We start from the raw sequence: 112546 nt of genomic DNA, 5'->3' as shown, positions 1-112546 counted from the left end.
CCTACGAGGGCACGCGCACCGGCTTCAAGGCGCTCGGCGCCGCGAACCGCACCTTCAAGGTGGTGGCGGGCACCGGCAAGCCGAAGCGGCTGAACGCGAGCACCAAGTCGAACTACGACCTCACCCCCGACGACGAGCAGCAGATGATCGTCGACACGGTGAAGGACTTCGCCGCGGAGATCGTCCGCCCGGCCGCGGCCGAGGCCGACGCGGCCACCGAGGCCCCCGCCTCGCTGCTCGAGCGCGCGACCGAGCTCGGCATCACCATGATCAACGTGCCCGAGGAGCTCGACGGCGCGGGCAGTGACCGCGGCGCCGTGACCAACGCCCTCGTCGCGGCGGCCCTCGCCCACGGCGACATGGGCCTCGCGCTGCCGATCCTCGCGCCGAGCGGCGTCGCGGTGACGCTCTCGCAGTTCGGCTCCGACGGCCAGCAGCAGACCTACCTCAAGGAGTTCGCGGGCGAGTCCGTACCGCAGTCCTCCGTGGTGATCGCCGAGCCCGGCGCGCTCTTCAACCCGTTCGCACTCGCCACGAAGGCCACCCGCACCGCCGGCGGCTACGTGCTCAGCGGCGTGAAGTCGATGGTGCCGCAGGCCGGTTCGGCCGAGCTCTTCGTGGTCGGCGCCGACCTCGACGGCAAGCCCGCGCTCTTCATCGTCGAGTCCGGCACGGACGGCGTGATCGTCGAGGGCGACCCGAGCATGGGCCTGCGGGCCGCAGCGCTGGGCCGCCTGAACCTCAACAACGTCAAGGTCCCCGCCACCGCCCTGCTCGGCGAGGTGGACCTCGACACCGCGACGCAGAACTACACCGACGTGGTCCGGCTGGCCCGCCTCGGCTGGTCGGCGCTGGCGCTCGGCACCTCGCGCGCCGTGCTCGACTACGTGACCCCGTACGTCAAGGAGCGCGAGGCCTTCGGCGAGCCGATCGCCCATCGCCAGGCGGTGGCCTTCGCGGTGGCCGACATGGCGACCGAGATCGACGGCCTGGAGCTGCTCGTGTGGCGCGGCGCCTCGCGCGCCGAGCAGGGCCTGTCCTTCGGCCGCGAGGCCGCGCTGGCACGGAAGTTCGCCACCGACAAGGGCATGCGGATCGGCCTGGACGGCGTGCAGCTGCTCGGCGGCCACGGCTTCACCAAGGAGCACCCGGTGGAGCGCTGGTACCGCGATCTGCGCGCCGTGGGCATCGCCGAGGGCGTCGTCGTCCTCTAGACCGACCTTCAGAGAGAAGAAAGAACCACCATGGCAATCAATCTGGAACTTCCCAAGAAGCTGAAGGCGTCGGCCGAGATGTCGCACCAGGGTGCGGCCGAGATCTTCCGCCCCATCTCGCGCAAGTACGACCTCGCCGAGCACGAGTACCCCAAGGAGCTCGACACCATCGCGGCCCTGTACGACGGGCTGGCCGACGCGGGCCAGGCGCCGTCGGCCGCCTCGGGCGACCGCAAGAAGGGCGAGGGCGAGGACAAGCCGAAGCCCAAGCCGGCCGACGTCACCGCGGGGAGCCGCAACGGCGGCACCATGGAGTCGATCATCAACGCGATCGAGATGTGCTGGGGCGACGCGGGCCTCATGCTCGCCTTCCCCTACCAGGGTCTCGGCAACGCGGCCATCGCCGCGGTCGCGACCGACGAGCAGCTCGAGCGCTTCGGCAAGGTGTGGGCCTCGATGGCGATCACCGAGCCCTCCTTCGGCTCGGACTCGGCCGCCGTCACCGCCACCGCCACCCGCGACGGCGACGAGTGGGTCATCAACGGCACCAAGATCTTCGTGACCTCGGGCTCGCGCGCCGACCACATCGTGGTGTGGGCGACCGTGGACAAGAGCGCCGGCCGCGCCGCCATCAAGTCGTTCGTGGTGCCCCGCGAGCATCCGGGCGTCACCGTGGCCCGGCTGGAGCACAAGCTCGGCATCCGCGCCTCGGACACCGCGGAGATCCGCTTCGAGGACTGCCGGATCCCCTTCGAGAACATCCTCGGCAGCCCCGAGGTGAACGTCGAGAAGGGCTTCGCCGGGGTCATGCAGACCTTCGACAACACCCGGCCGCTGGTCGCCGCCATGGCGATCGGTGTGGCCCGGGCGTCGCTGGAGGAGCTGCGAACGGTGCTCGAGGACGCGGGCATCGTCATCGACTACGACGCGCCGGTGAACACCCTGCCGCACGCCGCGGCCGAGTTCATCCGCCTCGAGTCCGACTGGGAGGCCGCCTACCAGCTGACGCTCAAGTCGGGCTGGATGGCCGACAACAAGCTCCCCAACTCGATGAACGCCTCGATGGCCAAGGCGAAGGCGGGCCGTGTGGGCTCCGACGTGACCCTCAAGGCCGTGGAGCTGGCCGGCTCCGTGGGCTATTCGGAGCGCACGCTCCTGGAGAAGTGGGCCCGCGACTCGAAGATCCTCGACATCTTCGAGGGCACCCAGCAGATCCAGCAGCTCATCATCGCGCGCCGTCACCTGGACCTCACGAGCTCGCAGCTCAAGTAGGACGGCGAAGGCCTCGACGGGGCGTCGCCGCGGATCGGTCCGCGGCGGCGCCCCGTTCGCCTTCCCGGCGGGCGTCCGACGAAAGTCGTAGTCCTCCGCGCCGGGCACGCGACCTTCGGCCCCTGCCCCGCGGCGGCGGCGCCCAGTACCGTGATCGCATGGATTCGAGCGCGGCCGGCCCGCGGTGGCAGCGGTGGTGGACCGCGCCCCGCCTGCGGGACTGCGCGTGCGTGCTGCTCTCCGCGCTCCTCGCGGCGACCGCCGCGGCCGTGGAATGGCAGGGTGGCGCGACGACGTACGGCACCCTCGCGCTCGCGGTCGGCCTCGCCGGCTCCCTGCTGCTGTGGTGGCGGCGGCGATGGCCGATCGAGATCACGGCGATCGGCGGGATCCTCACGGCTGCCATCGGATTCCCCGGCGTCGCGCTGCTCGGTCTGTTCACGCTCGCGGTGCGGCGGCGCGATCGCGTGCTGGTGATCGCGACCGCCTTCGTCGCCGCGTGCCTCGCCGTGCCGCACCCCTGGTCGAGTGTCCCGTGGCAGCTCGGCGACACCCTCACCAGCGTCGCCCTCGCGGCCGCGTTCGCACTGTGGGGCTCGTACGTCGGCGCGCGGCGCGACCTCATCGAGTCGCTCCGGGAGCGCGCGGTGCGCGCCGAGGCCGAGCGTGAGCTCCGGGCCGCCCAGGCCCGCACCGCCGAACGCTCCCGCATCGCCCGCGAGATGCACGACGTGCTCGCGCACCGCGTCTCGCTCATCGCCCTGCAGGCCGGCGCCCTCGAGGTGAACGCCGGCGCGGCGTCCGACACCGTCGAGCGGGCCGCGTCCGAGATCCGGTCCACGGCGCACGAGACCCTCGAAGACCTGCGCGGTGTGCTCGGGGTGCTGCGCGGGACCGACGCCGAACCGCTCGCGCCCCAACCGGACCTGTCCGACCTGGCCCGCCTGGCGGCCGACTCCCGGATCGGGGGCGCCACCGTCGACCTGGTGGTCGACGACGCCGCTGCGGCGCCCCACGCGGTGCCGGAGGCACTGGGCCGCACCGCCTACCGCATCGTGCAGGAGAGCCTGACGAACGTACGCAAGCACGCCGGCCCGGCGAAGGTGCGCATCGACGTGCGGTTGCGCGAGCACCGCCTGACGATCGAAGTGGTCAACGACCGCCCGCACGCGCCCACGCCCCCTCTCCCCGGCTCCGGCTCGGGGCTGATAGGCCTCGCGGAGCGAGTGCACCTCGCGGGCGGCGAGATCACCTCCGGCAGTACGCGTGCGGGAGGCTGGCGAGTGTTCGCCGAGCTCCCCGTCCCCCTCGAGCGGGTCTGATCCCACCGGGGCCGTGGCAGGATGGTCACGACCCTCAGGAGGCACCGTGACCCGCATCGTCATCGTCGACGACGACCCGCTGGTGCGGTCCGGCCTGCGCATGATCATCGAGTCCGCCGACGACCTGACGATCGTCGGCGAGGGCGGCGACGGCGCGGACGCCGTGCCCCTGGTCCGGGAACTCCGGCCCGACGTGGTGCTCATGGACATCCGCATGCCCTCGGTCGACGGACTCGCCGCCACCGCGCTGGTGCGAGCGGAGCCGGAGCCGCCGCAGGTCGTCGTGCTCACCACGTTCGACCTGGACGACTACGTGCTGCGTGCGCTGCGGGCCGGCGCCGCGGGGTTCATGCTCAAGGACACCCCGCCGCGCCGGCTGCTCGACGGCATCCGCGTCGTGGCGTCGGGTGAGGCCATGCTGTCGCCGAGCGTGACCCGTAAGCTCATCGAGCGCGTCGCGGCCGACCCGCGGGAGGAGCGCCGCCGCACGGCACTCGCCCGCGTCGCCGTGCTCACCGAGCGCGAGCACGAGGTCTTCCTCGGCATCGCCGCGGGCGGCTCGAACGCGCAGATCGGGCGCGACCTGTTCATGAGCGAGGCGACCGTGAAGACCCACGTCTCCCGCCTGCTGGACAAGCTCGACGCGGCCAACCGCGTCCAGCTCGCGATCCTCGCGCACGACGCGGGCCTCACCCACCGCTGAGCCCGACGGCGCCGCGGGTACGACTTTCGTAGGGGGTCGCCCGCGCCGCGGTCCGACCATCGTCTACGAAGCGGGTATCGGTCGTCCACAAGGGCTTTCGAGGCCTACCGGAGGGCGCTGCCGACCGCCAGACTGGCCCTATGGCATCCCTCCTCTACAAGCTCGGACGGTTCTGCTACCGGAAGTGGTGGCTCGTCCTCGTGCTCTGGATCGTCGCCTTCCTGGCGATCGGGGCGGCGGGGTCGTCGTTGTCGAAGCCCTTCAAGGACGACTTCAACCTCCCGGGCAGCCGGGCCGTCGAAGCGCAGAACGTGCTGCAGGAGAAGTTCCCCGAGACCGCGACGACGCAGGCTCCCACCGCCACGGTGGTACTGCAGTCCACGAACGGGCAGCGGCTGGACCAGGGCCGCAACGCCGAGGCCGTGAACGCCGTGGTCGCCGGGCTGCGCGACGTGCCGCAGCTCACCGCCGCCGAGAAGGCGGCGATCGCGAACCCCGTCGTCGGGGCGGCCGCGGCCGAGAACCTGAGCGGCGACGGCCGGACCGCGCAGATCCAGTTGTCGTTCGGCGACGTCAAGGAGGTCTCGGAGGAGTCCATCGAGGCCGTGGCGGCCGCGAAGAAGGCCGGCACGGACGCGGGCCTGAGAGTGGAGAGCGCCGGCTCCGCCAACGCGGCGGAGGCGGAGCCGCCGGCGGAGATGATCGGCATCGTGGTCGCGGTGATCGTCATGATCATCACCTTCGCGGCCCTGCTCGCCGCGCTGATGCCCCTGGGGGCGGCGCTGATCGGCATCGGCCTCTCGACGTCCATCATCGCGATCGGCACGTCGTTCCTCACGCTCGGCACCTCCACCACCGGCCTGTCGATGATGATCGGGCTCGCGGTCGGCATCGACTACTCGCTGTTCGTGATCTCCCGGTACCGCCAGGAACTGCTGACCACGACCGACCGCTCGCACGCCGCGGGCCTCGCGGTCGGCACCGCGGGCAGTGCCGTGGTCTTCGCGGGCGCCACGGTGATCATCGCGCTGTGCGGGCTGTCCATCACCGGCATGTCCTTCCTGTCCCAGATGGGCCTCGGCGCCGCGGTCACCGTCGCGCTGGCGGTCCTCGTCGCGCTGACGGTGCTCCCGGCACTGCTGGGCCTGTTCAAGTCGACCGTCTTCACGCCCCGGCTGCCCCTCCTGTGGACGCCCGAGCAGACCGAGCGCCGCCCCTTGGGGCAGCGCATCGGTGAGCTGCTCACCCGGAAGCCGCTCCCCTTCCTGGTGGGAGCCGTGGCGATCCTCGCGGTGGCGGCGGTCCCGGTCGGGAAGATCGAGCTGGGGCTCGACTTCGCAGCGCCGTCGGACAAGGCCGCCGTGCAGATGCAGAGCGAGGCCTTCGGCGCGGGCAAGTCGTCGCCGCTCGTGGCCGTCGTGGACACGCGGGGGAAGGGCGACCTGAAGGCCGCCGCTCAGCGTTTCGCCGACGAGGCCCGCACCCTGCCGGGCATCGCCCGCGATGGTGTGATCGGCCCCGTCCCCAACGCCGCCGGCGACGCGGCGCAGTTCATCATCGTCCCGGAATCGGGACCGTCGACGAAGCAGACGGCGACGCTGCTCGACGAACTACGGGATCGCGCCGAGACCGTGGGCGATGCCACGTCGACCTACATCGGCATCGGCGGCGCCGCCGCGATCAACGCCGACTTCTCCGAGACCCTGACCTCGAAACTGCCGCTCTATCTCATCGTCGTGGTGGGGCTGGCGATCCTGCTGTTGATGATCGTCTTCCGTTCGGTGATCATCCCCGTCATCGCATCGCTGGGTTTCCTGCTGTCCATCGCCGCGACCTTCGGCGTGACCGTCGGCTTCTTCCAGGACGGCTGGCTGGGCTGGATCGCGCCCGAGGAGCGCGGACCGATCCTGGTGTTCATGCCCATCTTCCTCATCGGCATCGTCTTCGGCCTCGCCATGGACTACCAGGTCTTCCTCGTGAGCCGGATGCGCGAGGAGCACCACCACGGAGAACCGGCCCTGGAGGCCATCCGCATCGGCTACCGGTCCGGGGCCCGCGTGGTGACCGCCGCGGCGATCATCATGATCTCCGTCTTCGCGGGATTCACGCTCTCCTCCATGACCTTCCTGAAATTGATGGGCTTCTCGATGGCGGCGGCCATCGTCTTCGACGCCTTCCTCGTGCGGATGATCATCATGCCGACCGCGATGGCCGTCCTCGGCGAGCGCGCCTGGTGGATCCCGCGCTGGCTCGACAAGGCGCTCCCACGCATCGACGTCGAGGGCGACGGGCTGCGGGCGACGGCGACCGTCGCCGACGCCGATACGTCTCCCGTGGAGCAGGCCCCGGCGCCCCTGCCGCAGCCGATCGCAGCCCCCGTCCGGATCCCCGCCGCACCGGCCGCGGCCGTGCCCGTGCCGCCCCAGACACCCAGGAGCGCAGCGGAGCTCGCTGAGCTCCGGGCCAGCAACCGCGCACTGGTGGCGGAACTCTCCGAGCTGCGGTCCGACTACCGATCGCTGTCCGCTCACGCCAGGCTGCAGGCCGAATCCGTCACGGACCCCGTGCGATTCGAGGCCGGAGCGCGAGCCGGTGCCGCACGGGCCGGGGCGCTGCACACCGGGCACGGCACGATCTCCACTCCGGCCCTCGTGGCGTCCGCGCCGCCGGCGGCGATCCCCGGCGTCGATCCCGCGTCGGCGAGGCGGCTCGGCGCGGGCGGGGTCACCGTGGACGGAGCCCGGCTGAAGCTGCACCCGGGCGCCGAGACGATCGAGGAGGCGGGCGGTCTCGCAGCCTTCGCCGGCTGGGATCTGCCGATCTTCGTGGACGTCTCCGCACCGTCGTCCGATCCGGCGGCGGCCGTCACCGCCGCCTACCGGCTGGGCGGCGACGTCGTGTTCGCCCCGGCGGGCACGACCGGCGCCCGCCGCGCCCTGGCCGAACACAACTGGCTCACCGCCCTGCGCCGGGGCGAGATGTCGCTGTGGGCGACCGTTTCCGCGCGCCTCGCCGAGGATCGTTCCGGTCTGCGCGAGCTGCTCGCCCGCCACGAGGACGATGTGCGGGCGGGCGGCTTGGGCTTCGGCGGGGTCCGCATCGTCGGCGCCGTCGCGGATCCCCGAGCCCGGGACGCTCTCGCGCTGCTCACCGCGTCGTTCGATGAGACGCGACCGCGGTACCTCTCCGCGGTGCGCGGCCCCGAGGAACTGCTCCACGCGATCGACGCCGGCATCGACCTCGTCGAGTCCTCGGCGCCCCAGGACCTCGCCGCCCGCGGAATCGTCCTCACAGCGGGCGGCCCGCTGACCGTCTCGGCCCCGGCCTTCCGCGACGACCCGCGCCCACTCGACGTCGACGACACCGGCCGCGCCGGGGCACCGTCACCGATCCGCGCGTACCTGCACCACCTGTACCGCACCGATGCCCCGTCGGCCGTGCAGGCGGCGACGAGGCACAACCTGCGGTTCCTGGCGGACCTGGCCGCCGGTGCACGGCACGCGATCGAGGAGGGCACCTACCCCGCGTACCGCGATGCGTTCCTGGAGCGCTTCACCGCGGCGGGCGGGGGTGCGGTGCGCCCGGCCGACGAGGCCGCCGGGACGACTGTGCGATAGCAGCGGGGAAACCCTGCCGGACGGCGGCGGCGACGGCAGGACGACCGTCGCCGCCGCCGTCCGTCGTTCGCGGGACGCCGCGCCGCGCCGATCACGTACACCGTTCCGTAACCTCGCGCCGCGTGACCGGGCGCACACTTTTCCTGTGATTGCCATCACTTTTCCCAGGTCATTGCCTATGCGAGCTATTGCTAGCGATCGAGCGCATGACCTGGTCTTACGGACTTCACAGCCGATCGTGACCGAAGCGTTATCAAACCGCGACCGTCTCGCGGCGAGGATGACACCGCGCCGATAGGCCCCTAGTGTTCATCTCGACCCGGTCACGGGAACAAAACTGAATCCACGAACCACCGCGTATGTGTGGGCCCGCCGCCACAACGAGAGCATCTTCCTCGGGCGCCGGACCGCTCCCAGCGTGACGCACCACGTCACCGGAGCCGTTGAGCGATCTTTCTCAGCCCACTGCCGTGCCCGACAGAGAAGGCACGGTCCATGTCTTTCCCCGGCACCTCCGCCCCAATCGGGCTGTGTCCTGGCATGCGCACCGGCGAAAGGAACCCCTTGAAGAACATCCGCAAGACCCTGGGCATGATGGCCGTCTCCGGCGCGATCGTCGCCGCTCCCGTTGCCTTCGGCACCGGTGCTGCGAACGCCGACAGCGTCAACTGGGACGCCATCGCGGCCTGCGAGTCGGGTGGCAACTGGAACACCAACACCGGCAACGGCTACTACGGCGGCCTGCAGTTCAGCCCGTCGACCTGGCGCGCCAACGGCGGCTCGGGCATGCCGCACACCGCCTCGCGTGCCGAGCAGATCCGCGTCGCCGAGAACGTTCTCGCTTCGCAGGGCATCGGCGCCTGGCCGAGCTGCGGTGGCCGCGGCTAAGTCGCACCCACTGCTTTCAGACTGACGCCTGTGGCGGTCGACTCCTGGTGAGTCGGCCGCCACAGGCGTTCTCGCGTTCGCTGGGTGGGACCGGGTCGCTCCGCCGGGTCGCGAACTGCCAGACTCTCGGGGTGAGAGTCCGCGTGTTCGTCCTGTTGACGGGGCTGTACTTCGCCCAGGGTCTCCCGTTCGGCTTCTTCACCCAGACGATCCCCGTCCTGTTGCGCGACGCCGGTCTCTCCCTCACCGCGATCAGCCTCACCTCGCTGCTCTACCTCCCGTGGGGCCTGAAGTTCCTGTGGGCCCCCGCCGTCGACCGGATCGGCACCCGCCGGCAGTGGTTGCTGGCCACGCAGCTCGGCTCCGCCGGGGTGGTCCTCGCCCTCGCCGCCACGGATCTCGCCGGATCATTGCGCTGGCTGTTCATCGCCATCGCTGCGATCAACCTGCTCGCGGCCACCCAGGACGTCGCGACGGACGGCCTCGCGGTGCGCCTCCTCGGTCCGCGCGACCGGGGTGTCGGCAACGGCATCCAGACGGGGGCGTACCGGCTGGGCATGATCGCGGGCGGCGGCGGACTGCTGTGGATCTACGCCGAAGGCGGCTGGCGCGTCCTCCTCCTCACCCTGGGCGGCCTGATCCTGCTGTGCACGGTCCCCGTCGTGCTGATGGCCCGGGACGCACCGCCCGACGGTGCCCCGCGCCCCGTCGAGCCCGTGCGGCGCGGGGGCCTGAGCGCCGCGTGGTGGCACCGGCTGCGCCGGCCGGGCGTGATCCCGCTGATCGGACTGCTCGCCGCGTACAAGTTCGGCAACGCCATGGCATCGTCGATCTCCGGTCCCTTCCTCCACGACGCCGGCCTCACCCTGCAGCAGATCGCGCTCGTCAGCGGCGCACTCAGCTCCGCGGGCGCCCTCGCCGGGTCCGCGGTGGGCGGCTGGATGGCCTTCCGCCACGGGCGGCGCACGGCGCTGATCTTCGGCGGTGCCACCCAGACCCTCGCGGTCGGCCTCTACGTCGCGGCGGCGGTCGGGATCGGCGGCGCCGCGATGGTGGTCGCGGCGACCGTGCTCGAGCACGTCTTCGGTGGCGCGGCGTTGGTCGCACTGTTCACCCTGATGATGGACGCGTGTGAACGCGACGACGCCGGAGCCGACTACACGCTGCTCGCGAGCGCCGTGGTCGCGACGCAGGGCGTCGCCGGATTCACGGGCGCGGCGATCGGCGACCTACTGGGATACCCCGCCGCGTTCACCCTCGGCATGGTGCTCTCCGGCATCGGCTGCGCCGTGCTCGTACGCGGCCTCGACCGGGGCCGCGGGCCGGCCGCGATCACGACGTGGGCGCGGGGTCCGGTTCCCACACCATGAGCTCGTCCGCCGCACGGAAGCCGGTACGGCGGTACAGCGGAACCGATTCCGCACTCGGCGAGAGGACGAGGCGGCGGTAACCCCGGCCGCGGGCGGTGTGCTGCACGGCCTCGATCAGCGCCCGGCCGTGCCCCTCGCCGCGAGCCGCGGGAAGCACGAACAGGTGGCCCAGGTAGCCCCAGGCCGACGGTGCCTCGCCGGGCATCGGCATCCGGCGGTACTCGTGCAGGGTCGCCATGCCCGACACCCCGCCCCCGGAGCGCGAGAATCCGCCACTGAGGAAGACGGTCCGCTCGTCCCGGATCCACCAGTCGCGGACCGCATCGACGAAGTCGTCGTCCGGCTCGGCGGCGGTGGCGCCGGAGGTCCGGGCCCACACGGAACGGAGGGTCGCGACACGAGCGGCGTCGCGTGCCGGGTCGGCGATCCAGACGTCCATGCCGCCAGCCTATGGCCGCGGACCACGCAGCGCGGTGGATAGTGCCCGCTGAGCGGGCACTATCCACCGCGCCGTGTCCGGGATCAGGCGGGGACGCTCTCCTTCGGCTCGCCGGCGGAGGTCGCGTTGCGCGCCGCCAGATCGGCGATGGAATCGGCGGATTCGAGCGCCGCGTCGCGCCGGTACTGCACGAAGGAGTAGGCGAATGCGGCGATCCAGCCGGCGACGATGAGGATGTACACCGCGCGCTGAACACCGGGGTCGAGGGCGAGCGCGCTCTTGCCCATGAGGGTCTTGGCGTTGGTCAGGATGATCAGGCCGCCGACGGAGGCGCCGAGCAGTCGCGGCGGGAAGTGCCGCACCAACCACGCCGCGATCGGCGCGGCGATGACGCCGCCGAGCAGGATCGCGCCGGCGTAGGCGAAGTTGACCCCCTCGCCTCCGAGGTTCGCGAGAAAGCCGAGCGAGGCGGCCAGCGCGATGAGGAACTCGCTGGTGTCGATGGTGCCGACCACCTTGCGGGGCTCCATCCGGCCCGAGGCCAGGAGCGCCGGCGTGCCGACGGGGCCCCAGCCACCGCCGCCCGTGGCGTCGACGAAGCCGCCGAACAGGCCCAGCGGGGCGAGGAAGCGCGACTTGAGCGGCTTGCCGAGGTTCTTGGTGTCGATGCCGCGGAAGGTGAAGCGCAGCAGCACGTAGAGGCCCAGCAGGAGCAGGATGGTGGACATCAGCGGCTTGGCGACCTCGGTCGAGAGGTTCGACAGCACCGTCGCGCCGACGAAGGCGCCGATGGCACCGGGGATGCCGATGCGGCGCACCACCTTCCAGTCGACGTTGCCGAAGCGCCAGTGCGAGGCGCCGGACACTGCGCTGGTGCCGATCTCGGCGAGGTGGATCGTGGCGCTGATCGCGGCCGGCGAGAGCGTGGTGAGCGCGACCAGGAAGGTCGTCGCGGTCACGCCGAAGGCCATCCCGAGGCTCCCGTCGACGAGCTGCCCGAGCAGTCCGACGAACGCGACGATGACGAGGGTGGGCATGCTGGTCTCCTGCGGCTGAGGCGGACGAGGGGACTCGTCCGGGTATGGCAGGACACTCTGCCGATCACGTCACGGGTTCGGAACCGTCCCGATCAGCGTGATCCGAACCCGGCAACGACACCTCGGGCGAGGGGCGCCGAGATCCGGGTGACTACTCGGCCGGGAGCGATCGCACGACGCGGCACGGGTTGCCGACGGCGGCGACGTGATCCGGGACGTCGCGGGTCACCACGCTGCCGGCGCCGACGACGGTGTTCCGGCCGATCGTCACGCCCGGACACACGATGACGCCACCGCCGAACCAGACGTTGTCGCCGATCGTGATCGGCTCCGCGGTCTCCCACCGCGCCCTCCGTGCCGCATGATCGTCGACGGGGTGCAGCGCGGTGAGCAGCTGCACGCGCGGCCCGATCGAGCAGTCGTCGCCGATGGTGATGGGCGCGCAGTCCATGAGGATCGCGTCGTAGTTGAGGAAGCTGTTGGCGCCGATGGTGATGTGCGCGCCGTAGTCGCACTGGAACCGCGGCATGATCCAGGAGCCCTCGCCGAGGCCGCCCAGGAGCTCCTGGAGGATCTCAGACCGCTCTGCGTCGTCGTCCGCGGCGGTGGCGTTGAACCGGTCGAGCAGGCGGCCGCAGGCCTTCCGCATCGTCACGAGTTCGGGATCGCTGTCGCGATAGCGCTCGCCGGCGAGCATCCGCTGCAGTTCGGTGGCCACGCCCCGACGGTACCGACGGCCGTGGTACCCCGGGAATGCGAAAGGCCCCCGGATTTCTCCGGGGGCCTTCGACCTAGTAGCGGGGACAGGATTTGAACCTGCGACCTCTGGGTTATGAGCCCAGCGAGCTACCGAGCTGCTCCACCCCGCGTCGGGTGAACACCACGTTACTGGAATGCGCTCACGATGTGCAAATCAGTTGAACGTGACGCTCGTCTCCCGGGCCGGGCGAGGCATCGCCGGCCCCGACCCGGGAGCTGAGATCAGTTGCCGCCCCGCGCCTTCGACTCGGCCGACTGCAGCTTCGCGATCGCGTCACCGAGCTGCTTCATGGCCTGGCCGACCGCGACCTGATCGCCGGAGCGCTGCGCCGAGAGCACCGAGCTCCAGGCGTCGGAGACCGCCTTCACCGCGGCCTGCACCTCGGGGGTGTCGCCGCCGGGCACCGTCGCCTGCGTGGGCGGCTGCGCCGGGCCGGGCTGCTGCCCGGGCACCGTCTGCCCCTCGGTGGGGCCGGAGACACCGGTCGCCGCGGTCGCCAGGGCCGCGTCGACGCCCTTGTAGCCGGCATCGGTGAGCGAGGCGGCGACCGTCGTGCGGTAGCCGGCGCCGCCCGTGACCGGATTGAGACTGAGCACCTTGATCAGCTTGGGCGCGGCCCGCTCCCCCGTCGACTGCGCGTACATCGGCCAGACGTAGGTCAGGCCGCCGTTCGCGAGCGCGATCGCCTGGAGGTTGCCGAAGCGCGGGTTGAGCGCCTGGATGTTGGCGTTGTCCGCCACCACCGGCGGGGCACCCTTGATCAGGTCGGCGGCCTGCATCGGGCCGGGGGTCCGGCGGCCGGGCAGCTCGCGCATGTCGCGCACCAACAGTCGACCGGCGTCCTCGCCCTCCGAGGCGACCGAGACGAGGCCCGCCAGGTACGGCTGGTCCTTCGCCTGCAGGATCGACGACAGCTGGAACTGCGCGGGCCCGCCACCCGGCGCCGCCGCCACCGAGTAGTACGGGGACTGCAGACCGTCCTTGTCGGGCGTCTCGTTCGGCGCTGCCGCGGCCTGCCAGAGATCGTTCTGGCGGCGGAAGGTGTCGGGATCCGACGTGTGGTACTTCTGCAGCAGGAAGCGCTGCACCTCGAACAGGTCCTGCGGGTAGCGGAAGTGCTGCGCCACCTCGGCCGGGACCGCGCTCTTCGGCTCGACCACGCCGGGGAAGACGTTCTTCCACGCGTTGAGGACCGGATCGCTCTCGTCGACCTGATACAGGTGCACGGACCCGTCGTAGGCGTCGACGGTGGCCTTCACCGAGTTGCGGATGTACCCCACCTTCTCGTCCACCTGGCGGCGCTGCGCCTGCTGGCCGGGGGTGTTCTGCTGGCGCGAGCCCGTGGCGTCCGACAGCGACGTCTGCTGCGCGTACGGATACTTCGGCAGCGTGGTGTAGCCGTCGACGACCCACAGGATGCGGCCGGTGCGCGAGTCGACCATCGGGTAGGTCTTGGTGTCCACCGTGAGGAAGGGCGCGAGCTGCTTGACCCGGTCCCGCGGGTCGCGCTGGTAGATGATCTTCGAGTCCGGGCCGATGTTGCCGTTGAGCAGGATGTTCCGCTCGGTGAACTTGATCGCGTAGGCGAGCCGGGTGAACCAGTTGCCGATACCGACGCCGCCCTCGCCCTCGTAGCGGGAGCGCTCGGTGTCGCTGTCGAGCTCGCGCGGGTCCCCCGTGCTGCCGACGACGGAGTAGAAGCCGGGATCGGAGCCGATGATCTCCCCGTAGTAGATCCGCGGCTGCGTGACGGCCTTGCTGCCGGCCACGCCGTTGCGCGTGAACACGGGCTGGCCGCCGGCGTTGTTGTTGTTCACGGCGTCGCGGCCGCTCTCGCTGACCACCTGGTCGACCTGGCCGGCGGGCGCGGTGATGAGTCCGTTGCCATGGGTGTAGACCATGTGCCGCGAGGTCCAGTCCGACGGCGTCTTGCCGGGGTCGAGCTCGATCGGGGCGAGCAGCACGTTCGTCTGGTTGCCGTCCACCTCGTAGCGGTCCACCGAGAGCTTGCCGGAGAGCCGGTAGTAGTCCTTGAGCCCGCCGAAGTTGGAGAAGGCCTGGGACACGACGTTCGGGTCGAGCAGGCGCACGTTCTGCAGCGACGGCGCGTCCTTCGCGGTGAGCGTCTGCAGCGCCTCCTGGGACGCCTTCGGATCGGATTTCTCGTACTTGGCGCTGGCGAGGCCGTACGCCTCCTGCGTGGCCGCGATGTTCCGGGCGATGTACGGCAGCTCCTTCTCCGCGTTGGGTCCGACCGAGAAGGTCTGCACCGCGGTGGGCCAGCCGACGCCGACCACGAGCGAGGAGAACAGCATGAGCACGGTCGCGATCGCGGGGACGCGCAGGTCCCGCAGCACGATGCCGAAGAAGAACGCGGCGGCGCAGATGATCGCGATGCCGGTGAGGATCGCCTTCGCCGGCAGCATGGCGTGGATGTCGGTGTAGTTCGCGCCGGTGAACATCGGCGATCGGTTCGAGTACACGAGGGCGTACCGATCGAACCAGTACGCGACGGCCTTCGTCAGCAGGAAGACGCCGGCGATCGCGGCGAGCTGGATCCGCGCGCCCCGCGACAGCGAACCCTCGCGGCCGGCGAGGCGGATGCCCCCGAAGACGTAGTGCGCGACGAGGTTCGCCAGGAACATCACGATCAGTCCGGCGAACAGGAAGCCGAGGACGAACTCGATGAAGGGCAGGGTGAAGGCGTAGAAGCCGATGTCCATGCCGAACTCGGCGTCGGTCTCACCGAACGGCTGGCGGTTGAAGAACAGGAGCACCTGCTGCCACGCCGACTGCCCGAAGATGCCGGCGATGAGGCCGATGAGCAGGGACGGGACGATCGCGAACGTCTTCAGCTTGCTGGTCACCACGGCGCGGTAGCGCACCACGGGATCGTCCGTGGGCGACGGCAGGAAGGCCGGCCGCACCCGGTAGGCCAGCCACATGCCGGCGAAGGTGAAGAGCGCCAGGACCACGCCCGTCACCACGAACAGGCCGAAGCGCGAGAGCAGCACCGTGCGGAGCACGCCCGCGTGGCCCAGCGAGCCGTACCAGAGGAAGGCGGTGATCACGTCCACCACCCGCGGCCCGATGAGCAGCAGGGCCAGGAGAGCAACGGCCAGCGCGATGAGGATCTTTGCCCGGCGGGACAGCGAGGGAATGCCCGCGGCACGAGGTGTCGTCACGACAACCACTGTACGGATTGCCCGACATCGGACTCGCGTGTGCTCACCGACGTGGTACCGCGCGCGGCACGGATGCGATCATGGGCGCGTGACCTACGACGAGCCGGAGCAGGTATTCGACGACGCGGCCCTCGGCCGCGCGGCCCGCGAGGCCATCGAGTTCGTGGAGCCGCAGGGCTGGGGTCAGCCGCCCCAGCTCTTCGGACTGGTCCCGACGTCGCTCCTCGCCACCAGCCAGCCGGAATGGGCCGACATCCTCGACGACGGAGCCTCGCTGACCGTCATCGAGCAGGAGCCGCTGCCCGGCGATCCGCGGGGCGGGAGCGCCGAGCTCGACCACGTGCTCGCCACCACCACCTGGCCCGACGAGGTGGTCGGGTGCGCCCTGGTGCAGGAGATCATCGTGCTGCCGCCGAACGCCGAGGCGGATCTCGACGGGGCGCTCGAACCGCACCTGGCCGACGTGGACGCCGCCGACCGGGCGGGCCGCGCGGCCGCCGAGAGCCACCCGGAGCGGCGCACGGCGCGCATGGTCGCCGCGGTGCTGCGCGACGGTCACCGGATCACCCTGCTCACGCTGCAGCCCGACGACGACGATCCGTTCGCGGACTCCGACCTGCTGCAGGCCGACCAGCTCGCACCCGGCCTGGTCCAGGGCCTCCTCGCCACCTTCGACGAGGACTAGGCCCCGCGCGGTTCGCTCGCGCGGGTCAGCAGGAGGGCGCGGGGCGCCCCTCGCGGACGTCGGCGAGCGCCTTGATCGCACCGTCGAGCGACTCGACCTTGACCAGCTGCAGATCCGCCGGCGGAGAGGACTTCGCGGCATCGCAGTTCGCGGCGGGAACCAGGAAGACCGTCGCGCCGTCACGCTTGGCGCCCTGGAGCTTGTGCTCGATGCCGCCGATCGGCCCGACCTTGCCGTCGGAGGCGATCTCCCCGGTACCGGCGACGTTCCGCCCGCCCGTGAGGTCGCCCGGCTCGACCAGGTCGACGATGCCGAGCGACAGCATGAGGCCCGCCGAGGGGCCGCCGACCTGCTGCACGCCGAAGCCGATGCGGATCTTCGGGTCGGCCGGCACCTGCCCCACCACGATGCCCAGGCGCGGCTTGCCGTCGGACTCGCCGAGCGTGACGGGCACCTGGGCGGCACCGTCGGCGCGCCGGACCGCGACCGTGACGACATCGCCCTTCTTCTTGCCCTCGAGACTCTTGGCGACCTGGTCGGGGGCCGCGACGGGCGCACCGTCGACCGACTCGAGGACGTCGCCCTCCCGCAGCCTGCCCTGCGCCGGGCCGCCCTCGCTCAGCCCGACGACGCCGGTGGCGGTGGGGATCCGCAGGTACCGCAGTGCGGCGATGGTGGCCGACGACTCGGAGCCGGTGAACTGCTCCCGGTTGCCCGCCTCGATCTGCTCCCGGGTGGCGCCGGGCGGATAGTAGGCGTCGCGGGGCGCGATCTGCCCGCCGCCGATCCACTTGGCGAGGGCGCCGTAGAGGTTGAGGCCGTCGGTCACGGCGATCGTGGTGAACCGCAACTGGCCGGCCGGCTGGTGCACGGGGAGCCCGTCGATGGTGATGACCTTCCGGTTCTCGACCTTGCCGTCGGCGTCGCGCTCGGCGTACGTGGTCAGGGTGTCGGCGGTGTCACCCGGGCCGACCGCGACGTAGGGGACCGTCACGAACATCCCCAGCAACACGAGCACCAGGAGCGGCACCAGGGCGGCGAGAGCTGTCGTGATCCTGCGTTCCGTCACGGGCCACAGCGTAACCGCCGGGTGTTCGCGCAGAGCGTGACGGACGGGGCGGCCACCGCCGGTCCGGGGCAGTACCGTGGAGACATGAATGACCTGCCCTTCGGATTCTCCTCCGGCGACGACGGCGGTGACGACGGCAAAGGCCGACGGGACCAGCCCTTCGGCGCCGGTCAGCCCTTCGACATGTCGCAGCTGGGCGACATGCTGAGCCAACTCGGCCAGATGATCTCCGGCATGGGCTCCGGCATGACCGGCCCCGGCGCCGGCACCGGCGAACCCGTCAACTACACCATCGCGGCGCAGCTCGCGCGCCAGACGCTCGGCAAGCACGAGCCCGTCTCCGACGGCCAGCGCAAGGCCGTGGACGAGTCGACGCACCTCGCGCAGCTCTGGCTCGACGGTGCCACGGTGCTCCCCGCGGGCCCGCAGAGGACGGCCGCGTGGACGCCCGTCGACTGGCAGGAGAAGACCCTGCCCACCTGGAAGCGGCTGGTGAACCCGGTCGCGGAGAAGATCTCCGGGTCGTGGATGCAGAGCATGCCCGAGGAGGCGCGCGAGATGGCCGCGCCGATGATGGGCATGTTCAGCCAGATCGGCTCGATGTCCTTCGGCACCCAGCTCGGCCAGGCACTGGGGTCGCTGTCGAAGGAGGTGCTCACCAGCACCGACATCGGCCTGCCGCTGGGCCCGGAGGACACCGCCGCACTGCTGCCCGAGGCGATCGAGGCCTTCAGCAAGGACCTCGACATCAAGGATCAGGAGATCCTGGTGTTCCTCGCCGCGCGTGAGGCGGCCCACCAGCGGCTGTTCTCGCACGTGCCGTGGCTCCGCGCCCGCGTCCTCGACACCGTCGAGCAGTACGCGCGCGGCATCACCATCGACATGTCGGGCATCGAGGAGCTCTCCCGCAACCTCGACCCGACCGCGCTGCAGGACCCGGCGAAGCTCGAGGAGCTCATGGCCGCGCAGGGCGCCGCGCTGCAGCCCAAGGCCACGCCGGAGCAGACCGCGGCACTGGAGCGGCTGGAGACGCTGCTGGCGCTCATCGAGGGCTGGGTCGAGACCGTCGTGCACGCGGCGATCGCCGACCGGCTGCCGAGTGCGGCCGCGCTGCGCGAGACGATGCGCCGCCGGCGCGCATCGGGCGGTCCCGCCGAGCAGACCTTCGCGACCCTCGTCGGCCTGGAGCTGCGCCCCCGCAAGGTGCGCGAGGCCGCCGACCTGTGGGAGCGGATCCTGAACGCGACCTCGATGGAGGCGCGCGACGGGGTCTGGGCGCACCCGGACCTCATCCCCGACGCCTCCGACCTCGACGCGCCCGCGGCGTTCATCGACCGCATGCTGGGCGATGCGTCCGGCGCGGACCCGTCGGACCTCGACGACCCGATCGCCGCGATCGAGCGGCTGGGGCGCGAGTCCGGCGACGAGTAATCCGCCGCGCGGCGCATCACACCCGGTCAGGCCCGGTTGTCCCCTGTGGATAACCGGGTCTTTCCGCAGGGTCGACGGTGCCGGGCGTGATCGACTGGGTCCATGCGGCACCGCCTGAATCCGTACCTCACCGTCGTGGTGCGCCCACCCACCCTCGTGCAAGTGGGCGCCTCCGCGACCGGCGCCCCCGTCCTGCAGCCGCCCCCGTGGCTGGCGCCGGACACGACCGCGGGCCTGCTGCGCTGGCTGCAGACCTTCCGCACCCCGCGCGAACTCGAGCGTCGCGCCGCGGACCTGGGCATGACCGCCGCCGACGTCGCGGAGCTCCTGGACGTGCTGCGCGGCCACGGCCTTCTCGAGCCGGAACCGCCCCACTCCCCGCTGCAGGTGCACCTCCACGGCAGGGGTCCGGTCGCGGACACCGTGCTCGGCGAACTCGCGGCGCTCGGCGCGGTCCGGGTGACCGCGGGCACCGCGCGGAGCTGGACGCCGGCCGGACGCGGCGTCGACCTCGTGGTCCTCGCCGACGCCCTCTCCCCCGACCCCGTCCTCGTCGCGCGGCTCATGCGCGAGCGGGTGCCGCACCTGCCGGTGGTCCTGCGCGACGGTACCGGGATCGTCGGCCCCCTCGTGCTGCCCGGCGCCGGCCCGTGCCTGCGGTGCCTGGATCGCACGCGGACGGATGCCGACCCCGGCTGGCCGACACTGGCCTGCCAGCTGTTCGGGCGCGCGGGACGCGCGTCACCGCAGATCCTGCGGATCACGGCGGCGGTCGCGGCGCAGCAGGTCGCGGCCGTCGCCGCCGGACGGTGGGACTCCCCGGACCCTCCCGACGTCGTCGGCTGTACTTTGGAGATCGAGGGCAGCGCGATCGCCGTCCGACGATGGTTCATGCACCCCGGGTGCGGATGCGGGGTCACCGCCGCCGCGACCGAGGCTGCTCGTTGACTTCAGGGGGCCAGGTGTCCGAGATCACCCGTGGCAGCGCCAAGCGCACGGCCAAGCTGGCGGGACTGCCGCTCGGCATGGCCAGCCGCACCGCGGTGGGCTGGGGCAAGCGGCTCGCCGGCGCCGACAAGGACGAGGTGAACGCGGAGCTGCAGGCCAAGGCCGCGGAGCAGCTCTTCGAGGTGCTCGGCCAACTCAAGGGCGGTGCCATGAAGCTCGGCCAGGCGATGAGCGTGATGGAGGCGGCCGTGCCGCCGGAGTACGCGGCGCCCTACCGCGACGCCCTCGCCAAGCTGCAGAACGAGGCGCCGCCGATGCCCGCCGCGACCGTGCACAAGGTGCTCGACCAGCAGCTCGGCACGGGGTGGCGCGACCGGTTCAGCTCCTTCGACGACGAGGCGGCCGCGTCCGCGTCGATCGGGCAGGTGCATCGCGGGGTGTGGTCCGACGGCCGCGAGGTGGCGGTCAAGGTGCAGTACCCGGGCGCCGACGAGGCCCTGCGCGCCGACCTCAAGGCCCTGGGCAGACTCAGCTCGGTCCTCAAGCCGCTCACGCCCGGCGCCGACGTGAAGTCACTGGTCCAGGAGCTGACCGATCGCACCGAGGCCGAGCTCGACTACCGGTACGAGGCCACCAACCAGCGCAAGTTCGCCAAGGCCTTCGACGGTGACCCGAACGTGAAGGTCCCGAAGGTGTTCGCGAGCGCGCCGACGGTCATCATCAGCGAGTGGGTCGCGGGCCGCCCGCTGCGCGACGTGATCGCCAACGGCACGCAGGAGGAGCGGAACGACGCCGCGCTCAAACTCACCGAGTTCGAGGTCAGCGCGCCGGCCCGCACCGGGCTCCTGCACGGCGACCCGCATCCCGGGAACTTCATGATCGCCCCCGACGGGCGGCTCATCGCCCTCGACTTCGGCGCCGTCGCCGAGTACCCGGGCGGCATCCCGCCGGCGGTCGGCAAGATCCTGCGACTCGCGCGCGACGAGGACTACGAGGCGCTCTTCCCCCTGCTGCGCAGTCAGGGCTTCATCCCGCCGCGGCTCGACATCACGCCCGAGGAGATCCGCAGTTACCTCGCGCCCTACGTCGACCCGTTGCGGTCGGAGAGCTTCCACTTCACCCGCAAGTGGTTGATGAAGGCCGCGTACACCGCGACCGACGTGCGCGGCGAGCAGTTCCAGACGGGCCGCAAACTCGCGCTGCCGCCCGAGTACGTGATGCTCTTCCGGGTCCTGCTCGGCATGGTGGGCATCTGCTCGCAGATGGAGGCGGAGGCGCCCTACCGCGCCATCGTCGAGCACTGGATCCCGCTGCTCGACGGCGACGAATGACCCCGCTCAGCCCTCGCGCAGGCGCCTGAGCAGGCGCAGCGCGGCCACCAGGTCCGCGGGGTCGAGGCCGGCGGACCGGCGCTCGGCCCAGTCCGCTCGGGCCGGTTCGACGGCGCGGAGCGCGGCGCGGCCCCGGTCCGTGAGCGCGACGAGGGGCGCACGACGGTCCGCGGTGTTCGGCTCCCGCACGACGAGGCCGTCGCGCTCGAGGCGCTCCACCGTCTCCCGCACGCTCTGGCGGCGCAGGCCGCGGCGCCGCGCGATGTCGGCGACGGTGGCGGCACCGTCGGCCAGCAGCCCGAGCACGCGCCATCCGGCGGCCGTCGTCCCGATCCCGGCGGCCAGTTCGTCGCCCTCCGCGAGCAGGACGGCGCCCGCCCGGAAGACCTCGTCGACCAGTTCCGTGAGCAGCTGCGGGCGGTCCATTCACCCTCCTTATTGACAGGTACCTGTCGATAATCGTAGCGTCGCGACCATGACCGCGTCCCTCTCCCGCCTCGTCGTCTCCGTCTCCGCTCTCGACCCCGCCCTCGCCTTCTACGCGGGCCTCCTCGGCCTGCGGCGCACGGCCACCGCGGGCGAGCTCGCGTGGCTCGCCACCGCCGACGGCGTCGAGGTCATGCTCCACGAACGGCCGGCGACCCCCAGCGACACCGCGGTCGCCCTCGGACTCGCGGTCCCGGACCTGGACGGCACCGTCGAGACCTGGGCCGGCCGGGGAGGCGACGTCGTGGACCCGCCCGAGGAGCGCCCGTGGGGCGAGCGGATGGCCGTCGTGCGCGACCCGGACGGACACCTGGTGTGCCTGTCGCAGTCCGCACCGAGCGCCGGACCCGCCTAGTCCGCGCCGGCGGGATTCGTCGCGGCGACCGCCTCCGTCCGGCTCTCGTAGAGGTGGGGGGCGAGCCCCCGGTCGGCGAGGTGGTCCGCCAGCTTGAGCCGCAGGAACGCCGACGTCGTGTACCGCGTCACGGACGCGTAGTACTTGCTCATCCGGCGCACCCGGGTGGCGTAGTCGTCGACGAGGTCGGGCCCCAGCACGAAGTTGTCGTAGTTGATCACCACGTTGACGGGCCGCCCGATCTCGGCGAGCCGCCGCTCGATCTCGTCCGCCGCCCGGGCCACCTCCTCCTCCGTGCGGACCGCGACCCCCTCGAAGTTCATGAAGAACAGATTGCGCCGCTCGTCGTAGCTGAACCGGGCCTCGAGCGGCACCGAGAGCAGGTCGTCGCGCAGACCCATCGGATCGTCGCGGAAGATCCGCGGATCCATGATCGCGGGCGGCGCGTCCATGACGGGTTCGAACCCCAGCAGGTCCAGCACATCGCGGTGCAGATCGATGCCGGGCGCGATCTCGATGAGCTCCATGCCCCGCTCGGAGAGCCGGAAGACGCACCGCTCGGTGATGTACATGACCGGCTGCCCCGACCTGCGCGCGTACTCGCCGGAGAACGTGCGCTGGTCGACGGACGGCACGAACTTCGGCGCCGCGGGACCGTCCGAGGTGAGGATCGCACCGTCGGCGACCTCCGTGCGCGACGGTGCGAGGAAGGTGCCCAGGAAGTAGACGGCCTTGGCGTTCTGGCTGATGTTGATGAATCCGCCGGCGCCCGCGAGGCGCGGACCGAACCGGCTGACGTTGACGTTGCCGGCACCGTCGGCCTGGGCCATGCCGAGGAAGGCGGCGTCGAGCCCGCCGCCGTCGTAGAAGTCGAACTGGGAGGGCTGCGCGAGGATCGCGTCGGCGTTGATGGCGGAACCGAAATCGGTACCGCCCGCGGGCATGCCGCCGATGACGCCGGGCTCGGCGGTGAGCGTGAGGTATTCGAGGACCCCCTCCTCGGCCGCGACCGCCGCGACGCCCTCGGGGACGCCGATGCCGAGATTGACCACGGAGTTGGGGCGCAGCTCCAGCGCGGCGCGGCGCGCGATCACCTTGCGCGGATCGAGCGGCATCGGGTCGATCCACCCCATCGGCTGGCGGATCTCGCCGCTCATCGCCGGGTTGTACTGCGAGCCCCACGACTGCGTGTGGTGCGCGGGCGTGCTCGCGACGACGACGCAGTCCACCAGGGCTCCGGGGATCTTCACGTCGCGCGGGTTCAGCGAGCCGCGTTCGGCGATGCGCTCGACCTGCACGATCACGAGGCCGCCCTTGTTGTGCACCGCGATCGCCGTCTCCAGCGCCTCGAGCGTCAGCGCCTCCTTCTCCATCGTCACGTTGCCGCTCGGATCCGCGGTGGTGCCGCGGAGGAAGGCCACGTCGAGCCGGTCGAAGGCCTTGTAGAAGAGGTACTCGCGACCGTCGATCTCCATGAGCCGGACCCGGTCCTCCGTGGTGGCGTCGTTGACCTTGCCTCCGCCCAGGCGGGGATCGGCGAAGGTGCCGAGGCCGACGTGCGTCAGTAGCCCCGGCTTCCCGGCGCCGGTGTCGCGCAGCAGCTGCGCGATCACGCCCTGCGGCAGGTTGTAGGCCTCGATCTCGCCCGACAGTGCGAGCTTCTGCAGCGCCGGGGACATGCCGTAGTGGCCGCCCATCGCCCGCTTCAGCATCCCGTCGTGACACAGGTGGACGGTGCCGCGCTCGCCCCGGTCGCCCTGCGCGACGGTGAACACCAGCGACAGGTCCTTCGGCGACCCCGTCGCGAGGAAGCGTTCCTCCAGGGCCAGCACCAGTTCCTCCGCGAAGCCCTGCCCCGCGAAGCCCTCCAGCACGAGGTGATCGTCGTCGCGGACGAGGCGCACGGCCTCCTTCGCGGTGACCACCGCGTCGCGGATCGGGGACGTGGCCGTGGGCATCAGGATGGGATCGATGGACATCACGCGCCGCCTCTCACTCGCCCCGCGGGGCCGCCACCGCGCTGTGCGATCGCACTGTGAGGTGTATCACGCGGCGCGGTGGCGGTCCGCCGGATTGACGACACGGATCAGACGAAGGCGCTCTTGCCCGTGACCTCGCGGCCCACGAGCAGCGACTGGATCTCCGCGGTGCCCTCGTAGGTGACCAGCGCCTCCATGTCGCACAGGTGTCGCATGACGTGGAAGTCGAGGGTGATCCCGTTGCCGCCCAGCACATCGCGGGCCATCCGGCAGACGTGCCGGGCCTTCACGCTGCAGTAGTATTTGGCGAGGGCCGCCATGGTGTCGGTGACGGCGCCCTCGTCGAGGAGGCGCCCGAGGCGGATGCAGTAGAGCTGCATCGACGTGACATCGGCGAGCATCTCCACGAGCTTGCTCTGGACGCTCTGCGTGGCCGCGATCGGCTTGCCGAACTGGATGCGGCGCTGGGCGTAGGTCAGCGCGATCTCGTAGGCCGCGACCGCGTGCCCCGTCGACGACCAGGCGACCGCGTTCCGGGTGCCCATGAGCACCTTGGACACGTCCGGGAAGCCGTTGCAGTTGACGAGCCGCCGGTCGTCGGGCACGCGCACGTCGTCGAGCACGATGTCGGCGTTCTGCACCATGCGCAGCGAGACCTTGCCGCCGATCTTGGTGGCGCTGTACCCCGGGTCGCCCTTCTCCACCACGAAGGCCTTCACCTTGCCGTCGCCGGTGTCGCGGGCGAACACGACGATCACATCGCACCACGTCGCGTTGCCGGGCCAGCGCTTGAGACCGTTGAGGATCCAGTCGCTCCCGTCGCGCGTGGCCGTGGCCTCCAGCGCGACCGAGTCCGAACCGTGGTCGGGCTCGGTGAGCGCGAACGCGCCGATCTTGTCGAGGTTCGCCATCGCCGGCAGCCAGCGCTGCCGCTGTTCCTCGGAGCCGAGGATGTAGATCGACTGCATGGCCAGGCCCACGTGCACGCCGAGGAAGGTGGCGATGCTGCCGTCGATGCGGCCCAGCTCGTAGGAGACGAGGCCCTGCCCGACGGCGGTCATGGGTGTGATGCCGTAGCCGGTCATGGTGTCGCCGACGATCTTCAGTTCGCGCAACTTCGGCAGGATCTCGAAGGGGAACTCCCCGCGCTCCCAGTAGTCGTTGACGATCGGCAGCAGCTCCTTGTCGCCGAACTTGCGGACCTTGACCAGCAGGTCCTTCTCCTCGTCGGAGAGCAGCGCCTCCATGTCCAGGTAGTCGGTGTCGCGGGAGCGGGCGATGCCCTCCGCCAGGTCCTCAGTGGTCCGGTCCGTCATCGGGCGTCCTAACTCTCAGTCGATCGGCGTGGATCAACTGTGCGCTCCGTCACTGTGCGGTCGCAATGGTTTCGCGGACAACGTCGGGACGGCTTTCGGGTCGGCCGTCACAGCGCGGGGCGCGCGCCGGACTGCGATCATCGCCGCGCCGACGGGACGGCGGCCCGTGCGGCGCCCCGGAGCGTCCGTGCCCCGGAAACGAGTGAGCCCCGATCCACTCGGATCGGGGCTCACTGCGCTCAGGCCGCATTCTTCCGCGGCCGGCCGCGCGGGCGCTTGCGCGCGATCACGACGCCCTGCTCGAAGATCTGGCCGCCCCACACGCCCCAGGGCTCGCCGCGCTCGAGGGCGGCGGCCAGGCAGGCGCGCTGGAGGGGGCAGGTTCCGCAGAGGGTCTTGGCCCGCTCGAGGTCCGACGGGGCCTCGGCGAACCAGAGGTCGGGATCCCCGGCGCGGCAGGGCACACGGTTCTCGACTCTGGTCGGTCGGGTGATACTGATGGAATCGATGGTGCGGACGGTCCGTTCCACGGGACGGTCCTCCATGATGGTCGGCACTTCTTGTCACCTTTCCACCTGGGGTTCAGGTGGCCTCGGTAGCGGCGCCCGGTCAGGCGCACGGGATGTTCTGTGGTGAGTGCGCGAACCGTGTGGCGGCCCTCGACCCCGGACGGGGTGACGAGAGACCGCGAATCCACGGGTTCCGCGCGGCTGCGGGTCCCGTGGTGAATGCGAAGAGGTGGGTCTGAGGACCTAACCTCGGTGCGAAAGACACACGGGGCGCGTGAGCGGTTCGTGATCGACGGCGTACGTCGCCTGCTCCTGGCGCAGTCGCCAGAGACGTGGCGACATGCCGGGCAGCGCGTGGGAGGCCTCGATACGAACCGCTACGGCAGCGAACACTCCACCCTCTGCTGCGGTGAACTGCTTGCTTGCGGTGTTGATTGCGTTGTTCATTTCGTTTGCCTCCTTTCGCGCGCTGGTCAATCACGTTCCGGCGGGCGAGGCGGCCAAAGCGGTTCCTCGCGCGTCATCCCGTGCGGTCGTGTTCCACAGTATGCGGGCGAAACTATTCGCACAAGTTATTTTTGACCTGCGGTTTCGCGGAGTTCAGGCATGTTCGGAAACGAGCGCGAGCACCTCGTCGCCGTACTTCTCCACCTTGGTCGAACCGATGCCGTTGATCCGCACCAATTGCGCGCGGGTGCGCGGCTGATGCTCGGCGATCGCGAACAGCGTCGCGTTCGAGAAGATCGTGTACGGGGGCACCTGCTGGTCCCGGGCCTGGCCGGTGCGCCAGATCTTCAACGCCTCGACGAGCGCGTCGTTGAGGTCCGACGGGCAGTCCTCGCAGCGCGAACGCAGCTTCTCCTCGCGGGTGTCGAGGATGCCGCCGCACACCCGGCAGATGTCGGAGGAGCGGCGCTTGCCCCTGCTCGGCCCGGCGTCGATCCGGGGTCTGCCCGCGTCGGCCTGCCCGGCGACGACGTCGAGGAAGCGCGTGCGCTTGCGGGTCCTCCGGCCGCCCTCGTTGCGCGCCAGCGCCCACGACAGGTGCAGGTGCTCGCGGGCGCGCGTGACGCCGACGTAGAGCAGGCGGCGCTCCTCCTCGATCGGCTCGGGATCGCCCTTGGCGATGGCCTGCGAGATCGGCACCGAACCCTCGGTAAGGCCGACGAGGAAGACCGCGTCCCATTCCAGGCCCTTCGCCGCATGCAGCGACGAGAGGGTGACGCCCTGCATCGTGGGCGGATGCTTGGCCTCGGCGCGGGCGCGGAGCTCGCCGATGAGCTCGGCCAGCGTGAGGCCGGGCCGCTCCTTCGCCAGGTCGGCGGTGAGCTCGACCAGCGCGCCGAGCGCCTGCCACCGTTCGAGGGCCCGGGCACCGTCGGGCGCCTCCGCGGTGAGGCCGAGCGGCTCCAGCGCCCCCTTGACCAGCGACAGCAGCTCCTCGCCCGCGACGCCGCCGAACTGACCCGCCCGGTCCATGAGCGCGCGGACGGCCTGCCCGATCTCGGGCCGCTCGAAGAACGCGCTGCCGCCGCGCACCTGGTAGGGGATGCCCGCCTCGGTGAGGGCGGCTTCGTGCACGGCCGATTGCGCGTTGATCCGGTAGAGGATGGCGATCTCGCTGGCGGGGACGCCCTGCACGAGCAGCTCCTTGATGCGCTTGGCGACGAGCTTGGCCTCGGCGGGCTCGTCGTCGCACTCGGCGTAGACGGGGGCCGGCCCGTCGGGGCGCTGGCCGATGAGCTCGAGCCGCGTACCGGCGACCCTGCCCTGCGCCGCGCCGATCACCTTGTTGGCGAGCGCGACCACCTGCGGGGTGGAGCGGTAGTCGCGCTGCAGCCGGACGATGGTGGCGTCCTCGAAGCGGCGCGTGAAGTCCAGCAGATAGCTCGGGGTGGCACCGGTGAACGAGTAGATCGTCTGGTTCGCGTCGCCCACCACCGTGAGATCGTCGCGGTCACCGAGCCAGGCGTTGAGGAGCTGCTGTTGCAGCGGGGTGACGTCCTGGTACTCGTCGACGACGAAGCTGCGGTAGCGGTCGCGGAACTCCTCCGCGACCACGTGGTTGTCCTCGAGGATCGCGGCCGTGACCAGGATCAGGTCGTCGAAGTCGAGCAGGCGGTTGCCGTCCTGGTCGGTCTTGCGCCGCTCGTAGGCGGCGTAGACGTCGGCGACGGTGCCCGGGGCCATCGGGGAGGTGCGGCCCGCGTCCTCGACCGCCTTGGCGTATGTCTCCGGCGTGACGAGCGAGGCCTTCGCCCAGTCGATCTCGGCGAGTAGGTCGCGGATGGTGTCGGTCTCGGGCCGCAGGTCGCAGTCGCGGGCGGCGCGGCCGATCACGGGGAACTTGTTGTCCAGCAGCTCCCAGCGGGTGTCGCCGATCGCGCGCGGCCAGAAGTACCGCAACTGGCGCATCGCGGCGGCGTGGAAGGTGACCGCCTGCACGCCCGGCTGACCGTCGCCCCCGCCGATGCCCAGGCTGCGCAGCCGCGCCCGCATCTCCCCCGCCGCACGCGAGGTGAACGTGACGGCGAGGACCTGACCTGCGGCGACGTGCCCCGTGGACACCTGGTGCGCGATGCGGTGCGTGATGGTGCGGGTCTTGCCGGTGCCCGCACCCGCCAGCACGCACACCGGTCCGCGCGGCGCGAGAACCGCCTCCTGCTGCTCCGGGTCCAGTGCTTCGATCACACCGTCGAGTATTCCAGCCGGGTCCGACAGGTCGGGGCCGGGGAAGAAGTGCGGGCGCGGCGTGGTTGAGTCATGGCATGAGCCAGCTGACGATGTACACGACCTCGTGGTGCGGTTACTGCAACCGCCTGAAGACGGGCCTCAAGGCCAACGGGATCGAATGGACCGAGATCAACATCGAGGAGGATCCGTCGGCCGCGGAGTTCGTGCAGGGCGTCAACGGCGGCAACCAGACGGTGCCCACCGTCAAGTACGAGGACGGCACCACCGCGACCAACCCGTCGCTCGCCGACGTCAAGCGCAAGCTGGGCGTCTGACACCTCCGCCTCGGTGAGAGTCCGGCCGTCCGTCCCCCCTGGGCACGAACGGCCGGACTTTCTCGTTCCCCCTGCGCGTGCGGACCGCGCCCGCGCTGCCGAGATCCGCGAGCGCGGCCGGTAGCCGGCAGCGCCCACGACCGCCGGCAGCGCGCGGCCACGAGCCACGTCTCCCGGCCGCGTCCCCCGGACTCTAGGCGGCCGCCCAGGCCTCGGTGATCGCGCGGGCGATGGAGATGGAGTTGGGCAGCAGGAGCGGCGCGTCGGGGGCGTCCGTGCTCCAGTCGCCGGCGGCCAGCGCCTCGCGGACCTGGGTGCGGCTGAACCACTGCGCCTCGGCGATCTCGCCGTCCCGGAAGTCGAGCACCGCGTCGCGGGAGGCACGGGCGGTGAAGCCGAGCATCAGCGAGCGCGGGAACGGCCAGGGCTGGCTGGCGACGTAGGTGATCTCGTCGACCTCGATGCCCGCCTCCTCGCGCAGCTCCCGCGCGACGCACTGCTCCAGCGATTCGCCCGGCTCGACGAAACCCGCGAACAGCGAGAACAGCCGCTCTGGCCACTGGTGCTGGCGGCCGAGCAGGACGTGGTCGGCACCGTCGTGCACCAGGGTGATCATCGCGCCGTCGGTGCGCGGGAACTCCTCGCGACCGTCGGCGGTGGTGCGCACCCACCCCGCCTTGCCGGGGACGGTCGGCGCACCGTCGACGGGCGAGAACCCGGCGGTGGCGTGCCAGTTGAGGATGCCGAGGGCCTGCGCGAGCAGCGCGGAGTCGACCGGCGAGAGCAGGTGGCCGCGCATGCGCAGGTCGGCGCCGTCGAACACGTCGACGCGCAGCGCGAAGACGATCGCCCCGTCGACGCGGCCCAGCAGCACGGCCTCGCGCGGACGCGACGGCGCGACCTCGTGCCCGCGGGCGAAGACGAGGTCGGTGCCGTCGAGGTCGAAGCGGCCGCGCGGGTCCAGGCGCAGCACCTTCGCGGTCGCCCAGGCCGCATCGAGCGCGGCGTCGTCCGCGCGCAGTTCGTCGGCGCGATCGACGTGATAGCGGGAGAGGAGCGGGGGCACGGTCAGACTGAGCTTCGCCACGCTCATCATCGTAGGCTGACCGCATGATCGAACCGTTCGTGGACGCCGCGTGGGTGCGGGCCAACCCCGGCGTGATCCTGGCCGACACCCGCTGCTACCTCGACGGGCGATCGACCCGCGAGGCGTACGACGCCGGCCACCTGCCGGGCGCGGTGTTCGTCGACCTCGACGGTTACCTCGCCGCCGAGCCCTCCCCCGCCGAGGGCCGGCACCCGCTGCCCACCCCGGAGGCCTTCGCCGCCGGGCTCTCCGCCGCGGGCATCGGCGACGGCGCGACGGTGGTCGCCTACGACGACGCGGGCGGCGTCATGGCGGCCCGGCTCGTCTGGCTGCTGCGGGCGCTCGGCGAATCGGCCGCGCTGCTCGACGGCCCGTTCGGCCCCCTCGACGACACCGGCACCGTCGACCTCCCGCCCGCGACCTTCACCCCGCGGCCGTGGCCGGCGGACCGCCTGGCCTCGATCGACGAGGCGGCCGCCGGTGCGGTCCCCGTGATCGACGCGCGCCCCGCCGACCGGTTCCGCGGCGAGAACGAGACCGTCGACCCGCGCGCGGGCCACATCCCGGGCGCCGTCAGCGTGCCCTGCCGCGAGAACGTCGTCGACGGTGCCCTGCTCCCCCGCGCGGCCCTCCGCGCCCGCTACGAGGAGGCGGGCCTGCGCCCCGGCGCGGACTTCATCGCCTACTGCGGCTCGGGCGTCACCGCCTGCCACGACCTGCTCACCTCCGAGCACGCCGGCTTCCCCGGCGGCCGGCTCTACCCCGGCTCGTGGTCCCAGTACGCCGCCACCGACCGGCCCGCCGCGACCGGGGACTGATCGTGCGCGCCCGACTCGCCCTGGCGACCGTCGCGCTCCTCGTCGGAGGGTGTTCGTGGCCCGGCGGTGAGCCGGCGGTGCAGCGCCACTGCCCCAACGACCACGTACCGACGCTGTTGTCGGAGGCGCGGGTCCCCGCCGACGCCGCGCAGATGGGCGTCCGGCTCACGCACCTCAGTTCGGATTGCGCCCTGGACATGGCCTCCCGGTTCACCGTCGACGCCACGCCCGCGGGCATCGCGGACCTCGTCCAGCGCATGGGCATGGACCGCGGCCGCGAACACGGCACCGTCGGATCGCCGGGCTACGGGATCCAGGACCGCATCCCGACGCCGACCTTCGGGTCGCTGGTCCGCGACCTGACGATCGACTCCACGACCACGGCGGGCACCGTCAGCGGCGTCCTACAGCTCTTCACCACCTGAACCCGCGGGCACCCGGCGGCCCCGCTTCCCGCCTGGTTGACTGGCGGCGTGGTGGATTTCCGGTTCGGCGTCGCCCTCGGCGCCACGACGTCCCGCATGGCGTGGATGGAGCGCTGCCGCCGCGCGGAGGCGCTCGGCTTCGACGTGATCGGCGTGCCGGATCACCTCGGCATGCTCGCCCCCTTCCCCGCGATGCTGCTCGCGGCCGAGGCGACGGAGCGGGTCCGCCTCACCACGTTCGTGATCAACGCGCCGTTCTACAGCCCCGCGCTGCTCGCGCGCGACGCCGCCACCGTCGACCTGCTCACGGACGGGCGGGTGGAGCTCGGCCTCGGCGCGGGGTACGCCGCCGCCGAGTTCGACCGGGCGGGCATCCCGTTCCCGACGGCGCGGGAACGCGTCGACCTGTTGGACGCCACGGCCGCCGCGGTGCGCGCCGCCTTCACGGCCCCGCGCCGTACTCCGCGGCCGGCCCAGCCCGGTGGGCCGCCGTTGTTCATCGCCGGGTGGGGCGACAGACTGCTGGGCGTCGCGGCGCGGCACGCCGACATCGTCGGGCTGACGGGTGCCCGCACGGATGACGCCGGCCGCCTCCGCCTCACCACGGAGGCCGCCGCGGCCGAGCGCATCGCGCACCTGAGCAGCCTGCTGGGCGACCGCGCGGGCACCGTCGAGATCAACCTGGTGATCCAGGCGCTCCTCCCGTCGGGAACGGGCCGGCCGGAGTTCCTCACCGAACGGGTCATGTGGGACGAGGCCACGCCGGAGGCGTACGTCAGCGTGCTCGTGGGCACCCCGCGCGACATGGCGGACCGCCTGCTCGCGCTCCGGGAGCGGCTCGGGATCGGCTACGTGACGGTGATCGACCACAACCTGGAGGCCATGGCCCGGGTCGTGGAGCTGCTGCGGGCCTAGCCGGGCGCCTTGACGTCGGCGTTGCGGACGAACAGCAGCCGGTCGCCAGCCTCGACGACCGATACCGCGGGCGAGTCGACGCGGTAGAGGTTCCCCTTGCGGACCACGCCGAGCACGATGTTCGGCAGGTGCCGCGGGGAGCGGCCCACCTCGACGCGGGTCACCTCGCGCTCGGCGATGTTGAAGCCGTCGCCGGGCGAGAGCAGGTCCTCGATCATCTCCACGACCGACGGGGTGGTGGTCGCCATGCCCAGCAGGCGGCCCGCGGTCTCGGAGGAGACGACCACGGAGTCGGCCCCGGACTGGCGCAGCAGGTGCGTGTTCTCGGACTCGCGGATCGACGCGACGATCTTGGCGCGCGGCGCCAGCTCTCGGGCGGTCAGCGTGACCATCACCGCGGCGTCGTCCCGGTTGGCGCCGATGATGATGGACGCGGCGCGCGGCGCGCCGGCGAGCCGCAGCACGTCGGCCTTCGTCGCGTCGCCGCGGACGGTGACGAGCCCGTCGATCTCGGCGACCTCCAGGGCCGCCTGATCGGTGTCGACGACGACGATCTTGCTCGGCTCGATGCCGTCGTTGATCATCGCGCTGACCGCGGTGCGGCCCTTCGTGCCGTAGCCCACGACGATCGTGTGGTTGTGCACAGCAGACCTCCAACGTTGGATCTTGAACGCCTGGCGGGACCGCTCCGTGAGCACCTGGAGCGTCGTGCCGACCAAGACGATGAGGAACAGGATCCGCAGCGGGGTGATCAACAGGACGTTGATCAGGCGCGCGGACTGGGTGACCGGCGTGATGTCGCCGTAGCCCGTGGTCGAGAGGGAGACGGTGGCGTAGTAGAGGCAGTCGAGGAAGGTCAGGGACGTCTTGCCGTCGAGCCCCGCCTCGATGGCGGAATCCCGGTAGCCGTCGCGCTCGAGGTAGACGATGAACACCGCGAGGAACAGCGCGCCGAGGGCCACCAGAACCCGGGCGCCGATGGCGCGCCACGGGTTGGTGGAGTCGCCCGCGGGGATGCGCAGGACGCTGACCAGCGCATGGTCGGGAAGATCCGTCAGTTCGGACTTGCTCCGTCTGCGGAACGTGGTGCGTGCGGACATACCTACCTGGACGATTCCTCGCGAGAACTGCTGGTCGTTACCCGTCCGGTCTAGCACGTCCGGCGGAGCCGACGAGCAATCTGCCACAATCTTCAGATGGTGTCCACAGACCGGCCCGCCCGCCGTACCGACAAGCTCGCGCGCGGCATGGCGCTCTCCCTCGCCGGGATGGGTGCCCTGCACTTCGTCGCGCCGAAGCCGTTCGATTCGATCGTGCCGCCGAACCTTCCGCTCGGCCTCACGCCCCGCCGCGCGACGCAGCTCTCGGGCGTCGCGGAGCTGACCACCGCGGCGCTGCTCGCGGCACCGCGGACCCGCCGGCTGGGCGGCGTCGCGGCCGCCGCGCTCTTCGCCGCCGTCTTCCCCGCGAACATCCACATGGCGCAGCAGTGGTCGGACAAGCCGCTGCCGTTGCGGCTCGGCGCCTACGCCCGGCTGCCGATGCAGCTGCCGATGGTCGTCTCCGCCGTACGGATCGCCCGCGACAAGGGCGAGACCGCCTAGGTCCGTCCCGCGTCGGGCCGGTCCTCGCCCGCGCTCGTGATGAGGTCGGCGAGGCCCTGGTGGCCGAGCAGGTCCGACGGTGCCACCGTCTCCCCCGAGCGCACGTAGAAGGACGCGGCGCGCACGTCGTCGACGGGGACGTCCCGCAGCCGGGCCCACGCCAGGCGGTAGGCGGCGAGCTGCACCGCCGCGGCCCGCTCGTCGGCGGGCTCGGTGGGGCGCACACCCGTCTTCCAGTCGACGACGGTGAAGCCGCCGCCCGGGTCGCGGAAGACGGCGTCCATCCGCCCGCGCACGACGGTGCCGGCGGCCGCGATCTCGAAGGGCACCTCGATGTCGACGGGGGTGCGCGCCGCCCACTCGCTCTCCTCGAACCGCCGTTGCAGCAGCGCGAGGTTCTCGTCGGCGCCGGCGTCGCCGTCGGCCGCGCCGGGCAGCTCGTCGAGATCCAGGAGCCGTGACGCCCCGTACCGGCGTTCGAGCCAGGCGTGGAACGCGGTGCCGCGCCGCGCGTACGGGTTCGGCTTGAACGGCACGGGCCGGCGGAGCCGGCTCGCGAACGTGGCGGGGCTGCGGCGCAGCTCCACCAGCTGGCTCACCGAGACCTCGCGCGGCACCGCGACCTCCAGTTCGGCCTCCGCCTGCCGGGCGCGCTCGGCGAGCAGCGCGGTGACCTCGGCCGCCCAGTCGTGCGGGTCGGGCTCCGCGGGATCGGGCTCCGGGGCCCCGCGGCCGAGTTCGGCGAGCACCAGCTCGGCGCCGGCGTCGACGTCGGCGCGGTGCGCGCCGAGGAAGTCGCGCGGCCAGGGCTGCCGGACCGGCTCGGTCTCGAGCGGGTTCGGCGCGTCCTCGAGCGGTTCGGCCGCCCACTCGGTCACCGCGTCCGGGGCGTGATCGCGGGCCGCGACGAGGAAGCGCGACGGTGCCTTCGGCGTCTTCACGTCCTCGCTCCAGTAGTGGCCGGACAGCAGGAGCACCGATTGGGTGCGGGTGACGGCGACGTAGAACAGGCGCTCGTCCTCGTGCATGTTCATGCCCTTGAGCGCCTTCTTGTGCGCGTCCAGGGCGTCCTCGAGGTCCTTGCGGTTGTTGCAGCCGTCGAGGTCGAGGCGGGGCACGCCGTCACCGGCGCCGGGAGCGGAGCGAGCGGGCCCGTCGTCAACGGAGCCGCCGGGCTCTGCGAGGTCACCACGCAGGTTCGGCTGCAGCTCGGCGGGCGTCGACAGCCACGTGGGCAGCGCCCGGTTCGACGGGAAGATCCCCTCCGACAGGTGCGGTACGGCCACCACGTCCCATTCGAGGCCCTTGGCGGAGTGCACGGTGAGCACCTGCACCCGGTCGGTGGCGACCTCCACGTCGCCCGGGGCGAGTCCGCCCTCCACCTTCTCGGCCGCGGCGAGGAATGCGAGCAGCCCCGGCAGGGTGGCGGTGGGCCGCTCGGCGTAGGAGACGACCACGTCGGCGAAGGCGTCCAGGTGCTCGCGGCCGGTGGCGCGGCCGCCGAGCTGCCGGGACGCGCGGATGCGGGTCTCGATGCTCACGCCCAGCACGCGTTCGGCCTCGGCGACCACCTCGGGCAGGGGGTGCCCGATCCGCTCCCGGACGTGGCGCACCTCGCGGTCCAGGGAGCGGATCTTCGCGAGACCCGCGGCGGAGTAGTCGGCCTCCGGACCGGGATCGGCGATGGCGTCGCCGAGGCCCGCGGCGTCGAGGCTCTCCGACGGCAGCGTCGCGTCCAGCGCGGCGTCGAGTTGCTCCGGGGTGGCGACGGCGCCCGTGGCCGCGCGGCCGGTGGTGTGCGCGATCCGGCGCGCCCGATTCCACAGGGCCCGCAGGTCCGCGGCGCCGAGCTGCCAGCGCGGCCCGGTGAGCAGCCGCATCGCGGCGGTGCCGGCGAGCGGCTCGACGGCCAGCCGCAGCAGCGCCACGACGTCCTGCACCTCGGGCGTGTGCAGCAGGCCGCCCAGACCCACGACCTCGACGGGCACACCGCGCTCGCTCAGGGCCGCGGCGATGCCCGCGGAATCGGCGTTGCGGCGCACCAGCACGGCGACCGTCGGCGGCTCCTGCCCCGCCTCGATCCGGCCGCGCCACTGCGCGGCGATCGCGTCGGCGAGCCAGTCGCGCTCGTCGATCACCGTGGGGTGCAGGGCGATCCGCAGGTCGCCCGCCGGCGCGTCGGGCCGCGCCTTCAGCTCGGAGACGGGCACGCCGCGGCTGCGCAGGTCCTCGGAGACGGCGTTGGCGAGGCTGAGCGCGCTCGTCGGGTTGCGCCAGCTGGTGAGCAGTTCCCGCCGCGGCGCCGGGCTCCCGTCGGCCTGCGGGAAATCCGTGGCGAAGCGCGGCAGGTTCGCCGCGGATGCGCCGCGCCAGCCGTAGATCGACTGGATCGGGTCCCCCACCGCGGTCACGGCAGCGGCGCCCGCCGGCCCACCGAACAGCGAGGCCAGCAGCATGCGCTGCGCGTGGCCGGTGTCCTGGTACTCGTCGAGCAGGACCGCCCCGAACCGGGCCCGCTCGAGCCCCGCGACGTCGGGGTTGGCGAGCGCGAGCTGCGCGGCGAGACCCATCTGGCTGCCGAAGTCGAGGACCTCACGGGCTCGCATCTCGGCGGCGACGGCGCGTACCAGCGGGATCAGCCGGCGGCGCTGCTCCTGCACCTCGGCGGCCTTGAGCAGCGCCGCGTTCGGCGCGGCCCGCTGCCGCGGACCGGGCGGCAGCAGGCCGATCAGCCGCTCCAGTTCGTCGTCGTCCGCCTCCAGCTGGTCGGGCGTCACGAGGTGGTCGGCGAGCGCCCCGGACAGGCCGAGCACCCATTCCGTGAGGTTGGCGGGGTTCCGGTCCAGTTCCAGAGCCTCGTCCCAGCCGGTGACCACGTCGTAGGCGATCTGCCACCGCTCCGTCTCCGAGACCAGCCGGACCGAGGGTTCGACCGGCAGCAGCATGCCGTAGTCGGCGAGCAGCCGCCCCGCGTAGGCGTGATAGGTGCTGATCTCGGGCTCGACGGTGCGCAGCGACGCCCGCAGCTCGCCCGACGGGTCGATCCGGTCGACGACGGGTGCCCCCGCGAGCCGCGCGAGCCGCTTGCGCACGCGGATCATCAGCTGCTGCGCGGCCTTCCGGGTGAAGGTGAGGCCGAGCACCTGGTCGGGCGTGACGTAGCGGTTGGCGATGAGCCACACGACGCGGCCGGCCATCGTCTCGGTCTTGCCGGCACCGGCGCCGGCGACCACGAGGCACGGGCCGAGCGGCGCCTCGATGACGGCGCGCTGCTCGTCGGTCGGCGCGAAGGCCTGGCCCAGTTCGTGTGCCAGGTCGACCGCCGAGATCAGCGGCGCGTGGGGGAAGCCGTCAGTCATCGGTCACGGCCCTCCCCTTGTCGACGACCGGACAGCACGACGCGACGGCGCAGAACTGGCAGGACGCGTTGAGTGTGGCGGGGAACTCGGGCCCGCGGGTGCGCCGCGCCGCTTCGCGGACCACGCCGAGCCACTCGTCCACGTCGGCGGGGCTGAGCGCGTCCTGCTCGCGGACCGTCGCGCCGGTCTTGGCGTGCGGCTTCGCGACGTACACCAGCTTGCCGCCGCCGGGCGTCTCCGGGACGCCGCCGATCCCGCCGTGCGCGAGCGCCACCTGGTAGGTGCGCAGCTGTGCCTGCGCCTGCCCCTCGGCCTGGGTGGGCAGGGTGCGCCCCGTCTTCACGTCGACGACGACGGCCCGGCCGAGCGGGTCGCGCTCGAGGCGGTCGATCCGGCCGCGGATCCGCACGTCCGGGTCGTCGCCGCCCGCCGCGGCGTCCCCGGGGATCACGGCGTCGACGCCGATCTCGACGCCCGCCTCGGTGAGCTCGCCCCGGCTGCTCGCCAGCCACGCGCGGAACGACTCCAGCATCTCCTCGGTGCGCGCCAACTCGCGCTGCGCGAACCAGTCCGCCTCCAGATCCACGCGCTCCCAGACCTTCTCCAGCGCGCGGGACACCTCGTCCTTGGGGATCCGTCCCGCGACGGCCTGCACCAGGGTGTGCACCAGGTTGCCCGTGGCCTGCTTGGCGGAGTCGCCGTCGGTGCCGCCGAAGCGCTCGAGCATCCAGCGCAGCGCGCACGCCGACAGGGACTCCACGTTCGACGGCGACAGCGCCACGGGACCGTCCTCCGGCGACCACAGCGGGTCGTCGGTGCTGGCGCCGGCCACGCCGTACCAGCTGTCCGGGTGCGCGCCGGGCACGCCGTCGGCGGCGAGCCGGGCGAGCTGCCGCGCCGCGTGCGCGCGTTCCTCGAGTTCCCGCGCGGGATCGCACACGGCGGTGCGCAGCACGGCGACGAGGGTGCGCAGGTCGAGCGAAGCCGACGGGGCGCTCTCCACCGCCGGCGTGTAGGTCTCGGGGTCCTCGTCGCCCGAGGGCGCGATGCCCTGCAGGAACCGCGACGGCACGAGGTCGCCGTCGCCGTCGGCCGTGTCGACCGCTGTGATGAGCAGCGTGCGACGCGCCCGCGAGCAGGCGACGAGCAGCAGCCGCCGCTCCTCCGCGAGCAGCGGCAGTGAGCGCGAGACCGTGGGCAGTGCCGCCGGATCCATCCCGTCGAGCGCGTCCAGCAACTCGTCCGTGCCGAGCAGGCCGCCGCGGCGCCGCAGGTTGGGCCAGCGCCCCTCCTGCACGCCGGCGACGGCGACGACCTCCCATTCCCGGCCGACCGTGCTGTGCGCCGACAGCAGCGTGACGCCCGGGACGGTGGCCTGCCCGCTGCGCCCGCGCGCGCGGTCGGACCGCGGGATCTGCAGTTGCTCCAGGTACTCGACGAAGGCTCCCACCGACGCGGTGGGCAGGGTGTCGGTGAAATCGGCGGCGGAGTCGAACAGGCCCATCACCGCGTCGAGGTCACGATCGGCCTGCTCTCCCAGCGAGCCGCCGCGCAGCGCGAGGGCGCCCCACCGGGCCGCGAGGCCGGTGGTGGCCCACGCGGCCCAGAGCACCTCCTCGACCGTGCCGTGCTCGGCCGCGGCGCGGGCGGCGCGCACGGCGGCGAGCACCCGCTCCACGGGTTCGGCCTCGAGTTCGGTGAGCACCGTCTTGTAGGGCGCGAACTCGGCGGCGCCGGTGAGCACCGCGGTGAGGATCTCCGCCGACCCGCGCTCCTCCGCGGGATCAGCGCGACGCACCGCGCGCCGCACGCGGCGCAGCGTGAGCGGGTCGCCGCCGCCGACGGGGCCGGAGAGCAGGGTGACGGCCTCCGCCGGGTCCAGCCCGTCCGGCGCGACGGCGGCGCGCAGTACCAGTAGCAGCGCGTGCACGGCCCGCTGTCGCGCGAGCGGCACGTCGTCCGCGGGGACCGTGACGGGGACCCCGGCGTAGGCCAGCGCCCGGCGCAGCGGCGCGATCGACGCGGAGACCGAGCGGACCACGACGGCCATCTCCTCCCACGGCACCCCGCCGAGGACGTGCTCGCGGCGCAGCATCGCCGCGATGGCGTCGGCCTCCTTCGCGGGGGTGGAGAACAGCCGGACCGCGGCGCCGCCCGGCCGGGGGCGCTCGGGCGCCACGGCGCCGAAGCGGTGGGGCAGGCGCGCGGAGATCCGGTTCACGGCGGCCGCCACCTCCTCCCCGAAGCGGAAGCTGCGCTCGAGCAGGATGTCCCGGTCCGGCGGCACGTCGAGGTTCTGCAGGAAGCGGGTGCTCGCACCGCGGAAGGAGTTCACGGCCTGGTCCGGGTCGCCCGCGATCACGGTGAGCTCCGTGCCGGTGCCGAGCAGCCGGATCAGCGCCGAGGCCAGCGGGTCCAGGTTCTGCGCGTCGTCGACCAGGAGGAACCGGATGCGCTCGCGCTGCTGGGCGAGGAGGGCGTCGTCGGAGGCGAGCGCCGTGACCGCGGCGTCGATGAGTTCCGCCGCGTCCACCGCCGGGGCGACGGCCCGCTCGCCGGCGAGGCCGACGGAGCCGCGCAGCAGCGTGGTCTCCTGGTACTCACGCAGCGCGTTCGCCGCGGCGAGCCACTCCCCGCGGTTGTACCGGCGCGCGAGCTCCTCGATCTCGTCCGGTCCGGCGCCCCGCTGTGCGGCCTGGGCGAAGAGGTCGCGCAGGGCGCCCGCGAAGCCGTGCGTGACGAGTGCGGGCCGGAGCCGTTCCGGCCAGAAGGCGCCGCCGTCCTCCAGGTTGCCGCGCAGCAGCTCCCGCACCACCGCGTCCTGCTCGGACCCGGTGATGAGGCGCGGCGGCGGACTGCCGGTGCGGGAGGCCTGCAGCCGCAGCACCGCGAAGGCCAGCGAATGCACGGTGCGCACCAGGGGCTCCCCCGAGGCGTGCACCCCTTCGCTGCCCGCGAGGACCCGCGCGGAGAGCTCGCGCCGCAGCGCGGCCGCGGCCCGCTTGTTTCCGGTGAGGAGCAGCACGGATTCGGGTTCGACGAACGGATCGGTCAGCTTCGCCACCGCGATGTCGACCAGCGCCGAGGTCTTGCCGGTGCCGGGTCCGCCGCGGATCCGGTACGGCGCCCAGCCGCCCACGTCCAGCGGCAGCTCGCCCGTGGCGGGCGCCGCGAGCGCGGCGATCGGACCGGCCCACTCCCGGACCGCGGGCGGTTCCGGGGGCGTGTACTGCAGGCGCAGGCGGGGCCGACGGTGCTTCCCCGCACCGTCGGTCCCTCGATTCCCGGTTCCGGCGTTCACGCGCACCCCCTCTCCGACCGCGTCCGTCGATCACATCACAGCCCACCGACAGGTCGGCGCCGGCACCGCGCAGGGCACAATCGGGGCATGCTCAACACCCACGTCTACGGTCCGGAGGCCCCCGGCACGCCCACCGTGCTCGCGATCCACGGCGTCACCGGCCACGGCGCCCGCTGGCGCCGGTTCGCCGACGACGAGGTGCCGCACGCGCGAGTGCTGGCGCCGGACCTGCGCGGCCACGCCCGCTCCACGTGGGCACCGCCCTGGCACCTGGAGCAGCACGTCGCCGATCTCGTCGAGGTGATCGAACAGCACGCCGACGCTCCCGTCACGGTGATCGGGCACTCCCTCGGCGGCGCGCTGGCGTGCCGGCTGGCGGCCGCCCGCCCCGACCTGGTGCGCGCCCTCCTGCTGCTGGACCCGGCGCAGGAGCTGGACCCCGAGATGTGCGGGACGATCGCCGCGCAGACCATCGAGTTCTTCGACTTCACCTCCCCCGACGAGGCGAAGCAGGAGAAGCGCTCCGGCGCCTGGGCGGAGGTCCCGGAGCGCGTGCTCGACGACGAGATCGCCGAGCACCTCGTGCGGCGCGACTCCGGGCGCTGGGAATGGAACATCAGCTGCGCCGCGGTGGCCGCGCTGTGGGGCGAGCTGGCCCGCCCGGCGGTCGGCGCACCGTCGTCCGTCCCGACCGTGCTGCTGCGCGCCGACCGCGCCCACTTCGTGACCGACGCGCAGCTCACCGCGATGCCCGACGGGGCCGAGGTGGTCGCTGTCCCGTCGGACCACATGGTGGCGCAGGAGATCCCGGCGATCGTCGGCGAGTACGCGCGGAGCTTGATCGGATAGTCCCATGGCGAAGGTCACCGAGGAGCAGGTCGAGGCGGTGCGGGCGTTGATCGAGGCGATCCCGCCCGGCCGGGTGCGCACCTACGGCGACATCGCCGACGAACTGGGGCTGAGTTCGCCGCGGATCGTGGGCTGGGTGATGCGCACCGACGCCTCGGACCTGCCCTGGCACCGCGTGGTGCCCGCGACCGGCCGGCCCGCGGCGCACATCGCCCGCGAGCAGCTGGAGCGGCTGCGGGCGGAGGGCGTGCTCGCCGACGGCGACCGGATCCCCCTGCGCGACTACCGGGTCTGAGCGAAGCGGTCGACGAGCAGGTCGATCACCTCGGGCGCCGTGCCGAGCGGCGCGGCGACGCCGTCGGCGCCCACCTCGCCGAGGCGGGTGTGGAACAGCCCCTCCGCGAGCTGGTACGCGGCGAGGAACAGCCGCCGCCCCGGGGTCCGCGCGGCCGCGACGGCGTCCGCCACCGTCGGGCTGCCTGCGGCGAGGAAGCCCACCGGGACCGCGCCGCCGATCGCCTCGCCGAGGTACCCGGCCATCTTGCGGACGTCGGCGCGGGCGTGCGGGTCCGACGAGCCGGTCGCGCCGAGCAGCACCGTGTCGCCGGGCCGCCATCCGGCGTCGCGGAGGCGGCGCAGGAGCGCCCCGACCAACGCGCGGTCGGGCCCGAGCGCCGCGGCGACGGCGACGGCGGGGTGCCCGCTGGCGGCGACGTGCCCGGGCACGTCGGTGTGCACGTGGTAACCGGCGGCGAGGAAGGCGGGCACGAGCACCGTCGGGCGGTCCGTCTCGCGCAACAGGTCCGACGGTGACGGGCCCCGCACGTCGACGAAGGCGATGTCGACCCGCCCGGTGCGCGCGGCGACCGCGTCGGCGATCGCGCGGACGGTCGCGATGCCGGAGGCCGAGCGGGTGCCGTGGGCGACGAGGATCCGCCGCTGCGCCGGGGCTCCGCTCAGAGCAGCCACCGGCCGATCTCGACGATGTGCTCGAGGCCGGGCAGGGCCTCGGCCTCCGAGCGCGGGTGCACGGCGTGCACCGCGAGCCGGAAGATGAGGGCGCGCAGCACCATCTGCGGCCACTCGGGAAGGTCGCTCCACCGCATGAGCAGGCCGTCGTCGGCGCCGCCCCACGACAGCCCGTCGACGGCGACGACCGCGGCGGCCCACGTCGCGGGGCGCCAGTACGGCGTGAAGTCGGTGATACCGGGGGCCGCGGCCCCGGCGAAGAGCACGGAGCTGGCGAGATCGCCGTGGACGAGCTGCGGCGCGGCCTCGACGGGCGTGCGCAGCGCCGCGAGCTCGGTCACCAGCTCGACGGCCCGCTGCCGGTGCTCGACCGTCTCGTCGAGCGCGCCGAGCTTACGGGCCATGGCGAGCGGCTTCTCCTCCCACGCGGCCCGGTCGGCGAAGCCGAAGTAGTCGACATCGGTGAACGGCGCGACGGTGGGCGCGGCCAGGAAACGGGGCCGCTCGAGCTTCGCGGTCACCTCGTGCAGCCGGTTGGCCATGGAGATGATCTCGTCGAAGCGCGGCTCGGCCGAGCCGGCGATGAAGGTGTCCGCCCGCCAGCCCGAGACCACGTACCGCCCATCGGTGGCGCGGAACGGACGGGCCAGGCGCATACCGTCGACGTAGAGGTCCTCGCGCACCTTCGCGGACCAGGCGGCGCGCGCATGGTCGGCGATCAGCGAGAGCACCACTTCGCCGCAGCGCCAGCCGCCGTCCCACTCGGCACCGAGGGCGATCGGCTCGGTCTCGTCCAAGCCGAAGGTGGACAGGACGTGCGCAGGGGGCTCGACGGGGCTCACCCTCTGAAATCTACCCGCGTGCGGGCGGCGAGGCCGCTAGGCGCGGCCCGGTTCGACCAGGAGGATGGGGATCAGGCGGTCCGCCTTCTCCTGGTACTCGGCGTACGGCGGATACGCGGCGACGCCGCGCGCCCACCACTCGTCCCGCTCGGCGCCGTGGATCTCGCGCACCGGACCGGACACCACGGTGGTCCCGTCCTGCACCTCGACCTCGTCGTTCGCGAGGAGCGCCGAGTACCAGACGGGATTCTCGGGCGCGCCGCCCTTGGACGCGAACGCCGCGTACACGCCGTCGTGCTCGACCCGCATGAGCGGGCGGCGGTAGAGCTTGCCGGATTTGGGGCCGCGGTAGGTGAACACCACCACCGCCATGCCCGCGACCGCCACCGATGCCGTGGTGCCGGTCTCGTCGATCTTCGCCAGCTGGTCCGCGACCCAGCCGGCCTTCTCCGTCGCGTATTCACCTTCGAGGGCCATGCCCCCACCCTAGAACGATCATCGGGACAATGGAGGGCGTGCCAGACTCCCGCCCCGTCGTGACCGTGTCCGTCCAGTTCCCCGACCTGTCCGTCGCCGAGTTCGACGGGGTCCGCGCGCGCCTCACCGCGGGCCGCGCCGACCGGATCGTGGTGCCGCACGAATCGCACCGGTGGTACGCGGCGGCATCGGACCCCGAGACGGTGCGCGCGTTGGTCTCCGCGCTCCGGGCGGCGCTCGAGGGCGGCCGCCTGTCCTTCGACGACGAGGAGGCGCTCGACGACCTGAGCCAGGAGTACGCGGACTGGCTCGAGGAGTCCGAGGAGCGGGACGACGCGGACGCCGGCCCGATCATGAGCTTCTCGGTGCATCTCCCCGCGCTCGATCGGGACGAGTTCACCGCGCTGGCGGAGTCGCTGCGCGCCGAACACCCGCGCCGGATCGTGCTGGGCGAACAGCGCGGCCTGAGCCATCACGAGCTCTCCGAACGGTCGCGCATCGCCGCCCGCATGCCGGGCATCCGCACCGCCCTGCGGGGCGAGCCCATCAGCACCGTCGACGCGCTGCCCCTGGTCGCGCTGCTGCACGACTACGCGGGCTGGCTGTCCGCGAACGCACCCGCCTGATTCACCGGCTGGCGGCGACGATCAGGTCGCCGAGTCGCTCCGGGGTGGAGAACTGGGGCCGGTGCCCGGAACCGATCGTCACGACCTCTCCACGGACACGTTCTCGCATCGCAACGAGTTCGCTTGAAGCCCTTCGGGCGCCCCGCCCCGGCGCTACCGTGAGACCACTTCGAAGTTAAAGGCGGTTCTCATGTTCCCAGGAGCCTTCGCAGAGCTCTCCCCCGGCAAGCCCGCAGCGATCGACGCCGCCACCGGCGAGATCCTGAGCCACTCCCGCCTGAACGAGGAGTCCACCCGGCTCGCGCACCACCTGCGCGCGCTGGGACTGCGGCGGGGTGACACCGTCGCGATCGTGGCCGGGAACGATCTGCGCATCTTCTCCGCGTACGCCGCCGCCATCCGCAGCGGCCTGTACGTGACCGCGATCAACCACCACCTCACGCCCGGCGAAGTGAACTACATCCTCGAGGACTGCGACGCCAAGGCCCTGTTCGCGGGCGCCGATGTGGCCGAGGCGGTCTCGGAGGCCCTCCAACTCCCCGCGCTCGCCGTGCCCGGGCACGCGATCGCCTGGGGCGGACCGATCCCGGGCTTCGCGGACTTCGACGCGGTGCTCGCGGCGGCCGACGCCACCCCGCTCACGGACCAGCCGCGCGGGACGGACATGCTGTACTCCTCCGGCACCACGGGCCGCCCGAAGGGCATCCGGATCCCTCTTCCGGAGGGGCAGGTGGACGAGACCCCCGACGCCTACACCGCCATCTTCGCGCCGATGTACGGCATGGACGCCGACACCGTGTACCTCTCCCCCGCCCCGCTGTACCACGCTGCGCCCCTGCGCTTCTGCGGCGTCACCATGTCCGTGGGCGGCACCGTGATCATGATGCACCGCTTCGACCCGGAGGAGGCGCTCGCGCTCATCGAGAAGTACCGCGTGACCCACAGCCAGTGGGTGCCGACGATGTTCGTGCGGATGCTCAAGCTGCCCGAGGAGACGCGGGCGCACTACGACACGAGCAGCCTCAAGGTCGCGATCCACGCGGCCGCGCCGTGCCCCGCCGAGGTGAAGCAGTCGATGCTCGCCTGGTGGGGCCCGGTGATCCACGAGTACTACGCCTCCACCGAGGCGGCCGGGGCCACGTTCATCAGCCCGCAGGAGGCGCTGGAACGTCCCGGGTCCGTGGGGCGCGCCGGGCTCGGCGTCGCCCGGATCTGCGGCGACGACGGTGCCGTCCTCCCCGCCGGGGAGGTGGGCACGATCTACTTCGAGCGTGAGCAGATGCCCTTCGCGTACCACAACGCGCCGGAGAAGACCCGCGCCGCACAGCATCCCGACCACGAGAACTGGGCCACCACCGGCGACGTCGGCTACCTCGACGAGGACGGCTACCTGTACCTCACGGATCGCAAGGACTTCATGATCATCACGGGCGGGGTGAACGTCTACCCGCAGGAGTCGGAGAACGCGCTGATCATGCATCCCGCCGTCGCCGACGTCGCCGTGATCGGCGTGCCCGACGACGAGCTCGGCGAGACCGCGCTGGCGTGCGTGCAGCTCGCGCCGGGTACGGCACCGTCGGACGAGCTGGCGCAGGAGCTGATCGACTACGCGGGCCGGGAACTGGCCCGCTACAAGCTGCCCCGCGCCGTGCGCTTCGTCGACAGCCTGCCCCGCACCCCCACCGGCAAACTGGTCAAGCGCCTGATCGAGGCCTGAATCAGTACACCGGGAGCGACGGATCGACCTGCTTCGCGTAGGCGGTGATGCCGCCCTGCAGGTGTACGGCGTCGCGGTAGCCGGCGCCCTGGACGGTGGCGAGCACCTCCGCGGAACGGATACCGGTCTTGCAGTACAGGACCAGCTTCTTATCGGCGGAGACCTGCGTCAGCCCCTCGCCGGTCTCGAAGGCGCCCTTGGGCACCAGCTTCGCGCCGTCCAGGTGGACGATCTCCCACTCGACGGGCTCGCGGACGTCCACCAGCTCGTAATCGACGCCGGGTGCACCCATCTCGACGAGTTCCTTCGGGGTGATGGTGCTCCCGGCGGCGGCACGCTCCGCCTCGTCGGAGACGACCCCGCAGAACTCGTCGTAGTCGATGAGCCCGGTGATGCGCGGCGCGTCGGGGTCCTTGCGGATCGACAGGGTGCGGTAGCTCATCTCGAGCGCGTCGTAGACCATGAGCCGGCCCAGGAGCGATTCGCCGATGCCGGTGATGAGCTTGACCGCCTCGGTGCCCATGATCGATCCGATCGAGGCACAGAGGATGCCGAGCACGCCGCCCTCGGCGCACGACGGGACCATGCCGGGCGGCGGCGCGACGGGGTACAGGTCGCGGTAGTTCAGGCCCTGCTTCTCGCCGTTCGGGCCGTCGGGAGCGTCCTCCCAGAACACGGACACCTGGCCCTCGAACCGGAAGATCGAGCCCCACACGTAGGGCTTGTGCGCCAGCACCGCGGCGTCGTTGACGAGGTAGCGGGTGGCGAAGTTGTCGGTGCCGTCGAGGATGAGGTCGTACTGCTCGAACAGCTCGACCGCGTTCTCGGGCTCCAGGCGGATCGGGTGGAGGTTGACGGTGACCAGCGGGTTGATCTCCGCGATGGAGTCCCGCGCACTCTCGCCCTTCGGCCGCCCCAGGTCGGAGACGCCGTGGATCACCTGGCGCTGCAGGTTCGATTCGTCGACCTCGTCGAACTCGACGATGCCGATCGTGCCGACGCCCGCCGCGGCGAGGTACAGCAGCGCGGGGCTGCCGAGCCCGCCGGCACCGATCACCAGGACCTTCGCGTTCTTGAGGCGTTTCTGCCCCGTGACCCCCATCTCGGGGATGATGAGGTGCCGCGAGTACCGCGCGACCTCGTCGCGGGTCAGATCGGCGGCGGGTTCCACAAGCGGGGGCAGCGTGCTCACACACTGCTCAACGACGCTGCGCCCGCCACCATTCCCGGCGCCCCGACGGGCGCGCGGGCGGGGCGGCACCGTCGCCCCGGACGGACGGTCACTTCAGGACGGGCGCGACCCAGGCGTTCGGCCGGCAGGCCAGGTCGTTGCCGAAGCCCTCGGACTTGTCGAGGTCGTAGATGTCGCGGTTCTTCACGCCGAAGGACTGCTGCATCATGATCGGCGCGAGCGCGCCCTGCGCGGGGCACGGGACGTGCTGCGGGTAGCCGATCGCGTGCCCCACCTCGTGATTGATCGCGTACTGCCGGTAGCCGGTGAGGTCGCCCTCGAAGGCGGTGGCGCCGCGCACCCAGCGCGCGAGGTTGATCACGACGCGCCCGAGCTCGCCGTTGTAGCAGGACGACTCCAGCTGGATGGTGTAACCGCAGGCCGAGCGGGTGGTGATCGGGGAGGTCAGCGAGATGGTGAAGGAGGGCGTGCCCTTGTCGATCCGTTGGAAGGCCACGGCGGGGTCGTGGATCCAGCTGCGCGGGTCGGCCAGCGTGCGGTCGATCATCGTGGCGAAGGGCTGGTCGCCGCCGAGCGCGCCCATGTCGACGCCGTCCTCGACCGCGATCATGTACGTGAACACCTGCTGCTTGCCCTCGTCCTGCTTGCCGACGCGCGGCGTGGACCCCGGTACGACGTGCCAGATGCCCTGGCCCTTCTCCGTGAAGGCTCCGCCCTCGGGGAGCATGCCCGCGGGCGGCACGGGACCCGGCACCGTCTTACTCGGGGCGCCGACGATGGTCTTGCCGGGCGTCGGATTGCGGGAGAGCTGCCCCTCGGGGGATGTCTCGGTCGTCTGCTTGGTGCCGAACGGGTCGCCGCCGAAGGTCAGCACCAGCGCCACCACCGTGAGCACGGCGAGCACCGGCACCGCGTAGGCGCGCCAGCCGTAGGTGCGCAGGAGCCGGCCCAGCCGACCCTGCTTCGCGTACACCCGCTCGCGCGGCGGGCGGTTGCGCTGATCGCCCGAGGTCGCCGTGGAGGAGTTGATGGGGTCCCACTCGGCCCGAAGCGGCGCACGCCCGTCGGGACGGGGGCGCCTCGGGTTCGAAGGACTACTCACGTCGTCAACAATTCCACGATCAGCGCCCGCGAAGTGGAACCGACACGCGCCGGCGCCCGGTCAGCGGGGTTCCTCCGCCGCCGCGATGAGGTCCGCGACGATCCGCGCCGTCTCCGCGGGCTTCTCCATCTGTGCGACGTGGCCCACATCCTCGAAGACCGTGAGCGTGCTGCCCCGGATATGGCGGACCACCTTCGGGGCGACGCCGACGCTCACGAGCAGGTCCCGCGCACCCCACACCACCGCGGTTGGCACCGACACCGAGCGGGCAGCCGCCCAGTGCGTGGCACCGAAGTCGATGATCCAGCTGCGGACCAGCGCGTTGAAGCTCGCGGCGAGCGCATCCGGGGCCCACCTCATGGACGCGCGGGCCGCCGCCTGGTCGACGGCCTGCTGCCTCCGGACGGGCCCCATCACTGCGGGATCGACGAGGATCTCACGGAAGGTCTGGTCCACCTGGCGCTCGGGATAGGCGCTCGCGATGAGCCGGAACCCCGCCGGCCCCACGCCGGGGATCCGCACCAGCGACAGCGGGAGGAACTGCAGTCGCCGCACTCTGGGCCGCAGGTCCGGGAACGCCGGGGAGATCAGTGTCAGCGAGCGCAGCAGGTCGGGCCGCAGCATCGCGACGCGCACCGCGATCGCGCCGCCCAGGGAGTTGCCGAGCAGGTGCACTCCCCCACCGCGCACCGCGACGATCGTCTCCAGGTAGGCGATCGCGGTCTGCGCGAACTCCTCGATGGAGTAGTCGCCGTCGGCCGGCGGATCGGAGAGACCGAAACCCGGCAGGTCCAGGGCGTAGGAGGCGACGACCGGGGCGAGCACCTGCCCCAGGTCGGTCCAGTTGATCGACGAACCGCCGAGGCCGTGGATCATCACCGCCGTGGGCCGCGGATCGGGCGGTGCCGTGACCGCTGCCGCCGCATCGACGTGGCGCGCGAAGACCCGTCGCCCCCGGAGCGTGAGGAACTCCCCGGGCCAGACGTCACTGCTCCGATTCACCTGTGCGAGTGCCGACACACCGGGCAGCTTGCCAGAGCAAGCGGGGGTCGGCGCGGCGGTCGGGAGTATTGTCGACGGGTCAGGGCCGCGCACGGCCCCGGGAAACGGTGAGGTGGAACACATGGCGGACCTGGGCGCGACGACCGCGGCGGGCGATCCCCGCGGCGGGACGAATCCTGCGCCGCGCCGCACCGCCCGACTGCCGCGGAGCGCGCGGCGCATCCAACTCCTGGAAGCCGCGAGCAGCGTCTTCGTCGACCTGGGCTACCACTCCGCGGGCATGGACGAGATCGCCGTGCGCGCCGGCGTCAGCAAGCCGGTGTTGTACCAGCACTTCCCCGGCAAGCTGGAGCTGTACGTCGCGGTCCTCAATTCGCACAGCGAGGCCCTGGTCACCGGCGTCCGCGAGGCGCTGAGCAGCTCCACCGACAACCACGAACGCGTCATCGGCGCGGTCCGCTCGTTCTTCGACTTCGTCGACCGGGACAGCATGGGCTACAAGCTGATCTTCGAATCGGACGTCCTCGAGCCCGTCGTGCAGGAGCGCGTCGAGGGCGCGGTGGACGCCTGCATCGACGCCGTCTACGACCTGGTCTCCGAGGATTCGGGCCTCGACCCCTACCGCGCGAGGATGCTCGCCGTGGGCCTCGTGGGCGCGAGCCAGGTCAGCGCCCGGTACTGGCTGTACGCCGACCGCCCCATCCCGAAGGAGGAGGCGGTGGCGACGACCGTCGAACTGCTCTGGGGCGGCCTCAGCCACGTGCCGCTGCAGGCGCAGCGCCGCGCGCAGCAGTAGATCGGCCGCGCGAGCGGCGTCACGCCGCTCGGTGCATCAGCATCTCGATGGGTCCGCGCGGGAACCGCCGCGTCCACAGCGCCGACACCGCGAGCAGGCACGCCATCACCGCGACGTACACCGCCACCGTGAACGCGAGCCGGTGCTCGGCGCCGAAACGTGTCGCGAGCCCGAGGCCCCAGCCGTAGCAGAGCACCGAGGCGATCACGTTCTGCAGCACGTAGCAGCTCAGCGCCGTCTTCCCCACGTTGCTCAGCGCGGCGCCCACTCGCCCCACGGCGCGCCGCTGATAGAACTCGGCGACGAGCGCGAGGAGGCCCAGCGCCACCAGCGGCGCGACCGCGTACCGTCCGACGAAGACGGCGGGCCCCGACAGTCCGAGCGGCGCACCGGCGATCCCGATCGCGAGGTCGACCGGGGCCGCGACGCCGCCGATCCACATCATCCGGCGCCGGAGGGCCGCGCCCTCGGCGGCGAACAGACCGCCCTGGAACAGGGCCGCGCCCGTGAGGAACATCGCGATCGTCAGCGGGATCATGAAGATCGTCTCCGCGCGGAACAGCAGCGCGTGGTCCGCGCGGAACAGCACCAGGTCCCAGAACGAGCCGTCGGCGTACGGGTTCGCGCGGGCGGGCTCCGGGCCCGCGCCGACGCCGGAGCGCTCGATCGTCATCCCGACGGATACCAGGGCCACCAGGGACAGGTGCAGCGCGGCGCAGCCGATCGCCCAGCGCAGCCGCACCCGCGGCCGCAGGATCAGCATCGCCGACACCACGAACGAGACGAGGGCGTAGCCCATGAGCACGTCGAACTCCGCGACCAGCAGGAAGTGCACGAGCCCGTCGAGGAACAGCACGAGCGCGCGGCGCCAGTAGCGGCCCGGCCACGGGCGGTCGTGCCGCGCGGCCGAGGCCTGCTGGATCGCCAGGCCCACACCGAACATCAAACTCAGCAGGCCGAGGAACTTGCCCTGCGCGAGTGTCTGCAGCACCCGGATCGGCAGCGATTCGGCGCCGACGCTGTCCAGGTAACCCACCATCCCGTGCGGCTCGGTGAAGATCCACACGTTGGTGCCGAAGGTGCCGAGGATCGCGAGGCCACGGGCCACATCGAGCGCGGCGATGCGACGCGTGGTGGACGCCGCGGCGCTGGGGGTGCCGGTCGGGGCGGAGGTCGGGTTCATGCTCCCCACCCTCCCGAACGGACGAAGCCCCCACGACAGCCGTTCGGCCGTCGCGGGGTCCGTCGTTCGGGGGACCGTCGGGGCGGGCTACTCCGCCGAGGCGGGCGCGGCGCCCTCCGCCTTCACTGTGCCCTCCGCCTTGGCTGCGCCGGAGCGACGGCGCCGGCGGCGCTTGCGGGCCGGGGCGTCTCCCTCAGCACCGTCGGCCGACGGTGCCTGCGACTCCGGTGCGGCGGTGGCGGGCTTGGCCTCGGCGGGCGCACCGTCGGCCTTGCGGCCGCCGCGGGTGCGGGTGCGGGTCCGGGTGCTGGTGCGCTTCTCGCGCGGCTTGCGCTCGACGATCTCGCCCTCGGCGCGCTTGCGCACACCGGGCAGGCTGCCCTTGACCTTCGGGTCGATGCCCAGGTCGGTGAAGAGGTGCTCGCTGGAGCTGTAGGTCTCCACCGGCTCGGGCTTGCCGAGGCCGAGAGCCTTGTCGATGAGCTCCCAGCGGTGCAGCTCGTCCCAGTCGACGAGGGTGACGGCGGTGCCGGTCTTGCCTGCGCGACCGGTGCGGCCGATGCGGTGGACGTAGGTCTTGTCGTCCTCGGGGCACTGGAAGTTGATGACGTGGGTGACATCGTCGATGTCGATGCCGCGCGCGGCCACGTCCGTCGCGACGAGCACGTCGATCGAACCGTCACGGAACTTGCCGAGGGCCTTCTCGCGCGCGACCTGGCCGAGGTCGCCGTGCACGGCGCCGACCTTGAAACCGCGCTCGGCCAGCTCGTCGGCGACCTTCTGCGCGGTGCGCTTGGTGCGGGTGAAGATCATCGTCGCGCCGCGCCCCTCGGCCTGCAGCACCTTCGCCACCAGTTCGACCTTGTCGAGGGCGTGGGCACGGTAGACGAACTGGGTGGTCCGCTCGTGGACCGCGGAGTCGTCGTGGTGCTCGGCGCGCACGTGCGTCGGCTGGGTGAGGAACGTGCGGGCCAGCGTGATGATGGGGCCCGGCATGGTGGCCGAGAAGAGCATCGTCTGCCGGTCGGTGGGGACCATCGTGAGAATGCGCTCGATGTCGGGCAGGAAGCCCAGGTCGAGCATCTCGTCGGCCTCGTCGAGAACGAGGATCTGGATCTTGCCGAGCACGAGGTGGCCCTGGTTGGCGAGGTCGAGGAGGCGGCCGGGCGTGCCGACGACCACGTCGACTCCCTTCTGCAGCGCCTCGATCTGCGCCTCGTAGGGGCGGCCGCCGTAGATCGAGGTGATCTTCAGGTCGCGCTCGCCCTTGGTGGTCTGCACCCGGACGCCGTCGGAGGCCTGCTCGAGGTCGTCGGTGACCTGCACGCACAGCTCGCGGGTGGGAACGATGATGAGGGCGCGCGGCGTGCCGTCGAGCGCACGCAGTCCGTCCTCGCCGACCTCGGCGCGGGCCTGGGTGACGAGCCGGTTGAGCAGTGGGACACCGAAGCCGTAGGTCTTGCCCATGCCCGTACGGGCCTGGCCGATGAGGTCGTTGCCGGCGAGCGCGAGCGGGAGGGTGAGCTCCTGGATCGCGAAGGTGCGCTCGATGCCGCGCTTGCCCAGGGCGTCGACGATGCCCTGGTCGACGCCGAGCTCGGCGAAGCTGGGCGACACGTGGTCGTCGCCGATCACGTGGACGTCGGGCATGCCCGCTTCGGTGGCGGGCTCGGTGTGGATGTCGTTGGTGCTGTTCGCGGTGGTGATGGTTCTGCCTTTCATCGGCGGCGGTGGCGTCGCGTTCATGTCTCACGCGCGCACTGTTCCGGCCAATGAGTCCTCGGCCCGCTCCCGGGCCGTCATCGTCGCCTCGACGCCCCCGCCGTTCGGCGGCGGGAAGCGGAGTGCGCGCACAACTACCGGCGACCGAAGTCGATCGCTGCAGACCATGGTACCCCGGCGAGCGGCCCGCACTAGCATGTGCACCATGAGCGAACAGACGCAGGACCGGGGAACCACCACGGAGCACCCGGGCGTCGCGGCCCTGTTCGCGGTGCTGGCGTACGGCGAGCTCGCGGCCTTCGAGCGGCTCGCCAAGGAGGCCGAGATGGCACCGGACCTGCGCGGCCGGATCGCCGTCTCATCGATGGCGGCGGCGCAGATGCGCAACTTCGAGCTGCTGCGGACCGAGCTCGATCGTCGCGGGCAGGACGTGGAGAGTGCGACCGCGCCGTTCGCGCCCGTGATCGGCCGCTATCACGAGCGGACGACGCCGCGGAACTGGAACGAGGCCCTGGTCAAGGCGTACATCGGCGACGGGCTGGCCGCCGACTTCTACTCCGAGGTCGCCCGCGCGCTCCCCGCCGAGCCCGCGGCCGTCGTCGCAGCGGTGCTCTCGGACACGCGCGAGTCCGATTTCGCGGTCGAGCGGGTGCGCGCGGCCGTGGCCGCGAACCCGGCGCTACGGTCACCGCTCACGCTGTGGGGTCGGCGACTGCTGTCCGAGGCCATCACCCAGGCGCAGGAGGTGCTCGCCACCCGCGACGAGTTGGCGGCGCTGCTGTTCGAGCACTCCGGAGACCTCCCCGGCGTGGCGCAGTTCTTCGAATCACTGCAGACCCGGCACGCCGAGCGGATGGCGACGCTCGGCCTGGGCTGAGTCGCGACGCCGGCAGCGGCTGCGGGAAGCCGGTTACGGGAAGCCTCGCGCGACGCTGCCGAAATTTCCGAACGCTGCCGCGTACCGGCAGCGTTCGCGGATACCGGCAGCGTTCAGCGGAATATCGGCAGCGTCGCGCGGATATCGGCTGCGGTCTGCGGCATCGGTGGCGTGCCGCGGACTCCGGCGGCGCCGCCCGGCCGCGCTGCCCTGAGCGGAAATCTGCGGTGCGGCGGCGACCGACTGCTGCCGCGGCGGATAACCTCGTGCCATGGAGATCAAGATCGGTATCGCGGACTCGAACCGCGAACTCGTGGTGCAGAGCAAGGACGAGGTCGACGCCGTCAAGAAGGTCGTCGCGGATGCGCTGGCCGGCCGCACGGAGCTGCTGGAGCTGACGGACGAGAAGGGCAAGCAGTACCTGGTGCCCGCGGCCCGCGTCTCCTACGTCGAGGTCGGTACGAACGAGAGCCGCTCGGTCGGCTTCAACGCGAGCTGACACACCGCCTCACAGCGCCGCCCGCTCCGTCGTGGCCGCCGCGGACGACGTCCCGGCGGCCGCGCGGCGGTCGAGCAACGACACCAGCACGAAGCTGAGGCTCACCAGCAGCACCCACGAGCCGAACTTCCCGGCGTGCACCATCCGCCACACATCGCCCTGGTCCGGATAGCGCCACGCACCGAGGAACGTCGCCATGTTCTCGGCGATCCAGAGGAAGAACCCGATCAGCACGAAGGACAGCGGCAGCGGCATCCAGTAGCGCTCCGTGCCCACCGTGAACCACACGCGGCTGCGCGCGGTCACCACGAGGAAGCCCAGCGCGATGACGACGCGCAGGTCGGGCAGGTAGTGATGGGTGAAGAAGTTGGCGTACGCGGCCACCGCGAGGGCCAGCACCGCCCCGGTGCGGTACCGGCTGACCGTCAGGTCGAACCGGCGGAACGCCTGGCACACGTACGAGCCCACCGCCGCGTACATGAACCCCGCGTAGAGCGGCACGCCCCAGACCTTCGTCACCGCGGCGTCGGGGTACTCCCACGACCCGACGGCGACCTTGAACACCTCCAAGGCGAGCCCGGCCATGTGGAAGGCGCAGACCACCCCCAGCTCGCGCCACGACTCCCGCTTCGTGGCGACGAACACCACCTGGACCACGATCACGTAGAGCAGGAGCGCGTCGTAGCGCGCGAGGGGCGGATCCCAGCGCGACCACACCACCGCGGATCCCGCCAGGCCCGCGAAGACGGCGATCGCGAACGCGCAGCACTGCAGCTCGATCCCCGCGAACCGCAGCATCTGTCCCACGAACCCCCGTGCGCGGGTCAGCGGGAGGCGCGCCGTCGACATGCCCCCGAGTATGCAGGTGCGGTCGCCCCGGCACCGTCGCCGCTAGGCTCGGGCGCGTGGTGAAACCGGAACGCAGGACCCGCGTCGATCTCGCGGTCTCGGCCGCGATCCTGGTCGCGGTCGTCGTCGCGGGCCTCGTGGCGTGGAACCTGGGCACCGCGAGCAAGGCGGTCAGCGAGACCGCGCCCGCGCCGTCGACGGTGCCGTCGTCGCTCGTCGAGCTGCCCGCCGCGCTCCGCGAGGCGTGGACCGCGCAGGCGGATCGTCCCGTGGCGACGGTGAACGGTTCCCTCGCCCTCGCCCGGGGCGGCGAGGTCACCGGGCACGACCCCGTGACGGGGCAGCGCACCTGGCGCTACCAGCGCGAGAGCGACGTGTGCGGGCTCATGGTCAACGCGGGCCTGGTGCTCGCCTTCTACCGCGATGTCCGCGGCTGCGGCGAGGTGATGGCGCTCGACCCCGGCACCGGTCAGCGCCGCGCCAGCCGCACCGGCCGCGAGGATCACGACGTGACGCTCACCGGCGACGGCAACTACGCCGTCGCACAGGGCCCGACGCGGGTCGACGTGTTCCGGTCGGACCTCGTGCGCACCGTCGAGTACGGCAAGCCCGACGTGCCCGTGAACCCGGGCGTCCAGCCCCGCTCCGGGTGCACGATCGGGTCCGCGCTCCCGGCCGGGGCGTCGATCGCCGTCCTCGAAGCCTGCCCCACCGAGCCCTATCCCCGCCTCACCGTGATCGGTGCCTCCCCGAAGGAGGCCGCCGAACCGCAGGAGACCTCGTCGGTCGTCGCCCCGGACCTGGGGGCCGCCGCGCCCGACGGCACCGACCGCGCGCGGCTCATCACCGCGACGGCGAACGGCGCCGTGGTCTACGTCCCGGCCCAGGAGGGGCGCCCCGCGCGGGTGACGACGGTCGATCCGCAGGGCCGCACGCTGCGCTCCGTGGACGTGACCACCGGGCCGGGCGGCGCCCCGCGCGACGTCCCGGTGGTGACGGAGGCCGGCATCGCCGCGTTCTACACCGGCACCTCGACCGTGGTGGTCGACGCCGCGTCGCTCGCCGCGGAGATGGTGATCCCCGGCACCCGCGGCCCCGGTGCCGTGGTCGGCGGCCAGCTCGTGGTGCCCGGTCCCACTTCGTTGTCCGCGTACGACCTGGACACCCGGGCCATGACGCGCTCGACGCCGATCGCCAAGCCCGGCTACACCGACGGACCGGTGCTGCTCACCGAGGCGGGCACCACCCTCATCGCGCAGTGGGGCTCGACAGTCCAGGCCTACCGCGCCGCCTGACGGGTACCGCTACTCGGCGGCCCAGGTGACCAGCGGCGCACCGTCGGAGACGTGGGCCTTGATGCTCTGCGCGAGCTCGCGGTAGGCGGTGGCGCCCTTGTTCTTCCGGCCGGCGAGCACGGTGCGGCCCGCGGCGTTCGCCTCCGCGAACCGCACGGTGCGCGGGATGGGCGGCGACAGCACGGCGAGGTCGTAGCGGTCGGCGACGTCGGAGAGGATGTCGCGGCTGTGCGTCGTGCGCGCGTCGTAGAGGGTGGCGATGGCGCCGAGCATGCTCAGCTCCGGGTTGGTGATCGCCTGCACGTCGCGGACCGTCTTGAGCAGCTGCCCCACGCCGCGGTGGGCGAGGGTCTCGCACTGCAGCGGGATGGCGACGGCGTCGGCGGCGGTGAGACCGTTGAGGGTGAGCACGCCCAGGCTGGGCGGGCAGTCGATGATCACCACGTCGAACCGCTCCCCCACCTCGGCGAGGGCCCGCTTGAGGGCGTACTCGCGGCCCGCGCGCATGAGCAGCAGGGCCTCCGCACCGGCCAGGTCGAGGGTGGCCGGGAGGACGGTCACGCCGTCCTCGGTCTCGAGCAGCACCTCGTCGATCTTCTTGTCGCCCAACAGCACGTCGTGCACGCTCTGCTCGATGCGGTCGGGGTTGTGGCCGAGGGAGAAGGTCAGGCAGCCCTGCGGATCGAGGTCGACGACGAGCACCCGCGCGCCGAGTTCCACGAGGGCCGCGCCCAGGCTCGCGACGGTGGTGGTCTTCGCGACGCCCCCCTTCTGATTGGCGACGGCGAGGACGAAGGGCGTGTCACCGGTCATGCTGCGAGGGTACCCACCGATGCACCACGATGAACGGATGAGCACCGGACACCGCCTCGTGTACATCCGCCACGGCGAGACCGCATGGTCGCGCTCGGGCCGCCACACCGGCGCCACGGACGTCCCCCTGACCGAGACCGGGATCGAGCAGGCGAAGGCCCTGGGCCCGGTGCTCGCGGACCTGGCGTTGGCGAACCCGACGGTGCTGGTCAGCCCCCGGGCGCGGGCAGCGACCACCGCGGAACTCGCGGGCCTGACGGTGACCGCCGTCGATCCCGACCTCGCCGAGTGGGACTACGGCGACTACGAGGGGCGCACCAGTGCCGAGATCCGGGTCGACGACCCGGGGTGGACGGTGTGGCGGTCCGGCGCGCCCGGCGGCGAGTCGATGGCGCAGGTCGCGGCGAGGGTGGACCGGGTGCTGGCGCGGGCGCGGGCAGCGATGGCCGACGGTGACGTCGTCCTCGTCGCGCACGGACACCTGGGGCGCGTGCTCACGGCGCGGTTCCTGGGCCAGCCGGCCGACTTCGGCCGGCACGTGCTCATCCTGCCCGCCTCCGCCGCCGTCCTCGGATACGACCGCGACGACGTCCCGCAGATCAGCCGGTTCGGCCTGACCGGCTACGCCGCGGCGCACTACGCCGGGCGGTAGGCCCCGTCAGTCCCGCCGGTACTCGCCCTCGAGCCAGGCCACCGTCGGCGGGCTGAACAGCAGCACGAGCACCACGACCGCGACCGCGATCAGCGGCAGACCGTACTCGGGGCGGCTCTGGGCGAACGCGCCGCTGATGCCCGCGCAGCCGAGCAGGAGGTTGGTGAGCACGCCGACGGTGCGCCCCCAGCGCCGGCCGCGGAGCAGCGCCACGCCGCCGGCCAGGACGGCGAGGCCGATGGGGATCATCCAGAACGCCATGCCGTAGGCACCCGTCGTGGTGTCGGCCGCGCCGGTGATGCCCCGGACCAGCTCCACGACGCCCAGCACCAGGGCGGCGAGCCCCTCGAGCGCGACGATCACGCCCGCGGCCCGCACGGTGCCGGGGGCGGCGGTACGGGTATCGCCGGAGCGCTGCGTGCGGGAGCGGGTGGCGGCCGGACGGGAATCGCCGCCGCTTCCGTTGGTCGATGTCACGCCCCCAGGGTATCGGGGCGGCCTGGGTAGGCTGCTCGGTGTGCGCGCCCTGTTGATCGTCAACCCCAACGCCACGTCCATCACCGCAGCGGGTCGAGACCTCGTGGCGATGGCGTTGGCGTCCACGCTCGACGTCACCCTGGCGCAGACCGAACGGCGCGGCCACGCGGCCGAGCTGGCCGCCGCCGCCCGCCACGACGGCACCGAGCTGGTGATCGTCCACGGCGGCGACGGCACCGTCAACGAGGTGGTGTGCGGCATCCTCGGCAGGGAGGGCCTCCCCGGCGGCGAGACGCCCGTGCACCCCGACACCCTGCCCGCCGTCGCTGTGATCCCGGGCGGCAGCGCGAACGTCTTCGCCCGCTCGCTCGCGGTGCCCCGCGACCCGCTGCAGGCCACCGTCCACCTCACGGATCTGTTGGCGCGCCGCAGTTTCCGCACCATCGGCCTCGGCTGCGCGGACGAACGCTACTTCCTGTTCAACGCCGGCATGGGCGTGGACGCCGAGGTGATCGCGAACATGGAGGCGCTGCGCGCGAAGGGCAAGGCCGCCACGTCCTCCCGGTACGTGCGCACGTCGATCCGCACCTTCTTCGCCGCCGCGCGGCGCGAGCCGCAGCTGACCGTCCACCTGCCCGGCGAGGAGCCGGGCACATGGCAGGACGTGGACGGCGTGCACTTCGCCTTCGTCTCCAACGCGAGCCCGTGGACGTTCCTCAACAATCGCGCGGTGTTCACCAACCCGGGGACGGATTACGGCACCGGACTGGGCGTGTTCGCATCGCGCTCGATGCGCACGATCCCGAACCTGATGCTCGTCCGGCAGATGCTCTCCGCCCGGCGGACGAAGGGCCCGACGGTGCGCCACCTGGTCCGGCACGACGACCTGCCCGAACTGCGCGTGAGCAGCGCGGTCCCGGTGCCCGCGCAGGTCGACGGCGACCATCTCGGCGACCGCACGGAGGTCCGGTTCTGGTACTCGCCGGAGCGGATCCGCGTGGTGGCCGACCTGCCTCCGCTGCCCCGCGTGCGCTGAGCCCCGAGCGCGCCCGGGGCGCGCGCTTCCCGCGGACTCGGCGTGATGCGATCCGGTGCCGGGTGTGAGCGATTGGTCACCGCCTTGCAGAAACCTATTGCAAACCTGCAGCTTGTGCGGATATTCTTGCGGGCACGCCGCTGAACCGGCCGGAGTGTAATACACCCCTCAGAAGGGGGTCCTCACCGCCCCCGCTGTGAGATCGCCCACCTCTGAGTCGGAATCTATTGACTCTGGCCGGGAACGTGGAAACATTCATGACGTAACAGCGCGGAAACAGTTCGGTTCCCTCCGCGTTAACAGCCTGGAAATTCGGTGCCGGATCGGCACCCGCGTAGAGTGGCGCGCCCGTGCGCCTGAAGGAGTGTACTGACATGGATTGGCGCCATAAGGCCATCTGTCGCGACGAGGACCCCGAGCTGTTCTTCCCCGTGGGCAACAGCGGTCCGGCCATCGCGCAGATCGCGGACGCCAAGCTGGTCTGCAACCGCTGCCCCGTGACCGCCGAGTGCCTGTCCTGGGCCCTCGAGTCCGGTCAGGACGCCGGCGTGTGGGGCGGCATGAGCGAGGACGAGCGTCGCGCGCTGAAGCGCCGCAACGCCCGTACCCGCACGCGCACCGCCGTGTAGGACTCCCGCTTCGACGAAGGCCCGGTGGATCTCCACCGGGCCTTCGTCGTGCCCGGGTCACGTCGTGCCCGGCCCGGCGCCGTCGCGGCGGTGCTCCTCACGCCGGCTGCAGCGGCACGTGCAGCACCGCGTCGGTTCCGCCGTCCCGCGATGCCAGGGTCAGGGTCCCACCCAGTTCGGACTTCACCAGCGTCTGCACGATCTGCAGGCCCAGCCGGTCCGAACCCTCGAGGCTGAAGCCGGGCGGAAGTCCGGCACCGTCGTCCCGGACCGTGACCTCGAGCATCCTGGTGGACCGGTGCGCGAGCAGTTCGATGGTGCCCGTCTCCCCCGGCTCGTAGGCGTGCTCCATGGCGTTCTGGATCAGTTCGGTGACGACCATGACCAGTGGCATCGCCCGGTCCGCGTCGAGCAGACCGACGTCGCCCCGCCGGACGACGGTGACCGCCGCGGACCCGCCCGCCGGGGTCACATCGCCCATGATCGGGATGAGCCGGTCGATGACCTCGTCGATGTCGACGTGTTCGTCGACGCTCATGGACAGCGTCTCGTGCACCAGCGCGATCGACGCCACCCGCCGCACGGATTCCAGGAGGGCCCGCTTCGCCTCGTCGTTGCGGGTACGGCGCGCCTGCAGCCGCAGCAGCGCCGACACCGACTGCAGATTGTTCTTCACCCGGTGGTGGATCTCGCGGATCGTCGCGTCCTTGGAGATGAGGGCGCGGTCGCGGCGCTTGAGCTCGGTGACGTCCCGGAGCAGGACCACGGCACCGTCGTGCCGGCCTCCCGGATGCAGGCCCAGGACGCGCAGCACCACGGTGACGCCGCCCTTGGTGAGTTCGATCCGCGACCCCTCGCCGCGCCGCAGCGCCCCGTCGAGGGCCGCGGCGAGGTCCTCGGACTCGAAACTGTCGCCGACCAGCTCGGCGGTGGCCTCGGCGAGCTCGCTGCCCTCCAGATCCGTCGCCGCGCCCATCCGGCGGTACGCGGACTGCGCGTTGGGGCTCGCGAAGACGACCCGGCCGTCCCCGTCGAGCCGGATGAAGCCGTCGCCGGCCCGCGGCTCCGCCTCGCCCGTGGGCAGTTCCTCCCGCTCGGGGAAGGTGCCCTCGGCGACCATCGTGCACAGGTCGTCGGCGCACTCGGTGTAGGCCACCTCGAGCGGGCTCGGGGTACGCGGGTGGGTCACGTTGAAGTCGCGGGTGAGCACGGCCACGACCTCGCCGTCCGAGGACACCGGGACGGCCTCGCGCCGCACGCGGGACGGGCCCGTCCACGCCGGGGTCACCCCGCGCACCACCACGCCGCCCTCGAAGCCGGCGTGCAGCGTGGGCGCCTCCCAGGGCGGGACGACGACGCCCACCCCGTCGGAGTCGTAGACGGTGGACGTGGTGTTGGGCCGGCACTGCGCGATGCAGATGTACGCCGGATCCGGGGCGTCGCCCTCCGGGTCGTTGCGGACCCACAACCGCAGGTCGGCGAAGGAGAGATCGGCCAGCAACTGCCACTCGCCGGCGATCCGCTGCAGGTGCCGGGCGGCCCTGCCGGGCAGGTCGGTGTGGATCGCCAGGAGGTCGGCGAGGGAGGCCATGGGACCGCCTTTTTGTCGTCGTCGGTGCCGTCGTGAAACAATAGCCGGTACTGCGTATGAGCTTGACGGACAGGAAGGAGACCGCCATGGGAAAGCGTGGACGTAAGAAGCGCTCGCGGAAGAAGAACGCTGCGAACCACGGCAAGCGCCCGAACTCCTGATCCCTCAGGTTTCATGTGACTTGCGCACGAGGGCCCGTCGACGATCATCGTCGACGGGCCCTCGTCATGTCGGTGCGGCGCGGTGGCTGCGCCGTGCTACTCCGGGCGGAAGCGCACCTCGGTGTGCCGGATGCTGATGGTCAACCGCTCCCGCAGCCCCTCGGGTGCGCGCTCGCCGCCGCACTTGCGGTTCACGAGCGACTTGATCTGCTGCTCGATGCCGTAGTGCGACAGGCACTGCGAGCAGCCGTCGATGTGCGCCTTGAGTCGCTCCTTGGCGGCCGCATCGCACTCGTTGTCCAGGAGCAGCCAGATGTCCGCCATCACGGCGGAACAGTCGAGCTCCAGGTCCGGGTTGCCGTCCGACGAGTACGTCACTTCTCATCCTCCTGCTCGGCGGAGCCCGCGGCACCGTCGGTTTCCTGCCCCCGGAGGAAGCCGCGCTCCCGCGCGACGCCCTCGAGCTCGGCGCGCAGTTGCCGCCGTCCGCGGTGCAGCCGCGACATGACCGTGCCGATGGGGGTACCCATGATCTCGGCGATCTCCTTGTAGGGGAATCCCTCCACATCGGCGTAGTACACCGCCATGCGGAACTCCTCGGGGAGCTTCGCGAGAGCCTGCTTGATCTCGTCGTCGGGCAGCGCGTCCAGTGCCTCGATCTCCGCGGAGCGCAGGCCGGTGGAGCTGTGCTCCGCCGTGGCCGCGAGCTGCCAGTCGGTGATCTCGTCCGTGGGGTACTGCGCGGGCTGCCGCTGCTTCTTGCGGTAGCCGTTGATGTACGTGTTGGTGAGGATCCGGTACAGCCAGGCCTTGAGGTTGGTGCCCTTCTTGAAGCTGCGGAAGGCGCTGTAGGCCTTCACGTAGGTCTCCTGGACCAGATCCTCGGCGTCCGCCGGGTTGCGGGTCATCCGCAGCGCGGCACCGTACAGCTGATCGAGCAACGGCAGCGCCTCGGCCTCGAAGCGGGCCGTGAGCTGCTCCGGCGTCTCGGTCACCTCGTCGGGGGCCGAGTCCAGATCCGCTACGTGCGTGATGTCCCCGTCCGTCATACCGTCGAAGGCTACCGGTCGCTCGAGGACCGCTGCGCCGCTACCTGCACTCACGACCTCTGCAACAGCACAGTCCGCCGGCTTGTTCCCGCGGTGTCCGGATCAACGCAGGCGGAGCCGGACCATGGGCAGACCGTCGACGGTGTGCCCCACCGCGTGCTCGATCGCGCCGCGTAGCCGCTCCCAGGCGGCGGGGTGCGCGGCGCGGTACCGGTCCAGGACCGCGGCGGAGTCCTCGCCGTCGAGGAGGTCGGCGTGCGCCGCCCGCTCGCGCCGGCCGACGGTGACCCGGCACTCCGGCTGCGCCCGCAGGTTGCGGTACCACTGCGCGGTCTCGCCGAAGCCGCTGCACACGACCACGGTGTCCGGATCCGGCCGGTCGACGACCTCGAGGACGACGTAGCGCGGCTCGCCGGACTTCCGCCCGGTGTGCTGGATCATCACCATGCGCGGCCCGAGCACCGGCCCCAGCCCGTGCCGGAACAACCAGATGGGCGCCCGGACCAGCCGTCGCGTCCGCAGCGCCCGCGCCGCCAGCGCGGTGGGACTCAGGTTCTCCATCATCGACGCCACCGCCCCGACGGTACGCCGCGCCCCGCGGCGCCATCCGCGCACGTCCGGCGACCGTCCGCGCACCGGCGCGAGACGGGGCCTGCTCGCGCAGTCGCTCACCGACGTAGGTCGAGGACGGCGCAGAGGGCGGCGTCCACCGCCCGCAACTCGTCGAATCCGAGACGGCCGACGACATCGCCGAGCCGCGACGGGTCGACCGCCGTCGTCTGCTCGACCAGGACCCGCGTCCGCGCACCGTCGATCTCGACCTCGGGGCGGAACGACGCAGCGCGCGCCGAGGCCGAGGTCGGCGAGACCAACCACGTCGACAGCATCGCGAACTCGTCGCCCTGGACCACCACCGCGTACCGCCGACCGGCCTGCTCGTGCCCGCGTACGCCTCGGGGAGCGAGGAGACGGTGGACGTCACCACGCACGCAGGGACTCCATCGCATCGCGCACCCGCGCCATCTCCGCGCGGTCATCCGGGTCTGCTGCGAGCTCCTCGACCTCGGCGCGCAAGCGTTCCCGCCGCCGGCGGTCCGCTGCGGCGACGAGCGCGTCGCGGATCGCGGCCGAGACGGCCGAACCGTCTTCGACCAGTTCGTCCAGCGCCCTGCGGGCCTCGTCGTCCAGCCGGAAGGTGATCGACGTCGCCATACCCGAAGAATACGCGCCTGTCGCCCTGATGTCATACAGAACGTCATACACCTTGTCCTCCCTCGCGCCGGCTGCTTGACTGGCGGCATGGGTAAGAAGAACGCAGCGGCGACACCGGCGATCGCGGCACTGCAGGCCGAGGGCGTCGAGTTCCGGGTGCACGAGTACGCCCACGACCCGCGGGCGGAGTCCTTCGGCGGGGAGGCCGCGCAGGCCCTGGGCCACGACCCGGCTCGGGTGTTCAAGACCCTCGTGATCGGCGACGGGAAGCAGCTCGCCGTCGCGATCGTGCCCACCTCGGGCAAGCTCAGCCTCAAAGCCGCCGGCGCCGCCCTGGGCCTGCACCGGCCGGCGATGGCGGACCCCGCCGACGTGCGGCGGGTGACCGGCTACGTGCTCGGGGGCGTCTCCCCGCTGGGCCAGCGCAAGCGCCTGCCGACCGCGATCGACGAGTCCGCCCTCGGCTTCGAGACCGTCTTCTGTTCCGCCGGCCGACGGGGCCTGGAGGTGGAGGTCGCGCCGTCGGACCTGGTGCGGCTGACGTCGGCGGCGGTGGCGCCGCTCGCCGCGCCGTGATAATCAGGGGATGACAAGCGGTCGGCCCGGGTGTGGCGGCGACCGCAGCGGAAAGTAGGTTCGTGGTATGGCCAGCTACTTCGTCACGGGCGGGACCGGCTTCATCGGCCGCGCCGTCGTGGCGCGGCTCGCGGCCGCGGACCGGGACGGCACGATCTATCTGCTGGTGCGCGACGCCTCCCTCCCCCGGTTCGAACGGCTCATCGCCGACCTCGGGCACGAGCTCGCCCCGCAGGTGGTGCCGGTCGCGGGCGACGTGACCCGGCCCGGCCTGGGCATCACCCCCGGCGACCTCCCCGAGCACGTCGACCACGTGATCCACCTCGCCGCCGTCTACGACATGGACGCGCCCGAGGAGGTGCAGGAGCGGACCAACGTCGAGGGCACCCGGAACGTGCTCGAGCTCGCCGCCCGGCTCGGCGCCACCGTGCACCACGTCTCGTCGCTGGCCGTGGCGGGCAACCACGAGGGATGGTTCTCGGAATCCGACTTCGACGTCGCCCAGAACTTCCCCACGCCGTACCACCGCACCAAGTACGAGTCCGAGCGCCTCGTCCGCGAGTCGACGGTGCCCTGGCAGGTGTACCGGCCGTCCATCGTGGTCGGCGATTCGATGACGGGCGCCATCGACAAGATCGACGGGCCGTACTACTTCTTCCCGTTCCTGCGGCTGATGGGCACAATCCCGCACCACCTGCACGTGCCCTTCGCCAACCTCGGCTACACGAACGTGGTGCCGGTGGACTTCGTGGCATCGGCGATCGTCGCGCTGGTCACCGCCCCGCCGGCACCCGGCGCCGTCTACCACCTGGCCGACCCCAAGGGCCAGAGCATGGCCGCGATCTACGAGGCGATCGCGCCCGCCTTCTCCGGCCCCAGGACCCTTCCGGTGCCGAGCGCGCCGCTGGGCGAGTTCGCGGCACGGATCGGCCGCCGGGGCGAGGTACGCGCCCTGCGGGACACGATCGCGCGCCAGCTCGGCATCCCGCCGTCGATCCTGGACCACCCGTTCTACAACACCCGGTTCGATTCCGAGGCCACGTTCCGGGTGCTCAGCCGGCTGGGCGTGGCTCTGCCGCGCCTGAAGTCGTACGGCCCGCGGCTGTTCCGCTACTGGGCGGAGCACCTCGATCCCTCCCGCAATCGCCGCGACGATCCGCGCGGTCCGCTCGTGGGCAAGCACATCCTGCTCACGGGCGGCTCCTCCGGCATCGGACGCGAAGCCGCGAGGCAGGCGGTCCTCAAGGGCGCCAACGTCTTCATCGTCGCCCGCAAGGCCGAGGACCTCGCCGACGCGGTCCTGCGCATCGACGCCGAGCCGGGCCTGCCCGGGGTGCCCAAGGGCACCGTCCGCGCCTACCAGTGCGACGTCACCGACCCGGAGGCGGTGCGCACCACCGTCGCCCAGATCCTGGCCGAGCACGGCCACGTGGACGTGCTCGTCAACAGCGCCGGCCGGTCCATCCGCCGGGCCACCGTCGACTCGGTGGACCGCGCCCACGACTACCAGCGGACGATGGCGGTCAACTACTTCGGCGCGGTCTACCTGATCCTGGAGCTGTTGCCGCACATGATCGCCCGCAAATCCGGGCACGTGGTCAACGTCTCGTCGATCGGCGTGCAGGTGCGCGGCCCGCGGTTCGCGGCGTACATCGCGTCGAAGTCGGCACTGGAGGCGTTCAGCGACATCACCGCGGCGGAGACCATGTCGGACCACGTGACCTTCACCAACATCCACATGCCGCTCACCCGCACCCGCATGATCGAGCCGACCGACGCCTACGACAACGCGATGGCCCTGTCGGTCGAGAAGGCCGGCCAGATCGTCGTGCGCGCCATCGTCGAGCGGCCTCGCCGGATCGACACCCCGCTCGGCACCCTGGCGCAGTTCGGCCAGTTCCTCTCCCCGCGCATCGCCGCGGCGGCGCAGCACCAGGGCTATCTCCTGTTCCCGGAGCCCGAGGGCGACACCGAGGGGGCGGCGAAGGTCGTCGAGGTCGACGTGGCCGAGGTGGACACCCCGCGCGGGCGGCTCGCCGCGGCGGGCGCCGCCACGAAGGACCTGTCGAAGGACATCTCCACCGCCGCCGTGAGCCCGCTCTTTGGCATCTCCGGCGACCAGGGTCTGCGGCGCCTCGCCCGCAAGACCCTCAACCGCCTGCCCGGCATCAACTGGTAGCCCGCAGCGCCGTCGGCGGTACACCGGTGAGCGCGCGCACCTCCCGGGTCAGGTGCGCCTGGTCGGCGTAGCCCGCCGCGGCGGCGATGTCGGCCAGCGCCCGGCCGGCGCGGATCGGCCCGACGACCCGCTGAAACCGCTGGATCCGCGCGAGGGTCTTGGGGCCGTAGCCGAAGGAGCGCCGGGCCAGCCGGTGCAGCGCACGCTCGCCGAGCCCGGATTCCGCCGCGATCTCCCCGACGGTGCGTCCCACCCGCAGCCGGTCGGCGATCGCACCGATCCGGCGGTCCAGGTCCACACCGTCGAGGAGCGCCGCCGCGATCGTCTCCGGATCGTGGACGCGCGGAGTCCTCCTGTGCGGCAGCACGTCCGCGAGGGCGACCCGCCTGCCGGTCAACTCGTCGGCCGCGATCCCCAGCAGCTGCGGGAGCATCCCGGAGGGGAACCGCAGGCCGTCGAGCCGGGCCCCGTCGAACCCGGCGACGCGCGCGGCCACGGCGTCCGGGCCCGCGACGATCGGCGTGCCGTCGACGACGATGACGTCCATGCACCCGTCGGGCAGGATCAGGCCCGGCCCCGCCCGGCCGTCCGAGACCCACCGGACCGCGCCGGGGACCGCCGACGGCCGCTCGCTGTACACGCTTCGAGTATGTCCGAAACGTTCAAGACGCGGGCCGCGCCGCGGCATACCGTGACCGCATGACACAGCGACTGCGATTCGACGCGATCGGCATGGTGACCGAGGACCTGGCCGCCTCCCTCGCCTTCTACCGGCGACTGGGCCTGGAGATCCCCGACGGTGCCGAGAAGGAGCCGCACGTGGAGGCGGAGCTGCCGGGCGGTATGCGACTGATGTGGGACACGGTCGCGGTGGTCCGTTCGATGGAGCCCGACTGGGTCAAGCAGCCCGGGCAGAACGCCACACTGTGCGTCCGGTGCGCCTCGCCCGCGGTCGTCGACGAGGTGCACGCGGAACTGGTCGCCGCGGGCAGCCCGAGCGCGATGGCCCCGTTCGACGCGCCGTGGGGGCAGCGGTACGCGGGCGTGCTCGACCCCGACGGCTACCAGGTGCAGCTCTTCGCGCAGCAGTAGTCGCGGACCGGGCGCGGGCACCGTCGAACCTGCCTATCGTGGGGAGTGACCGTTCCCGTCCCCCACAAGGAGATCCGACGATGCCCGACATCCAGTACGCGGTGACCGACCCCGCCACCGGCGAGGTGCTGCAGACCTATCCGACCGCCGAGCCCGCCGAGGTCGAGGCGGCGATCGACGCGGCGTCGCGGGCCGCGCGGACGTGGCCGCAGCAGTCGACGGTCGCGGAGCGGGCCGCGCTGGTGCGCCGCGTCGCCGAGCTCCACACCGAGCGCCGCGAGACGCTCGCCCGAATCATCCAGCGGGAGATGGGCAAACCGCTCGAGGACGCGCTCGGCGAGGTCGACTTCTCCGCCGCGATCTACACCTACTACGCCGACAACGCGGAGAAGTTCCTCGCGGACCAGCCGCTGGACCTGCTCGAGGGCGACGGCACGGCGGTGATCCGCCGCTCCCCGATCGGCGTGCTGTTCGGGATCATGCCGTGGAACTTCCCCTACTACCAGGTGGCGCGGTTCGCCGGCCCGAACCTGGCCGCGGGCAACACCATCCTCCTCAAGCACGCCCCGCAGTGCCCCGAGTCGGCCGAGGCGATGCAGCTGATCTTCGACGAGGCGGGCCTGCCCTCGGGCGCGTACGTCAACATCCGGGTCACCAACGAGCAGGCGGCGGACATCATCGCCGACCCCCGGGTCGCCGCGGTCTCGCTGACCGGCTCCGAGCGGGCGGGTGCCGCGGTCGCGGAGGTCGCGGGCCGGAACCTGAAGAAGTGCGTCCTGGAGTTGGGCGGCTCCGACCCCTTCATCGTGCTCTCGACCGACGACCTGGACGCGACCGTCGACGCGGCCGTCGCCGGCCGCCTCGACAACACGGGCCAGTCCTGCAATGCGGCGAAGCGGTTCATCGTGGCCGCGGACCTCTACGACGACTTCCTCGCGAAGTTCACCGGCAAGTTGCTCGCCGCGGGCGACGGCATCGCGCCGCTCTCCTCCGAGCGCGCGGCGGAGAACCTCGAGAAGCAGGTCAACCAGGCCGTCGAGGCGGGCGCGAACCTCGCGATCGAGGGTCGGCGCGACGGCGCCTTCTTCCCGCCCGCCGTGTTGACGAACGTCACCGAGGACAACCCTGCGTTCCGGCAGGAGCTGTTCGGTCCGGTCGCGACCGTCTACAGGGTCGAGGGCGAGGGCGAGGCGCTGGCGCTCGCGAACGACACCCCGTTCGGCCTCGGCTCGTACGTCTTCACCACCGACCCGGAGCAGGCGGCCCGTGTCGCGGACGGCATCCAGGCGGGCATGGTCTTCGTCAACGGGGTGCTCGCCGAGGGAGCGGAGCTGCCCTTCGGCGGCGTGAAGCGCTCCGGCTTCGGCCGTGAGATGGGGCCGCTGGGCATCGAGGAGTTCCTCAACAAGAAGCTGATCCGCACGATCGCGTAGGCCGGCGGGGCGGCCCCCGGGCCGGAACCGGGGCCCGCCTCTCCCGCCACGCGGGCGCGGCGTCGGCGCGCGTGCACTTGCTGTTAGCGATCCGTATCATCAGAGTGGTACATGCTGAGAATGCGGGGAGGCACAGTGAACACGGGTGGCGGCTTCTTCGTTCCGACCACCGCCGCGGTGGCGGTCTTCGCCGTGACGGTGGTCGCCGCGCCCGCTCTGGGCCTCCTCCCCCGCCGCTCGCCCGGCTGGTGCGCGTGGGCGGGCTTCGCCGCCGGTGTCCTCGCCGGCATCGTCACCGCGGCGCAGCAGATGTCCTTCCTGCTGCCCCTGAGCATCCTCGCCTTCTCCCTGATCGCGCTGGTCGGATGGACCAGGGCGGAGCACTGGGCGGGCCGGCTCGATGCCGGCCCCGTGGGCCGCGGCGCGCTCTTCCACGCCTACGGCGTGGGCGCGTTCTGCGCCGCACTGGTCGGGCTCGTCGTCCGGGTGATCTGAGAGACGCACAACACGTAGGGCAGCCACGGACAGGAGCGCACAGTCCGGGCGCCCTGTGGCCTTGGCCACGGATCAGTCCCGCAGAAGCCGTTCGAATTGAACCGGCATCGACGTTTCCGCTACAAACGATGAGTGACTGATAGAGAAGAAGGACTCCACTCTCATCCTCGCTGGGATGTGTGGTACCCCAGCGCCTTCGAGGTCACCACCGAAGGCGTGCGGAGCTTCGGTCGCGCGACGCGCTGCTGGCACACGCCGTGGGAGAGCCTCGGCGTGCCGCCCAGGGACACGCCCGTCCCCGCCACGCTGCTCGCGGCGCCGATGCTCCACGCGGTGGCCGCGCTCGTCGCGGCCTCGATCAGCAGCCCGAACATGTCCCGGATCCTGCACGCCGGGCAGTCCTACCGCTACGAGCGGCATCCCGTGGTCGGCGACCGGATCGACATCGGCGCACGGATCACCGACCGTGCGGAGCGCGGCGGCGCGGACTTCTTCACCGTCGAGAGCGGAGCCGTCGTCGACGAGGAGACCCTCGTCGTCGGGACCAGCCAGATCGTGTACCTGGGCTCCGCCGTCGAGGGGCCCGCGCTCGATGACGCCCTCGTCGAGAACGTGATGCTGTTCGGCACCGGTCCGCTCACCCAGCAGCTCACCTGACGCGAGCCGACTGCGCTACAACAGGCTCAGCTGACCCGGCTCGGTGCCGGGCTCCACGCGCTCGATGAGCTCGGGACCGGTGTTGGCAACAGCGTTCACCAGGGCGGACACGGGCCGGATCTCGATGCGCTCCGCCACCTCGAGGGCGGGCGGACGCAGCAACGCCGGGTCGACGGCACCGTCGGGGTTCAGCCACTCGTCGAAGACGTCGGGCGTCAGGACCAAGGGCATCCGGTCGTGCACGGCGCGCAGGGGGCCGACCGCGTCGGTGGTCAGCACCGTCGCCGACAGGGTGGGCGGCACGTCCGGGCCCGCCCCGGCGGGCCGCCACACCGACCACAAACCCGCGATGTACATCCGCGTCCCGTCCACCGGGGTGAGGTACGTGGGCTGCTTGCGCGGCTTCTTCGCAGCCGGGTCGAGCACCTGCCACTCGTACCAGCCGTCCATCGGGATCAGGCAGCGCTTGGACTTGATCGCGGTGCGGAAGGCCGGCTTCTCCTCCACGGACTCCGCGCGGGCGTTGAACAGCGGCGGGCCACTGAGCGTCTTCTGCCAGTGCGGGAGGAGCCCCCAGCGCATCGCACGCAGCCGCCGGGTGGCCGGTTCGGCGGGCGCCTCCCGCGAGTGCCGGGACACGACGGCGACGATGTTCGTCGTGGGCGCGACGTTGAAGCCGGGCACGTCCAGCTCCGTGCCCTCGGTCTCGTCCTCCGCGTCGATCTCCGCCGCCAACAGCGCCGGGTCGGTGGTCACCGCGTAGCGTCCGCACATGCCCCCAGCGTACGACGGTGCACCGACGGCTTCCGCCGGAGCGCTACGCGTCGAACTCGTCGAAGACGCGGCGCGGCCCGGCACCGGTGGTGGCGAGTGCGTCGTGCGGGTTCGCGAGCGCGCAGGAGGCCATCGACAGGCAGCCGCAGCCGATGCAGTCGGTGAGGTTGTCGCGCAGCCGGGTGAGCTCGTCGATCCGGTGCGACAGGTCGTCGTGCCAGTGCCGCGACAGCCGCTCCCAGTCCGCCTTGGTCGGCGTGCGGCCGTCGGGCAGCGTCGCCAGGGCATCGCGGATCGTGGCGAGCGGAATGCCCACGCGGTGGCTGATCCGGATGAAGGCCACTCGGCGCAGCATCTCCCGCGGGTACCGCCGCTGGTTGCCGGATGTGCGCCGCGCGGAGATCAACCCCTCGCGCTCGTAGAAGTGCAGCGCCGACACCGACACGCCGCTGCGCGCGGACAACTGGCCGACGCTGAACTCCCGGGTGGTCTCCACCCCGTGAAGACTACCTGAACGTTACTTCAGGGATCAGCGTGCGGGCGCGGGCTTCGGCGCCGACGACGACGCGGGGGCCGGCTTGGCGGCCGGGGCCGCGGGCTTCGCCGACGGGGCGCCGGGCTTCGCGGACGCGGCGGGGGCGGCCGGCTTGGCGGACGCGCTCGCGGCGGGAGCCGGAGCGGCCGTGGGCTTCGGCGGGTTCTTCAGGATGGCGATCTGCACGCCGAGCAGGTCGACGGCCAGCTTGTCGTCGGCGCCGACGAAGGGCGCGGGCTCACGGGACTGACGTCCGCCGCGCAGCGACATGGTGACGCCGTTGACCACCGCGGTGTACTGCCGCGACTGCATGTACTCCACCTGGTTGCCGCGCTTGGTCTTCGTGGTGAACTCCAGGCCCAGGCCGTCGGGGGCGCCGGTGACGGCGATCGTGCGCACGCTGACCTCGGAGGTGGCGCCGTCGCGGACCGCCTTGAAGGTGCCGCACTTGGGCAGCGCCGCGCGGAGCGGGGCGACGTCGATCGCGAACTTCGAGACCACCATCGACCAGTTCACGCCGCGCGCGGAGCCGTTGGTCTGCGCGGTGTCGGTGCCCTTGGGGATGGGCAGGCCCGCGTAGAGGATCTTGCACTCGGCGGGGGTGACCGCCGCGCGGTTCAACGCCGCCCACGCACCGTTCCAGCCCGCTGCGGCGCCGGAGAGCACCGCGCCGCCGAAGTTCATGTCATCGGGCAGGTTGCCGGATCCGATGACCAGTTCGCCCGCCTTGTTGGTGGGGGCGGCGGCCGGCGCGGGGTCGGCCGGCTTCGGGTCCGCCGACGCGGCCGGGGCGAGGACACCCACGGAGGCGGCGAGGGTGGCGACGGTGGCGGCGGACACGACGGCCCTGCTCACGAACGTACGAGTGCGCTTCATCGAAAGTTCTCCCGGCGGTGATGACCTGACCTGTTCCGTCCAGCAAGGTAGCACGCGGTGAGGCCACCCTCATGTGCAAGGATGTGCGCGTGGAGCAGTTGGAGCTTTGGCCCGCGCCCTTCGCCGCAGGTCCGGTGACGGGCACCGTCGCCCTCCCGGGCTCGAAATCGATCACCAATCGCGCGTACGTCCTTGCGGCACAGGCATCGTCGCGTTCCACGCTGACGAACACGCTCCGCAGCCGCGACACCGACCTCATGGCGGGCGCACTGACCGCGCTCGGCGCGCGCGTCGACTTCCTTACCGACACCACGGTTGCGGTCACCGGCGGCGAGCTGCACGGCGGCACCGTCGACTGCGGCCTCGCCGGCACCGTCATGCGCTTCCTCCCGCCGCTCGCCGCCGGGGCGCGCGGCACCGTCGCCTTCGACGGTGACCCGCAGGCGCGGGTCCGGCCGCTGGGAACCGTGCTCGACGCCCTGCGCGGGCTCGGCGCGACCATCGACGGCGACGGCCTGCCGTTCACCGTGCACGGTGAGGGCCCGATCCGCGGCGGCGCCGTCACCATCGACGCCTCCGCGAGTTCGCAGTTCGTCTCCGGCCTGCTGCTCAGCGGCCCGAGCTTCGCCGAGGGCGTCACCGTGCACCACGACGGGAAGCCCGTGCCGTCGATGCCGCACATCGAGATGACCGTCGACATGCTGCGCGCCGCCGGCGCCGAGGTCGACACCTCCGAGGCGAACACCTGGCGCGTCGCGCCGGGCGGGCTCCGCGCGCACGACTGGACCGTCGAGCCGGACCTGTCGAACGCCACCGTCTTCCTCGCCGCGGCCGCGATCACCGGCGGCGCCGTGACCGTGCCGCACTGGAACCCGCGGTCCACGCAGCCGGGTGTCCAGTTCGCCGACATCCTCGCCGCGATGGGTGCCGAGATCACCCACGCCGACGGCGCGCTGACCGCCCGCGGGACCGGTGCGCTCCACGGCGTGGACTGGGACCTGCGCGACATCGGCGAGCTCACGCCCACCGTCGCCGCCCTGGCCGCGCTCGCGGACAGCCCGTCGCACCTGCGCGGCATCGCCCACCTGCGCGGGCACGAGACCGACCGGCTCGCGGCGCTGACGGCCGAGATCACGGCGCTCGGCGGGCGGTGCGCCGAGACCGAGGACGGCCTGACCATCGAACCCGCCACGCTGCACGGCGGCGTCTGGCACAGCTACGCGGATCACCGCATGGCGACCGCCGGCGCGATCCTCGGCCTGGTCACCGAGGGCGTGCAGGTCGAGGACATCGCCACCACCGCCAAGACCATGCCCGACTTCCCCGCGCTGTGGCAGGCGCTCCTGGACGGCGGATCGTGAGCCTTGGGTAAGCGCGAGTACGACGAGTCCGATGTCCGGGTGCGCCCGGGCAAGGGCAGCAGGCCGCGCACCAAGAACCGCCCCGACCACAGCGAGGCCGACACCGCCATGGTGGTGTCCGTCGACCGCGGCCGCTGGGGCTGCGCCCTCGGCGGCGACCCCGACCGGATCATCACCGCCATGCGGGCCCGGGAGCTGGGCCGCTCCCCCATCGTCGTGGGCGACTCCGTGGGGGTCGTCGGCGACCTGTCGGGCCGCAAGGACACGCTCGCCCGGATCGTCCGCGTGGACGAGCGCAGGACGGTCCTGCGCCGCACCGCCGACGACACCGATCCGTACGAGCGGATCGTCGTCGCGAACGCGCAGCAGCTGCTCATCGTGACCGCGCTGGCCGACCCGCCGCCGCGGACGGGATTCGTCGAACGCACCCTCATCGCGGCCTACGCGGGCGGGCTCACGCCGGTGCTGTGCCTGACGAAGGGCGACCTCGCCGACGCGGCGGAGTTCACCGCCGCCTTCGCCGACCTCGACCTCACCGTGATCGCCGCGGGCCGCGGGGACCCGCTGGACGAGGCCCACGAGCTGCTCACGGGGCGCGTCACCGCACTCATCGGGCACAGCGGCGTGGGCAAGTCGACCCTGGTCAACCGCCTCGTTCCCGACGCCAACCGGGCCACGGGCGTGGTCTCCGGAGTCGGCAAGGGGCGGCACACGTCCACGCAGTCGGTGGCGCTGTGGCTCCCCGACGGCGGCTGGGTGGTGGACACCCCCGGCATCCGCAGCTTCGGTCTCGCGCACATCTCCACCGACGACGTGATCGCCGCGTTCCCCGACCTCGCCGAGGCCGTGGAGGACTGCCCCCGCGGGTGCACCCACCTCGGGCCGCCCGCCGACCCCGAGTGCGCCCTGGACCGGCTGGAGGGGACGGCGCACCGTCGGGCGATGGCGGTCCGGGGCCTGCTGACGGACCTCGGCGCCACGCCCGACTGGGCCTGAGCTACGCCGACGCGCGCTTGGGCAGCTTCCACCCCGGGCGCGGGTAGTGGCAGGTGTAGCCGTCCGGGTACTTCTCCAGGTAGTCCTGGTGCTCCGGTTCGGCCTGCCAGAACGGGCCCGACGCCTCGATCGTGGTCACGGCCTTGCCGGGCCACAGGCCCGAGGCGTCGACGTCGGCGATGGTGTCGCGGGCGACCCGCTCCTGCTCCTCGCTGAGCGGGAAGATCGCCGAACGGTAGCTGGAACCCACGTCGTTGCCCTGGCGGTCCTTCGTGGACGGATCGTGGATCTGGAAGAAGAACTCCAGGACGTCGCGGTAGCTGGTCTTCGTGGGGTCGAAGACGATCTCGACCGCCTCCGCGTGGCCCGGATGATTGCGGTAGGTCGCGTGATCGTTGCTGCCGCCCGTGTAGCCGACGCGGGTCGACTCGATGCCCGGCTGCTTGCGGAGCAGGTCCTGCATGCCCCAGAAGCATCCGCCCGCCAGGACCGCCGTCTCGCGGCCGGGGACCGTGGTGATGGTGCCGTTGTCCGTCATGCGCAGCTCCTTCCGCCGGGAGGCCCGTGCTCCCGCTGCTCGCTTCAACGCGCCGAGAAGCGTCACGATTCCGACGGTACCCGCACCGTGCGGGTGAGGTAGGTGCTGTTCGGGTCGTCGACGTAGTTCCCGAACGGCGGGCACGGGACGAAGCCGTGCGCGGCGTAGAGCGCCCGCGCGGGCGCGAAGAAGTCCTGGCTGCCCGTCTCCAGGGAGATCCGCTCCACGCCCCGGGAACGGGCGTCGTCGATCGCGTGCGCCAGGAGCCGCCGGCCGATGCCCCGCCCGCGGGCCTGCGGCGCGGTGCGCATCGACTTCAGCTCCTCGTGGCCGGGGCCGACCTCCGCCAGCGCGACGGTGCCGACCAGCTCGCCGTCCTCGTGCAGCGTCCACAGCCGCACGTGCGGCGCGCGCAGCTCGTCCAGGCCGAGGGCGTGCTGGCTCTCCGGCGGCGCGGTCGGTGCCATGTCGGCGTGGTGGTCCGCGAGGAACGCGGCGAGTGCGGGATCGGCGAAGTCGGCGCGGGCGATCATTCGGTGGCGGCGGCCTGCGCCGCGTCGATCATGGCGTCCACGCTGGTCAGCTTCACGCGCGGGCGGTCGTCCTCCTCGGCGAGCGCGGTCTCGTGCGCGTCGATGGCCATCCAGCCGTCGTACTCGACGAGGTTCGGCACGCGGTCGACGATGAGCTTCTCCACCTGTGCACCGTCGAACTCGCTGCGCGCGAGCTTCCCCTCCGCGACGTCCGCGAGCAGCACCGACACGGTGTCACGGGCGCAGTCGCGGTTGGTGGGGATCACGCCCGACGGGCCGCGCTTGATCCAGCCGACGACGTAATGGCCCGGCAGGGGCGCACCGTCGTAGCCGACGATCCGGCTGTCGGCGTTGCGGAAGACGCCCCGCTCGGTGTCGAACGGGATGCCCGGGATGGGGGTGCCGTGGTAACCGACGGCGTGGATCACCAGGCCCGCCTCGTGCTCGGCGACGGCGCCGGTGGGCTGCGCTTCGACGCAGCCGTCCTCGCCCTCGACCAGTTCGTTCGTCGCGACCGAGACGGTGCGGACGCGATCGTCGCCGTTGATTCCCACCACCGAGCGCAGGAACTTGAGGACGATCCGGCGGTCCGCCCCGGTGGGCTCCTGCGCGGCGAGCCGGCGCAGCTGCTTGAGGTTGTTGCGCTCGACCGGCGGGCGGGCCTTGTCGCGCTCCTTGTCCTCGGCGGGCACATCGGCCGGGTCGACGATCACGTCGACGCCGGGCAGCTTGCCCAGCTCGGCGACCTCGGCGGGGGTGAACGCCGCCTGCTCGGCGCCGCGCCGGCCCAGGACCACGACCTCCCGGACCGAGGAGCCGTGCAGGGCCTGCAGCGCGTGCTCGGCCATGTCGGTGCCCGACAGCTTGTCGGTGTCGGTGACGAGGATGCGGGCCGCGTCCAGCGCGACGTTGCCGTTGCCGATGACGACGGCGCGCTCGACGCCCAGGTCCACGTCGAGGTCGCGGCGGTCGGGGTGGCCGTTGTACCAGCCCACGAAGTCGCTCGACGGGTGGTTACCGGGGAGCCAGGCACCGTCGACCTCGAGGCGACGTCCACCGGACGCCCCGATCGCGTAGATCACGGCGTCGTACCACTGGGCCAGCTCGGAGGCCTGGACGTCGGTCGCGACCTCGACGTTGCCGAAGTAGCGGAAGTTCTCGTGCTGAGCGGTGCGGTCGAAGATCTTGGTGACGGACTTGATCGCGGGATGATCGGGCGCGACGCCGTAGCGGACCAGGCCGAACGGGGTGGGCAGCCGGTCGAAGACGTCGACCTGGACCTCGATGTCGTCCTGCTCGAGCAGGTTGCCGGCGGCGAAGAATCCCGACGGCCCGGACCCCACGATGGCGACGCGCAAGGGCTTCATCAACACACTCCCGAAACGAACGGCGCAACAGCCTTCTTAGGCTGCCCAAAGTACGAAGTCTACGCCACGCCCGAGCGGCGGCGACGGGCGCGACACGCCCGCTTGGCCTCGACCTCGAGCCGCTTCTGCTCGACCTTGTGGCGCGCGGCCTCGGCGATCGCGGAGCGCAGCCCCACCCGTTCGACCTCCTCCTGGGCGGCGTGCGCGGCCTCCCGGGCGTGCGCGAGCCGCTCATGGGCGTTCTCCTGCGCGTGCGCGAGGCGGTCGTGCGCGGCCTCCTGCGCGTGCGCCAGGCGGTCCTGCGCGGCCTCCTGCGCGTGCGCCAGCCGATCGTGCGCAGCCTCCTGGGCCTGCTGCAGGCGCTCCCGGACCGCGTGGAAGCGCAGCTCGGACGCCGTCTCGGGGGCGTCGTCCGACGTGGCGCGCAGCCACCGGTCCGGCAGGGACAGCTTGGCGATGGTGCGCTGCGACAGGTAGTACTGCCGCAGCAGCGGCCCCTCGGTGTAGGGGATGTCGTACTTCTCGCAGATCGCGCGCACCTTCACGGCGATCTCGGACAGCCGGTTCGACGGCAGGTCCGGGAACATGTGGTGCTCGATCTGGTAGCTCAGATTGCCCGTCATGAAGTCCATGGCTCGGCCGCCGGAGATGTTCGCGCTGCCCAGCATCTGCCGCAGGTACCACTCGCCGGGCGTCTCGTCGACGATCGACTCGGTGGTGAACTTCTCGGCACCGTCGGGGAAGTGCCCGCAGAAGATGACCACGTAGGTCCAGATGTTGCGGATCACGTTCGCGGTGAGGTTCGCCGACAGGGTGCGCCCGAAGGAGCCGCCCAGCACCTTGCTGATCGCCGGGTACAGCAGGAAGTCCTTGCCCAGCTGCCGCGACGCCTTGACACCCAGCTCACGGAGCTGCTTGCGGGTCTGCGGCCACGGCTTGTTCCCGGCGATCGCCTCGGCCAGCTCGATGTCGTGCAGGGCGATGCCCCACTCGAAGGTGAGCCCGAGGAAGAGGTTGTTGAGGAACTGCGCGGAGCGCTTGGCCTGCCACTGCTCGTCGCGGGTCACGCGGAGCACGCCGTAGCCCACGTCGAGGTCCTTACCCACGACGTTGGTGTACTTGTGGTGCAGGAAGTTGTGCGAGTGCTTCCAGTGCGCGCCCGGGCACGCCATGTCCCACTCCCACGTGGTGGAGTGGATCTCGGGATCGTTCATCCAATCCCATTGCCCGTGCATGACGTTGTGCCCGAGCTCCATGTTCTCGATGATCTTGGCGACCCCGAGCATGCCCGCGCCCGCAGCCCAGAACCACCGGCTCTTCGAGCCGAGGATCGTGAGCCTGCCCGCCGCTTCCAGGGCGCGCTGCGCCCGGATCACGCCACGGATGTACCGCGCGTCCCGTTCGCCGCGCGACGCCTCGACCTCGGCACGGATCGCGTCCAGTTCCAGCGCGAGCTGCTCGATGTCGGCGTCGTCGAGATGGGCGTATTCGCCGACATCAGTGATAGCCACGTCTTCAGGCTACGCGCAGTTCGCCCGGCCGCGTTACTTCGCGGCCGCCAGCTCCTCGACGTGCGAGCGCAGGCCGCGACGGTTGCCATCTGCATCGATCTCGCCCTTGACCACGGTGGTCTTGCCGTTCTCGTCGTAGAACCGCTTGTTGGAGTGGGTCTCGGGCGCATCGTCCGCGGTGGCCTTCAGGAACCGGTCGGGCAGCGAGAGCTTGATGATGGTGCGCCACGACTCCGCGTACTGCTTCCACATCGGACCGCTGTTGTAGGGCAGGTCGTACTTCTCGCAGATCTCGACCAGGCGCGAGTTGATGTAGTTGTAGCGGTTCGACGGCAGGTCCGGGTACAGGTGGTGCTCGATCTGGCGGCCCAGGTGACCGGTGATGAAGTGCAGGGCGTTGCTGCCCTCGAAGTTCGCGGTGCCCAGCATCTGGCGCAGGTACCACTCCGGCAGGGTCTCGTTCTCGATGTCCTCGATGGTGAACTTCTCGGCGTCGTCCGGGAAGTGCCCGCAGAAGATGGTCATGTGGTCCCACACGTCGCGCACGGTGTTCGCGACGAAGTTGGCCGAAGCGGCCTTCTTGTAGCCACGGGCGCCGGTGAACGGCACGGCCAGCGCCGGGAAGAAGACGTAGTCCTTCGCGGTCTGCTTGGTGATCTTGGTGAGCACCACCTTGAGCCGGCTGCGGAACTCCTCCCAGTCGTAGTTCGCGTACTGCTCGCCGCCGTTGAGCGCCGCCTTCATGGCGTTCATCAGCTCGAGGTGCTGCACGGCCTTGCCGTACTGGAAGCCCGTCATGAGGATGAGGTTGTACACCGGGTTGAACAGCATGTACGGCTCCCACGGCTGGTCGCGCGTGACGCGCAGAATGCCGTAGCCGATGTCGTCGTCCATGTCGGTGACGTTGGTGTACTTGTGGTGCATGTAGTTGTGGGTGTGGCGCCAGAATTTGCCGTCCGAGGCGCTGTCCCACTCCCAGCTGGTCGAGTGGATCTCCGGATCGTTCATCCAGTCCCACTGGCCGTGCATGATGTTGTGGCCGAGCTCGTTGTTCTCGATCACCTTGGCGTACGAGAGGCACGCGGCGGAGGCGGCCCACGCGGCCTTGCCCTTCCAGCCCTTCATCCCCGCACCGAGGCCGAAGACGCGGCCCGCGGCCTCCGCGATGCGCTGGCTCTTGATCACGCGGCGGATGTACTTGGCGTCCTCCTCGCCGCGGCTCTCCTCGATCTCGCGGCGCAGCGCATCCAGCTCGGCTCCGAGCGCCTCGATATCGGCGTCGGTGAGGTGCGCGTACTCCGCGATGTCAGTGATAGCCACGAGGCGATCCCCAATCGGTCGGACCGCATGCAGCGGCCAAGAACAGAACGATTCCACTGTAGCAGCGCGATGGAACAAAGTCATCGATCTTGTTCCACCTGGGGCGCATGTCACACGCGCGGCACGTCCGCCCAGGTCAGCCGCACCTCGGGCGCAACGTCGCGCGAGGGCCGGCGGGCACCGGCCGGGGCGAGCGGTTTCGGTACCGGGCTGCGCCGGTTCCGCGACACGCCTGCGGTGCCACTGCGACGGGGCACCCCGACCGTGGTTGCTGTCGCACACACCGAGCGACGGAACCGAATCGAAGGAGAACGCACCATGCGCATCACCGTCTCGCCCCGCAACCGCATCCTCACCGCCGTGGCCGGCTCCGCCGTGGCGGCGGGCGCCCTCGTGGGCGGTCTCGCGGCGGGTGCCGCCGGCGCCGACCCCGGCACGGCCCCGCAGGACCTCCAGAAGTGCACCGAATTCATCAACCCCGACGGCACCAGCAAGCCGGACCGCCCGAACGCGTGCCTGCCCGTCGACCCGTTCACCGAGCCCGGCCTCACGCTCGCGCAGCGCAAGGCGCTGATCAACACGGATCCGAGCACGCGGGCGAGCGGCTCGGCGCAGGCGGACTTCGCGCGTCTCGACGCGCTCTTCGGCGGGAAGTAGCCCCGAACGAACGCCGCCGCGCCCGGCGTTCCGGGCGCGGCGGCGGCGCGGGCGGGGGACCGACTCAGGGCCGGCGACGGCCCCGTCGGGCGTGCACCGCCGCACGGGCGGCCTTGAGCCCGAAGCGGCGGCCGGTGCGCTCGTCGATGCGCGGCTCGGCGAACTCCGTGCCGGCGAACATCGCCTCCGATGCCGTCTCGGGCGCATCGTCGGCGGTGTCGCGCAGGTACTTGTCCGGCAGCGACAGCTTCGCGATGGTCCGCCAGGACTTGTAGTACTGCACGTGCAGCGGGCCGATCGTGTACGGCAGGTCGTACTTCTCGCACAGCGCGCGCACGCGGACACCGATCTCCGCCAACCGATTCGAGGGAAGATCCGGGAACAGGTGGTGCTCGATCTGGTAGCTCAGGTTGCCGGAGAGGAAGTCGATGACCGGGCCGCCGGAGAGGTTGGCGCTGCCCAGCATCTGGCGCAGGTACCACTCGGCCTGCGTCTCGTTGTCCACGTCCTGCTCGGTGAACTTCTCGGCACCGTCGGGGAAGTGACCGCAGAAGATCACGGCGTTCGTCCAGATGTTGCGGATGACGTTCGCGGTGATCGTGGCGGTGAGCGCCTTGCGCCACCCGCGCTTACCGCCGAAGGGCACACCGACGAGCGGCGCCGCGACGTAGTCCTTGAGCGCCTGGCGGCCGATCTTGCGGCCGACCTCGGCGGCGTCGGCCTTGAACTTCTCCTGGTCGTACCAGGGCTTGTTCCACTTCTGCACCGCCCGGCCGAGCTCGAGGTGCTGGATCGCGACGCCGTACTCGAAGAGCAGCATGAGCAGCGTGTTGTAGACGAGGTTGCCCGCGTTGAACGGGGTCCACGGCTGGTCGCGGGTCACGCGGAGGGTCTTGTAGCCCACGTCGTCGTCCATGTCGAGGACGTTGGTGTACTTGTGGTGCACGTAGTTGTGCGTGTGCTTCCACAGTCGCGACGTGCCGGCGTTGTCCCACTCCCACGTCGTGGAGTGCACCTCGGGATCGTTCATCCAATCCCACTGCCCGTGCATGATGTTGTGCCCGAGCTCCATGTTCTCGATGATCTTCGCGAGCCCCAGCGAGACCGCCGAGCCCCACCAGAAGCCGCGCTTGTGCGCGCCGAGGAGCATCAGCCGGCCGGCCACCTCCAGCCCGCGCTGCGCCGCGATGGTGCGCTGCAGGTAGCGGACGTCGGACTCACCGCGCGCGGCCTCGATGTCGCGCCGGATCGCGTCCAGCTCGGCGCCCAGGGTCTCGACGTCGGCCTCGGTGAGGTGCGCGTACTCGGGGATGTCGGTGATCGCCATGCGGGCCGCCCTCCGTGGTCGGTCTCAAGTCATCTAACCTACGCAACCGTAAGTTACGGGGTCGTAGGTGTCAATCTCGGGACCGGCCGGAGGGCGCCCGCGGCGCGCGGATCAGACGTCGAGCGTGCAATCCCCCACTGCCACGGAGATGCAGGTCTGGATGCGCTCGCCCTCGGTGTGCAGGTCGCCGCTGCGCAGGTCGCGGACCTGCCCGTCGGCGAGCTGCACCACGCAGGTCTGGCAGATGCCCATGCGGCAGCCGAACGGCATCTGTACGCCGGCGGCCTCGCCCGCCTCGAGGAGGGTGGTGGCACCGTCGACCTCGGTGGTCTTGCCGGCCTTGAGGAAGGTGACGTCGCCGCCCGACGCCGAGACGTCGGCGCGCTCGACGGTGAACCGCTCCTGATGCAGGCGCGACTCGATGCCGCGGTCCTTCCAGGCCTTCTCCATGTCGTTGAGGAAGACGCCCGGGCCGCAGATCCACGTCTGCCGCTCCTGCCAGTCCGGCACGGCCTCGCCGAGGTTCGCGGGCGTCAGGCGGCCGACGTCGCGGGTGTAGCGCAACTGCACCGTCACGTTGTCGTGGTTGGCGTCGAAGGCCTCCAGCTCGTCCCGGAACAGCGCGGAGTCGGCGTTCGGCGCGGAGTGCACGGCCACGATGTCGGTGGAGGCCGGGATGCCGCGCCGCTCCAGCGTGCGGAGCATCGCCATGACGGGGGTGATGCCGCTGCCGGCGGTGAGGAACAGGACCTTGGGCGGCAGGGGGTTCGGGAGCGTGAAGTCGCCCGACGGGGCCTGCAGGCGCACGATGGTGCCCTCCTGCACGCCGGTGACGAGGTGGTTCGAGAGGAAGCCCTCGTTCATGGCCTTGACGGTGATCGACACCTCGCGCGGGGCGCGGCCGTGGCCCATGTCCGGCACGGAGGTGAGCGAGTAGGAGCGCCACGTCCACTTGCCGTCGACGAGGACACCGATGCCGACGTACTGGCCGGCCTCGTACTTGGTGTTGAAGCCCCAGCCGGTCTCGATGGTGAGCGTGACCGACTCGTCGGTCTCCTGCTGCACCTTGACGATCTTGCCGCGCAGCTCACGCGCCGACCAGAGGGGGTTGATCAGGTGGAGGTAGTCGTCCGGCAGCAGCGGCGTCGTGAGCCGCGCTACCGCGCCGCGCACCAGATTGGTGCGGGGATGCTCAGCGGAGACCCCCTTGGCGGGGGCCTCGAGCCAATCACGGAAGGCGCGGAAAGAGTTGCTCATGGGAGTGAGCCTACGGTGCCGTAACCTCTTGGGACAATTTCTGTGAGGTTGTCCTATCGGGCGTCGCGCGTCAGCGCGCGGGACCGGGCGCGACGGCGACGAAGTTCCAGTAGCCCCGCGGACCGTCGGACACCTGCAGCCGGTTCCCCGTGATCGTGACGGTGCGCGGGCCGGAGAAGGCCTTGCGGAACTGCTCGCCCGCGCCGGGCACGTAGCACATCCGCAGGGTGGAGACGAGGCCGCTGAAGGTCACGCGGTCGCCCTTGACCTCGGCGTTCATACCGAAGACGTTGCAGCCGTCGTTCCCGCCGCCGCCGCGCTCGCGGTCGATGCGGAAGAACGCGGGCGATCCGGTGTACTTCACGGGAGCGGTCCGCGCGACGCCACTCGACTCGAACCTCCACTGCGTCCCGACCAGGGGCAGCGGCGCGGCGGACGCCACGGGCGCGAACGCGCCGACGCCGGCCCCCACGAGGAGGGCCGCCGCCAACCGGGTACCGCGCACCGTCATGCCCCCACGGTAGCCCTGAGCTTCAGCTCGGGGCCACTCCCGGCTCGAGGAGTTCGAGCGGGTCGAAACTCATGGCGAACGGGATGTCCGCCCGGAACAGCTGACCACCGACGGCGCGCTGCCGTGAGACGTACGCGCCGTCGACCAGCTCACTGAGTTCGACGGCGACGTACGCCCCGTCGATCTCGACCCGCAGGAAGAACGGCACCCCCGCCGCTGCGCACAGCGCCGGCTTGTCGATCCGGTCACGCCGTCGGCTGCTGAGCGAGACGAACTCCACCGGCATCACGACCTGTGCCGCGTCCACCCACGTGGCCTGCCGCGCCGGCTCGCGCAGGACCACGAGGTCCGGGATGATCCACGTCTGCGAATCGAAGAGCACATTGAGGGGGTTGTACACGACGTACCCCGCCTTCCGAGCCGGCAGCCGCATCACGGACGCCAGCTCGAGTTCTCCCCAACTGTTGGCGGACCCCTCCACCGGACCCATGACCAGTCTCCCCCCGAGACATTCGTACGCCACCGGCGGAAGCCTGTCGATCGGCAGATACTCCTCCGCCAGCTCCGTCGTCCACCCCCCGGCGAACTCGACGAGCGGGTCGAAACGACCGTCGTCGTGCACTGGTGCCGCCATGGCGATCACCTCCCGCACCCAGGCTAGAGCAGTTCCAGCAGGAACGGCAGCTCCTGCGTGGCGTACCAGGCCAGGTCGTGGTCCTCGGCGTCGCCCACGGCGAGCTCGGCGTCCTCGTCGCCGAGATCCGCGGCGTCGACCAGCTGCGCGGCGCGGGCCACCGCCTGCTCGGCCTCGGAGACGTCGACGTGCACGGCGAGCACGTCCCGCAACCGGATCGGCTCGGTCACCTTGAGCACCGCGTCGTCGAGGTCGGGGCGCTCCTTGGCCGCGGGGACGTCGGCGGTGATCACCACGCGCCGCACGGGATCCGGTGCGGCACCGCCGTCCTCGGCACCGTCGGGCTCGTCGACCGCGAGCAGGCGCAGCGAGGCGCGCGCGGCGTGCCGCATGGCGGCCTCGGCGAGTTCCTCGTCGTCCCCCGACGTGTACGCCTCACGCAATGCGGGGGTGACCCCGAAGACGGTGCCGCCCAACGGGAAGAGCTCACCGTCGCGCTGCAGGACCTGCAGTCCCGCCAGAGTGCTGGGCACGTACACGCGGACCGTCATCTACTCCCCTTTCGCGGACGCGGCGAGCTCGTCCAGCGCCTCGTACAGGAACTCCGTCATCGAGATCACGTCCCACATGCCGTCGCGGTCGGCGTTCAGGCCGATGTACACCGTTCCGTTGTACGACGTGATGCCGATGGACACCACCTGGTTGGCGATGAGCGGCGGCACGGGATACACCTGCTGCACCTCGATCCCGGCGAGGTACACCGGCGCCTGCGGGCCCGGGGCGTTGGTGACCAGGGTGTTGAAGGACCGCGGCGAGACGCTCATCGCGGTGCGTGCGCCCAGCGCGTGCAAGGTCGGCGGGGTGAAGCCGCCGCTCGCGGCCAGCGCCCGCGCGGCGACCTGCCGGTTGCGGTCGACCTGGGCCGCTGCGCCGTGCGCGATCTGGCGCATCCGCACCACCGCGTTGCCCTCGGCGACGGGGAGCCGCACGATGTACGCGCGCACCTGCTCCCCCACCCCGAGGCCCACGTCGTCGACGGCGATCGGTTCCAGCACCCGCACCTCGGTGCCGGCGCTGATCGGCTCGCCGCGCGAGATCAGCCAGGTGCGCAGGCCACCCGCGATCACCGACAGCAGCAGGTCGTTGACGGTGCAGCCGTAGGCGGCCCGGAGCCTGCGGAACTCGTCGAGGTCCATCCGGGCGACCGCGAACCGGCGGCTCCGGGAGATGGGCACGTTGAGGGAGCGGACGGGCGTGACGGCCGTCCGGGCGCGAACCAGCGACGAGGCGCGCTCGATGACGTTGGCGGCGTCCTCCTGCAGCCCTGTGATCGACTCGGCGACCTCGCCGACGACGCCCTGGATCATCGCGGCGGTGCGCTTGGGCCGCGAGAGCATGTCGATGACCGCGCCCATCACCAGTTCCCCGTCGCTGGGCTCGTGCTGCCCCATCCACAGGTCCTCGGGCGGCTGCGGCGTGTGCGGGGAATCCGTGAGCAGCAGCTGCATCAGGTCCACGTTCGCGCGACCGTCCACCAGCGCCAGGTGGGTCTTGGAGAACACGGCCAGCCGGTCGTCGGCGAGGCCCTCGATGAGGTACACCTCCCAGAGCGGACGCTCGCGGTCGAGCGGCCGGGAGTTCAACCGCGCGACGAGGTCGTGCAGCTGATCGTCGCTGCCCGGCTGCGGCAGCGCCGACACCCGCACGTGGTAGGTGATGTCGAAATCGCGGTCCTCGATCCAGACGGGGCGCGCGATGCCCAGCGGCACGGTGCGGACCTTCTGCCGGTACCGGGGCACCTCCGCGAGCCGCTCCTCGATGGTCGCGAGCAGGCGCTCGTAGTCCAGCCCCTCGTCGGGCCGGCTCAGGATGACGAGCGACCCGACGTGCGTGGGAGTGGTGGAATCCTCCAACGCGTAGAACTCCGCGTCGGACTGGCCGAGCCTGCCCTTCACCTGCACCTCCCCCGGGGACCGATCCTCGGCGTCAGCATACGGGATGGGTGCATCGGCGCCCGCCCGAGTGGACGGGATCCGAACGGCCTCCTGATGCGTCTAATCAGTATGGGGGCGATCATTCTCGCGGCCGACGGGGCACGGCCCCGCGCGCCGCGCACACCGGTACCGGGCTTCGTCGTGCTGCGCGCGCCGGACGCCGAACCGCCCGCGCAGCCGCTCGCGCGCGTCCGGGCGGCGCGCCCCGCCCCGCCGCTGCCGGCACCGTCGGAATCGGCGGCGCCGGAACCGATCGCACTGCCCGGCCCCGTGGCCGCGGTGCACCCCGACGCGCACCGCTTCGTGCTCTCGACGCTGCGGCCCGTCTTCGAGGTGCTGGACCGGCGGCGTCCCGCGAAGCACCTCGCGACGATCGCGTCCGGCACCGTCGTCGACGTGCTGCGGACGCTCGCCGAGAAGGGGCCGGCCGGCACCGTCTCCGCGTGGGGCAGCGTGCACGTCGAGACGCCGCGCGCCCTTCCCGCGCGCTCCCGCCGGCCGCGCGGCGCGGAGATCGGTGCCGAGATCTTCCTGACCTACACCCGCGGGGAGCGAGTGCTCGCCGCGGCGGGCCGGGTCGAAGCCGCGGCCGGACGGTGGCGGTGGGTCGCGTTCACGACGGCCGCGTGACGCGGGTTCGGGGGTGTTTGCGCGAATCGCGACCGCCCGGACCGGTGGAGCGGTACACAAGGGGCATGTCGCTGAGTTCGCTGCGTGCCGCGTTCCGTTACCGGGTGGCCCGCCACCTCCTGATCGGCCCCGCGCTCTGGGTGTGGGGACGGCCCGAATACACGGGGCTGGAGAACATTCCCCGGACGGGACCGGTGATCCTGGCCGCGAACCACCTCGCGATCTCGGACTCCTTCTACGTGGTGCAGAGCGCACGCCGGCCGGTGAGCTTCCTCGCGAAGGCCGACTACTTCACCGAGCCCGGCCTCAAGGGGCGTTTCAAGAAGGTCTTCTTCTCCGGCATGGGCCAGATCCCCGTGGACCGGCGCGGCGGCTCCGTCTCGGCGCCCGCGCTGGAGGCGGCCACGAAGATCGTCGAGGACGGCGGGGCGTGGGGCATCCATCCCGAGGGCACCCGCTCCCCCGACGGCCGGCTGTACAAGGGCAAGACCGGCGCGGTGCGGGTGGCGCTCGCCACCGGCACCCCGATCATCCCGATCGCACTGGGCCGCACCGATAACCGGACGCGGAAGAACTTCTGGAAGAGCCGCGTCACCGTCGACGTACTGCCGCCGCTGGACCTGAGCGACGCGAGCCTCGACGACCAGGAGTCGATCCGGCGCGCCACCGACCGCCTGATGGACGTGATCGGGGAGCGCACCGGCCAGGACCGGGTGCCCGAATACGCGAAGAAGGGCGGCAAGTAGCCGCCCTTCTCCATGGTCACGCCGCCCCGCGGCCGGCCCCCGCGCCGGGGTCGCCTAGCGGCGGTGCTTGCCCCGTGCGGAGGCGGCCTTCTGCGCGGCCCGGTCGGCCTCGCGCTTCGCGGCGCGACGCTCGGACCGGGTGCCCTGGGGCTCGTCGGCGTTCTGCGAGATCTCGGTGAGGTCGCCCGACTCCGACGGCCCGGAGAGCGTGATCTTCTCCGGATCCGGTTCGGCGACGGGGCTGTTGACCTGGGCCTGCGCGGGCGCGGCAGCGCCCTCGGGGGCCGCGGCGCCCTCCTCGGGCTCCTGCACCTGCACCTTGAACAGGGTCGAGACCGACTCCTCCTTGAGGCCCTCGAGCATGCCGTTGAACATGTCGTAGCCCTCGCGCTGGTACTCGACCACCGGATCGCGCTGCGCGATCTGGCGCAGGCCGATGCCCTCCTTGAGGTAGTCCATCTCGTAGAGGTGCTCGCGCCACTTCTGGTCCAGGACCGACAGCAGCACCGACCGTTCCACCTGGCGCATGGTGCCCTCGCCGGCGGCCTTCTCGATGTTCTCCTGGTGCTCGTCGTACGCCTGGTGGATGTCCTTGAGCAGGATCTCCTTGAGCTCCTCGCGCGTGATCTCGTCACGGTCGCCGTTCTCGTCCTCGCCGACGACCTGCTTCCAGTCCAGCTGGATCGGGTACAGCGTCTTGAGGGCGGTCCACAGCTCCTCGAGATCCCAGTCCTCGACGTAGCCGGTGGCGGTGGCGGCGTCCACGTACGCGGAGACGACGTCGTCGGTCATGTGGTTGACCTGGTCGAAGAGGTCCTCGCCACGGAGGATCTTGCGGCGCTCGTCGTAGATGACCTTGCGCTGCTCGTTCTGCACGTCGTCGTACTTGAGGACGTTCTTGCGGATCTCGAAGTTCTGCTGCTCGACCTGGGTCTGCGCGCTGCGGATGGCGCGGGAGACGAACTTGTTGTCGATCGGCACGTCGTCGGGCAGGTTGACGCGGTTCATCCACGCCTCGATCTGCGCGCCGTTGAAGCGCCGCATCAGCTCGTCGCCGAGCGAGAGGTAGAAGCGGGACTCGCCCGGGTCGCCCTGGCGGCCCGAGCGGCCGCGGAGCTGGTTGTCGATGCGCCGCGACTCGTGCCGCTCGGTACCGAGGACGTACAGGCCGCCGGCCTCGCGCACCTCGTCGCCGGCCTTCTTCGAATCGGCCTTGACCTGCTCGATGGTCTCGTCCCAGGCCGCCTCGTACTCCTCCGGCGTGGTCACCGGGTCGAGGCCGCGCTCGCGGAGCGCGAGGTCCGCGAGGATGTCGGGGTTGCCGCCGAGCACGACGTCGGTGCCGCGGCCGGCCATGTTGGTGGCGACGGTGACCGCGCCGGGCGTGCCGGCCTTGGCGATGATCGCCGCCTCCTGCTCGTGGAACTTGGCGTTGAGCACCGTGTGCGGGATCTTCTTGCGCTCGAGCTGGCGCGAGAGGTACTCGGACCGCTCGACCGAGGTGGTACCGATGAGCACGGGCTGGCCGGCCTCGTGGCGCTCCGCGATGTCCTCGACGATGGCGGCGAACTTCGCCTCCTCCGTCTTGTAGATGAGGTCCGTCTGGTCCTTGCGGATCATCGGCTTGTTCGTCGGGATCGGGATGACGCCCAGCTTGTAGATCTGGTGCAGCTCGGCGGCCTCGGTCTCGGCCGTACCGGTCATGCCGGAGAGCTTGTCGTAGAGGCGGAAGTAGTTCTGCAGCGTGATCGTGGCGAGGGTCTGGTTCTCGGCCTGGATCTCGACGTTCTCCTTCGCCTCGAGGGCCTGGTGCATGCCCTCGTTGAAGCGGCGGCCCGCGAGCACGCGGCCGGTGAACTCGTCGACGATGAGGACCTCGCCCGAGCGGACGATGTAGTCCTTGTCGCGCTCGTAGAGCTCCTTGGCCTTGATCGCGTTGTTCAGGTAGCTGACCAGCAGCGAGTTCTGCGCGTCGTAGAGGTTCTCGATGCCCAGCTGGTCCTCGACCAGCTCGACGCCGGCCTCGTTCACGCCGATCGTCTTCTTACGCATGTCCACCTCGTAGTGGACGTCCTTCTCCATGAGCGGGACGATGCGCGCGAACTCCGTGTACCACTTCGACGAGGCGTCGGCGGGGCCGGAGATGATGAGCGGCGTGCGGGCCTCGTCGATGAGGATCGAGTCGACCTCGTCGACGATCGCGTAGTTGTGGCCGCGCTGCACGAGCTCGTCCTCGCTGTGCGCCATGTTGTCGCGCAGGTAGTCGAAGCCGAACTCGTTGTTCGTGCCGTAGGTGATGTCGGCGTTGTACGCCTGCCGGCGACGGTCCGGGTCCTGGCCGGCCAGGATGCAGTCCACCTCGAGGCCGAGGAAGCGGTGCACGCGGCCCATCCAGTCCGCGTCGCGCTTGGCGAGGTAGTCGTTGGTCGTGACCAGGTGCACGCCCTTGCCGGTGAGCGCGTTGGCGTACGCCGCCATGACCGAGGTCAGGGTCTTGCCCTCACCGGTCTTCATCTCGGCGATGTCACCCTGGTGCAGGGCGCCCGCACCCATGATCTGCACGTGGTACGGCTTCTGCCCCAACACGCGCCACGCGGCCTCGCGGGCGGTGGCGAAGGCCTCCGGGAGGATCTCGTCGAGCGACTCGCCCTTCTCCAGCCGCTTCTTGAAGATCTCGGTCTTGGCCTGCAGCTTCTCGTCCGAGAGCGCCTCGTACTCGTCGTTCAGGCTCTCCACGTAGGAGGCCAGGCCGTCGAGCCGCTTGACCATCCGGCCTTCGCCGAACCGCAGCACCTTGGAGAGAACCACTGAGCAACCTCAATCCCGTGAATACAGCTAAGAATCCCGGCCGCCTGTGCGGCGACCGGGATCCATGGTAGGCGAAACGTCAGGTCAGGCGGAGGAGGCCGTAGTCGAAAGCCTTCCGGCGATAGACCACGGACGGCTTCTCCGTCTCCTTGTCGAAGAACAGGAAGAAGTCGTGGCCGACCAGTTCCATCTGCGACAGTGCGTCGTCGACCGTCATCGGCGTGCCCGGATGGTCCTTGATACGGACGATCTGGCCGGGCAGGTGGTCCTCGACGAGCGCGGCATACGGGTCGTCGTCCGTCTCCGTCGCGGGCGGCGCGTCGGGCAGGGCCGACGGTGCCGTCGCCTCCGCCACCGACACCGGCCGGCGGTTGCCGTAGTGCACCTTCTTCCGGTCCGACGCCTTGCGCAGACGACTCTGCAGGCGGGAGAGCGCCGTCTCGAAGGCGGCGTAGAAGTTCTCCGCCGCCGCCTCGGCGCGGGCGACGCCGCCCTTGCCGCGGACCGTCAGCTCCAGGCGCTGGCACTGCTTGGACTGCCGCGGATTGGGTTCGTGGAAGAGGCTGACCTCGAACAGGGTGATGGTGGAGCGGAACTTCTCGAGGCGCGCCAGCTTGTCGCCCAGGTAGACGCGGAAGTGCTCGGGCACCTCCACGTTGCGGCCGTCGATGGCCACGGGGGCGTTGGGGGTGAGGTACTCCTTGTCGCGCTCGTCGGCCACGTGGCCGGGTTCGCGGAAGGGGTCGACCTCGACGTTGGGGGTGGCATGGGCACGATTCGTGTCGCGCGGGGACAGAAGGGTCATGTGGAACCTTTCATGCGGGCCCGGATCCCTTGCGCTCGTACGGATCACCAGTCCGTCACTCGGTCAGCGCGCGTGGGGCAGGCTCAGATTCGAACGGCGGGCGGACTGCCCGTCGCCAGGGAAGGTGTGCCATCACCTCCTCTTTCTCGAACCGGGAAAGGTACCCCCGAAGATAGCCCCGCTTCCGGGTTCCCGCCAGGATTTGGTCGCTATGAGTTCACCGTGACGTCACGCCGCAGTCAGCAGACCCGCATCCCCACACCACCGGGGACCGCGTTCGACCTCCCAGCGGGCCACGCGCCGCCTGTTCTTCGCTGTCGCGCATGCTATCTTCTACACCCGCAACTACCTCGAATCCGGAGGACGTCATGCCACGCCTTCGCGCCGCGCTCGCGATCACCGGGCTCGCGGTCGTACTCACGTCCTGCGCGGTCACCGGAACCGGCGACAACGCCCCGGAGAGCGCGGCCCCGAGCACCGTGAGCAGTCCGCTCGCGGCGTCCCAACTCGTGGGCCGCACCGTCGCGGACGCCGAGGCTGTCCTGCGCCGCACGACGATCGCCCTGCCGGACAACGAATCCCGTTTCCGCGGCCCGGACGTGTACCGGCTCGCCCCCGGAGGCGCGCTCGCCCCGATCGCCGTCGCCGAGGCGGCACCCCGCACCGTCGTGGCCGCGACCTTCGCCGGTCCCGGGGGTTCCCCGTTGGACGACGTGCGCGCCGGCCTCGTCGTCGCCGACGCGGGCGCGGCCGAGCCGAGGCCGGACACGATGGAGTACGCGGACCTCGAGGACCGGCTCCTCGACGCGATGGGGCTGCGCCCGCCCGGATCGACGCCCGTCAGCTACCTCTACGTCGTCGGTGGCGAGAGCACGGACGAGGCCTTCTGGCGCTTCGTCGACCGGGCCATCGGGCGGATGCCGCTCACCCGGACGACGACGGCCGCGCTCGCCGGACGATCGATTCCGCCCGTCGCGCCGGCGAAGGAGGGCGAGTACGCCACGCCGGACGACAAGACGTGGGTCGACGGCCTCCGCCTCGACCGGGTCGCCGTCGCCGAGGCCCCGGCATCGGCGGCATGGCTGCACACCAGGTTCGACATCGCGCCGCAGAGCCGGGTCTGCGCCGTGAACATCGAGGACGTGCTGCGCTCGCGGTTCGCCGTCACTCCCGCTCGCGCCGACGACGTGCACACACTCGACCGGGCCAGCGCCCACCGCGCGACCGTCGCCGGCGGCGTCGTCGACTTCTACCTCACCGTCGACTGCATCACCGCCGTCGACATCGCGCCCACACCGCGCTGACTCCCCCGCTCATGCCGCGGCCAGGGTGAGCGCGGCGCGAACCGTCACGCCCCGTCGGGCCAGGGCGGCGACGGACTCCGCGAGAGTGGCGCCGGTGGTCACCACGTCGTCCACCAGCACGACGGTGCCGGCGGGCGGCAGCGCGCGCACGCGGACGGTCCCCCGCACGTTGGCGGCGCGGGCCGAGGCGCTCAGCCCCACCGATTCCGCGGCGCCCACCGTGCGGAGCACCGGCGCGACGGCCGGCGCGCACACGGGCTCGGCGGTCCGGGCCGCGGCACGACACACCGCCGTCACCACATCGCCGCCGCGGCGGCGCGCGGCCCACGCGGTGGTGGGCGCGGGCACCAGGACGAGGGCGTCGCCCAGCTCGCCCCAGCGGTCCAGGCGGAGCAGTGCATGCGCGACCGCCCGGCCGAGGGGCACGGCGAGATCGCCCCGACCGCGCTCCTTGAGCTGCAGGACCGCGCGGCGACGCGCACCGTCGTACCGGCCCAGCGTCCAGACGGGCACCCCGGGATCGACGGTCGTGCGGATCAGCGCGGGGATGTCGTGCAGGGCGGCCTCGCAGCGGGCGCACCAGCGCACCCGAGGGAAGCCGCAGCCGCCGCAGGTGCGGGGCACCGCGAGTTCGACGAGATCGTCGACCCCGCCGGCCACGGCCCCGACGAGGCTCCGCACGACGCGCACGGCACCCCCGCTCCAGGTGCGCTCCTACCCCGGCAGCACCGGGTTCGCCCGGCCCCCCGCCAGGCGATCCACCTGGCTCCAGTATTGCTCGTCGCTGTCCGGACCGATGCCGATCTCCCACACGCCCGACGAATCCGTGGCGTAGACCGCGGACGTCGAGACCGCGACGTTGTAGACCGGCGGCGAGAGGTTGCGGCTCGGCAGGACGGCGGTCTCCCCGGAGTCGTACCGCACGGACAGGACCGGCGAGTCGGAGGTGTTGCGGCCGATGAAGATCGTGTCGCCGGTCTGCCAGTCGACCGACGAGGCGACCGGCTCCCGGTCGGTCGCCACCGACATCAGGTGCGCGAGCTTGGCCTGCCCGTTCGGTGCCGTCTGCACTACCCCCACGAGCACCCGCCCGCCCACGACGAGCGCCACCCGCACGCCGTCGCGCGAGAGCCGGAGCTCGGTGATCGGGCCGGGGGCGGCCGCCGCCACCTCGCTCGCGTCCACGTCCGCGGTCGACACCTCGCCCGTCGTCTGGTCCTGCCGGACCCGGACCACCCGCGTCCCGTCGAGCACCGTCCACACCCCGGCGTCGTCGGGCGTCCACGACGGTCGGGTCATCGACCCGGCCGTGAGCACCTGCACGGGCACGCCGCCGTACGGGGCGAGGGCCAGCGCGGTGCCGGGTCCGCCCCTACCACCCGCGTCGAGCACCGCGGCCACCTGCCGGCCCGACGCGGAGAGCCCCACGGACCGGATCGACGTCGACGAGCCGAGCGGGCCCGCAACGGGGGTGACCTGCCCGGTCCCCTGCGCGCCGGCGCCCTGCCCGCCGGTGATCTTGACGAACCTCCCGTCGAGCACGCCGTGCAGGCCGACGGCCAGGTCCGACGACGCGTTGGGGCTGATCGAGGCCACGTCGTTGGGGTTCCAGCCCGACTGGTGCTTGTCGTCGAGCGGCGAGCCGTCGACGGTGATCACGTACGGCCCCTGCACGTCGGCGCCGGCCAGGCTCCACACGATCTGGCCGGCGACGAGCCGCGCCACGTCGGGCTCGACGCGGGGCAGGCCCGTCAGGTCCACCCGCACGCCCGCGAAGCCGACGCCCGGATCGCGCTGGTCGCCCTGGGCGTCCGTCACGGCGCCGCGGATCCCCGCGTTGGCGCCGAAGGGATTGAAGACCGCCTCCTTGAGGCTCGTGCGCGGGCCGCGGATGAGCAGCATCAGCAGGTCGGAGGCGAGCTTGGAGCGCGGCCCCGCCAGCCACCGGGCGTCCGGCACCAGCGTGCGGCCCGTCGGGTCCGGGAAGTACAGCAGGTACCGGCGGTACACCAGGCGGAACTGCTCGGAGTCGATCACGAGCATCGGGGTGTCGCCGACCGAGCTGAGCCCCTGCACGCGCCACTGTCCGTCCACCTGCACGAGCTGGACGTTCTGGGTGATCGACTGCGCGGCCGGCTCGAACGTGCCGTCGGCGCCGAGGAAGCCCGTCGCCTGCGCGCGGATCGTCGCCTTCATGAAGTTCGTGGTGCGCTCGCCGGGCAGGACGTCGATGTCCTTGACCACGACGGCCTGCTGCGGCACCTGCCAGTTCGCGTTGGGCGTGAGGAACTTGCGGGACGCCGCGTAGTTGCCGTCGGCGACCGCGTTCGCCTTGAGGAAGTCGCGCACGATGACCTCCGGCTGCGTGTCGCGGCGCGGCTCCAGCCCCTTGTCGGGCGACGCGGTCTCCCCGCCCAGGTCGCCGATCACGCGCGGGCTGGTGTACTCGGGGATGTTGGCGCAGCCGGTGAGCGCGACCAGCGCGGCGAGCAGGACCACCAGTGCCTTCGCGGCGGGCGTCCGGATCGTCCTAGGCATCGTCGGTACCTCCCTCCGCGCCGCGCCGCGTCATCGACTTCAGGGGCAGGGGGCTGACGGTGACCCTGCCCCCGCGGGTGCGGGGCAGGGTGAGCCGGAAGCAGGAGCCGCTGCCGGGTTCGCCCCAGGCCTCGAGCCGGCCGCTGTGCAGGCGGGCGTCCTCGATACTGATCGCGAGGCCCAGGCCCGTGCCGCCGGAGCGCCGGACCCGCGACGGGTCCGACCGCCAGAACCGGTTGAACACCAGCTTCTCCTCGCCCGGGCGCAGGCCGACCCCGTAGTCCCGGACGGTGATCGCCACGGCCTCGTCGTCGGCGCGCATGGTCAGGATCACGGGCTTGCCCTCGCTGTGGTCGATGGCGTTGGCGAGCAGGTTGCGCAGCACCCGCTCGACGCGCCGGGTGTCCGCCTCGACGATCACCGGGTCGTCGGGCATGTCGAGGATGAGCTCGGTGTCGGACTGCTCCGCGAGGTGCCGGACGGTGGCCATCGCGGAGGCGATCGGCACCTCGATATCGATCTGCTCGGCGTGCAGCTCGGCCACGCCGGCGTCGTGCCGGGAGATCTCCAGCAGCTCGCCGAGCAGGGTCTCGAAGCGGTCGAGCTCCTTCTGCATCAGCTCGGTGGTGCGGCGCAGCCCGGGATCGAGTTCGTCGGCCGAGTCGGCGATCATGTCGGCCGCCATTCGCACCGTGGTGAGCGGCGTGCGCAGCTCGTGCGAGACGTCGGAGGTGAACTGGCGCTGGAGATTGCCGAACTCCTCCAGCTGGCCGATCTGCTTGGACAGCGACTCCGCCATGTCGTTGAAACTCATCGCGAGGCGCGCGATGTCGTCCTCGCCGCGCACCGGCATCCGCTCCTTGAGTCGGCCCTCCGCGAAGCGCACCGCGATCCGTGCCGCCGAGCGGACGGGCAGCACCACCTGGCGCGCGACGAGCAGGCTCACCGCCGCCAGCAGGATGAGCAGCACCGCGCCGCCGGTGTACAGCGTGCCCTGCATCAGGTTGAGGGTGTTCTCCTCCTGAGTGAGGGGGAACACCAGGTACAGCTCCAGGCCCGCGATCGTGGACTGCACGGGCGTCCCGATCACCAGCACCTTGCCGTACCGGCCGGTGCTGTCGGTGACCGTGGCGTGCTGGGAGGCGGTCTGGCCGCTGCGGACGAAGGTCTGCAGGGACTGCGGGACCTCGCTCTCGCTGCCGATCACGATGGGCGGGCGGCCCGCGCCGTGCGGCACGATCAGCACCGGGTCGTAGTTGCCCGACCGCGCCGCCGAGGGCCCCACGTCCAGCCCCTGGCTCACCAGGCTGCCGCGGACGTTGCGCAGCACGGACTCGACGCCCTCGGTGCGGGTCTCCGCGCGGCTCAGCGCGAGCTCCACGCTCTGCTTCACCCGGGCGGTCTCCTCCTTGCCCGCGGTCAACTTGGCCTCGATCAGCTGGTTCGCGATCTGCGAGGTGAGCACGAAGCCCAACAGGAGCAGCACCGTCAGGCTGAGCACGAGGGTCTGCGTGACCACCCGCAGCTGCAGGGAGCGGCGCCACACGCGGCCCGCGTACGACAGGCCCATGCCGGCGTACCGCGCACCGTCGCGCAGCACCACCGCCGGATCCGACCGGACCGCCCGCACCGCCTCGCGCGCCCAGTCCGCCAGCCGGGCCGCCCCGGCCCGGTCGATCACGAGCCGGTCGGCCCGCTCACGCCGGCCCCGCCTTGTAGCCGACGCCGCGCAGGGTGAGCACGATCTCCGGGTTCTCCGGATCCTTCTCGATCTTGGCGCGCAGCCGCTGGATGTGGACGTTCACCAGCCGCGTGTCCGCCGGGTGCCGGTATCCCCACACCTGCTCGAGCAGCACGTCGCGGGTGAACACCTGCCGCGGCTTCCGGGCCATCGTCACCAGCAGGTCGAACTCGGTGGGGGTCAGCTGGATGACCTCGCCGTCGCGGGTCACCTTGTGCGCCGGCACGTCGATGATGACGTTGCCGATCGACAGCAGCTCGCTCGGCTCCTCGTCCGTGCGGCGCAGCCGGGCCCGCACCCGCGCGACGAGCTCCTTCGGCTTGAAGGGCTTGATGACGTAGTCGTCGGCGCCCGACTCCAGGCCGAGCACCACGTCGACGGTGTCCGCCTTCGCCGTGAGCATCACGATCGGCACCGACGAATCGGCGCGCAGCACGCGGCACACGTCGATGCCGTTCATACCGGGGAGCATGAGGTCGAGCAGCACCAGGTCGGGGCGGAACTCGCGGGCCGCGCTCAGCGCCTGCGTGCCGTCGCCCACGACCGTCGAGTCGAAGCCCTCGTTGCGCAGGACGATGGTGAGCATCTCCGCCAGCGCGGGATCGTCGTCGATCACCAGGATCCGGGGTTTCATGCTGTCCATATTGTCACTGCTGTCGGCGTTCGGGCTCTTACGACACCTTACGATCCTCCCCATGGGACGACTCGTCGCGATCGAGGGCCTCGACGGGGCCGGCAAGAACACGCTCACCCGGGCGGTGACCGCACGACTGGAGGCGGCGGGCCGGACGGTGGCGGTGCTCGCCTTCCCGCGCTACGGCACGCAGTTCGCCGATCTCGCGGCCGAGGCGCTGCGCGGCGGCAACGGCGACGTCGCCGATTCCGTGTACGGCATGGGCCTGCTGTTCGCCTTCGACCGGCAGGCGGCGGTCCCGGACATCCGGGCGGCGCTCGCCGCGCACGACGTGGTGCTGCTCGACCGGTACGCCGCCTCCTCCGCCGCGTACAGCGCCGCCCGCCTGGGCGAGGACGCCGACGGTGCCGTGGCCGCCTGGGTGCGCGACCTCGAGTTCGGCCGATTCGGGCTGCCCGTGCCCGACCTGCAGGTGTACCTCGACGTGCCCACGGCACTCGCCGCGGAGCGCGCGCGCTCGCGGGAGGCGGCGGACGCGGCGCGCGAGCGCGACGCCTACGAGCGCGACGGTGACCTGCAGGCGCGCACCGGTGCCGTGTACGCCGGGCTGGCGGCCGCGGAGTGGGTCTCCCCGTGGCGCGTGCACGGCACCGGCGACACCCCCGAGCTGCTGGCCGACGCGATCGCAGCGCTTTCCTGAAGAACAGCCCTGTTATTCACTGAAGTCCCACCCGCACCGATGCTGTGGCGCAGTAACGTGCGCCACGAAACTGACTCGTCAGTAACCGGGAGGGACTTTCCGTGCGCATCCTCGGGGCCACCGCCGCAGCGGGCGCCGCTGCGCTGCTGCTCGGCGTCGCCGGCGCCGACACCGCCGCGCCGGGGGCGCCGTCCGGCCACCGCTCCCCCGGACCCGAGCTGGTCGCCCAGGCCGCGATCGGGCTGGCGGACCTGCGCCCGCCCGCACCGTCGGACGGCGCCGCCGCGCCCGTCTCACGGCACGTACCGATCCCGCCGCGGCCCGAGGCGGTGAAGGTCGCGCCGGGCCCGCTCGGCATCCCCGGCGCCGCGTACGCCGCCTATCGCGCCGCCGCCGACCGGATGGCCCTCGAGGCGCCCGGCTGCGGGATCGAGTGGAACCTCGTCGCCGCGATCGGCCGGATCGAGTCCGGTCACGCCGACGGCGGCAACGTCGACGCCGCGGGCAGCACCCTCACCCCGATCCAGGGGCCCGTCCTCGACGGCTCGCTGGCCGGGAACGCGGTGATCCGCGAGGGCACGGGCTTCGCCCGCGCGCTCGGCCCGATGCAGTTCCTCACCACCACCTGGGCGCTGTTCGGCGGCGACAACTCGGGCGACGGCAACGCCGACGTCAACAACGTCCGCGACGCCGCGTACGGCGCCGCGCGCTACCTCTGCTCCAGCGCATCGGGATTGCAGGCCGAGTCCGCGCAGCGTGTCGCGGTCTTCGCCTACAACCAGTCGAACGCGTACGTCGACAACGTCGTGGCCTGGTCGAAGGCCTACCGCGACCGGGCGATCCCCGTCGGCGGCATCCCCGACATGACCGCGCCCGTCGCGCCGCCGACCCAGCTGCCCAAGCCGCTGCCGCCCGGCCGCGTCGTCGTGGTGGGCTGCGGGGTTCCCGACGGTGCGTCGTCCCGCCCGGCCGGCCCGCCGGGCGCGCCGGGCTCGGTGCGGCCGTCCGCGGGTGCGCCGTCCGCGGCGGTGTCGCCGGCGGCGGTGCCGCCGTCAGCGGCCCCGTCCGCGACGCCCGCACCGGCCACGACCTCGGCGAAACCGGCGGGGAATCCGTCCGCGGCCGCACCGTCGTCCGCGGCGCGCGGCCCCGACGGCAAACCCCTGCCCACCACCGTCACCGACTGCCCGATGCCGCCGCCCAGCGGGCCGAGCACGCCCGGCGCACCGTCGGGTTCCGCCCGTCCCGTGCCGCCCGGGCCCGCGCCCGCGGGTGCGCCCGGCCCCGGCGGGGCGCTGGCGATCCCGCCGAGCGGACCGTCGAGCACCCGGCCGGCACCGCCGTCCGCACCGCGCCCCGCGGCACCGCCGGCACGTGTCGCACCGGCGCCGTCGGCGCGGGTGGCACCGTCGGGCGGGCCGGTCCCGTCGTCGTCGCCGACGGTGCCCCGTCCCCCGCGGTAGGCGGATTTCCCGCGTCCGGGCCTGCGGATACGATGGTGGGCGTTATGAGTGCGGTTACGGAAGACGCGATCCGGTCGGCCCTGGCCACCGTGAACGACCCCGAGATCGGCAAGCCGATCACCGATCTGGGGATGGTGAAGTCGGTCGCGGTGCAGGCCGATTCGTCGGTCGACGTCGAGGTGTACCTCACCACCTCCGCGTGCCCCATGCGCACCCAGATCGTGGACCGCGTGCAGACGGCCGTCGCGGACGTGCCCGGCACCGGCGCCGTGCGCGTCGAGCTGGACGTGATGAACGACGAGCAGCGCGCGGAGCTGCGGAAGAAGGTCCGCGGCGACAAGGCCGAGCCGGTCATCCCGTTCGCCCAGCCGGGGTCGCTGACCCGCGTGTACGCGGTCGCGTCGGGCAAGGGCGGCGTGGGCAAGAGCTCCGTGACGGTGAACCTCGCGGCCTCGCTCGCGGCGCGCGGGCTGTCCGTGGGCGTGCTCGACGCCGACATCTACGGCCACTCCGTGCCGCGCATGATGGGCACCGACGCGCGGCCCACGCAGGTCGACTCGATGATCATGCCGCCGCAGGCGCACGGCGTGAAGGTGATCTCGGTGGCGATGTTCACCACGGGCAACACCCCCGTCGTGTGGCGCGGCCCGATGCTGCACCGCGCCCTGCAGCAGTTCCTCGCCGACGTCTTCTGGGGCGACCTCGACGTGCTGCTCCTCGACCTGCCGCCCGGCACCGGCGACGTCGCGATCTCCATCGCGCAGCTCATCCCCGGCGCCGAGATCCTGGTGGTCACGACCCCGCAGACCGCGGCCGCCGAGGTCGCCGAGCGGGCCGGTGCCATCGCCCTGCAGACCCGCCAGCGCGTGGCCGGCGTGATCGAGAACATGTCCGGCCTGACGCTGCCCGACGGCACGGTGATGGACGTCTTCGGCTCCGGCGGCGGCGAGCAGGTCGCGGCGCGCCTGAGCCGCGCGGTGGGCGCCGACGTCCCGCTGCTCGGCCAGATCCCCCTGGACCCGCAGCTGCGCGAGGCCGGCGACGCCGGCACCCCGGTGGTGCTCTCCGCGCCGGATTCCCCCACCGGCGCCGCCCTGCGCGCCATCGCCGACAAGCTCGCCGTCCGCAAGCGCGGCCTGGCCGGCATGTCGCTCGGCATCGACACCACCCGCCACCTCTAGCCCGACGGTCCGCCGCCCGCCCGGGCCGCATGCGACGGAAGCTGGCGGCGGGTGACGATGTTCCGCTGCCGGAAGTCATGAGCGCTGCCGTGGCGCGGCAGCGTTCGGCGACACCGGCAGCGCGCCGGCGAACAGCGGCAGCGGATGGGGTTCGCACCACCCACGATCACGCGACCGACCGGACGATGCCGTTGCGCACCATCGCGGGCAGGAGCAGCCGCCGCAGACCGTCGTTCGCGTTGAGCACCCGCCAACGCCAGCGGATCACGTCGATCCCCGCATCCGCGAACAGCTCGTGACGCCGCTTCTCCTCCGCCATCGCCGCATCGACGTCGGCCGGCTCGTCGCCGTACTTGCCGCGACCGTCGAACTCGCCCGTCATCGTGCCCCAGTCGAAGTCGGCGTAGAAGAGCTCGTCGCCGAGAACGCGCGGCACCTGGAGCCTCGGCATCGGCAGGCCTGCGGCGAGCATCTGCATCCGCGACAGCGACTCACCGGCCGACTCGCTGCACTCGACGGAGAGCGCGAGTGCCCGGCGAGCGAGCGCCGCGCCCCGGCAGCGGCCCAGCACCGCGATGCACTCCTCCAGTAGCGCCAGAGGCAGAGGGGCGGGATCGTCGGGCTGAGCGAACCGCGGCACCCGGCGAACGGCGTCGAAGGCGATCACGGCGCGCTCGAGCCCGCCGGACATGGCCGCATCCACGGCTGTGCGGCACCGCGAGGTCACGCGCACGCCGTCGAGGATCACCACGTGCTGCGCGGGCAGGGGCCGCGCGTGCACGTGGAGCGTGCGCCGGCGGTACCCGCCGCTCGTGCGGTCGATCGTGAAGTGGACGTACTTCCGTTCCGGTCGGAGGAAGGGGATGCCGTGCAGCACCGCGGCGCTCTCGTGGCTGACGACAGCGTCGCAGGTCAGTGCTGCTGCTCGCACCCTGTCGCGGTCCTTCACCCAGCGCGGTGCGTCGTCGTCGCGCTCGCCGTAGACGCCGTGCGCGAGGCGCTCGATCGTCGACTCGGTGGCTCGCACGATCTGCGTGTCGCTCCATCCCATCGCCGTGAGCTGCCGGCGTGTCCAGATCTCCCCCATGGGGTGAGTCAACACCGCCGTGCCCGCTGGTCAGCGTTCCGTGGAGCGGTTTTCCACAGGTTCGGTGTTATCCACAGCTGCGTTATCCACAGCCGCCTTCCACCTCGGTACTCGTCCCGGTGCTCCTGACGCGATCGACGTGGAGAAACGCTGCCGAGGTTCGTCAACGCTGCCGGTACGCGGCATCGCTCAAGGATTTCGGCAGCGCTGGCGCGGCTACCGGCAGCGCTCGCGGGCCACGGGACTCGCGCCGTCTGCGCGGTTGCGACGGGCTACGTGGCGTCCGGATCGAACGGGGCGCGCTCCTCGGGGGCCAGCGGCTTGTGCATCCGCGGCATCGTGGGGGTCGGCCCGGCGGGTTCAGCCGCCTTCTCCAGCGACGCGACCGGGGTGGCGGCGTCCATCGGGGCGGCCGCGTCGACCGCCTTGCGCAGGTTCAGCGCATCGGCGGTGGAGCGCACCTGGTCGGACATCTCGCGGATCACGGTGTCGTCGCCGTTCAGCAGGTGCTTGGTGACGATGGCGGTCGGCGTCATGCCGCGCAGGTTCTGGATCTGCTGCAGCGGCTCGCGGATCGCGTCGAAGTCGCCGCCCATGTCGTCCTTGAGCTGCTGGGTGGCACCGGTGGCGTAGTCGCGCACCTGCCGCAGCGCCGTGAAGAACCAGTTGACCGCGCCCGGGAGCCGCTCCGGCCCCAGGATCACCAGACCCACGACGACCAGCATGAGGATCTCCCCCATGCCGAGATTCGAGAACACCCCACCATGCTACGGGAAGCTCAGCACCGCGTGCACCCCGCGGCGCCGCACCCGGGACCGCGCTCAGCGGCTCAGTTCATCGCCTCCGGCGTCACCTTGATCGGCACCTGCCGGCCGTCGCGCGCGACGGTGACCGTCGTCTCCTTGCCCACGCCGACGGCCCGGATCGCGACGATGACGTCGGCCGCCTCGGCGACCTCGGTGTCGCCGACCTTGGTGATGACGTCGCCCTCGCGGATGCCGGCCTTCTCGGCGGCGCTGCCCTTCTTCACGTTCTCGACCCGCACGCCCGACGCGGTCTCGTTGCTGACCTCGCGGCCGTTGATGCCGAGGTCGGCGTGGATCACCTTCTCGCCGCGGATGATCGACTCGGCGATCGGCCACGCGATGTTCGAGGCGATGGCGAAGTTGAGGCCGATCGAGCCGCCGCCGGGAGCGAGCCCCAGCGTGTTGATCCCGATCTGCCGGCCCTGCAGGTCGAGGAGCGGGCCGCCCGAGTTGCCGGGGTTGATCGCCGCGTCGGTCTGCACCGAATCGAAGGCCGCGGGCGGGTTGGGGCCGCTCGCGGGGCCCTGCACCGGGCGGTGCGTCGCGGAGACCACACCGGAGGTGACGGTGCGCCGCAGCCCGAGCGGGGAGCCGATGGCCACGACCTGCTGTCCGGCGACGAGCTGGCCCGAGTCGCCGCGCGCGATCTGCTGGAGCCCGTCGACGGAGACCTTGACCACGGCGACGTCGGTGTACGGGTCGGTCCCGACGAGGCGCGCCGGCGTGCGGGTGCCGTTGAAGAAGACGACCTCGATCGTCGCGTCCTTGTTCGTGGACGCCTCCTCGACGACGTGGTTGTTGGTCATGATGTAGCCGCGCTCGGCGTCGATGACGGAGCCGGAACCGGTGCCGCCCGAGGTCTTGGTGCGCACCTCGATGGTCACGACACTCGCGCTGACCCTGCCGACCATCGCGGCGACGGCTCCGGCGTCCGCGGGCTTCCCCTCGGCCGCGGGGAGCGATGCCCGCGAGTCCGTGAGCTTCTCGATCGTGGTCCCGGTGATCCGGCCGATGGCGCCGCCGAGCAGGCCGATGAGCAGCGCGAGCACGCCCAGCACGACGAGCGCGCGTACGGAGACGCGGCGCCCGAACAGGACGTCGCGAACGCCCAGCCGTTCGGGATCGGGCTGTGGGACCGCCTTCGGGGGCGCGGAGACTCCGGGTTCGCCGATCGCGGCGATCGATTCGGTGTCGCGCCACGGGTCCTCGGGCTCGGGCTCCGGTTCGGGATCGAGCGGGCCGGCGTACGGGTCGCGCTGCAGCGCCTCGGTGGCGCCGGGCGGGCGGGAGAAGGCCTCGGTGAGCACCGGGTCGGGCGCGGCCGCCTGCGGCTGCGGGCCGCGGTCGGTGGCGCTGCGCACGGCCTCGGGCGCGAAGGCACCGTCGACCCCGTCCGGCCTGCCGAAGACGACCTGCTCCCCCTCGGAGACCGAGGGGCGGTACGTGGGGCGGGGCTCCAGGCGCGGTCGCCGGACGTCGGGATCGGAGGTCACGGATTCGAATCTACCGAGCGTTCCGCCGCCGGCCGCGCTTGTTGCGTTCGTCGCGTCGCGAGGACTCCGGCGAGAAGGTCGGGAAGCCGTCGAACGGCGGCCGGCCGCTGTGGCACTCGGTGGGGATCTGCGCCAGCTGGCCGAGCAGGTGGTGCGGCACGGTGATCTCGCCGGACTCGCGCAGCGCGGTGCGGACCTGACGCTGGGCGTCGACCTCGGCCGCGCAGACGGCGCACTGGGAGATGTGCGTGCCGGCGCGCAGGTGGGCGTTCATCCGCAGCTCGCCGTCCACGAACGCGACGACCGCCTCGTACGCGAGGTGCTCGGTGGACGAGAACTCGCCCGGCCGACGCGAGAAGGCGCGCTTGAAACTGCCACTGAGGTGCTCCACGCCGCTTCCCTCCTCTACTCGGTCCGATGGGCGTACCGCGGATCTACCGCCACAGTACCTGCACTCCACGGTTCAACGACCGACGTCGCCCTGGAGTTCCCCGACGGTGCCGGGCCCGCGCTCAGTAGGCGAGCGCGGCGCTGCTGGTCAGGCCCTGATTCGCCAGTGCCTCGCGGATGGACTTACGACCGCGGTGGATGCGCGAGCGGACGGTGCCCAGCTTCACGCCCAGCGTCGCGGCGACCTCCTCGTAGGAGAGGCCCTCGATGTCGGCGAGGACGACGGCGGCGCGGAACTCCGGCGCCAGCGCGTCCAGCGCGTTCTGCAGCTGCGGGCCGAGGTTGGCGTCCGCGTAGATCTGGCCGGGGTCCGGGTCGCTCGACGGTACGCGCTCGTAGTCCTCCGGCAGCGCCTCCATGCGGATGCGGTTGCGCCGGCGCACCATGTCGAGGAACAGGTTCGTCGTGATGCGGTGCAGCCAGCCCTCGAAGGTGCCGGGCTCGTAGTTCTGCAGGCTGCGGAAGACGCGGATGAACGTCTCCTGCGTGAGGTCCTCGGCGTCCTGCGCGTTGCCGGACAGGCGGTAGGCGAGGCGGTACACGCGGTCCGCGTGCTCGCGGACGAGCTCGTCCCACGTGGGCATGTCGGCGCGGTCACCCGACGCGTCGAACGCGGCGGTGCCTGCGGGTTCGGCCACGCGCTCGTCGTCGAACGTCGCGTACGCAGCCTGGGGCTGCGGCTCCTGCCGGGGTCCGGCCTTGCGGGCCAGGGCCATGCGCTCCTCCTCGTGCCACCGCCGGGCGGCGGGGCGCTCTTACTACTGCAGAACTCCCCGTGCGACCGTTTTGTTCCCACGATCGGCAATTCCACGGCGGGCGTTCTTCACTGTCCGATACCTTTCCCTGCCGCGGTGTGGGAGCGCTGATTCCTCCCTGAGTGTTACCTGTGCATGCATCGCGATTGCTAACGATCGCGTCACGGGAGGGTGACCGGTGGGCGACGGGCTACCATTGCGGCGTGTCTGACTCCGCCGCATCCGCCCTCGTCACCTACGCCGAGAACGCCATCGTCGAGGACGAGGCGATGTCGTCGGCCCGCGAGCGCGCCGCCGACCTGGGGGTCGACGCGGTCTCGCCGTCCGTGGGGGCGCTGCTGTCGGTGCTCGCGGCCGCGGGCGGCGCGAAGTCGGTCGTCGAGGTGGGCACCGGCGCGGGCATCAGCGGCCTGTGGCTGCTCTCGGGTATGCGCCCCGATTCCGTGCTCACCACCATCGACTCCGAGCAGGAGTTCCAGGCGGCCGCGAAGATCGGCTTCCAGCAGGCCGGCGTCGCCGCGAACCGCACGCGGCTCATCAACGGCCACGCCCTCGACGTGCTGCCGCGCCTCGCCGACGCCGCCTACGACCTCATCTTCCTCGACGGCGAGCCCGTCGATCACCCGCGCTATGTCATCGACGCGGTGCGCCTGCTGCGGCCGGGCGGGGTGGTCGTGGTGAACCTCGGTGACGCGGGCTACCGCATCCCCGATCCCGAGGCGTACGACGACGAGGCCTTCGCCGCCCGCGAGGCCACCCGCATCATCGCCGCGGACGAGAACCTGCTCCCCGTGATCCTGCCGCTGGGCGGCGGACTCGTCGCCGCGGCGAAGGCCTTCGTCCCCGAGGAGCAGTAGCCCGGGTCACCCCACCGCGACGGGGCGCATGAGCGTCGGGTACTTCGGCGGCAGGCCGTCGCCGGTGGAGATGCCGCGCACGCGGCGGCCGATCCACGGGTAGGCGAACTCGCGGCGCCAGCGGCGCTTGATCTCGCGGTCCTCGGCGGGCGTGATGACCGGCTCGGGCCCCAGGTCCGGGACCTCCAGCGCGTGCGGCACGCCCAGCAGGTCCAGCACGGCGATCGCCATCCGCAGGTGGCCGGGCTCGGACATGTGGATGCGGTCGAACTCCCACATCCGCAGGTCCCGGTACTCCTTCATCCGCCAGTAGTCGAGCAGCAGCAGACCCCGGTCGGCCGCGATCTCCCGGACCAGTTCGTTGTAGATGGCGAACCGCCCGCGGAGTGCTCCGAAGATGCCGCTGCCGTGGGTGTCGGCGGCGGTCCACACCACCACCGTCGCGCCGGACGCCGCCAACCGCTCGAGCATGGCGTCGTACGCCGCGACCACCGCGTCCACGTCGACGGACGGGCGGATCAGGTCGTTGGCTCCCGCGTACACGGTGACCAGGTCGGGCGCCAGTTCCAGGCACGGATCCAGCTGCTCGGCGACGATCTGGTCCATCTTCTTGCCGCGGATCGCGAGGTTCGCGTACCCGAACTCCGGGGACCGCGCCGCCAGTACCTCGGCGACCCGGTCGGACCACCCCCGGTACTCGTGGGTCCCCGTCGGGTCGGGGTCGCCGACGCCCTCGGTGAACGAATCCCCGATCGCCACGTACCGCAGGAAGTCGGCCATCGCTACACGTCCGTCGAGAACCGCACGCCGCCGTCGGGCAGCTCGACACCGGGCCACACGCGCGCACCGTGCAGCAGCTCGCACCGGGCGCCGACGGAGGCACCGTCGCCGATGACGGCCTCGCGGATGCGGGCCCGCGGCCCGATGTGCGCGCCGAAGCCGATGATCGACCGCTCGACGATCGCGCCGGCCTCGATCCGCACCCCGTCGAAGACGACGGCACCGTCGAGCCGGGCGCCCGCCCCGATCTCCGCGCCGCGGCCCACGACGGACCCGCCGATCACCAGGGCGCCGGGCGCCACCGAGGCGCCGGGGTGGATGAGGCACTCGCCGCGCCCGCCGTCGAGGGCGGCCGACGGCGCGATGCCGCGCACGAGGTCCGAGCTGCCGGCGACGAAGTCCTCCGGCGTGCCCATGTCGCGCCAGTAGCCGTAGTCGACGTGGCCGTAGAGGCGGCTGCCGCCGTTGAGCAGGGCCGGGAAGACCTCGCGCTCGACGGACACCGGCCGGCCCGCGGGGATCTCCTCGATCACCGAGCGCTTGAACACGTAGCAGCCGGCGTTGATCTGATCGGTCGGCGGATCCTGCGTCTTCTCCAGGAAGGCGGTGACCCGCCCGGAGGCGTCGGTCGGCACGCAGCCGAAGGCGCGGGGGTCGGGGACGCGCACGAGGTGCATCGTGACGTCGGCGTCCTTCTCCCGGTGCGTGTTCACGACGGCCCGGATGTCCGAGCCGCCGAGGACGTCGCCGTTGAAGACGAGCACCGTCTCCGCCGTGAGGGCGGGCAGCACGTTGCGGATGCCGCCGCCGGTGCCCAGCGGCTCGGTCTCCACGACGTAGGAGAGCTCGAGGCCCAGTTCGGAGCCGTCGCCGAAGTACTCCTCGAAGACCTCCGCCTTGAACGAGGTGCCGAGCACCACGCGGCGGATGCCCGCGTCGCGGATGCGCGAGAGCAGGTGGGTGAGGAACGGCTTGCCCGCCGTGGGCAGCATCGGCTTGGGCGCCGAGAGGGTGAGCGGCCGCAGGCGCGTGCCCTTGCCGCCCACCAGGATCACCGCCTCCACGTCGCTGAGGTCCACACCGGCGTCCTGATCCACCGAGGTCATCATTCCCCTTTTCGTCTCCGCGTCGCCGCGAGAACACTGATCCGCGAACGCGCGGCCAGCCCCACCTTCATCGCCGCGCGCAGGGGCGCGGCCGCCGGACCGGGATGCCGGTCGGCGAAGAACCGGTACGCGGAGTCGTGGTGCGCGGGGAGCATGAGCTCCGGCACCTTCCCCGCCGCGTGTCCCTTGGCGTGCACGATCTCCGCCGTCGGGACGTAGACGTTGCTCCAGCCGGCGCGGGCGAGCCGGTCACCGAAGTCGACGTCCTCCATGTACATGAAGTAGCGGTCGTCGAAGCCCCCGATCGCGGCGAAGGCCTCGGTCCGCACGAGCAGGCAGGAGCCCGAGAGCCAGCCGGCCTCGCGCTCGGCCACCTCGGCCTGCGACTGCTGGTAGGCGCGGGTCCACGGGTTCGACTTCCACACGGCGCCGAGCAGGGCGTGCCCGATCCCGAACCGCATGCTGGGCACGTTCCGCGCCGAGGGGTAGACGGTGCCGTCGGGGTCGCGGATCAGGGGGCCCAGGGACCCGGCACGGGGGTGCCGCGCCGCCGCCGCGACCAGTGCGTCGATCGACCCCGGCCCGAAGACCACGTCCGGGTTGCTGATGAGGAGGTAGTCGAGCGCACCGAGGTCGAGGCGCGCCACGGCGTAGTTGATCGCGCCGCCGTAGCCGAGGTTCGCGCCGGTGCGCAGGAGCTCGGCCTCGGGGTGGGCCGCTGCGGCGGCCTCGGGGGCGCCGTCGACGGAGCCGTTGTCGGCCATGAGCACCCGCGGCGCGGCACCGGAGAAGGCGCCGTCGATGCTGGTCAGAAAGTTCTCGAGGTGCTCGCCCGGCGAATAGGTGACGGTGACCACGGCGATCGCGGGGGTCGAGGTGTCGGTTCCGGGCACGCGGTCAGGTTACCGGTCGGTGGGGTGCGACGGTGCCCCCGCCCGCCCCAGCGCCCGGTCCAGTGCGTCGCGCCAGTCCGGGAGCGGAGCGAGGCCCCAGGCGGCCCACGCGGCCGGCGAGAGCACCGAGTAGGCGGGCCGCGGCGCCGGCCGGGGGAAATCGGCGGTGGTGCACGGCGAGACCCGCTCGGGGTCCGCACCGACCCGCGCGAAGACGCCGCGGGCCACGTCGAACCACGTCGCGGACCCGCCGCCCGCCGCGTGCAGAACGGCGCCGGGCCGCTCCGGTTCCCGGCCGAGGAGCGCGGCGAGGTCGAGCAGCCCCGCGGCCAGGTCGGGTGCGTAGGTCGGGGAGCCGGTCTGGTCGGCGACGACCTTCGGGTCGACGCCGTCGTCGGCGAGCCGGCCCATGGTGCCCACGAAGTCCCGCGCCCAGGCACCGTCGGGTCCGCGGCCCGTGTACACCCACGCGGTCCGCACCACGACGGTCCGCGGGTCGGCCGCGCGGGCAGCCTCCTCGCCGGACAGCTTGGTGCGCCCGTACACGCTCGCGGGTCCCGTGGGATCGTCCGGCTCCCAGGGGCGCGGCGGGCCGGCCTCCGTCGATGGCCGGCTCGCCGGCGTCCCGAAGACGTAGTCGGTCGAGATGTGCACGAGGCGGGCGCCGGTGGCCGCGCACCGCGCCGCGAGCAGGCCCGGCGCGGTGGTGTTGAGCTCCGCGGCCGCGCCGGGCTCGGACTCGGCGGCGTCGACGGCGGTGTGCGCCGCGCAGTTGATGAGCACCGTCGATGCGCCCACGCGCAGTCCGGCGACGGACTGTGGCGAAGTCACATCCAGCTCGCCGCGGCCCAGCGCGCGGGCCGCGATTCCCCGCCCGGCGGCGGTCGCGACCAGCGCCGATCCCAGTTGTCCGGCCGCGCCGGTGAGCACCAGTTCCACACCGCGAACCGTACGTCACGGCCGCGTCTGCGGAGGCTTCCGCGCGCCAGTCGGTACCGTTATGGAGATGTGATCAAGCGGGCCGGAGCAGATGGCCCGGTCCCGAACGACGAGGAGTGGTGGGTGTCCGACAGCCCGAGTCGACGCGGCGCGCGCCATTCCCGGAGCGCCGACGCCAAGCGCGCGGCCGCCGAACGCGCGGCCGCCCAGCGCGCGGGTACGCAGGCCGACGGCGCACGCGCGGGGACGCGGCGCCGGAGTGTGCGCGCGGAGAACGAGGGGGACGGGGCGCAGTCCCCCCGCGTCCGGCAGGTCCCCCGCGCCGCGGACCTCTCCGTCGACACCCGGGAGCGGCTGCAGCGCAGCGGCAAGGCGCTCGTCGCCCTCATCACGGCCATCGTGCTGGTGGTGACCGGCGTCGCCTGGTTCTGGTGGTCCCGCTTCGCCGGCGACATCGTGCGCGGGCCCAGCATCGCCGCCAAGCCCGACGGTGCCACCGACATCCTGCTGGTCGGCACCGACTCGCGCACCGACGCGAAGGGCAACCCGCTCACGAAGCAGGAGCTCGCGCGGCTCAACGCGGGCGTCGACGACGGCACCCTGAACACCGACACCATCATCCTGATCCGCATCCCGAACGACGGGAAGTCGGCGACCGCGATCTCGATCCCCCGCGACGCCTACGTCGCGATCCCCGATCAGGGCAAGGGGAAGATCAACTCCGCCTTCGCCGGCGCGGCCAACGTCACCCGCGACAAGGCCGTCTCCGAAGGTGTGGACGAGAAGACCGCGGTGCAGAAGGGCAACGAGGAGGGCCGCAAGGCGCTCATCGAGACCGTCGCGAACCTCACCGGCGTGTCGGTCGACCGGTACGCCGAGATCGGCCTCGTCGGCTTCTCCCGCCTGACCAACGCCGTCGGCGGCGTCGACGTGTGCCTGAAGAAGCCCGTCAACGACCCGTACTCGGGCGCCCGCTTCAAGGCGGGCAAGCAGACGCTCAAGGGCCCGCAGGCGCTGAGCTTCGTGCGGCAGCGCCACGGCCTGCCCCGCGGCGACCTGGACCGCGTCACCCGCCAGCAGGTCTTCATGGCGTCGCTGGCCAGCAAGATCCTGTCGACCGGCACCCTGACCAGTCCCAGCAAGCTGAGCCAGCTGCAGGACGCGCTGTCGACGTCGGTGACACTCGACCAGCAGTGGGACGTGATGGGTTTCGCGAAGGAACTCGCGAACCTCTCCGCCGGCAACGTCCAGTTCTCCACGGTGCCCGTCGTCCGCGATGACGGCTGGAGCGACGACGGCCAGCAGTCCGTGGTGGTCGTCGATCCGAAGCAGGTGCAGGCGTACGTCGCGGGCCTGCTCGGGGAGAAGCCGGGCGCGAAGCCGAAGGCCACCAAGACCAGCTCCTCCGCGGCGGCGGTGCCGTCGGTGAACCGCGCCTCGTACACGGTGGACGTGGTGAACGCCGGCACCACGTCGGGCCTCGCGAGCAGCGTCTCCACCTTCCTCGGCGGCAAGGGGTTCGCGCAGGGCTCCACGGGCAACGCGTCGTCGTCCGAGTCCGCGTCGAGCGCCAAGAGCGCGGTGCTGGCGAGTTCGGCGAACGACCAGGGCGCCAAGGCGGTGGCCGCGCTGCTCGGCGGCCTGCCCGTGGTGGCGAGCGGTTCCGTGCAGTCCGGGCGCGTGAAGGTACTGATCCAGGACGGCTACAGCGGCCCGGGTTCGTCGAGCGACTCCGGCTCGGACTCCGATTCCGCGGCGACGACCACGTCGATCCCGCCGGGGATGACCGAGGCGCTCGATCCCAGCGAGGCGGCGCGCATCAGCTCGCTGCTCAACCGCCCGGGCTTCACCGCCCAGCAGGACGGAGGCGTGCCGTGCGTGGACTGACGGTGACCGACCGGCTACTCGTGCCGATCGTCCAGGCCGACGGGGCCGCACCCCGGTTCACCTGGTACGACGATGCCTCCGGCGCCCGGATGGGCCTGTCGGCGATCACGCTGGGCAACTGGGCCGCCAAGTGCGGCAACCTGCTGCGCGACCAGTACGGCCTCGGGCCGGGCGACCCCGTCGGGGTGCTCCTGCCCGCGCACTGGCAGACCGCGGGGATCCTGTTCGGCGCGTGGTGGGCCGGCTGCGAGGTCCGCTTCGGCGAGTCCG

General features: G+C 72.0%; 108 protein-coding genes and 1 tRNA gene (2 of these 109 only partly in view). 47 read left to right on the top strand and 62 right to left on the bottom strand.

Annotation, left to right across the window (positions count from 1 at the left end; translation table 11 throughout):
* The 7 genes from ELY19_RS13955 to ELY19_RS13925 all read left to right on the top strand — a co-directional run.
* Positions 1 to 1214 carry the 3' portion of an acyl-CoA dehydrogenase family protein gene (locus ELY19_RS13955; protein WP_126196744.1) on the top strand. The gene continues 163 nt to the left of window position 1, outside the view, so only the last 1214 of its 1377 coding nucleotides appear in the window; its start codon lies off the left edge, out of view; the stop codon is at positions 1212 to 1214.
* Positions 1215 to 1244: 30 nt separating this feature from the next.
* Entirely contained in the window at positions 1245 to 2486 is a 1242-nt protein-coding gene (locus ELY19_RS13950; RefSeq protein ID WP_126196743.1) for an acyl-CoA dehydrogenase family protein, read from the top strand.
* A 158-nt stretch (positions 2487 to 2644) separates the two neighbouring features.
* Positions 2645 to 3808: a sensor histidine kinase gene (locus tag ELY19_RS13945; RefSeq protein WP_126196742.1), complete on the top strand. Its 1164-nt coding sequence runs from the start codon at positions 2645 to 2647 to the stop codon at positions 3806 to 3808.
* Positions 3809 to 3854: 46 nt separating this feature from the next.
* Positions 3855 to 4511: a response regulator gene (locus ELY19_RS13940; protein ID WP_126196741.1), complete on the top strand. Its 657-nt coding sequence runs from the start codon at positions 3855 to 3857 to the stop codon at positions 4509 to 4511.
* A 140-nt stretch (positions 4512 to 4651) separates the two neighbouring features.
* Positions 4652 to 8128, top strand: coding sequence for a tRNA-guanine transglycosylase (locus ELY19_RS13935; RefSeq protein ID WP_126196740.1), 3477 nt, complete (start codon positions 4652 to 4654; stop codon positions 8126 to 8128).
* 564 nt (positions 8129 to 8692) lie between these two features.
* Positions 8693 to 9016: a transglycosylase family protein gene (locus tag ELY19_RS13930; protein ID WP_126196739.1), complete on the top strand. Its 324-nt coding sequence runs from the start codon at positions 8693 to 8695 to the stop codon at positions 9014 to 9016.
* A gap of 131 nt (positions 9017 to 9147) precedes the next feature.
* Positions 9148 to 10386, top strand: a complete 1239-nt coding sequence (locus tag ELY19_RS13925) for an MFS transporter (RefSeq protein ID WP_126196738.1) — start codon at positions 9148 to 9150, stop codon at positions 10384 to 10386.
* On the opposite strand, the gene ELY19_RS13920 is transcribed toward ELY19_RS13925, so the two are convergent.
* The 5 genes from ELY19_RS13920 to ELY19_RS13900 form a co-directional block, all read right to left on the bottom strand.
* On the bottom strand, positions 10349 to 10825 hold the full coding sequence (locus ELY19_RS13920) for a GNAT family N-acetyltransferase (RefSeq protein WP_126196737.1): 477 nt from the start codon (positions 10823 to 10825) through the stop codon (positions 10349 to 10351). The two genes, ELY19_RS13925 and ELY19_RS13920, sit on opposite strands and share 38 nt — an antisense overlap.
* 83 nt (positions 10826 to 10908) lie before the next feature.
* Positions 10909 to 11862, bottom strand: a complete 954-nt coding sequence (locus tag ELY19_RS13915) for a sulfite exporter TauE/SafE family protein (RefSeq protein WP_126196736.1) — start codon at positions 11860 to 11862, stop codon at positions 10909 to 10911.
* Positions 11863 to 12013: 151 nt separating this feature from the next.
* Positions 12014 to 12580, bottom strand: coding sequence for a sugar O-acetyltransferase (locus ELY19_RS13910; protein ID WP_126196735.1), 567 nt, complete (start codon positions 12578 to 12580; stop codon positions 12014 to 12016).
* 77 nt (positions 12581 to 12657) lie between these two features.
* Positions 12658 to 12731 (bottom strand) — tRNA-Met (locus tag ELY19_RS13905).
* 112 nt (positions 12732 to 12843) lie between these two features.
* Entirely contained in the window at positions 12844 to 15807 is a 2964-nt protein-coding gene (locus ELY19_RS13900) for a UPF0182 family membrane protein (RefSeq protein WP_164711601.1), read from the bottom strand.
* A gap of 88 nt (positions 15808 to 15895) precedes the next feature.
* Here ELY19_RS13900 and ELY19_RS13895 point away from each other — a divergent pair, with 88 nt between their 5' ends.
* A complete protein-coding gene (locus ELY19_RS13895) occupies positions 15896 to 16492 on the top strand; it encodes a PPA1309 family protein (RefSeq protein WP_126196733.1) in 597 nt (198 codons plus the stop codon).
* 25 nt (positions 16493 to 16517) lie between these two features.
* Here ELY19_RS13895 and ELY19_RS13890 read toward each other — a convergent pair whose 3' ends face one another.
* Entirely contained in the window at positions 16518 to 17561 is a 1044-nt protein-coding gene (locus tag ELY19_RS13890; RefSeq protein ID WP_126196732.1) for a YlbL family protein, read from the bottom strand.
* Between the two features lie 84 nt (positions 17562 to 17645).
* On the opposite strand from ELY19_RS13890, the gene ELY19_RS13885 reads away from it, so the two are divergent.
* The 3 genes from ELY19_RS13885 (at position 17646) to ELY19_RS13880 (ending at position 21271) form a co-directional block, all read left to right on the top strand.
* Entirely contained in the window at positions 17646 to 18992 is a 1347-nt protein-coding gene (locus ELY19_RS13885; RefSeq protein ID WP_126196731.1) for a zinc-dependent metalloprotease, read from the top strand.
* Positions 18993 to 19094: 102 nt separating this feature from the next.
* Entirely contained in the window at positions 19095 to 19940 is an 846-nt protein-coding gene (locus ELY19_RS23510; protein ID WP_164711600.1) for a bacteriocin biosynthesis cyclodehydratase domain-containing protein, read from the top strand.
* Positions 19941 to 19954: 14 nt separating this feature from the next.
* Positions 19955 to 21271, top strand: coding sequence for an ABC1 kinase family protein (locus ELY19_RS13880; protein WP_126198844.1), 1317 nt, complete (start codon positions 19955 to 19957; stop codon positions 21269 to 21271).
* Positions 21272 to 21277: 6 nt separating this feature from the next.
* On the opposite strand, the gene ELY19_RS13875 is transcribed toward ELY19_RS13880, so the two are convergent.
* Positions 21278 to 21697 (bottom strand): MarR family winged helix-turn-helix transcriptional regulator, encoded by a 420-nt coding sequence (locus ELY19_RS13875; RefSeq protein ID WP_126196730.1) that lies wholly within the window; start codon positions 21695 to 21697, stop codon positions 21278 to 21280.
* 49 nt (positions 21698 to 21746) lie between these two features.
* Between ELY19_RS13875 and ELY19_RS13870 the strand changes: the two genes are divergently transcribed.
* Entirely contained in the window at positions 21747 to 22112 is a 366-nt protein-coding gene (locus ELY19_RS13870) for a VOC family protein (RefSeq protein ID WP_126196729.1), read from the top strand.
* On the opposite strand, the gene ELY19_RS13865 is transcribed toward ELY19_RS13870, so the two are convergent.
* From ELY19_RS13865 to ELY19_RS13850, 4 genes are all read right to left on the bottom strand, one after another.
* Positions 22109 to 24091 (bottom strand): acyl CoA:acetate/3-ketoacid CoA transferase, encoded by a 1983-nt coding sequence (locus tag ELY19_RS13865; RefSeq protein ID WP_126196728.1) that lies wholly within the window; start codon positions 24089 to 24091, stop codon positions 22109 to 22111. The two genes, ELY19_RS13870 and ELY19_RS13865, sit on opposite strands and share 4 nt — an antisense overlap.
* A gap of 107 nt (positions 24092 to 24198) precedes the next feature.
* Positions 24199 to 25407, bottom strand: a complete 1209-nt coding sequence (locus ELY19_RS13860; protein ID WP_126196727.1) for an acyl-CoA dehydrogenase family protein — start codon at positions 25405 to 25407, stop codon at positions 24199 to 24201.
* 239 nt (positions 25408 to 25646) lie between these two features.
* Complete coding sequence (locus tag ELY19_RS13855; RefSeq protein WP_126198843.1) at positions 25647 to 25952, bottom strand: WhiB family transcriptional regulator; 306 nt, start codon at positions 25950 to 25952, stop codon at positions 25647 to 25649.
* 564 nt (positions 25953 to 26516) lie between these two features.
* On the bottom strand, positions 26517 to 28607 hold the full coding sequence (locus ELY19_RS13850; protein ID WP_126196726.1) for an ATP-dependent DNA helicase UvrD2: 2091 nt from the start codon (positions 28605 to 28607) through the stop codon (positions 26517 to 26519).
* 77 nt (positions 28608 to 28684) lie between these two features.
* On the opposite strand from ELY19_RS13850, the gene ELY19_RS13845 reads away from it, so the two are divergent.
* On the top strand, positions 28685 to 28924 hold the full coding sequence (locus tag ELY19_RS13845) for a mycoredoxin (RefSeq protein WP_126196725.1): 240 nt from the start codon (positions 28685 to 28687) through the stop codon (positions 28922 to 28924).
* A gap of 193 nt (positions 28925 to 29117) precedes the next feature.
* On the opposite strand, the gene nudC is transcribed toward ELY19_RS13845, so the two are convergent.
* Positions 29118 to 30011, bottom strand: a complete 894-nt coding sequence (gene nudC, locus ELY19_RS13840) for an NAD(+) diphosphatase (protein ID WP_164711599.1) — start codon at positions 30009 to 30011, stop codon at positions 29118 to 29120.
* 23 nt (positions 30012 to 30034) lie between these two features.
* Here nudC and ELY19_RS13835 point away from each other — a divergent pair, with 23 nt between their 5' ends.
* The 3 genes from ELY19_RS13835 to ELY19_RS13825 are packed head-to-tail and all read left to right on the top strand — an operon-like array spanning position 30035 to position 32169.
* Positions 30035 to 30829: a sulfurtransferase gene (locus ELY19_RS13835; RefSeq protein WP_126196723.1), complete on the top strand. Its 795-nt coding sequence runs from the start codon at positions 30035 to 30037 to the stop codon at positions 30827 to 30829.
* Positions 30830 to 30831: 2 nt separating this feature from the next.
* On the top strand, positions 30832 to 31254 hold the full coding sequence (locus tag ELY19_RS13830) for a hypothetical protein (protein ID WP_126196722.1): 423 nt from the start codon (positions 30832 to 30834) through the stop codon (positions 31252 to 31254).
* Between the two features lie 48 nt (positions 31255 to 31302).
* Complete coding sequence (locus tag ELY19_RS13825) at positions 31303 to 32169, top strand: TIGR03621 family F420-dependent LLM class oxidoreductase (protein WP_126196721.1); 867 nt, start codon at positions 31303 to 31305, stop codon at positions 32167 to 32169.
* Here ELY19_RS13825 and ELY19_RS13820 read toward each other — a convergent pair.
* Positions 32166 to 33269 carry a potassium channel family protein gene (locus tag ELY19_RS13820; RefSeq protein WP_126196720.1) on the bottom strand — a complete coding sequence of 368 codons (1104 nt, stop codon included), beginning with the start codon at positions 33267 to 33269 and terminating at the stop codon, positions 32166 to 32168. The genes ELY19_RS13825 and ELY19_RS13820 overlap by 4 nt on opposite strands.
* A gap of 96 nt (positions 33270 to 33365) precedes the next feature.
* On the opposite strand from ELY19_RS13820, the gene ELY19_RS13815 reads away from it, so the two are divergent.
* Positions 33366 to 33773 carry a DoxX family protein gene (locus ELY19_RS13815; protein ID WP_126196719.1) on the top strand — a complete coding sequence of 136 codons (408 nt, stop codon included), beginning with the start codon at positions 33366 to 33368 and terminating at the stop codon, positions 33771 to 33773.
* Here ELY19_RS13815 and ELY19_RS13810 read toward each other — a convergent pair.
* Both ELY19_RS13810 and ELY19_RS13805 read right to left on the bottom strand, forming a co-directional pair.
* The gene (locus ELY19_RS13810) at positions 33770 to 37132 is read right to left on the bottom strand and encodes an ATP-dependent DNA helicase (protein WP_126196718.1); all 3363 of its coding nucleotides are present in this window, start codon (positions 37130 to 37132) and stop codon (positions 33770 to 33772) included. The genes ELY19_RS13815 and ELY19_RS13810 overlap by 4 nt on opposite strands.
* Positions 37125 to 40433 carry an ATP-dependent helicase gene (locus ELY19_RS13805; protein WP_126196717.1) on the bottom strand — a complete coding sequence of 1103 codons (3309 nt, stop codon included), beginning with the start codon at positions 40431 to 40433 and terminating at the stop codon, positions 37125 to 37127. The genes ELY19_RS13810 and ELY19_RS13805 overlap by 8 nt, the downstream gene beginning before the upstream one ends.
* Positions 40434 to 40520: 87 nt before the next feature.
* On the opposite strand from ELY19_RS13805, the gene ELY19_RS13800 reads away from it, so the two are divergent.
* Both ELY19_RS13800 and ELY19_RS13795 read left to right on the top strand, forming a co-directional pair.
* Positions 40521 to 41282, top strand: a complete 762-nt coding sequence (locus ELY19_RS13800) for an alpha/beta hydrolase (protein WP_126196716.1) — start codon at positions 40521 to 40523, stop codon at positions 41280 to 41282.
* Positions 41283 to 41286: 4 nt separating this feature from the next.
* A complete protein-coding gene (locus ELY19_RS13795) occupies positions 41287 to 41577 on the top strand; it encodes an MGMT family protein (RefSeq protein WP_126196715.1) in 291 nt (96 codons plus the stop codon).
* On the opposite strand, the gene ELY19_RS13790 is transcribed toward ELY19_RS13795, so the two are convergent.
* Genes ELY19_RS13790 through ELY19_RS13780 form a run of 3 tightly spaced genes read right to left on the bottom strand, consistent with a single transcriptional unit; the run spans position 41565 to position 43570 of the window.
* A complete protein-coding gene (locus ELY19_RS13790) occupies positions 41565 to 42251 on the bottom strand; it encodes a sirohydrochlorin chelatase (protein WP_126196714.1) in 687 nt (228 codons plus the stop codon). The genes ELY19_RS13795 and ELY19_RS13790 overlap by 13 nt on opposite strands.
* The gene (locus ELY19_RS13785) at positions 42239 to 43093 is read right to left on the bottom strand and encodes a TIGR02569 family protein (RefSeq protein WP_126196713.1); all 855 of its coding nucleotides are present in this window, start codon (positions 43091 to 43093) and stop codon (positions 42239 to 42241) included. The genes ELY19_RS13790 and ELY19_RS13785 overlap by 13 nt, the downstream gene beginning before the upstream one ends.
* 36 nt (positions 43094 to 43129) lie before the next feature.
* Positions 43130 to 43570, bottom strand: coding sequence for a nitroreductase/quinone reductase family protein (locus ELY19_RS13780; protein ID WP_126196712.1), 441 nt, complete (start codon positions 43568 to 43570; stop codon positions 43130 to 43132).
* Positions 43571 to 43608: 38 nt separating this feature from the next.
* On the opposite strand from ELY19_RS13780, the gene ELY19_RS13775 reads away from it, so the two are divergent.
* Entirely contained in the window at positions 43609 to 44196 is a 588-nt protein-coding gene (locus ELY19_RS13775) for a hypothetical protein (protein WP_126196711.1), read from the top strand.
* A gap of 190 nt (positions 44197 to 44386) precedes the next feature.
* Positions 44387 to 45913 carry an acyl-CoA synthetase gene (locus tag ELY19_RS13770; RefSeq protein WP_126196710.1) on the top strand — a complete coding sequence of 509 codons (1527 nt, stop codon included), beginning with the start codon at positions 44387 to 44389 and terminating at the stop codon, positions 45911 to 45913.
* Between the two features lies 1 nt (position 45914).
* Here the strand turns inward: ELY19_RS13770 and moeZ are convergent, their stop codons facing one another.
* The 3 genes from moeZ to ELY19_RS13755 all read right to left on the bottom strand — a co-directional run bounded on the left by moeZ (position 45915) and on the right by ELY19_RS13755 (position 49227).
* Positions 45915 to 47096 carry an adenylyltransferase/sulfurtransferase MoeZ gene (moeZ, locus tag ELY19_RS13765; RefSeq protein WP_197716059.1) on the bottom strand — a complete coding sequence of 394 codons (1182 nt, stop codon included), beginning with the start codon at positions 47094 to 47096 and terminating at the stop codon, positions 45915 to 45917.
* A gap of 97 nt (positions 47097 to 47193) precedes the next feature.
* Positions 47194 to 48207: a DUF3152 domain-containing protein gene (locus ELY19_RS13760; RefSeq protein WP_126196708.1), complete on the bottom strand. Its 1014-nt coding sequence runs from the start codon at positions 48205 to 48207 to the stop codon at positions 47194 to 47196.
* 60 nt (positions 48208 to 48267) lie between these two features.
* On the bottom strand, positions 48268 to 49227 hold the full coding sequence (locus tag ELY19_RS13755; protein ID WP_126196707.1) for an alpha/beta fold hydrolase: 960 nt from the start codon (positions 49225 to 49227) through the stop codon (positions 48268 to 48270).
* 103 nt (positions 49228 to 49330) lie between these two features.
* Here ELY19_RS13755 and fasR point away from each other — a divergent pair, with 103 nt between their 5' ends.
* Positions 49331 to 50005, top strand: coding sequence for an HTH-type transcriptional activator FasR (gene fasR, locus ELY19_RS13750; protein WP_126196706.1), 675 nt, complete (start codon positions 49331 to 49333; stop codon positions 50003 to 50005).
* Positions 50006 to 50024: 19 nt separating this feature from the next.
* On the opposite strand, the gene ELY19_RS13745 is transcribed toward fasR, so the two are convergent.
* Together ELY19_RS13745 and ELY19_RS13740 are read right to left on the bottom strand one after the other, a co-directional pair.
* A complete protein-coding gene (locus ELY19_RS13745) occupies positions 50025 to 51188 on the bottom strand; it encodes a DUF418 domain-containing protein (RefSeq protein ID WP_126196705.1) in 1164 nt (387 codons plus the stop codon).
* Positions 51189 to 51275: 87 nt separating this feature from the next.
* Positions 51276 to 52910: a DEAD/DEAH box helicase gene (locus tag ELY19_RS13740; RefSeq protein WP_126196704.1), complete on the bottom strand. Its 1635-nt coding sequence runs from the start codon at positions 52908 to 52910 to the stop codon at positions 51276 to 51278.
* Positions 52911 to 53115: 205 nt separating this feature from the next.
* Between ELY19_RS13740 and ELY19_RS13735 the strand changes: the two genes are divergently transcribed.
* Complete coding sequence (locus ELY19_RS13735; RefSeq protein ID WP_126196703.1) at positions 53116 to 53787, top strand: ferritin-like fold-containing protein; 672 nt, start codon at positions 53116 to 53118, stop codon at positions 53785 to 53787.
* 271 nt (positions 53788 to 54058) lie between these two features.
* Entirely contained in the window at positions 54059 to 54286 is a 228-nt protein-coding gene (locus ELY19_RS13730; RefSeq protein WP_126196702.1) for a DUF3107 domain-containing protein, read from the top strand.
* Between the two features lie 9 nt (positions 54287 to 54295).
* Here the strand turns inward: ELY19_RS13730 and ELY19_RS13725 are convergent, their stop codons facing one another.
* On the bottom strand, positions 54296 to 55135 hold the full coding sequence (locus tag ELY19_RS13725) for a DUF817 domain-containing protein (protein ID WP_126196701.1): 840 nt from the start codon (positions 55133 to 55135) through the stop codon (positions 54296 to 54298).
* Between the two features lie 56 nt (positions 55136 to 55191).
* Here ELY19_RS13725 and ELY19_RS13720 point away from each other — a divergent pair, with 56 nt between their 5' ends.
* Positions 55192 to 56430, top strand: a complete 1239-nt coding sequence (locus tag ELY19_RS13720) for an Rv3212 family protein (RefSeq protein WP_126196700.1) — start codon at positions 55192 to 55194, stop codon at positions 56428 to 56430.
* A gap of 9 nt (positions 56431 to 56439) precedes the next feature.
* Here ELY19_RS13720 and ELY19_RS13715 read toward each other — a convergent pair whose 3' ends face one another.
* A complete protein-coding gene (locus ELY19_RS13715; protein ID WP_126196699.1) occupies positions 56440 to 57243 on the bottom strand; it encodes a ParA family protein in 804 nt (267 codons plus the stop codon).
* Positions 57244 to 57280: 37 nt separating this feature from the next.
* Here ELY19_RS13715 and ELY19_RS13710 point away from each other — a divergent pair, with 37 nt between their 5' ends.
* Positions 57281 to 57895, top strand: coding sequence for an acid phosphatase (locus ELY19_RS13710; protein ID WP_126196698.1), 615 nt, complete (start codon positions 57281 to 57283; stop codon positions 57893 to 57895).
* A 6-nt stretch (positions 57896 to 57901) separates the two neighbouring features.
* On the opposite strand, the gene ELY19_RS13705 is transcribed toward ELY19_RS13710, so the two are convergent.
* A complete protein-coding gene (locus tag ELY19_RS13705) occupies positions 57902 to 58372 on the bottom strand; it encodes a hypothetical protein (protein ID WP_126196697.1) in 471 nt (156 codons plus the stop codon).
* A 40-nt stretch (positions 58373 to 58412) separates the two neighbouring features.
* Here ELY19_RS13705 and ELY19_RS13700 point away from each other — a divergent pair, with 40 nt between their 5' ends.
* Together ELY19_RS13700 and ELY19_RS13695 are read left to right on the top strand one after the other, a co-directional pair.
* Complete coding sequence (locus tag ELY19_RS13700; RefSeq protein ID WP_126196696.1) at positions 58413 to 59408, top strand: diacylglycerol/lipid kinase family protein; 996 nt, start codon at positions 58413 to 58415, stop codon at positions 59406 to 59408.
* A gap of 374 nt (positions 59409 to 59782) precedes the next feature.
* Complete coding sequence (locus tag ELY19_RS13695; protein WP_013125780.1) at positions 59783 to 60037, top strand: WhiB family transcriptional regulator; 255 nt, start codon at positions 59783 to 59785, stop codon at positions 60035 to 60037.
* Positions 60038 to 60134: 97 nt separating this feature from the next.
* Here ELY19_RS13695 and ELY19_RS13690 read toward each other — a convergent pair whose 3' ends face one another.
* Positions 60135 to 61628 (bottom strand): sensor histidine kinase, encoded by a 1494-nt coding sequence (locus ELY19_RS13690; protein WP_126196695.1) that lies wholly within the window; start codon positions 61626 to 61628, stop codon positions 60135 to 60137.
* Between the two features lie 86 nt (positions 61629 to 61714).
* On the opposite strand from ELY19_RS13690, the gene ELY19_RS24130 reads away from it, so the two are divergent.
* Positions 61715 to 61789: a 50S ribosomal protein bL37 gene (locus ELY19_RS24130; RefSeq protein WP_372456759.1), complete on the top strand. Its 75-nt coding sequence runs from the start codon at positions 61715 to 61717 to the stop codon at positions 61787 to 61789.
* A 96-nt stretch (positions 61790 to 61885) separates the two neighbouring features.
* Here the strand turns inward: ELY19_RS24130 and rsrA are convergent, their stop codons facing one another.
* The 5 genes from rsrA to ELY19_RS13665 all read right to left on the bottom strand — a co-directional run bounded on the left by rsrA (position 61886) and on the right by ELY19_RS13665 (position 64050).
* Positions 61886 to 62113: a mycothiol system anti-sigma-R factor gene (rsrA, locus tag ELY19_RS13685; protein ID WP_212553916.1), complete on the bottom strand. Its 228-nt coding sequence runs from the start codon at positions 62111 to 62113 to the stop codon at positions 61886 to 61888.
* Positions 62114 to 62163: 50 nt separating this feature from the next.
* Positions 62164 to 62838 carry a sigma-70 family RNA polymerase sigma factor gene (locus ELY19_RS13680; protein ID WP_126196693.1) on the bottom strand — a complete coding sequence of 225 codons (675 nt, stop codon included), beginning with the start codon at positions 62836 to 62838 and terminating at the stop codon, positions 62164 to 62166.
* 102 nt (positions 62839 to 62940) lie between these two features.
* Positions 62941 to 63402 carry a nitroreductase family deazaflavin-dependent oxidoreductase gene (locus tag ELY19_RS13675; protein WP_126198842.1) on the bottom strand — a complete coding sequence of 154 codons (462 nt, stop codon included), beginning with the start codon at positions 63400 to 63402 and terminating at the stop codon, positions 62941 to 62943.
* A gap of 104 nt (positions 63403 to 63506) precedes the next feature.
* Entirely contained in the window at positions 63507 to 63827 is a 321-nt protein-coding gene (locus tag ELY19_RS13670; protein ID WP_126196692.1) for a type II toxin-antitoxin system PemK/MazF family toxin, read from the bottom strand.
* Entirely contained in the window at positions 63817 to 64050 is a 234-nt protein-coding gene (locus ELY19_RS13665; protein WP_126196691.1) for a hypothetical protein, read from the bottom strand. Before ELY19_RS13665 ends, ELY19_RS13670 begins: the two co-directional genes overlap by 11 nt.
* 87 nt (positions 64051 to 64137) lie before the next feature.
* Between ELY19_RS13665 and ybaK the strand changes: the two genes are divergently transcribed.
* Together ybaK and ELY19_RS13655 are read left to right on the top strand one after the other, a co-directional pair.
* The gene (gene ybaK, locus ELY19_RS13660) at positions 64138 to 64626 is read left to right on the top strand and encodes a Cys-tRNA(Pro) deacylase (RefSeq protein ID WP_126196690.1); all 489 of its coding nucleotides are present in this window, start codon (positions 64138 to 64140) and stop codon (positions 64624 to 64626) included.
* A gap of 67 nt (positions 64627 to 64693) precedes the next feature.
* Positions 64694 to 66805: an SDR family oxidoreductase gene (locus ELY19_RS13655; RefSeq protein WP_126196689.1), complete on the top strand. Its 2112-nt coding sequence runs from the start codon at positions 64694 to 64696 to the stop codon at positions 66803 to 66805.
* Here the strand turns inward: ELY19_RS13655 and ELY19_RS13650 are convergent.
* Positions 66795 to 67445 carry a helix-turn-helix domain-containing protein gene (locus ELY19_RS13650; RefSeq protein ID WP_126196688.1) on the bottom strand — a complete coding sequence of 217 codons (651 nt, stop codon included), beginning with the start codon at positions 67443 to 67445 and terminating at the stop codon, positions 66795 to 66797. The genes ELY19_RS13655 and ELY19_RS13650 overlap by 11 nt on opposite strands.
* Positions 67446 to 67504: 59 nt before the next feature.
* Between ELY19_RS13650 and ELY19_RS13645 the strand changes: the two genes are divergently transcribed.
* The 4 genes from ELY19_RS13645 to ELY19_RS13630 all read left to right on the top strand — a co-directional run bounded on the left by ELY19_RS13645 (position 67505) and on the right by ELY19_RS13630 (position 70482).
* Entirely contained in the window at positions 67505 to 67897 is a 393-nt protein-coding gene (locus ELY19_RS13645; RefSeq protein WP_126196687.1) for a VOC family protein, read from the top strand.
* Positions 67898 to 67977: 80 nt separating this feature from the next.
* Positions 67978 to 69330 (top strand): NAD-dependent succinate-semialdehyde dehydrogenase, encoded by a 1353-nt coding sequence (locus ELY19_RS13640; protein WP_126196686.1) that lies wholly within the window; start codon positions 67978 to 67980, stop codon positions 69328 to 69330.
* Positions 69331 to 69465: 135 nt separating this feature from the next.
* Positions 69466 to 69825: a hypothetical protein gene (locus tag ELY19_RS13635; protein ID WP_126196685.1), complete on the top strand. Its 360-nt coding sequence runs from the start codon at positions 69466 to 69468 to the stop codon at positions 69823 to 69825.
* A gap of 177 nt (positions 69826 to 70002) precedes the next feature.
* On the top strand, positions 70003 to 70482 hold the full coding sequence (locus ELY19_RS13630) for an FAS1-like dehydratase domain-containing protein (RefSeq protein ID WP_164711598.1): 480 nt from the start codon (positions 70003 to 70005) through the stop codon (positions 70480 to 70482).
* Between the two features lie 15 nt (positions 70483 to 70497).
* Here ELY19_RS13630 and ELY19_RS13625 read toward each other — a convergent pair whose 3' ends face one another.
* From ELY19_RS13625 to ELY19_RS13615, 3 genes are read right to left on the bottom strand one after another with little or no spacing between them, the layout of a single operon-like run.
* Positions 70498 to 71256: an SOS response-associated peptidase gene (locus tag ELY19_RS13625; RefSeq protein WP_126196683.1), complete on the bottom strand. Its 759-nt coding sequence runs from the start codon at positions 71254 to 71256 to the stop codon at positions 70498 to 70500.
* Between the two features lie 43 nt (positions 71257 to 71299).
* Positions 71300 to 71752, bottom strand: coding sequence for a redox-sensitive transcriptional activator SoxR (gene soxR, locus ELY19_RS13620; protein ID WP_126196682.1), 453 nt, complete (start codon positions 71750 to 71752; stop codon positions 71300 to 71302).
* A 33-nt stretch (positions 71753 to 71785) separates the two neighbouring features.
* Positions 71786 to 72667, bottom strand: a complete 882-nt coding sequence (locus ELY19_RS13615) for a hypothetical protein (protein ID WP_126196681.1) — start codon at positions 72665 to 72667, stop codon at positions 71786 to 71788.
* A gap of 71 nt (positions 72668 to 72738) precedes the next feature.
* Here ELY19_RS13615 and aroA point away from each other — a divergent pair, with 71 nt between their 5' ends.
* Together aroA and rsgA are read left to right on the top strand one after the other, a co-directional pair.
* Entirely contained in the window at positions 72739 to 74028 is a 1290-nt protein-coding gene (aroA, locus tag ELY19_RS13610; protein ID WP_126196680.1) for a 3-phosphoshikimate 1-carboxyvinyltransferase, read from the top strand.
* Positions 74029 to 74031: 3 nt separating this feature from the next.
* Positions 74032 to 75024 carry a ribosome small subunit-dependent GTPase A gene (rsgA, locus tag ELY19_RS13605; RefSeq protein WP_126196679.1) on the top strand — a complete coding sequence of 331 codons (993 nt, stop codon included), beginning with the start codon at positions 74032 to 74034 and terminating at the stop codon, positions 75022 to 75024.
* A gap of 1 nt (position 75025) precedes the next feature.
* On the opposite strand, the gene msrA is transcribed toward rsgA, so the two are convergent.
* The 5 genes from msrA to ELY19_RS13580 form a co-directional block, all read right to left on the bottom strand.
* On the bottom strand, positions 75026 to 75562 hold the full coding sequence (msrA, locus tag ELY19_RS13600; protein WP_126196678.1) for a peptide-methionine (S)-S-oxide reductase MsrA: 537 nt from the start codon (positions 75560 to 75562) through the stop codon (positions 75026 to 75028).
* 62 nt (positions 75563 to 75624) lie between these two features.
* Positions 75625 to 76095 (bottom strand): GNAT family N-acetyltransferase, encoded by a 471-nt coding sequence (locus ELY19_RS13595; protein WP_126196677.1) that lies wholly within the window; start codon positions 76093 to 76095, stop codon positions 75625 to 75627.
* Positions 76092 to 77462 (bottom strand): FAD-dependent oxidoreductase, encoded by a 1371-nt coding sequence (locus ELY19_RS13590; protein WP_126196676.1) that lies wholly within the window; start codon positions 77460 to 77462, stop codon positions 76092 to 76094. Before ELY19_RS13590 ends, ELY19_RS13595 begins: the two co-directional genes overlap by 4 nt.
* A 59-nt stretch (positions 77463 to 77521) precedes the next feature.
* Positions 77522 to 78973, bottom strand: coding sequence for a fatty acid desaturase family protein (locus tag ELY19_RS13585; protein ID WP_126196675.1), 1452 nt, complete (start codon positions 78971 to 78973; stop codon positions 77522 to 77524).
* 33 nt (positions 78974 to 79006) lie between these two features.
* On the bottom strand, positions 79007 to 80293 hold the full coding sequence (locus ELY19_RS13580; RefSeq protein WP_126196674.1) for a fatty acid desaturase family protein: 1287 nt from the start codon (positions 80291 to 80293) through the stop codon (positions 79007 to 79009).
* Positions 80294 to 80611: 318 nt separating this feature from the next.
* Here ELY19_RS13580 and ELY19_RS13575 point away from each other — a divergent pair, with 318 nt between their 5' ends.
* Positions 80612 to 80950 (top strand): hypothetical protein, encoded by a 339-nt coding sequence (locus ELY19_RS13575; RefSeq protein WP_126196673.1) that lies wholly within the window; start codon positions 80612 to 80614, stop codon positions 80948 to 80950.
* A gap of 64 nt (positions 80951 to 81014) precedes the next feature.
* On the opposite strand, the gene ELY19_RS13570 is transcribed toward ELY19_RS13575, so the two are convergent.
* The 6 genes from ELY19_RS13570 to ELY19_RS13545 all read right to left on the bottom strand — a co-directional run bounded on the left by ELY19_RS13570 (position 81015) and on the right by ELY19_RS13545 (position 86634).
* A complete protein-coding gene (locus ELY19_RS13570) occupies positions 81015 to 82277 on the bottom strand; it encodes a fatty acid desaturase family protein (protein ID WP_126196672.1) in 1263 nt (420 codons plus the stop codon).
* A gap of 111 nt (positions 82278 to 82388) precedes the next feature.
* Complete coding sequence (locus ELY19_RS13565) at positions 82389 to 83534, bottom strand: ferredoxin reductase (protein ID WP_126196671.1); 1146 nt, start codon at positions 83532 to 83534, stop codon at positions 82389 to 82391.
* Positions 83535 to 83604: 70 nt separating this feature from the next.
* Complete coding sequence (locus ELY19_RS13560; RefSeq protein WP_126196670.1) at positions 83605 to 84045, bottom strand: META domain-containing protein; 441 nt, start codon at positions 84043 to 84045, stop codon at positions 83605 to 83607.
* A 22-nt stretch (positions 84046 to 84067) separates the two neighbouring features.
* Positions 84068 to 84679, bottom strand: coding sequence for a Uma2 family endonuclease (locus ELY19_RS13555; RefSeq protein WP_126196669.1), 612 nt, complete (start codon positions 84677 to 84679; stop codon positions 84068 to 84070).
* Between the two features lie 23 nt (positions 84680 to 84702).
* Complete coding sequence (locus ELY19_RS13550; RefSeq protein ID WP_126196668.1) at positions 84703 to 85230, bottom strand: DUF6912 family protein; 528 nt, start codon at positions 85228 to 85230, stop codon at positions 84703 to 84705.
* On the bottom strand, positions 85231 to 86634 hold the full coding sequence (locus tag ELY19_RS13545; protein ID WP_126196667.1) for a WS/DGAT/MGAT family O-acyltransferase: 1404 nt from the start codon (positions 86632 to 86634) through the stop codon (positions 85231 to 85233).
* A 108-nt stretch (positions 86635 to 86742) separates the two neighbouring features.
* Here ELY19_RS13545 and ELY19_RS13540 point away from each other — a divergent pair, with 108 nt between their 5' ends.
* Both ELY19_RS13540 and ELY19_RS13535 read left to right on the top strand, forming a co-directional pair.
* A complete protein-coding gene (locus ELY19_RS13540; protein ID WP_126196666.1) occupies positions 86743 to 87303 on the top strand; it encodes an Rv3235 family protein in 561 nt (186 codons plus the stop codon).
* Positions 87304 to 87368: 65 nt separating this feature from the next.
* Positions 87369 to 88049 (top strand): lysophospholipid acyltransferase family protein, encoded by a 681-nt coding sequence (locus tag ELY19_RS13535; RefSeq protein WP_126196665.1) that lies wholly within the window; start codon positions 87369 to 87371, stop codon positions 88047 to 88049.
* A gap of 54 nt (positions 88050 to 88103) precedes the next feature.
* Here the strand turns inward: ELY19_RS13535 and secA are convergent, their stop codons facing one another.
* Together secA and hpf are read right to left on the bottom strand one after the other, a co-directional pair.
* Entirely contained in the window at positions 88104 to 90818 is a 2715-nt protein-coding gene (secA, locus tag ELY19_RS13530; protein ID WP_232015630.1) for a preprotein translocase subunit SecA, read from the bottom strand.
* A 118-nt stretch (positions 90819 to 90936) separates the two neighbouring features.
* Positions 90937 to 91662 (bottom strand): ribosome hibernation-promoting factor, HPF/YfiA family, encoded by a 726-nt coding sequence (gene hpf, locus ELY19_RS13525; RefSeq protein ID WP_126196663.1) that lies wholly within the window; start codon positions 91660 to 91662, stop codon positions 90937 to 90939.
* Between the two features lie 368 nt (positions 91663 to 92030).
* On the opposite strand from hpf, the gene ELY19_RS13520 reads away from it, so the two are divergent.
* Positions 92031 to 92966, top strand: coding sequence for a hypothetical protein (locus ELY19_RS13520; RefSeq protein WP_126196662.1), 936 nt, complete (start codon positions 92031 to 92033; stop codon positions 92964 to 92966).
* 9 nt (positions 92967 to 92975) lie between these two features.
* On the opposite strand, the gene ELY19_RS13515 is transcribed toward ELY19_RS13520, so the two are convergent.
* The 4 genes from ELY19_RS13515 to mtrA form a co-directional block, all read right to left on the bottom strand.
* Positions 92976 to 93656, bottom strand: coding sequence for a ComF family protein (locus ELY19_RS13515; RefSeq protein WP_227966824.1), 681 nt, complete (start codon positions 93654 to 93656; stop codon positions 92976 to 92978).
* Between the two features lie 24 nt (positions 93657 to 93680).
* Complete coding sequence (gene lpqB / locus ELY19_RS13510) at positions 93681 to 95504, bottom strand: MtrAB system accessory lipoprotein LpqB (RefSeq protein WP_126196661.1); 1824 nt, start codon at positions 95502 to 95504, stop codon at positions 93681 to 93683.
* Positions 95497 to 97107, bottom strand: a complete 1611-nt coding sequence (gene mtrB, locus ELY19_RS13505; protein ID WP_227967337.1) for an MtrAB system histidine kinase MtrB — start codon at positions 97105 to 97107, stop codon at positions 95497 to 95499. Before mtrB ends, lpqB begins: the two co-directional genes overlap by 8 nt.
* Positions 97108 to 97201: 94 nt before the next feature.
* Positions 97202 to 97888 (bottom strand): MtrAB system response regulator MtrA, encoded by a 687-nt coding sequence (gene mtrA / locus ELY19_RS13500; RefSeq protein WP_126196660.1) that lies wholly within the window; start codon positions 97886 to 97888, stop codon positions 97202 to 97204.
* Positions 97889 to 97940: 52 nt separating this feature from the next.
* Here mtrA and ELY19_RS13495 point away from each other — a divergent pair, with 52 nt between their 5' ends.
* From ELY19_RS13495 to ELY19_RS13485, 3 genes are all read left to right on the top strand, one after another.
* Positions 97941 to 98579: a dTMP kinase gene (locus tag ELY19_RS13495; RefSeq protein ID WP_126196659.1), complete on the top strand. Its 639-nt coding sequence runs from the start codon at positions 97941 to 97943 to the stop codon at positions 98577 to 98579.
* A 101-nt stretch (positions 98580 to 98680) separates the two neighbouring features.
* Entirely contained in the window at positions 98681 to 100042 is a 1362-nt protein-coding gene (locus ELY19_RS13490; protein ID WP_126196658.1) for a lytic transglycosylase domain-containing protein, read from the top strand.
* A 44-nt stretch (positions 100043 to 100086) separates the two neighbouring features.
* Entirely contained in the window at positions 100087 to 101223 is a 1137-nt protein-coding gene (locus ELY19_RS13485; protein WP_126196657.1) for an Mrp/NBP35 family ATP-binding protein, read from the top strand.
* A gap of 166 nt (positions 101224 to 101389) precedes the next feature.
* On the opposite strand, the gene ELY19_RS13480 is transcribed toward ELY19_RS13485, so the two are convergent.
* The 5 genes from ELY19_RS13480 to sigE form a co-directional block, all read right to left on the bottom strand.
* The gene (locus ELY19_RS13480; RefSeq protein WP_126196656.1) at positions 101390 to 102310 is read right to left on the bottom strand and encodes a type IV toxin-antitoxin system AbiEi family antitoxin domain-containing protein; all 921 of its coding nucleotides are present in this window, start codon (positions 102308 to 102310) and stop codon (positions 101390 to 101392) included.
* 272 nt (positions 102311 to 102582) lie between these two features.
* Positions 102583 to 103068 carry a Sec-independent protein translocase protein TatB gene (gene tatB, locus ELY19_RS13475; RefSeq protein WP_126196655.1) on the bottom strand — a complete coding sequence of 162 codons (486 nt, stop codon included), beginning with the start codon at positions 103066 to 103068 and terminating at the stop codon, positions 102583 to 102585.
* Between the two features lie 71 nt (positions 103069 to 103139).
* The gene (locus ELY19_RS13470; RefSeq protein WP_126196654.1) at positions 103140 to 104609 is read right to left on the bottom strand and encodes a S1C family serine protease; all 1470 of its coding nucleotides are present in this window, start codon (positions 104607 to 104609) and stop codon (positions 103140 to 103142) included.
* A gap of 10 nt (positions 104610 to 104619) precedes the next feature.
* Positions 104620 to 105000, bottom strand: coding sequence for an RNA polymerase subunit sigma-70 (locus tag ELY19_RS23830; RefSeq protein ID WP_227966823.1), 381 nt, complete (start codon positions 104998 to 105000; stop codon positions 104620 to 104622).
* Between the two features lie 121 nt (positions 105001 to 105121).
* Positions 105122 to 105775 carry an RNA polymerase sigma factor SigE gene (gene sigE, locus ELY19_RS13460; protein ID WP_126196653.1) on the bottom strand — a complete coding sequence of 218 codons (654 nt, stop codon included), beginning with the start codon at positions 105773 to 105775 and terminating at the stop codon, positions 105122 to 105124.
* Positions 105776 to 106017: 242 nt separating this feature from the next.
* Between sigE and ELY19_RS13455 the strand changes: the two genes are divergently transcribed.
* Positions 106018 to 106671 (top strand): O-methyltransferase, encoded by a 654-nt coding sequence (locus ELY19_RS13455; protein ID WP_126196652.1) that lies wholly within the window; start codon positions 106018 to 106020, stop codon positions 106669 to 106671.
* A 6-nt stretch (positions 106672 to 106677) separates the two neighbouring features.
* Here the strand turns inward: ELY19_RS13455 and ELY19_RS13450 are convergent, their stop codons facing one another.
* Genes ELY19_RS13450 through rfbD form a run of 4 tightly spaced genes read right to left on the bottom strand, consistent with a single transcriptional unit; the run spans position 106678 to position 110389 of the window.
* Entirely contained in the window at positions 106678 to 107451 is a 774-nt protein-coding gene (locus tag ELY19_RS13450) for an SGNH/GDSL hydrolase family protein (protein ID WP_126196651.1), read from the bottom strand.
* 2 nt (positions 107452 to 107453) lie between these two features.
* Positions 107454 to 108548, bottom strand: coding sequence for a mannose-1-phosphate guanylyltransferase ManB (gene manB, locus ELY19_RS13445; protein WP_374101512.1), 1095 nt, complete (start codon positions 108546 to 108548; stop codon positions 107454 to 107456).
* A gap of 8 nt (positions 108549 to 108556) precedes the next feature.
* Positions 108557 to 109450, bottom strand: coding sequence for a glycosyltransferase family 2 protein (locus ELY19_RS13440; protein WP_126196649.1), 894 nt, complete (start codon positions 109448 to 109450; stop codon positions 108557 to 108559).
* Between the two features lie 9 nt (positions 109451 to 109459).
* Positions 109460 to 110389, bottom strand: a complete 930-nt coding sequence (gene rfbD, locus ELY19_RS13435) for a dTDP-4-dehydrorhamnose reductase (protein ID WP_227966822.1) — start codon at positions 110387 to 110389, stop codon at positions 109460 to 109462.
* 123 nt (positions 110390 to 110512) lie between these two features.
* Between rfbD and ELY19_RS13430 the strand changes: the two genes are divergently transcribed.
* Together ELY19_RS13430 and ELY19_RS13425 are read left to right on the top strand one after the other, a co-directional pair.
* Positions 110513 to 112276, top strand: a complete 1764-nt coding sequence (locus tag ELY19_RS13430) for an LCP family protein (RefSeq protein WP_126196648.1) — start codon at positions 110513 to 110515, stop codon at positions 112274 to 112276.
* Positions 112264 to 112546, top strand: the start of a protein-coding gene (locus ELY19_RS13425) for a TIGR03089 family protein (protein WP_126196647.1). It continues 428 nt past the right edge of the window; only the first 283 of its 711 coding nucleotides appear in the window; the start codon lies at positions 112264 to 112266; its stop codon lies off the right edge, out of view. The genes ELY19_RS13430 and ELY19_RS13425 overlap by 13 nt, the downstream gene beginning before the upstream one ends.

The sequence above is a fragment of the Tsukamurella paurometabola genome, assembly GCF_900631615.1.
Classification (GTDB): Bacteria; Actinomycetota; Actinomycetes; order Mycobacteriales; family Mycobacteriaceae; genus Tsukamurella; species Tsukamurella paurometabola_A.
The sequence above is the reverse complement of the archived record's forward strand: the minus strand, read 5'-3'. Positions and strand labels throughout refer to the sequence as shown.

Bases quoted from the DNA above. Each gene is read 5' to 3' on its own strand.
- ELY19_RS13495 (WP_126196659.1), top strand. From the start codon at position 97,941: ATGGGACGACTCGTCGCGATCGAGGGCCTCGACGGGGCCGGCAAGAAC.
- ELY19_RS13680 (WP_126196693.1), bottom strand. From the start codon at position 62,838: ATGACGGACGGGGACATCACGCACGTAGCGGATCTGGACTCGGCCCCC.
- ELY19_RS23510 (WP_164711600.1), top strand. From the start codon at position 19,095: ATGCGGCACCGCCTGAATCCGTACCTCACCGTCGTGGTGCGCCCACCC.
- ELY19_RS13640 (WP_126196686.1), top strand. From the start codon at position 67,978: ATGCCCGACATCCAGTACGCGGTGACCGACCCCGCCACCGGCGAGGTG.
- ELY19_RS13770 (WP_126196710.1), top strand. From the start codon at position 44,387: ATGTTCCCAGGAGCCTTCGCAGAGCTCTCCCCCGGCAAGCCCGCAGCG.
- ELY19_RS13565 (WP_126196671.1), bottom strand. From the start codon at position 83,534: ATGAGCAACTCTTTCCGCGCCTTCCGTGATTGGCTCGAGGCCCCCGCC.
- ELY19_RS13745 (WP_126196705.1), bottom strand. From the start codon at position 51,188: ATGAACCCGACCTCCGCCCCGACCGGCACCCCCAGCGCCGCGGCGTCC.
- ELY19_RS13480 (WP_126196656.1), bottom strand. From the start codon at position 102,310: ATGGGGGAGATCTGGACACGCCGGCAGCTCACGGCGATGGGATGGAGC.
- rsrA (WP_212553916.1), bottom strand. From the start codon at position 62,113: ATGGCGGACATCTGGCTGCTCCTGGACAACGAGTGCGATGCGGCCGCC.
- msrA (WP_126196678.1), bottom strand. From the start codon at position 75,562: ATGACGGACAACGGCACCATCACCACGGTCCCCGGCCGCGAGACGGCG.
- ELY19_RS13870 (WP_126196729.1), top strand. From the start codon at position 21,747: ATGACCGCGTCCCTCTCCCGCCTCGTCGTCTCCGTCTCCGCTCTCGAC.
- ELY19_RS13820 (WP_126196720.1), bottom strand. From the start codon at position 33,269: ATGTCCGCACGCACCACGTTCCGCAGACGGAGCAAGTCCGAACTGACG.
- ELY19_RS13935 (WP_126196740.1), top strand. From the start codon at position 4,652: ATGGCATCCCTCCTCTACAAGCTCGGACGGTTCTGCTACCGGAAGTGG.
- ELY19_RS13875 (WP_126196730.1), bottom strand. From the start codon at position 21,697: ATGGACCGCCCGCAGCTGCTCACGGAACTGGTCGACGAGGTCTTCCGG.
- ELY19_RS13570 (WP_126196672.1), bottom strand. From the start codon at position 82,277: ATGGCGATCACCGACATCCCCGAGTACGCGCACCTCACCGAGGCCGAC.
- ELY19_RS13855 (WP_126198843.1), bottom strand. From the start codon at position 25,952: ATGGAGGACCGTCCCGTGGAACGGACCGTCCGCACCATCGATTCCATC.
- ELY19_RS13740 (WP_126196704.1), bottom strand. From the start codon at position 52,910: ATGAAAGGCAGAACCATCACCACCGCGAACAGCACCAACGACATCCAC.
- hpf (WP_126196663.1), bottom strand. From the start codon at position 91,662: ATGACCCTTCTGTCCCCGCGCGACACGAATCGTGCCCATGCCACCCCC.
- ELY19_RS13540 (WP_126196666.1), top strand. From the start codon at position 86,743: ATGGGGGCGATCATTCTCGCGGCCGACGGGGCACGGCCCCGCGCGCCG.
- aroA (WP_126196680.1), top strand. From the start codon at position 72,739: ATGTGCAAGGATGTGCGCGTGGAGCAGTTGGAGCTTTGGCCCGCGCCC.
- ELY19_RS13575 (WP_126196673.1), top strand. From the start codon at position 80,612: ATGCGCATCACCGTCTCGCCCCGCAACCGCATCCTCACCGCCGTGGCC.
- fasR (WP_126196706.1), top strand. From the start codon at position 49,331: ATGGCGGACCTGGGCGCGACGACCGCGGCGGGCGATCCCCGCGGCGGG.
- ELY19_RS13715 (WP_126196699.1), bottom strand. From the start codon at position 57,243: ATGACCGGTGACACGCCCTTCGTCCTCGCCGTCGCCAATCAGAAGGGG.
- ELY19_RS13915 (WP_126196736.1), bottom strand. From the start codon at position 11,862: ATGCCCACCCTCGTCATCGTCGCGTTCGTCGGACTGCTCGGGCAGCTC.
- ELY19_RS13950 (WP_126196743.1), top strand. From the start codon at position 1,245: ATGGCAATCAATCTGGAACTTCCCAAGAAGCTGAAGGCGTCGGCCGAG.
- ELY19_RS13725 (WP_126196701.1), bottom strand. From the start codon at position 55,135: ATGTCGACGGCGCGCCTCCCGCTGACCCGCGCACGGGGGTTCGTGGGA.
- ELY19_RS13655 (WP_126196689.1), top strand. From the start codon at position 64,694: ATGGCCAGCTACTTCGTCACGGGCGGGACCGGCTTCATCGGCCGCGCC.
- ELY19_RS13695 (WP_013125780.1), top strand. From the start codon at position 59,783: ATGGATTGGCGCCATAAGGCCATCTGTCGCGACGAGGACCCCGAGCTG.
- ELY19_RS13675 (WP_126198842.1), bottom strand. From the start codon at position 63,402: ATGATGGAGAACCTGAGTCCCACCGCGCTGGCGGCGCGGGCGCTGCGG.
- ELY19_RS13450 (WP_126196651.1), bottom strand. From the start codon at position 107,451: ATGGCCGACTTCCTGCGGTACGTGGCGATCGGGGATTCGTTCACCGAG.
- ELY19_RS13560 (WP_126196670.1), bottom strand. From the start codon at position 84,045: ATGACGGTGCGCGGTACCCGGTTGGCGGCGGCCCTCCTCGTGGGGGCC.
- ELY19_RS13665 (WP_126196691.1), bottom strand. From the start codon at position 64,050: ATGGCGACGTCGATCACCTTCCGGCTGGACGACGAGGCCCGCAGGGCG.
- lpqB (WP_126196661.1), bottom strand. From the start codon at position 95,504: ATGCCTAGGACGATCCGGACGCCCGCCGCGAAGGCACTGGTGGTCCTG.
- ELY19_RS13735 (WP_126196703.1), top strand. From the start codon at position 53,116: ATGAGCGAACAGACGCAGGACCGGGGAACCACCACGGAGCACCCGGGC.
- ELY19_RS13710 (WP_126196698.1), top strand. From the start codon at position 57,281: ATGAGCACCGGACACCGCCTCGTGTACATCCGCCACGGCGAGACCGCA.
- ELY19_RS13815 (WP_126196719.1), top strand. From the start codon at position 33,366: ATGGTGTCCACAGACCGGCCCGCCCGCCGTACCGACAAGCTCGCGCGC.
- ELY19_RS13615 (WP_126196681.1), bottom strand. From the start codon at position 72,667: ATGAAGCGCACTCGTACGTTCGTGAGCAGGGCCGTCGTGTCCGCCGCC.
- ybaK (WP_126196690.1), top strand. From the start codon at position 64,138: ATGGGTAAGAAGAACGCAGCGGCGACACCGGCGATCGCGGCACTGCAG.
- ELY19_RS13555 (WP_126196669.1), bottom strand. From the start codon at position 84,679: ATGGCGGCACCAGTGCACGACGACGGTCGTTTCGACCCGCTCGTCGAG.
- ELY19_RS13780 (WP_126196712.1), bottom strand. From the start codon at position 43,570: ATGGCCCTCGAAGGTGAATACGCGACGGAGAAGGCCGGCTGGGTCGCG.
- mtrA (WP_126196660.1), bottom strand. From the start codon at position 97,888: ATGGACAGCATGAAACCCCGGATCCTGGTGATCGACGACGATCCCGCG.
- ELY19_RS13590 (WP_126196676.1), bottom strand. From the start codon at position 77,462: ATGAAGCCCTTGCGCGTCGCCATCGTGGGGTCCGGGCCGTCGGGATTC.
- ELY19_RS13885 (WP_126196731.1), top strand. From the start codon at position 17,646: ATGAATGACCTGCCCTTCGGATTCTCCTCCGGCGACGACGGCGGTGAC.
- ELY19_RS13865 (WP_126196728.1), bottom strand. From the start codon at position 24,091: ATGTCCATCGATCCCATCCTGATGCCCACGGCCACGTCCCCGATCCGC.
- ELY19_RS13795 (WP_126196715.1), top strand. From the start codon at position 41,287: ATGGCGAAGGTCACCGAGGAGCAGGTCGAGGCGGTGCGGGCGTTGATC.
- ELY19_RS13535 (WP_126196665.1), top strand. From the start codon at position 87,369: ATGTCGCTGAGTTCGCTGCGTGCCGCGTTCCGTTACCGGGTGGCCCGC.
- ELY19_RS13860 (WP_126196727.1), bottom strand. From the start codon at position 25,407: ATGACGGACCGGACCACTGAGGACCTGGCGGAGGGCATCGCCCGCTCC.
- ELY19_RS13625 (WP_126196683.1), bottom strand. From the start codon at position 71,256: ATGTGCGGACGCTACGCGGTGACCACCGACCCGGCGCTGTTGGCGGCG.
- ELY19_RS13800 (WP_126196716.1), top strand. From the start codon at position 40,521: ATGCTCAACACCCACGTCTACGGTCCGGAGGCCCCCGGCACGCCCACC.
- ELY19_RS13835 (WP_126196723.1), top strand. From the start codon at position 30,035: ATGATCGAACCGTTCGTGGACGCCGCGTGGGTGCGGGCCAACCCCGGC.
- ELY19_RS13690 (WP_126196695.1), bottom strand. From the start codon at position 61,628: ATGGCCTCCCTCGCCGACCTCCTGGCGATCCACACCGACCTGCCCGGC.
- ELY19_RS13810 (WP_126196718.1), bottom strand. From the start codon at position 37,132: ATGACTGACGGCTTCCCCCACGCGCCGCTGATCTCGGCGGTCGACCTG.
- ELY19_RS13595 (WP_126196677.1), bottom strand. From the start codon at position 76,095: ATGATCGCCCGCGCCGACTTCGCCGATCCCGCACTCGCCGCGTTCCTC.
- ELY19_RS13520 (WP_126196662.1), top strand. From the start codon at position 92,031: ATGCCACGCCTTCGCGCCGCGCTCGCGATCACCGGGCTCGCGGTCGTA.
- ELY19_RS13645 (WP_126196687.1), top strand. From the start codon at position 67,505: ATGACACAGCGACTGCGATTCGACGCGATCGGCATGGTGACCGAGGAC.
- sigE (WP_126196653.1), bottom strand. From the start codon at position 105,775: ATGGCCCTGGCCCGCAAGGCCGGACCCCGGCAGGAGCCGCAGCCCCAG.
- ELY19_RS13550 (WP_126196668.1), bottom strand. From the start codon at position 85,230: ATGACGGTCCGCGTGTACGTGCCCAGCACTCTGGCGGGACTGCAGGTC.
- ELY19_RS13920 (WP_126196737.1), bottom strand. From the start codon at position 10,825: ATGGACGTCTGGATCGCCGACCCGGCACGCGACGCCGCTCGTGTCGCG.
- ELY19_RS13485 (WP_126196657.1), top strand. From the start codon at position 100,087: ATGAGTGCGGTTACGGAAGACGCGATCCGGTCGGCCCTGGCCACCGTG.
- ELY19_RS13945 (WP_126196742.1), top strand. From the start codon at position 2,645: ATGGATTCGAGCGCGGCCGGCCCGCGGTGGCAGCGGTGGTGGACCGCG.
- ELY19_RS13730 (WP_126196702.1), top strand. From the start codon at position 54,059: ATGGAGATCAAGATCGGTATCGCGGACTCGAACCGCGAACTCGTGGTG.
- ELY19_RS13845 (WP_126196725.1), top strand. From the start codon at position 28,685: ATGAGCCAGCTGACGATGTACACGACCTCGTGGTGCGGTTACTGCAAC.
- secA (WP_232015630.1), bottom strand. From the start codon at position 90,818: ATGGTCAAGCGGCTCGACGGCCTGGCCTCCTACGTGGAGAGCCTGAAC.